Genomic DNA, 109,938 nt, shown 5'->3' with positions numbered 1-109,938 from the left:
TTTGGCGATTGATCAGATCGCACAATCCGGGCTGAGTTCCCTCAATGTGATCTATTATTCTGCGCAGCTATTTAGTAGATCGCGGATTTTTTGATAGAAACGCTTCTCCGACGAACGTATGTCGCGAATGCGTTCAAGCAGCTCATCGAAATAGTCCCATTGTGGGTCTTTAAGACGTTCGTCATCCATGGCGAAGCCTTTTACTAGGTATTCCCCAAGGGTGCGGGTGGCCCATTGCCTAAACTGGGTGCCACGGGTAGAGCGTACGCGGTAGCCGACCGCGATGATCATAGGTAGTGCATAAAGCTGAGTTAGGTATTCCTTACCATCAGCGGCAGTTGTAAACTTTGAGTTGACAACTGCCCCTTCAGCCAGCTCCCCGTCTGACAAAACGCTCTTCACATGCTTGCTGATATTCTGTTTGCTGGTTTGGTACAACTCCGCCATTTCCAACTGAGTGAACCATACCTGTCCAGCTAATTCGCGCAGCACTAACTGCGATTGACCATCATCGGTTGTGTAGAGGATCAGGTCGTTATCCATACCATCTTACTCCTCGATAACAATGCCTTGTGCTTTTAGCCACTGAAGCCCTTTTACTGTTGTGCGGTAGGCTTGGTTGGGATGATTGACCACTTCTGGATGGAGATAATCGATCAAACCTTCTTGCTCTCTGAGCACGTTCAAATGATTGTGCTTTAAGGGGGTATCTTTACGTGCTAGCTGAGTGGCCAGTTGTTCGGCTTTATAGGGACGTAAAGCACATAGCCAAACGATGATTGGCCAAAGTTTGTCCTTACGTGCTTTTGAAGTGAGTTGTTCAATCCTTTGAGCGAGTTCATTCGGGACAGGGAAGTCACTCGTATTTGGAATTAGGTCACTCGTATTTGCTTCAAGGTCACTCGTGTTTTGGGTTAGGTCACTCGTATTCGACGTCTCAGGTGCTGCTGCATTTGTTGAAAACAGCGGTAACTGCTCATCATTTTGCAATGGTAACGCTAACTGGTAATACGTTGCCGGACCTGCGCCACCTTGCTCCAGTAAATGGTACTGATGGTGCAATTTTCGCAGTAGTTGGCTTGCCGATAATGTATCTAACCCTGAAATAGCACGAAGACCGGCATTATCAACAGCCCCCGTTTCTTTGGCGAGCAGTAGGGCTTTGGCTTCATTATCGGTTAAATGTAACTCTGCAAACTGTTGTAACCAGCTTAACTGTTCTTCACCTAACAACTGATGAAGCAAATAGGTTGCAATAAACTCATTTTCAATCACTTTACTGATAAATACCGGCGCGGTTAACCTTGCTTGCTCAAGCAACCGGCGCATGGTTTTAATACCGGAGCCTTTGGTTTCGGCAAAGCTTAAATCGTAAAGAACGGCGGCAATGACGGGATTGCGCAGTTTTGACCCCATATCTCCCAGCGCGATCTCTGGCTTTAGAGAATAGCCCGCATTACGAATTTCTATACGGTTACTGTAGCGCACGACCAGAATCGGTTGATTGACCTGATAATCTCTGTGCATCACCGCGTTGACGACCGCTTCACGAATCACCTTGTGGGGTAATAGCGGCTCATCGCTACGCTGTGTACTGCCGTCTTTCAGTCGAAAATGACGAGGCAGATCATCGCTAATTGTGGCTTCAAGCTTTGGAATCAGCCGTAGTAGTGGTTCGCGTATATCGAGCGTAATCGCAAAACGCTGCTCTGGGTCTTCTACCCATTGGGTGCCATTAATTCGCACATAATCAACGCGTACAGCAGGTAACAGACGGCGCAGCGCCAATGGCTTACCCATCAACAGCATCCCTGCAATATTAGGTACCCATTTGTCGCCTTGTTTTTTGACCAGATTCAGCGCATAAAGCATCTCATGTTCAGATAGTTGTAACTCTTCAGCGTATGGGCGTACTTTGGCGCGCAATGTGCGGTATAAGGCGATGGCTGAAGGATCTAAGTCATCCCATTCTGCATTGGCAAGTTGTACCTGCTCATAACTCATGCCGCTTTTGGCTAATAACAGCGGTTCCAGCTCTTGCTGGCTGCATTCGTAATCCCCATTCAGCCCGCGTCGCCACACCCCTGTTTTACGCTTATTTTTGCTATCAAACTTTCCTTTGAAGGTACAGGGCTTAGCGGCAGGCTCCAGCTCTGGCACAAATAAGCGAATCACTTTTTTGCCTTCAAGCTGAGTAACGTCACCTCGCACCGGAATAGGGGCTTCGAACTGCTCGCGGCAGTTACTTTGGATGGTATTCAATAATGCATCCGCATCGGTTACCCCACAAACGCTGAAGGTTTCATCAGGGGTTTTCGGTTCATCAATACCTAACAGCAAATAGCCACCACCAAGCCCGGGTTCATTAGCAAAGGCACAAATGGTTTGCATCACAGACTTACCAATGTCACTGGCCCGCTTGGCTTCTATGCGTGGTTGTTCGTCCAGTTGACGCAGTTGCTCCAGTAATTCCTCGGGGGTAAATTCATCCATATCAGGCGGCCTCCTCAACGGTGACACGACGTTTACCCGTCAACAATTGTTGCATCAGCGCTTTTTTCTCTTGTTTTAACGCTTCCAGATTTTGTTGCAGGGCAGAGATTTCCTGATCGGCGGCAGAGAGAACGGCAGCGATTTTTTGTTGTTCAACCATATCGACTGGCACTTTAAAATCTTTCTCTTTCAGCTCCCTCATATGGCGGCTGTATCCCAGATTAGGAATATCGGTATGGCAAAGTAAGTAGTAGCCAAACTTCTTATCTAGGAACTCTTTAGTATCTAGCACCTGCGTTCCATCGGCTCCGGGACAAAACTCAAAGTCCACCCATTTTAAGCAACGAGTATGGTCGCCAAAGATAATCACAGGAACATTTGTGTAACGTTCGTCGTTGTCACAATATCCAGCTATCAATTCTTTGCCTTGGTCAACTATTGCCACCGAACCAGTAGCAAGATAATCGGATGATTTAACTTGCGCAGATTTCTTATTTGCTACTTTAAATGCCTCATCAAATGTCAGAAATCTCCACTCCCCACTAAACCGACCCCCATTCTTATCCAGCAGGCGTTTTTTGCCAGTGAGCAATTGTTGCATCAGGGCTTTTTTCTGCTGCTGGCTGTTGGTGAGCAGTTGTTCGGTGGTGGTGATGGCCTTATCCCAAGTGGAGAGGATTTGGGTGATTTTTTTTTGTTCTTGTACCGGAGGAACAAGTACTGGAATTTTTTCAAGCGAAGCTTTATTTAGTTTGTATCTGCCTGCACCCTGACGACTAAGAAAACTAAAAATATCTCGATGCATGAAATAGTAATAAAACCACTCTCTAGTGGCCTTCTTGGTGCCTTCGATAACGTGAGCATGGTTATTCACAGTACACTTCCCATCCACTAATTGGGTCATAGCCTGCGACTCGTACTTCAGGAAATGGTCGCCATCTTCTCCAATGAGGGCATAGCTCCCATCTTGTTCAAAAGTTCCTATGTATCCTTGAATTTTTGTAGGGCCGTAATACGGATATCTCCCTGGATTTTTATCTCGCTCGTCTTCGCTAATTGGCTTTCTCAAGTTATTTTTAATAGCGAAAGCTTTTCCGACATAGTTAAATGCCCACCCGTCAGGTACAGATTTTACCCGTGCCTGCATAAGCTCAAGTTGAGAATAGCTTCCATCATGCACCATAACCCAACTCCTCAAGATACTTAGCCATCTCGGTTTCCAGCTCAGCCAGTTGGGCTTTGAGCTGTTCGCGTTCTGCTCGCACGGCCATCAGGTCGATCTCTTCCTCTTCTTCAAAGGTATCAACATAACGTGGGATGTTCAGGTTGTAGTCGTTGTCTTGGATCTCTTTCAGGCTGGCAAGATAGGCGTATTTATCGACGTTTTCTCCCGCTTTGTAGGTGGCGACGATCCTAACGATATTCTCTTCGCTGAGCTGGTTCTGATTTTTACCGGATTTAAACTCGCGTGAGGCATCGATAAACAGCACGTTGTCATCTACCTTTTCTTTTTTGAAAATCAGAATCGCGGCGGGAATACCTGTGCCGTAAAATAGTTTCTCTGGTAGGCCAATCACCGCATCCAGTAGATTTTCATCGATCAGTTTCTGGCGGATTTTGCCTTCTGTTGAGCCACGGAATAGCACGCCGTGGGGAACAACCACACCCATACGACCCGTCTTAGGTTTAAGTGTCTCAATCATGTGCAGAATAAAGGCATAGTCCCCTTTGGTTTTTGGCGGTATACCACGACGAAAGCGGCTGAACTTGTCTTTTTCCGCGTCCTCATGGCCCCATTTATCCAAAGAAAAGGGTGGGTTGGCGGTCACAATATCAAACAGCATCAAGTCGCCGTTTTTATCCAGCAACTTAGGGTTGCGAATGGTATCGCCCCATTCGATTTTGTGGTTGTCTTCGCCGTGCAGGAACATATTCATTTTGGCCAGCGACCAAGTTGAACCAATAGCCTCCTGTCCATAGAGGGCATAATTCTTACTATCAAAGTTGGTACGGACTTTACTGCCACATTTCATCAACAGTGATGCAGAACCACACGCCGGATCGCAGATGCTGTCGCCTGGTTGCGGCTCAAGCAGCTCAGCAATCAAGTCACTGACTTCAGGTGGTGTATAAAACTCCCCAGCTTTTTGGCCGCCACTGGCGGCAAAGTTTTTGATTAAGTACTCGTAGGCGTTACCAATCACATCCAGTGTACCGACGCGACTCGGTTTGAGGTTGAGTTCCGGCCTGGCAAAGTCTTCCAGCAGATAACGCAGAATATTGTTTTTCTGTTTCTCTTCACCTAAGCGGTCGGTGTTGAAAGAGATATCTTGGAACACGCTTTTCCCGGCATCTTTGAGTTTGGTGCCATTGGCTTCTTCAATGGCGTGTAGCGCTTGGTCAATACGCTCACCATTGCCTGGTTCATGGCGATGCCCGTACAAAGTATAAAAACTGGCGGTTTTTGGCAGCACAAAACGCTCGTTCTTCATCATCTCTTCGATGAGCTCAGGCTCGTCGCCATACTGAGCTTTGTAACCATCGTAATGGTCCTGCCATACATCAGAAATGTACTTAAGGAACAACATGGTCAGGATGAAGTCTTTGTAAGTGTCTGCGCTGATGGTACCTCGGAAAGTGTCGCAAGCGGCCCACAATGCTTTGTTAATACTGTCTTGGTTGATTTTATTGTTAATTGTTACTTGGTTATTCATTAATGGGTTCCCTTAATCATTCGTTGAAACATGCCTTGCAGCATGGTTTCACGATTCTTTAGCAGTGCTTTGGTGAGGTGTTGTTCCTGCTCCCACAGCGTATTGATGTGCAGAATTTTCTGTTGTGTCACTCGTGGGGGGATGTCCAGTTTCAGCTCACCAACTACTTTGGTATTTAACATGACAATGTTACTGCCTTGGCTTCCCGTTCCTTCTGATAGCCAGTATTGAACAGCAGGCTGGTTGAGAGACCAACACAGAAATTCTGGTATCACGGCTGCTTTAGGCGTGATAACCACAAACTGACTGCTAACCACTACGGGTTTTGAAGACTGTTCGTCTGTAACTAAACAAGAGGCCCTGAAATAGCCGCCTCTAGAACCTCTCGCAGGGAGCAATATAGTGCCTGGACAGACGAAAGCATTGCTTTTGCCGGTCCACTCTATCAAGGGCATCTGGCTAGCTTGTAGAGTAAAGAGGTTTGATGTTTCCCAAGCCTCTCGAACGTCTTTAATTTGCGCCACATGGGCATTACCGGACTCTTTATCCACTTCCTCTATTTTTCCTCGGAAGGTAAAGCCTGTTCTTAGGTTGGCAATGTCACTGAGCGCTTTGATGCTAGTGCGTTGTGGCATCAATAACTCCTTTAGTCGGTGTAACAAACAGCATGCAGCCTGCAATACGATTGCTGTGTGTATGAGGCACAAATTTAGCCATCTCCCAACCTGCTACCAGTGCTTTATTTTCAAACCACTGTTGAATTTTGGCTGTCATTTTCTGGCGTTTATCACTATGTTTTTGTTGCTCTTTGTTGTAGATGGCGATAACTCTCTCTGTATCACAGAAACACTCATTACTTTCGGTTGTTTCTGGCGTAGGGAAAGCAAATTTTTCTCGCGATATTTTGAGCTGTTGGCCTGTGCTTACACGCGTTTGGGGCGGCTTCGTGATTTGTTGGGTATGAACCAAGTAGACTCGATGTTCAACGTGAATTTCTTGCATGGCTTGCTGGGTTTGGTATTCTTTCATTATTCGATTTCCTAGGTGTTTCTCGGCACTGTTGGTATTGAATGGAGCGACAGGTGGCAGCCTGTCGCTTTTTACATGGTTATTTTTCACTCACAACCACAGAAAAAATACAGTAAATAGTCTATGAAAAATTAGTGTGTATATAGTTGCTGATCTTTTTTTATCCGTCAAGCTAAAATTATGCGGTTTTTTTTCTACTGCAATAGAAAGTTTGTTCTGTCGGTACAAACTTTGATTAAGGTCGTGATCAGGCGTTGGGCGATTTTATTTACCGATGCTCTCTTCCTTGTAATCTTGGATATACAGCCGTTTTGCGGCAGATTCTCAAGACGCACAGTGCTTCAACCCTTCCGCTACGTGTTTTAGGTGTGACAGTACGTATACCTGAGAACGCGGCGTGAGCGGCGCTTTCTGCATCGATCGTGTCGCTTTTACCTCGCTTACGACGTTCCATTTTGTCTGGTGCTGAACAACAGGCCAAGGGAACGCCGGGACGGAACCGATGCTTACCCGGAGTTGGCCGGTATCTTCCATCTGACCGCCAATCGTATTGCTGTCTGGCAGGCTCTTAGGCGCGCGAAGTCTGTACCCGATCGCAGTTGCGCGACGATCTGCGCGTAAAAGGGATGAATGTGGATAAAAAGTTTACCCGCTGGCTGCTTAAGCTGGAGAAAGACGGCCTGATTGAGCTGGAGGAAGAAACGATCTGCCTTGCCGGGTATAGGGGGGGATAAACGGGAACATGGTGATACTAATGGGGGGAGCCGGTCCAAAAAAAACCGGATCCCCCACGCACTACGATAATCGTAGTTATAAGGCGTCAGAGACTACGAATATCGTAGTTTAGGGGATGCGGCAATAAGACATGGGCTAGCTGTCTGTATCCGCTTTATACGCCTTTCCAAACTGGCCGTGCGGCGTAGAACAGATATCGATGGAACAAAAAATCCCGCATAACTAGGCGCTATGCGGGATGTGTGGAAGTGAGTGGACGCTTACAGACGCAGCGTTACTTGCCGATACAAAAACTTGAGAATATCCGCCCCAGCAGATCGTCAGAGCTGAATTCGCCGGTGATTTGGCAAAGCGCCTGCTGGGCCAGACGCAATTCCTCGGCCAGCAGTTCGCCGGCACGGGCGTCGAGCAGTTGTTCTTTGCCGCGCAACAAATGTTCCCCCGCATCGTCCAGGGCCTGCAAATGCCGGCGGCGGGCCAAAAAGCCGCCCTCCAGACTACTGTTAAAGCCGATGCTGCGTTGCAAATGGTCGCGCAACAACGTGATGCCGGTATCGGAATGGGCGGAAAGCGTTATAAGTGAGTGACCATTCACATTCCCGATGGCTTCTGGTTCGCCGGTCAGATCGGCTTTATTGCGAATCACGGTCAACGGTAACGCGGCGGGCAACCGGGCGATAAATTCCGGCCAGAGAATATCGGGATCGCTTATCCCTGTGGTGGTCCCATCGATTATCAACAACACATGGTCAGCATGTTCAATTTCCCGCCAGGCGCGCTCGATGCCGATGCGTTCCACCTCGTCGCCGGCGTCGCGCAAACCGGCGGTATCAATGATATGCAGCGGCATGCCGTTGAGCAGGATATGCTCGTGCAGCACATCGCGGGTGGTACCGGCGATGGCGGTGACAATGGCCGCCTCTCGACCGGCCAGGGCGTTGAGCAGGCTGGATTTGCCGGCATTGGGCCGCCCGGCGATAACCACTTTCATGCCCTCGCGCAACAGCGATCCCTGCCGGGCCTCGGCCCGTACCTGCCCAAGGTTCTCCATCACGTCGTTGAGCTGGTTTTCGATTTTACCGTCCGAGAGAAAGTCGATTTCCTCGTCAGGAAAATCAATGGCGGCTTCCACGTAGATACGTAAGTTAATCAGCGCTTCCACAAGATGTTGCACGCGGCGGGAAAACACCCCCTGTAGGGAGTTTATCGCCGAACGCGCCGCCTGCTGCGAACTGGCGTCAATCAGGTCGGCGATGGCCTCCGCCTGGGCCAGGTCCATTTTATCATTAAGAAACGCCCGTTCGGAAAACTCACCCGGACGGGCGACACGAATGCCAGGCATTTGCAGAAGGCGGGTTATCAGCATGTCCGAGACCACCGGACCGCCGTGGCCCTGTAATTCCAGCACATCCTCGCCGGTAAACGAATGCGGGCCGGGAAACCACAACGCGATGCCTTGATCGAGAATGGCGCCGTCATGATCGCGAAACGGCAGGTAATCGGCATAACGAGGCGCGGGTAATTTACCCAATAGCCGACGGGCCGCTTCGGCGGCCAGCCGACCAGATACCCGCACAATACTCACGCCGCCGCGTCCCGGCGGCGTGGCGAGGGCGACAATGGTATCCGTTTGACTCATGAGGTTCTCTCTCGAATTTTATCCACAATCAGGGTTAATGTTTTAAGCCCGGCGGTCAACGGTAAGCGGCCTAAGCGCCGCGCCGAGAACAGTCATTTTGTCCCAAGAGCCTGTCATGGCCGGCGCCATTGCATATGTTGCCGCGGGAAATACGGCGGATGGTGAGCCAGATTGCGGCCACGAACGCCCCTGCGTCTTTCCCGCCATAAATTCAACGGGCGTGGGGGTACGGCACAAACAAACAAGGCGGTCCATCGACCGCCTTGGCAAACTCGCCGCTCTCAATAGAGGAACGGGATTTATTTTTTCTCCCGGCTGTGCAGGCCGCGTTTTTCCAGTCCGCGATAAATCAGTTGCTGCTGGATGATGGTCACCAGGTTGCTGACGATATAATACAGCACCAGCCCTGACGGGAACCAGAGGAAGAACACGGTAAAGATGACCGGCATAAAAGTCATCACTTTCTGCTGCATGGGATCGGCGACGGTGGTCGGCGACATCTTCTGGATGAAGAACATCGTAATACCCATCAGGACCGGCAGAATGTAATACGGATCCTGGGCCGACAAGTCCTGTATCCATAGGGCGAACGGCGCGCCGCGCAGCTCGATGGATCCCATCAGCATATAATACAGCGCCAGGAATATCGGCATCTGGATAACCAGCGGCAAACAGCCGCCCAGCGGATTGACTTTCTCCGCCTTGTACAAGGCCATCATTTCCTGGCTCATGCGCTGCTTATCGCCGCCGATACGCTCCCGCATCGCCGCCAGCTTCGGTTGCAGCATGCGCATCTTGGCCATGGAGGTATACTGCGCCTTGGTCAGCGGGTACATGATGCCGCGCACAATAAAGGTGATGATGATAATGGAGAAGCCCCAGTTACCGATGTAGCTGTGGATAAACTTCAGCAGTTTAAACAGGGGTTGGCTGATAAACCACAGCCAGCCATAATCCACGGTTAGATCCAGATGGGGCGCGATGGCGGCCATTTTATCCTGGATTTCGGGGCCGACCCAAAGAGTGGCGTCCAGGTTGGTTTGCGCGCCGGGGGCAACGGTGATCGGCTGGGATTTGTAACCGATGGCCGCCTGGCCGTTGTCCAGATTGCTGGTATAGAACGTATGGGGGCCCGCGGTTTGCGGCACCCAGGCTGTGGCGAAGTATTGTTGCAGCATGGCGACCCAACCGCCCTGGGTCGTGACGTTCAGGTTCTCGTCTTTGATGTCGCTAAAGCTGTACTTCTTGTATTTGTTGTCGCTGGACGAATAAGCCGCGCCGCGATAGGTATGCAGCGCGAAATTGCTGCTGCCGGTATCGCGATGCTTGGGCAAATCCACCGATTGCTTGAGCTGGCCGAACATCACCAGCTCAAGGGGCTGGCTGCTGGTGTTATGGACGGTGTATTCCACGCTTACCGCGTAATCGCCGCGCTTGAGGATATAGGTTTTGGTATAGACCACGCCGTCCGGCGCGGTATAGGTCAGGGGAACGCGTAGCTCGCCCTGGTTATCCGGCAGGATATAGGTGTCCTGATTGCTGCTATACAGGGGACGCTGGCCGTTGGCCGGATTGTCCGGACCATTTTTACCCGTCAGACCGCTTTGCGCCTGATATATAAAATCCGGCGAGGTTTCCAGTAAATGAAACGGCTGATCCGAACCCAGCTTATCGGGATACGTCAGCAAACGGGCCTGCTCGATATCGCCGCCGCGGGTATTGATAACGAGTGACAGGACGTCGGATTTCACGGTTATCTGCTGTCCTTGCCCGCTGGCGGGTAAACCCTGGTTTACTGCTGCATCACCGTTGGCTGTGTTCGTGGTCTGTTGCGTTGCCGGCGCCTGTTGCTGCGGACTATGGTCCGTCTGCCAGGCCTGCCAGATCATAAAAGACACGAACAGCAGAGCGATGAGAAGAAGATTGCGTTGCGAATCCATCGTTAATGTTCTCTGTTGTCGTTGGGTTTCGGCGGCACGGGATTATCGCCACCCGGGTTCAAAGGGTGGCATTTTAATACGCGTTTGAATGTCAACCAACTGCCTTTTAACATACCGAACCTGCGTATCGCCTCTATACCGTACTGCGAGCATGTGGGTTGGAACCGGCAATGAGGCCCCAGCAGCGGGCTGATAAACAGTTGATACCCGCGTATCAACCCGATTAGCAGCCGGGAGACTGGCGACAATGGCGGCGCCATAATTTTTCCAATGCTTCCGTCAACGCGTGATTGTCCAAATCCGCCACCCCTTTTTTGGCGATGACGACAAAATCCATTGCGGGCAAGGCATGCTGATGCATCCGAAAGCTTTCACGTGTAAGACGTTTGATCCGGTTTCTTTCATGAGCCCGTTTAACATGTTTTTTGGCGACTGTCAGACCGACGCGGGGATGCCCCAGCGTATTCAGGCGGCCGAGGATAGTAATGTGCGGTGTGCCGGCCCGTTGTGGCTGCTGGAAGACGAAAGTAAAATGATTGGGAGTTAACAACCGTAACTCCCTGGGAAAAGCGAGCTTAACCACTCGGAGGGTTAGCTTTTATTACTTCGAAGCGACGGTCAGGCGTGCCCGGCCTTTAGCACGACGGCGTGCCAGTACCTGACGACCATTCTTCGTTGCCATACGTGAACGGAAACCGTGATCACGGTTACGTTTCAATACGGACGGTTGGAAAGTGCGTTTCATAGCGATTTCTACCTACTAAATTTAACTTCACAGTAAACGCGTTTGGCTGTACGGCGTGAAACGACCGACGCCTCAATCGCATTAAGCATCAAAGAGGCGGGATTGTAATAATTGTACAGTCCTGAGTCAATTCTCATCATGCTTTATCCGCCTGCCTACCCGCGCCTGCGCCCTCGCCATTGTCCGTTTACGGAGCCAGGCAACCGGGCATCTCGCGCCGGGGTGAGAATTATACGGGTTCCACGCCAAAGCGCAAGGATCCGGCGGGATCCGGGGCTGAATAAAAAGGATCATACAGCGAGGCGGCAAGCGGCGAAATTCGGACTATGCTTAATTTGAAGGATATAAGACTTACATTTTATCCCAGGAAGGGAGAATCGGTTACACTCAATCCCGCCTGTTACAGCCTGTGGATAAAAAGGATCGAAACTGTGTAGAAGGGGAGGATCTCTAGCGCGCTTTGCGTTATGATCCGCAATCCCTGACGGGATCCTTCGTGGGTTTCGTCCGGAAAACCGGTAAAGCGGTTCGCGGGTGCCGGCATGGTATCCGTGTCAAAAAGATAATCCTGAATCATACAGTTGTGTTTCTTTTCATTTGTTGATCTTGTTCGATTGGAGTCCGCCGTGTCACTTTCGCTTTGGCAGCAATGTCTTGCCCGACTACAGGATGAGTTACCTGCCACAGAATTCAGTATGTGGATACGCCCTCTTCAGGCGGAACTGAGTGACAACACTCTGGCATTGTATGCTCCCAACCGGTTTGTGCTGGATTGGGTCCGCGATAAGTATTTGAATAATATTAATGGATTATTAAATGATTTTTGTGGGACGGACGCCCCATTGCTGCGTTTTGAAGTGGGCAGCAAACCGCCCATCACGATGATGATAAGCCCCCAGCCGGCCCCCGCCAGCGACACGCCGGTTCAGGCCGCGCCGCGCCAACGGCCGGCCCGGCCGAGCTGGGACAACGCGCCGGTGCAGCCCGAGCTGTCATACCGGTCGAACGTCAATCCGAAACACAACTTCGATAATTTTGTCGAGGGTAAATCCAACCAATTGGCTCGCGCGGCGGCGCGGCAGGTGGCGGACAACCCCGGCGGCGCCTACAATCCGCTGTTTCTCTATGGCGGCACCGGTCTGGGTAAAACGCACCTGTTGCACGCGGTGGGCAACGGCATTATGGAGCGCAAGGCCAACGCCAAGGTGGTGTATATGCACTCGGAACGGTTCGTCCAGGACATGGTGAAAGCGTTGCAGAACAATGCCATCGAGGAGTTCAAGCGCTACTACCGTTCCGTCGATGCCCTGCTGATCGACGATATCCAGTTTTTCGCCAACAAAGAGCGTTCTCAAGAAGAATTTTTCCACACTTTCAATGCATTGCTCGAAGGCAATCAGCAAATTATCCTGACCTCCGATCGCTACCCCAAAGAAATCAACGGGGTGGAAGATCGTCTGAAATCGCGTTTTGGCTGGGGATTGACGGTCGCCATCGAACCGCCGGAGCTGGAAACGCGGGTCGCCATTTTGATGAAAAAAGCCGATGAGAATGACATCCGCTTGCCGGGCGAGGTGGCGTTTTTCATCGCCAAACGGCTGCGTTCCAATGTGCGGGAGCTGGAAGGCGCGCTGAACCGGGTGATTGCCAACGCCAACTTTACCGGACGGGCCATTACCATCGATTTTGTGCGCGAGGCATTGCGCGATTTGCTGGCGCTACAGGAGAAGCTGGTCACCATCGATAATATTCAGAAAACCGTGGCGGAATATTATAAAATCAAGGTGGCCGATCTGCTTTCGAAGCGGCGTTCCCGTTCCGTGGCGCGGCCCAGGCAGATGGCTATGGCGTTATCCAAGGAACTGACCAACCATAGCCTGCCGGAAATCGGTGACGCTTTTGGCGGGCGCGACCATACCACGGTATTGCACGCCTGTCGGAAAATCGAGCAGTTGCGTGAAGAAAGTCACGATATAAAAGAAGATTTCTCCAACTTAATCAGAACATTATCTTCCTAATTATGAAATTTATCGTTGAACGAGAGCATCTGCTTAAACCGTTGCAGCAAGTAAGCAGCCCCCTGGGCGGCCGGCCGACCTTGCCGATTCTGGGCAATTTGTTATTGCAGGTGGCGGACGACAGAGTATTGCTGACCGGAACCGACCTGGAAATGGAAATGGTGGCCGGCGTCGCCTTGACCCAGCCCCATGAACCGGGCGCAACCACCGTGCCGGCGCGCAAGTTTTTCGACATCTGCCGCGGTTTGCCCGAAGGGGCGGAAATCACCGTTACCCAGGAGAGCGATCGGATGTTGATCCGGTCCGGGCGTAGCCGCTTTTCCCTGGCGACGTTGCCGGCCGCCGATTTTCCTAATCTTGACGATTGGCAGAGCGAAGTGGAGTTTACCCTGTCGCAATCCACCCTGAAACGGCTGGTGGAAGCGACCCAGTTTTCCATGGCGCATCAGGATGTACGATATTACCTTAACGGCATGCTGTTCGAGACCGAGGGCCAGGAATTGCGCACAGTGGCCACTGACGGACATCGCCTCGCGGTCTGCTCCATGCCGGTCGGCCAGTCGCTGCCGAGCCACTCGGTGATCGTGCCGCGCAAAGGCGTCATGGAGCTGGTAAGAATGCTGGATGGCGGTGAAACGCCGCTGGCGTTGCAAATCGGCAGCAATAATATTCGTGTCAGTATGGGTGATTACGTTTTTACCTCCAAACTGGTCGACGGCCGTTTTCCCGACTATCGCCGGGTGTTGCCGAAAAACCCCGATAAAACGCTGGAGGCCGGTTGCGATGTGCTTAAGCAGGCCTTCGCCCGGGCGGCCATCCTTTCCAATGAGAAATTTCGCGGCGTCCGGCTTTTTCTTAGCAACGATCAACTGAAAATCACCGCCAACAATCCCGAACAGGAAGAAGCCGAAGAAATTCTGGATGTGGCCTACCAGGGCGCGGATATGGAAATCGGGTTTAACGTCAGCTATGTGCTTGATGTGCTGAATGCGTTGAAAAGCGAACGCGTCAGGCTGCTGCTGACCGATGGCGTTTCAAGCGTGCAGATTGAAGATAGCGATAGCCAGACGGCGATATATGTCGTTATGCCCATGCGGCTATAGGGATTCGAAGGTAATGTGATCGAATGGCCCTGTCGCGTCTTGTCATCCGGGATTTTCGTAATATCGCTTCCGCCGATTTGTCGCCGTCCCCCGATTTCAATTTCCTGGTCGGCGTCAACGGCAGTGGCAAAACCAGCGTGCTGGAGGCCATCTACACCCTCGGCCACGGTCGGGCGTTTCGTAGTTTGCAGGCCGGGCGCGTTATCCGCCATGACCAGCCCGAATTCTTGCTGCACGGCCGTATCGACGGCGTGCCGGAAGGTCAACGGACGATTTCGGTCGGCCTGAGCAAAAACCGCCAGGGCGACAGCCGGGTGCGTATCGACGGCAGTGACGGGCATAAGATCGCCGAGCTCGCGCAATTATTGCCCATGCAGCTCATCACTCCCGAGGGATTCAGCCTCTTGAACGGCGGCCCCAAATACCGCCGGGCTTTTATCGATTGGGGCTGCTTCCATCACGAGCAGGGTTTTTTCACCGTCTGGAGCAATATCAAGCGTTTGCTCAGGCAACGAAACGCCGCGCTGCGCCAGGTCAGCCGTTATGAACAAATACGGGTCTGGGATCAGGAACTGATCCCGCTGGCGGAGCGTATCAGCGAGTGGCGAGCGCAATACAGCGAGGAAGTGGCGGCGGACATCGCGGCGACCTGCGCGCTGTTCTTGCCCGAGTATCGGCTTGACTTCAGCTTCATGCGGGGCTGGGACCGTGAAAGCGATTATGGCGAGTTGCTCGAGCGTCAGTTTGAGCGCGATCGGGCGTTGACATATACTGCTTCCGGTCCGCATAAAGCGGATTTCCGCATCCGCGCCGACGGTGTGCCGGTGGAAGACGCGTTGTCGCGCGGCCAACTGAAATTGTTGATGTGCGCCCTGCGTTTGGCGCAGGGCGAATGCCTGACCCGTCGGCGCGGCCAGCGGTGTCTGTATCTGATAGACGACTTCGCTTCTGAGCTGGATACGGGGCGGCGCGGCCTGTTGGCCGAGCGTTTAAAGGCTACTCGCGCCCAGGTTTTCGTCAGTGCGCTGAATGTCGGTCAAATACGCGATATCACGGATGAAAAGGGCAGGATGTTCGTGGTGGAACAGGGTAAAATAGGTATTCAATCCGAAGTTTAAATGAGCGAGAAACGTTGATGTCGAATTCTTATGACTCCTCAAGTATCAAAGTACTCAAAGGACTGGACGCGGTGCGCAAACGCCCAGGGATGTATATCGGTGATACGGATGACGGCACCGGTTTGCACCATATGGTATTCGAGGTTGTGGACAACGCTATCGACGAAGCGCTCGCCGGCCATTGTAAAGAAATCATCGTCACCATTCATGAAGATAATTCCGTGTCGGTCCAGGATGACGGACGCGGCATTCCCACCGGTATCCACGAGGAAGAAGGCGTTTCCGCGGCGGAAGTGATCATGACCGTGCTCCATGCGGGCGGCAAGTTTGACGACAATTCGTATAAGGTGTCCGGCGGCCTGCACGGCGTGGGCATTTCGGTGGTCAATGCATTGTCTGAGAAGTTGGAGCTGGTTATCCGCCGCGAAGGCAAGGTACATGAGCAGACTTATATCGGCGGCGTGCCGCAGGCGCCGCTGGCCGTGGTGGGTGAAACCGATCAGACCGGCACAACCGTGCGTTTCTGGCCGAGTCTCGAAACCTTCACCAATAACACCGAATTTCAGTATGAAATTCTGGCCAAACGGTTGCGGGAACTGTCGTTTCTGAATTCCGGCGTGTCGATCCGCCTTAGCGACAAACGCAACGATAAAGAAGATCTTTTTCACTACCAGGGTGGGATTAAGGCTTTTGTCGAATTTTTGAACAAGAATAAAAACCCCATCCATCCCACGGTTTTCTATTTCTCCACCGAGAAGGACGGGGTTGGCGTGGAAATCGCGTTGCAGTGGAATGACGGTTTCCAGGAAAACATTTACTGCTTCACCAACAATATACCCCAGCGCGACGGCGGTACGCATCTGGTCGGCTTTCGCGCCGCCATGACCCGTACGTTGAATTCGTATATGGATAAAGAAGGGTACAGCAAAAAGGCCAAGGTCAGCGCCACCGGCGATGATGCCCGCGAAGGGTTGGTCGCCGTGGTGTCGGTGAAGGTGCCTGATCCGAAGTTCTCTTCCCAGACCAAGGACAAGCTGGTGTCCTCCGAGGTGAAATCCGCGGTGGAAACCCTGATGAACGAGCGGTTGGTGAATTACCTTCTGGAAAATCCCAACGATGCCAAAATCGTCATCGGCAAGATTATCGATGCCGCCCGCGCGCGTGAGGCGGCGCGCAAAGCACGGGAAATGACCCGCCGCAAGGGCGCGCTGGACCTGGCGGGTCTGCCGGGTAAGCTGGCCGATTGCCAGGAACGGGATCCGGCGTTATCCGAACTTTACCTGGTGGAAGGGGATTCCGCCGGCGGGTCGGCCAAACAAGGGCGGAACCGCAAGAATCAAGCGATTTTGCCTCTGAAAGGCAAAATCCTGAATGTCGAAAAGGCCCGTTTTGACAAAATGCTGTCTTCGCAAGAAGTGGCTACGCTTATCACCGCGCTGGGATGCGGCATCGGCCGGGATGAATACAACCCCGACAAACTGCGCTATCACAATATCATCATCATGACCGACGCCGATGTGGACGGTTCCCATATCCGTACCCTGTTGCTGACCTTTTTCTATCGCCAGATGCCGGAAATCATTGAGCGCGGTCATGTTTTCATCGCGCAGCCGCCGTTGTACAAGGTCAAGAAAGGCAAACAGGAACAGTACATCAAAGATGACGACGCCATGGATCAGTACCAGATCGCTTTGGCCATGGACGGCGCGTCCGTGCATCCCAACGAACATGCGCCGGCTTTGGCGGGAGAGCCGCTGGAAAAACTGGTGGCGGAGTATTATTCGGTACAAAAGATGATAGGCCGAATGGAGCGGCGTTATCCCCGCGCCCTGTTAAGTCATTTGATCTATCACCCGACATTGCATGAAGCGGATCTGTCCAATCGCGATCGGGTTGAGCGTTGGGGCGCCGCTTTGGCCGAGTTGCTCAACCAGAATGAAAAGCACGGTAGCAGCTATGCCGGCAAAATCCGCGAAAATCGCGAGCGTCAGACCTTTGAGGTGGTATTGCGGGTTCGCACCCATGGGGTGGATACCGATTATGTGCTTGACTTCGATTTCGTCCACGGCGGCGAATATCGCAAGCTGTGCGCGTTGGGTGAAAAGCTGCGTGATTTGTTTGAGGAAGACGCTTTCGTGGAACGGGGTGAACGCCGCTTACAAGTGACCAGTTTTGAACAGGCGTTGGACTGGCTGGTAAAGGAATCCCGCCGGGGGCTGGCAGTCCAGCGCTACAAAGGGCTGGGTGAGATGAATCCGGAACAGCTTTGGGAAACCACCATGGATCCGGATAGCCGGCGTATGCTGCGTGTCACCGTGAAAGACGCCATCGCCGCCGATCAATTGTTCACCACGCTGATGGGCGATGCCGTGGAACCTCGTCGGGCGTTTATCGAAGAAAATGCGCTCAAGGCGGCGAATATCGATATATGATGCCGGTCCACGGCAATATATTGTTAATTCTCGTCAAACCGCAAGCCGCCCTTTATGGGCTGCGCTTGCCCGCTGCCGTCACAGCATTATCTCTGCCTCCGGACGTTGTGTGAGACATCCTGTCTCTCACCGGAGGCGCTGATGGCGGTGTAATTGCGTTTCCGGTTAATGTGTCGCCCCGTTGCCGCTGCGCGGCGGCAGGCGCTATTTCCCATGCTGAGACAAGCTGAATATCTTTATACTCGTCATACTTCAAGCTGCCTCTTTGTTGGCGGCGCTTGCTCGCCCCAGTCACATCGTGATCTATGCTCCCGGGGACTGACTCCCTTGCCGCCGCGATGCGACTTGAATGACATAGAGTATATATTAGGAATAATTTGAAAATACTATTTTTTATAATTAACAATTTATTTCTTACTTTAAAGAATTACCTAATGTCTTATATTGCCACGGGAGATATTTACATCAGTGTTGAACTTCTTATATAATACCGATGTTGTCGAGTTAGGGGTAAGTCAATTTAAATGGAACGACAACGGTAACTGCCGCGCCAACTAACATTGGCGCGGCGTTTCCTTAATAATGATCTAATCCCTGTATTTCTATGGGAGTAATGATTAACGAAATAAACTATTATATACTCCAATTACGTCGAGTTGCATTGCGGCGTCAAACGAGTGACAAATTCGTCGGGAACGACTATAACTTGCCGACGGCGGTTGCTCCAACGCGCGAACACAGCTAACAAAAAGCCCTTTTAGGGACAACAAATATAGGCGGTACTTCAATGAAGTGTATGGCTGTGCTTTCTTAATCGAAACCGATGACTTTCTATCTGATAGTGCGTCACTGTCATTCCATCCAGCCGCCAAAGTTCAATAAATAATATTCCGTTCTTCGGATCAAGTTTCAAGAAAAATTTTTCCTTCATTAATAGACCTCCTTATATTGATTCATTGTTATGAATGGTACTGCGTCCCGCTCATGCATAATAAATTATTCTGATGGAATGTCTATACTTGGTATACTTGCCATTGCCTCTTTGTCGGTGGTGCTTGCTTTCCCCGGCCACCACGGTATTTAGCCGTCTGGGGACCTTGAAAGACAGGGTGTCTTTTATAACGCCTAAGCACCTTAACGCCTGAGTACGCAGGCAACACTGTGACCGGGCAAGCAAACGCGGTTGGCAGGGGGGCGTGAAGAGTGTCGAGTATAGACATGTCTTCCGTCCGGTTGGCGCGCGTGGACATAACTAACCCTCCTCTGGAGCTTGCCCTGACGGCCTGCCGCGCTGCAATGTGAATTGTTAATGATAGAAATTCCCTTTTCTTCACGCCTCCCATTGTTGGGCAAAGTCACGAAATATTCACTTTTGCCAACAGCTTTGCGTTATTATTATCCGGTCGATAGCAAGGTGCCTAACGTTGGTGGAACGGTCTTTACTCGCCACACTTCACGTTGCCTCTTTGTTGGCTGCGCTCGCTCACCCCAGTCACTTAGCCAGCTATGCTCCTGGGGATGGTGGGAAACCTTCTGTTTCTCACCGGAGGCCCGCCTTTGGCGGGTCAAATGCGTTCCCGACGAATTTGTCGCTCACTTGCCGCCGCGATGCAACTCTAAGTATGCAGAGTCTACGTTGTACGCCACAAGCTAAAGGAGGTGTGATGGCGATAAAACTGATTGCGATTGATATGGACGGGACATTGTTGAATCATAAGCATGAAATAACGCCCGCGGTTAAGGAGGCCATAGTCGCGGCGCGTGACAAAGGCGTCTATGTGGCGCTAACCACAGGGCGGCCGTTTATCGGTATCCAACGTTATCTGAAGGAACTGGATCTTCAACATGAAGGCCATTACTGTATCACCAATAATGGCGCTTTGGTTCAACGAACTGTCAATGGCGATTGTGTATCACAAACTCCCTTAAGTTTTGCCGATTATCTCTATCTTGAAGCGCTATCTCGCCAAGTGAATGTACATTTTCACGCGCTAACATTTACGACGCTGTACACCGCCAACCGGGATATCAGTCGATTTACGGTTTATGAAGCCCATTTGACGGGAATGCCCCTAAAATTCCGCCGGGTTGACGAAATGGACCGGCAACTCTCGTTCCCGAAAGTCATGATGATTGATGAACCGGAAATCCTTGATCAGGCAATCAGCCGCATTCCCCAGGAGGCTTTCGCGCGTTATACCATCATGAAAAGCGCGGAATATTATCTGGAGTTGCTGCGTAAGGAAGCCAACAAAGGAACGGCGGTGGCGGCATTGGCCCGCCATCTCGACCTGTCGGCGGAAGAGGTGATGGCCATTGGCGACCACGCCAATGACCTGGCGATGATCGAATATGCCGGCACCGGCGTGGCGATGGGTAACGCCATTGATGAAATCAAGGCCGCCAGCCAGTTTGTGACCAGAACCAATCGGGAAGACGGTGTCGCGCTGGCGATTGAAAAATTTGTCCTGAGTTCCCGGATAGCGTGATTTCTCGGGTGTCACGGCCGAATGCTATGCCGGCCTGGGGCTTTCGGGCTGAACCGGTTCTGTCATGGCAACCTTGCCCGGGGTACTGGTTTGCGGCCGTGATTCATGGCGCCGCTCGCTAGGGAAGGGATTCTGGGATGTCTTTTGCTGCTCTGCTGTCCAGAAGCGTTGCTGTCGTTGGCGGTATTCCCGTAAATTGATGTGATGGATATCTTTGCACCAGCGATAGATCAGCGGAGGAGAGAGATTATGCCGTCGTGAAACGGTATACACCGAGATATTTTCTTTACAACTCTCCTCGATAAAATTTTTTTTCTGTTCTTCAGTGAAATTTCTTTTTCTTTTTTTTTCGTGTTGATACGCCATTGAACTCAATACGTCTTCTCTTTCTCTTTTACGGTAAATAAGTAATCTGATTTCGTTATTATCCAACTTATTTTTTAACTCTCTGATGGTCATGCCGTAAAAATTTTTGCACCATTCAAAGATATATTGATGAGGAATGTTATGGCGGTAAGCAGTCCAGGTACAGCAAGAATCAGGCAAGCAGGCTTCAAACACAATGGCGCATTTTTCATCATAGGTTCTTGGCGGAAAGTTATTTCTTAGGGGTTTGCCGCCGGCAATGACGGGATGTTCACTTTTTACGGGATTATACTTGCGTGGGGTGTTTTGCGTTAAAGAAAGCAGGTCTGTCAGCGGCCGGGATAGTCGCTTTTCACCGACGTTCTCTCTATTGCGCGAGACGGACAAATTAAGGGGAAAACGTTGCTCAATATCAACCATCGCGGTTTCGTGGCGGCACGGGAACAGGCGTGACAAGTCGATGGCTATTTTATTGTGCGGCGCCCCAGGAAGGGGGTGAGCGGTAGGCGGTGTTTCAGACAATACCGCATGGGACTGGGTGGCTTTTTGCAAACCCTTGGATAAAGTATTCTTTTCGTTTCTTCCCTGTACAGGATAATTTTCATAAATTTTTTTGTTCTCTAGAAGGAAACGCATGATTTTCATGGTGCTCTCTCCATTGATACCGGACAAAAATTATCAAGTAGCGATTTTGACAATAAATTTTTTTAGAGGGTACTTCAGTGTTGAATCATCGGGATATTATCCAGAATAGAATTTTTGATGGTTGCATACCGGTTTAAAATATAGCATAAGCTTTATAAATAACCCCACAATAGTATTCCGCTATCAGCGCATAGCATGGTTTGTCCCATGTGACTTTGTGAATATACTCGTCATACTTCAAGCTGCGTTCTCTCACCCCAGTCACATAGTGATCTAAGCTCCTGGGGACTCGCTCACTTGCCGCCGCGATGCAACTTGACGTATTTAGGGTATAGAGACATTCAGGCCAAGATAGCAAGGCATGCCGGATGGGGATTAAAATCTATCTGATCCCACTCACAATTTTTAATGTAATCTGTTGAGTGGTGTCAATTCTTTGTTATTATGCTTTGTTGTGATAGCTAACTCGAGATAGCTTGGAGATCAATATGACAGCCCAGCACTTTATCGGCGTGGATGTGGGATCCGCCAGCGTTCGCGCGGGTGTTTTTAACCCGCAGGGTCGGCGGCTCGCCTTCGCGGTGCGCCAGATCAGTCAATTCCACCCGCGGCCGGGCGTGGTGGAGCAATCGTCGCAACAAATCTGGCAGCATGTTTGTGAAGCCATCCAGGAGGCGGTACAGCATGCGGGTATTTCACCGGCTTCGGTGGTTTCGCTGGGATTTGACGCCACCTGTTCCCTGGTGGCGGTAGACAGGCAAGGTTGCGGGATTTCCGTCGCCGAGGACGGCGATGCCGGTCGGGATATCATCATGTGGATGGACCACCGTGCCGTGGAGGAAACGCGGGCCATCAATGCGACCGGCGATGCCGCGCTGGCCTATGTCGGCGGGGAGGTCAGCGTGGAAATGGAATTGCCGAAGGTCCTGTGGCTTAAGCGCAATTTTCCCCAACGCTATCAGGATGCCTGGCGATTTTTTGATTTGGCGGATTATCTGGTATGGCGGGCGACCGGCAGGGATGTCGCCAGCGTTTGTACCTTGACGTGCAAATGGAATTATCTGGCGCACGAGCGTCGATTCAGCGCATCGCTCCTGGAGGCGGTGAATCTGACCGATGTCTTGGATAAAGTACCGCGAGCCATTCTTGAGCTGGGGCAGTCCGCCGGTAATTTAAGCCAGGCAACGGCCGAACAGTGCGGACTGACCACGGCCGTTACCGTGGCCGGGGGAATTATTGATGCCCATGCGGGCGGATTGGCCTTGGTCGGTTCTCATCCCGAAGGCGCGCTGGCGCTGATAAGCGGAACATCCAATTGCCATATGCTGGTCAGCCCCCGCGAAGTGCATGTCCCCGGGGTCTGGGGGCCGTATTGGGGCGCGATGCTGCCGGATCAATGGCTGAGCGAAGGGGGACAAAGCGCCGCCGGCGCGTTGGTTGACTGGACGTTGCGGCAGCACGCGGTCTGGCCGTCTTTGCAACAACAGGCGGCCGAGCGGCGGTGCAGTGAATATCGTCTTCTTAATGAATGGGTCGCAGATCTTGAGCGACGGGAACCCCTGCCCACACGACAACTGCATGTGCTGGCGGACCATTACGGCAACCGATCCCCGCGGGCTAATCCCGATGCCCGCGGCGCAGTGATGGGGTTGACTCTGGAGCAGGGACCCGATGCCCTGGCCCGCCTTTATTTGGCGACCTTGCAGGCTATCGCCTATGGTACCCGCCATATCATTGATGCCATGAACCAATCCGGCCACCATATTACGCGATTGACAATTTGCGGGGGGGCGACAAAAAACCCTTTGTGGCTGCGTGAGTATGCCAATGTGACGGGGTGCGATATCGCATTATCCGCGGAGGATGATGTCGTCACGTTGGGCGCCGCCCTGCTGGGCGCGGTTGCCGCCGGTAGCTACCCTACCTTGACCGAAGCCGCGCGGGCCTTGGTGCGACCAGGTGACAGTATAAAAGCCGATGCGCGTTATGCCGATTTTCATCAGGCGAAATACGAAGTGTATTTGCGGATGTACGACGAAGAGCAGCAGGCCATGGATAAAATGCGCCCGTGGCTTTAGGCGCGTCTGGGCCGATTCACCGCCGTCCATCACCCTGGCCATTGCCGCTGGCGCGGCGGACTGGCGAATGACACGGATGCGCGGCGGGTTTCATGAAGCAGGGGTGGCCTGGTTGGCCGAGGACGGGGTCGAACCGTGCAGGATCCGTTCACGGGGTGAGTCAAGGGCCTTGTCGCTGTCTTTGCGCAGATAATCATATGGCAGCAATAAGGTATCGAGCAGCGCCGAAAACGGCAGGTCGATGGCCGCAAAGGGTTTCATGGTCCAGCCCGAATGGTCGTCTTCCAGCACCTTCAAACTGGCGCGGGTACCGGGGTAATACCCCTGGTTGGGGCCGGTATGGGTCATCACGCTGGAACATCCGTTGCTGCCCAACAAAGCGCAGCTTGCTGTAAGAAACAGTAGTGTCTTTTTGAACATAGCCATCTACATCCATTAATCTGTCATTGATTTTGCCTAATGAACGCTTAACACGATCATTATTCGAAATGTATGCCTATATCCCCAGATGCATTGATGATTCCGTGTCCAGGGTGAGCGAGCGTTGCCAACCAAGAAACGACGTGATTTATGACGAGTATAAATGCGCATCCGGCGCGTTCATAATAGGCTTTTCTATGTGTTTTTTCCCTTAATGGGAAATATTTTTTGCATTTTCGCCTTGAAAATCCATCGCGCGTCACCATTTTAAAAATGTGGCCGGAACAGACATGCGCCGTAAGGGTATGGGTTCGGGTCGCGGACTCGTCCATCAGGAGAGTCGAATGTCACCTCGCTAAATTATTGGAGGCTAATGCCATGCGTAACTTTGATTTTTCCCCGTTATATCGGTCCGCCATCGGTTTTGATCGCTTGGTTAACTTGCTTGAGTCCGGGCAGTCCCAGAGCAACGGCGGATACCCGCCTTATAATGTGGAGTTGGTCAATGAAAACCAATACCGCGTCGCCATAGCCGTTGCCGGATTCGCCGAACAGGAACTGGATATCACCGCCCACGATAACCTCCTGGTGGTTAAGGGTGCCCATAATGACGAACCACGGGAACGCAACTACCTTTATCAGGGTATCGCCGAGCGCAACTTTGAACGTAAATTCCAACTGGCTGAACATATCCAAATTAAGGGCGCCGTACTGGAAAATGGGTTGCTTTATATTGATTTGGAACGCGTGATTCCGGAAACATTGAAACCGCGCCGTATCGAAATCAAATAAACCTTGGTGGCTTGAAACCCGGTAATGTTATCACGTCTGCCCGCCGAATTACGGGGGCTGGCTTAATCAAGAGCGGTTAAACGATTTATCTCGCTTCAAAGAAGGAGTAAATACCATGCGTAACTATGATCTTTCCCCCCTTTTTCGTCAATGGATCGGTTTCGACAAACTGGCCAGTACGATGCAGGGCGATCCGGATGCCTACAGTTTTCCCCCCTATAATATTGAAAAAAGCGATGACAACCATTATCGCATTAGCCTTGCGCTGGCGGGTTTTCGCCAGGAAGAGCTTTCCATTGAAATAGAGGGGCCGCGGCTGACTATCGCCGGTAAACCCGAGCTACCGGAACGCAAGGTGGAATATTTGCATCAAGGCCTGGTCTGTAAGCCCTTTTCTCTTGGTTTCACTTTGGCGGAGCATATGTCGGTGACCCAGGCGGAATTTATTAACGGTTTGCTGCATATTGATTTGGAACGCCAGATCCCCGAAGCACTGCAACCACGCAAAATTGCCATTGCCGGCAGTGTGAATCCACGGGTCCTGGAGCATCAACCCGATGCCGGCGAATAACGCCGGCAGTAAAGTGATGGCATGAGGCATAACGGATCACCACTCTGACGCTTCGCGCCGCGGTCAGCGAAGACGCCGCGCGATCTGTGGCGAGTATGCCACGGGTCCCGCCGCCGGCATGATACCGGCGGCGCCTTAAATCGATTGGCTAGCCGTTGGCCGCATCGCGATGCGCCTGTTCGATTTCCTCCGCCAGAATGGCGATACCCTGTTCAATTTTCTCTGCCTCCGGTACGTAATTCATGCGCATGCACTGATGGGCATGGGGCCAATCCTCGTCGAGCCCGGGGAAGAAGTCGTCGCCGGGCACCATAAACACGCCGCGGCGTTTCAACCGTTGATAAAGGGTTTCTGTCGTTATGGGCAGATTGGGAAACCACAGCCAAAGGAAAATGGCGCCTTCGGGTTTGTGTATCAGGCAACGCTCCGGCGGCAAATAACGCCGCATAATCGCGAGGGTTTGCCGTACCCGCTCTTGATAGAAAGGCCGAATCACCTCGTTGGATAAGCGCAGCAGGTCGCCGCGCCGAATCATAGCAGCCGCCATGGCCGGACCAAGACTGCCGGGCGCCAAACTGATGATGCCGTTCATATTGCTGATGGCCGAGATCACCTCTTCGCCGGCAATGACGATGCCGCAGCGAACGCCCGGCAAACCCAGCTTGGACAGGCTCATGCACAAGATGATATTCGGATTCCACAGCAATGTGGCTTTGGCGAAGATAATGCCCGGGAAAGGCAAGCCATAGGCATTATCAATCAGCAAGGGTATGCGATGTTGCCGGGCGAGGGTGTCCAAATGCAGTAACTCCCGATCGGTTATCACGTTTCCGGTGGGATTGGTGGGACGTGACACGCAAATCAGGCCGATATCCTCGCCAATGTCGAGATGTTCGAAATCCACGTGGTATTTGAATTGCCCTTCCGGGAGATGCGCGATATTCGGTTTGGCGGAAGCAAACATATGCTCCTCCAGCCCGGCATCGGCGTAGCCCAGGTATTCGGGCGCCAGCGGGAAAAGCACCTTGCGCAAACCGCCGTCTTCGCCGCGTCCGGCATAAAGATTGAACAAGTAAAAGAAAGCGCTTTGGCTGCCGTTGGTTAAAGCGATGTTCCGCGCCGTTATGTTCCAGCCGAATTCCTGGCGCAACAACGCCGCCAAGGTTTCCAACAGACTATTTTTACCTTGGGGGCCGTCGTAATTGCATATGGCCTCGCTAAGCGTCCCATCCGCCAGCACGGATTGCAATAATTGATGAAAGTAGTCTTCCATGGCGGGAATGGCGGCGGGGTTACCTCCGCCCAGCATGATGGCGCCGGGGGTGCGCAAACCGTCGTTCATATCGTCCATAAGCTGGGCTATCCCGGAACGGCGGGTGAATTTCTGGCCGAAAAGCGAAAACGTCATGTCGTGTAAACATTCAATGAGGGCAGGTTGAGCATAGTAATACCATACCGCCTTTACGGCGGCTGGCAATGTTTAGATCAGCCCCGACAAGCGCAACTCGGTTTTCAGATAGGCATAATAGATGGGTGCCGCCACCAGACCCTCCAGCCCGAACGCCGACTCGAAGATCAGCATTGCCAGCAGAAGCTCCCATGATTTGGCCTGGATTCGATTGCCGACGATCTCCGCATTGAGAAAATATTCCAGTTTATGAATCAGGATAAGGTAAAGCAGCATGACGCCGGCTATTGGCAATGAAACCGATAATGCAGAAATGATAAACATGAAATTCGAGATCAGATTGCCGATAATCGGCAGCAAACCGAATATAAATGTGGCTATCACCAATGTCTTGGAGAGCGGCAGATGAATTTTGAACAGCGGGAAAAGCACCAACACCAGGACCGCCGTCAGCAGGGTGTTGACCAGGGATACCTTGATTTGGGCGAAGACAATATTGCGAAACGAGCTTGAGAGGTTCTGGATGCGCTGGAGCAATTGCTCGCGGAAATAGGTGGTGCGACCCGAAGGCTTATTCAACGAAATGATGGCGCCGATAATAAGGCCTATCAGAATGGTAATCAGGCCGTGCAGAAAGCTGCGGCCCATATTTCTGATGATAATCAGGTTTTTTTCCACCAGCTCGAATATTTGATTTTTGAGTTCTTCGGCGCTGTCGGGTAAAAATGCCGGAAAACTGGCGGGGAGATGATGGCGAATGCCGGAAAAGATGCGGTTTGTTTCCGAGGTCAAGTCGATGCCGCGCTGGATATTGGATGTCAGAAAGCTTACCAGGCTGACAATGGCCACGGACATCACCACGACGACGACCACGGCGATGATGCTCACTACCAGCCATCGGGCCCGGGTACCGCCAAGCCGCCTCTCGAACCAGGGCGTCATGGCGAAGATGATTTCATAGGCCAGAAAACCGGCGACGAAGCAGGGAAACAGATGCAATGGAATGATGATGGAAATGAACAAAATCATTAAAACATAAGAACTGATTTTGATTTGGGTATGGCTGATGCTCATTGTTGTTCCTTGCAAAACGCGCCGGTTCCATTTTACCGTTCATAAAATTAAATCATAGGCCGCATGACGGCAAAGATCATTTTTTGAAGGCCGGCGGATTTTGCGATCGCGCGCGCAAGGATAATCGTAAGACAGGCGCCGCCGCCATCATAAGCGGACGCCCGTCAATGACCGGCGATTATCCTGCCAAAGCGGCAAAGCGGCAAAGCGCCAAAGCGGCAAAGCGGCAAAGCGCCAAAGTGTCGGCGTGATGGGCCGATACGGCGCATCGTCGTATCGGCGAAAAGGCCGCTACTTGTCGAGAATCTGGGGATTGACGCAGTTGCGTCTCGGCCGGCCGGTCAATGCGGTAATGAGATTATCCACCGCCGCCGCGGCCATGGCGTGGCGCGTTTCGTGCGTGGCGGAACCCATATGCGGCATCAGTACCACGTTGGGTAAACGCCGTAGGGGGGAATCCGCGGCCAGAGGCTCGTGTTCGTAGACATCAAGACCGGCGGCCAGAATACGACGGCTTTCCAGCGCCGCTATCAATGAGGGTTCATCCACCACCGGTCCGCGACCGCCATTGATCAGGATGGCGCCGGGCTTCATCTTTGCCAGTTTTTCGCCATCGATCAGGTGACGGGTCTGTTCGCTCAACGGCAATATGATGCAGACAAAATCCGCTTCGGCCAATAACGCGTCCAGATCGCGGTACTCGGCGCCAAACTGCGCCTCGGCCTGCGGATGTCGGTGGCGGGCATGATATAACACGGGCATGGCGAACCCGTTGTGTCCCCGTTGCGCCAGCGCCATGCCAATCCTGCCCATACCGACGATCCCCAGCGTTTTGTGATGAACATCACTACCATACCAATCCGGAGCGGCGCTGGCGGTCCATTCGCCGCTCCGGACCCGGTTGTCCATCTCCACCATGCGTCGGGCGGCGGTCAACATCAGCCCCATCATCAAATCGGCGACGGTGTCCGTCAAGGCATCGGGGGTATGCATCAACAAAATGCCGCGCGCGCTCATCTCCGCCACATCGAATTGGTCGTATCCCGCCGATGCGGTGGACGCCACTTTCAGCGCCGGGAAAAAATCCATTATCGCTTTGTCGAACTTGTTGCTTGCGCCAATGATGCCCTGCGCATTTCGCAAAAGTTCCGCGTGCTTACGGCAATTCTCGTCAGTCAATCCGTCTATTTCCGTCACCTCGGCATGACGGCTCAAGCGTTGATGAAGGTCCTCGGGTAGCGGTTTGTAAGCGATAACGACAGGTTTCATCCTCAGTATTCCTCGTTCGATATGACATCATCACAGTCGCGCCAGCATAGCAGTTTTATCGGCGAACATCAGCGTTGGTTCTGTCCGGCCAGGTCAGGCCAGGCTCACGGTTTTCCGCCGGTCTGACTATCAGCGTCAGCCAAACGGAAACCAGTAGGGCGACGGCCATGAATACATAGGATGCCAAAGGCGAACCCGTCGCGCCGTTTAAATATCCCACCACCCAGGAACCGACGAAAGAGCCCAACGCGCCCATACTGTTGATAAGCGCCATTGCGCCGCCGGAAACATTCCGCGGCAGCATTTCCGGCACGATGGCGAAAAACGGCCCATAGGGCGCATACATGGCGGCGCCGGCGACCACCAGTAGCGTATAGGATCCCCAGAAATGATGGGCGCCCAAGGCATAAGAGGCCAGAAAAGCCATTGCGCCTATCAGCAGCAACGGCCAGACGAAAACCTTGCGTTTTTGCAGTTTGTCGGAAGCCCAGGAAACGATGATCATGGCGATGGTGGCGGCCAAATAAGGCACCGCGGACAGCCAACCGGCCTGGACCATGCCCATTTCCATGCCATTACGCAAAATCGACGGTAACCAGAGAACGAAACCGTAAACGCCGATGCTCCAGGCGAAATACTGAATACTCAGTATCACGACATTGCGTGAACGGAATGCCTCCCGATAATTATGCACCGCTTTGATATTTTTCTGTTCACGGGTCAATTGCTCTTGCAAGGCGGTTTTTTCTTCTTCAGTCAGCCAGTTTGCCTGGGCGGGTTTGTCATTGACCAAAAACCACCAGCAGAATGCCCAGATGACGGCGGGAACGCCCTCAAAGATAAACATTTCCCGCCAGCCGAACGAATTGATCAAATAACCCGACACCACCGACATCCACAGCACGGTGACCGGATTACCCAAAATAAGAAACGTGTTGGCGCGTGAACGCTCGGACCGGGTAAACCAGTTGCTGATATAAATCAGCAGCGCCGGCATGACCGCCGCTTCCACCACCCCCAGAGCAAAACGGATCGCCATCAGCATGGGAATATTAGTGACGATGCCGGTCAATGCGGCGAAACCGCCCCACAATACCAGGCACCAGAAAATCAACGTCTTTACACTACGTCTTTCGGCATACATCGCGCCGGGGATTTGAAAGAAAAAGTATCCCAGAAAGAACAAGGCGCCCAGTAAGGAGGAAATGCCTTTGGTTATGCCCAAATCATTATTGATTCCGGCGGCGGAGGCGAAGCTGAAATTGGCGCGGTCGAGGTATGCCAGACTGTAACTGATAAAAACGATCGGCATAATATACCACCAGCGTTTCGGTGCTAACTTGGCGATGCTCATACAGTTTTCCTCTCATGAGTAGGGGGCCGTTCAACCGCGACATGACGTTGCAACGGCCAGAGGTTTTACATCCGAGGTATGATGTCTATAGTGGCGACGAAACGGCTGGTATCGGTTCCATTTGCGCTTCGCCTCTATTACGCCCCGTGGTTAGTGCAATAGTTGAACAAATTCTTTGGTTACCGCCGCCAAATCTTCCCCATACAAGGGGAATTCGATTCCTCTGGGAACGTTATCCGGCAAGAGGGACAGCAAATGCCGCCAGTCCTCATCGCCGGCGCCGGGCGGCACGGCGCGCCAGCCCGTCGGGGTGGGCAAGGCCGTTTTGATATGGATATAACGGATATACGGAGCCAGTTGTTGCGCGGCAAGGACGGCGGATTCCCCTACCCACTGCCAGTTGCCCATGTCAAATGTCATGCCGATCGGCGTTTTATCCGCGGCGGCCTGTGCAAAAAAGGTCTTTAGCGGCGCCAGGGCGCCGCATTCGGTCTGGTCATTTTCCACCAGCAGTTGCGGGTGATATCCGCCCGGCAACCTGGGCGAAGGCGAGACAGCGTGACCGGGCATATAATGTCCCAACGATAATTTCAGCCGTTCGGCGCCTAGTTGCTCCGCCTCGTCCAGCAATAGCGATAAGCGGGGGTTAACGGCGCCATTTGGCGCGAATAATGCCTCGGGCGCGGAGTAATAGCAGCGCAATCCGTAACCGCGAATAGCCTGATGTAAATCCGGCAAGCATTTCAGATGGGTTTCGTTGAACAGTTCCCGACGGATTTCAACGCCGGATGCCCCTGATGCGGCGATAAAAGGCAGCACCTTCTGTTGTCCCCCCAAGGCTAGAACGCCATCATGACCGTAAGCGGCGGTGACGACGAAGATGTCGCGCTTCATCCTGGCTCCTCAAGACATCGCTGTTTTAAGATAAGAATAACGGTAGATGGTACCGGTTCCATTGGAAAGTCTGTTCTGTAGAATTTATGATCATGGTCACTATTTTTCCCCCAGAGTATCTTTGCGAAAGACTCTCGCCGTGATGTTCCGAAATGGCCCGCTGAAAACGCCAGGCACTTATGATGGAATCAGGCGGGACACTGTTCGTCAACCTTTGCGAGGTTTCGTTGCGGGCGGTGTTCGTTCACCGGCTGCCGCATGCCTTGTTTGCCGTTGACATGCCCCATTGTTGGTCCGGCGGATAATCAGTGGGTGGTGGACCCGCGCACGATCAGCTCGCCGCTGAAGGTCTGTTCTCTGACAGGGCCGTCGTATCCCTGGATACGTCTCAAAAGCTGCTCGATCGCGGCATGGCCGATTTGGTAGGTCGGCTGCTTGAAGGTCGTGATCCCCACGCCGGCAAGTTCCGCCCACTCCAGTTCATCAAAGCCCAATAAGCCGATATCGCCGCCCCAGCGCAGGTCTTGATGCCGTAAAGCCCGGGCAATTTGCAATGTCAGCGCGCCGTTGGCCGAAAGAATCGCTTTGCGCATACCGCGATGGCGGCGATTGAAGCTTCTAATGACATCGCCAAGGGCAGCGGCGTCATTCAACGCGCTTTCCCCCTCTTCGGCCAGCAAATTCGGGTGCGTCGACATACAGGCGCGAAAAGCCCGTAACCGCTCAATACGGGTATTTACCGTGCCAAGGGGTTCGCTGAGAAACAAGATGGCTTCGAAACCCTGTTCAATCAGATGTTCGGTGGCAAGGGTCGCGGCCTCATGGTTATTCAGCCCCACCATATCGCAGGCGAAATCGGAGATTTTGCGGTCGATGAGCACCATGGGCAAAGAAGACTGCTGTAACAGCGCCAAGGCCTCTTCGTGCATGCCCACGGCATTCACCACAATGCCTTCCACCTGATATCCGTTAAGCAGTTGTAGATAATGGCGTTCCTGGTTGACTTCATTATTGGTGTTGCAGACCAGCAGGGTGAACCCCGCCTGCCGGCAAGCCGCTTCAATGCCCCGCATCACTTCTACGGAATAGGGATTGGTGATGTCGGCGATGATAAGGCCGATTAACCGTGTTTGGCCGCCCTTCAGGCTGCGGGCCATCTGGCTGGGACGATAGTCCAGGCGGACGATGGCATTCTCGATGCGCTGCTTGAGGTCGGCGGATAATCGGTGATGTTCGCCATTCAGGTATCGTGACACGCTGGTTTTACCGCTGCCCGCCGCTTTGGCGACATCGCTGATGGTCGCGCGGACAGTTTGGCGGGCGCCCTTTTTGACGTTCAATGTTTGTTCCCCTGATATTCGACGCACGCATCCGTGGCGGGCTTGTTCGCCGTTTGGCTATAGCGGTAGCATAGCGTTTTACGGCCTGGCGACAACCCCCTCATCGCGGCGCCATTGCAGCAGTAAGATACGGTGGCCGGTTTCTTCGTTAAAGACGCTGCCGGTTTGCCGAAAACCCTGCTGATGGTAAAAGGCCCTGGCCGGGTGGTTGAGCCGATAGACTTCCAGTGATAACACCGCATAGCGCTGTTTTGCCCTGGCCATCAGGGCGCTGCCGATACCCTGGCGGTTGAAGGCGGGCGCCACAAAAATCGCGCCGATGAACCGTTCCATCATGATGCTGATAAAACCGGTCAGTTTGCCGTTTTGCTCGTCCACCCAACTGCGTGATCCGGGCAAATATTCGTCGCGGACCAACGGCAGGCTTTCCAGCCAATAATCGCTACCGATAAAAGGGTGGGCGAGCGTGGTGCTTTCCAGCCAAAGCGACAACAATGGCTGCATATCGTCTTGCCTGAATTGGCGTATCATGCCGCGGTCCGGGAGAAGACGGCGGGAGCGACGCCCTCGCCGCCGCCGTCAGGCGCCGGCGGGCTGGGATGATGGTTTGACAACGTCCCTCCTCAATGATCAATTCGCCGCTTTGCCAGGGCCGCCGACCCGGCCTGGCGCCGGAATGCGCGGCGACGTCCGGGCCCGCCGCGCCCTCACCCGTTATGAAATCGTACTTGTTGCCGGATCCGGGCTGTATATCTTACCGCCAGAGGGTATACTGGCGCATTCTTAATAAACCCACTTTTAGCGCGTACGAATTCAACATGCAAAAGTTTGATCCCAAGACCTTTCAAGGCCTGATCCTGACATTACAGGATTATTGGTCGCGTCAGGGCTGCACCGTCGTCCAACCTTTGGATATGGAAGTCGGCGCGGGCACGTCCCACCCCATAACCTGTTTGCGGGCGCTTGGCCCGGAGCCTATCGCCGCCGCTTACGTTCAGCCGTCCCGCCGGCCCACCGACGGACGCTATGGCGAAAACCCCAACCGCCTCCAGCATTATTACCAGTTCCAGGTCATCATCAAACCTTCGCCGGATAATATCCAGGAACTTTATCTTGGTTCTTTGAAGGAGGTGGGGCTCGATCCCACCGTTAACGATATCCGTTTTGTTGAAGATAACTGGGAAAACCCGACGTTGGGCGCCTGGGGATTGGGATGGGAGGTCTGGCTCAATGGCATGGAGGTCACGCAATTTACCTATTTTCAGCAAGTGGGCGGGTTGGAGTGCCGTCCCGTCACCGGCGAGATTACCTATGGCCTGGAACGACTGGCCATGTATCTGCAAGGGGTCGACAGCGTCTATGATCTGACCTGGAGCGACGGGCCGTTGGGGAAAACCACGTATGGCGATATCTACCACCAAAATGAAGTGGAACAGTCCACCTATAACTTCGAATACGCTGATGTGGATTTTCTGTTCGTTTGTTTTGATCAATATGAAAAGGAAGCCCAAAAGTTGCTGGCGTTAGAGCAACCCCTGCCGTTGCCAGCCTATGAACGTATTTTGAAAGCGGCGCACAGCTTCAATCTGCTGGATGCGCGCAAGGCCATTTCGGTCACCGAACGCCAGCGCTATATCCTGCGCATCCGCACCTTGACCAAGGCAGTGGCGGAGGCCTATTACGCTTCCCGCGAGGCGCTTGGGTTCCCGATGTGTAAGAAGAACGAGAAATAATAAGGGGCAACCATGATGCAACACACATTTCTGGTGGAAATCGGCACGGAGGAGTTGCCGCCGAAAGCGCTTCGCCATATGGCGCAGTCGTTTGCCTCTTTGTTTGGCGCGGAACTGGATGCCGCCGACATCACCCATGGCGATATCCGCTGGTTCGCCTCCCCGCGTCGGCTGGCGTTAAAGGTGGCTGATGTCGCCGCGGCCCAGGCTGATCGCGTTATTGAAAAACGCGGTCCGGCCGTTTCGCAGGCTTTCGATGCCGATGGCCGGCCGACCAAGGCGGCCGAAGGCTGGGCGCGCGGTTGCGGCATTACTGTCGAACAGGCGGAGCGGCAAGTGACCGACAAGGGCGAATGGTTGCTGTATCGGGCAACGGTGACGGGGCGGCCGGTACGGGAATTATTGTGCGAGAAAGTCAACGCCGCATTGGTTAAGCTCCCCGTGCCGAAGATGATGCGTTGGGGCGACAGCGATGTGCAGTTTGTCCGTCCGGTACACACGGTCACCCTACTCTTGGATGAAGCCGTAATCACGGGGCGGGTTCTGGGCGTCGAATCCGGCCGGACATTACGTGGCCACCGTTTTATGGGCGAGGCTGAAGTGACTCTCGATCACGCCGATCACTATCCTGCCCTGCTGGCCGAGCGGGGCAAAGTGATGGCCGATTACGAAGCGCGCAAAGCGGTCATCAAACGGGATGCGGAAGCCGCCGCGGCACGGATTGGCGGCAGGGCCGACTTGAGTGACAGCCTGTTGGAGGAAGTTACGTCGCTGGTGGAGTGGCCGGTGGTGCTGACGGCGAAATTTGAAGAAAAATTTCTCGCCGTGCCCGCTGAAGCCTTGGTTTACACCATGAAAGGCGACCAGAAGTATTTCCCGGTCTATGATGAACAAGGCAAATTGCTGCCAAATTTCATCTTCGTCGCCAATATCGTGTCGAAAGATCCCCAGCAGGTGATCTCTGGCAATGAAAAAGTGGTGCGTCCGCGACTGGCTGACGCCGAGTTTTTTTTCAATACCGACCGTAAAACCCGTTTGGAAGATCGCTTGCCGCGGCTTGATACCGTATTGTTCCAGCAACAGTTGGGCACGCTGAGGGATAAAAGTGATCGCATCGAATCACTTTCCGGCTGGATAGCCGGCCGGATTGGCGCGGATGAACACGTGGCCGCCCGCGCGGGCTTGTTGTCCAAATGCGATTTGATGACCAACATGGTCTTTGAGTTCACCGACACCCAGGGCGTGATGGGCATGCATTACGCCCGGTACGACGGCGAACCTGAATTGGTGGCGCTGGCGCTTAACGAACAATATCAGCCGCGTTTCTCCGGCGACGCGCTGCCGTCCACGCCCGTGTCCAGCGCCGTGGCCATCGCGGACAAGATGGACACCCTGGCCGGTATTTTCGGCATCGGTCAACATCCAAAAGGGGATAAAGACCCCTTCGCCCTGCGCCGCGCCGCTCTGGGCGTGTTGCGTATCATTGTCGAGCAGCGTTTGCCGCTGGATTTGCAGACCCTGACCGAAGAAGCGGTTCGGCAGTATGGCGAGAAACTGACCAATCCGCGGGTGGTGGACGATGTCATCGATTTTATGCTGGGCCGTTTCCGCGCCTGGTATCTGGAGGAAGGCCATAGCGTCGATACCATCCTGGCGGTGCTGGCGCGGCGCCCGACCCGCCCGGCGGATTTCGACGCCAGGGTCAAGGCGGTAAGCTATTTCCGCACGTTGGATGAGGCCGTTTCACTGGCGGCGGCCAACAAGCGGGTATCCAACATTCTGGCCAAAGCGAGCGACCGGTTAAACGACAGCGTCCAGGCTTCGCTGCTGAAAGACGCGGCGGAGATTCAATTGGCCACGCACCTTACGGTATTGCGCGACAAGCTGGAACCGCTGTTCGAGCAAGGACGCTACCAGGAGGCGCTTTCGGAATTGGCCGCCCTGCGCGAGCCGGTGGACGCCTTCTTCGATAAAGTGATGGTGATGGACGACAATGTCGCTGTACGGGTTAATCGCCTAACGTTGCTCAATCAATTGCGGCAGCTGTTTTTGCGCGTGGCGGATATCTCGTTACTGCAATAACGGCTTAAGGGGACCAGGCCGGTTAAGCCGGCCTGTAGGTGGCGATGTAAGACATCCCGCTCCCCTCGATAGTCCCTTGGGAAAACCATCTGATTAATAAACGTATATTGATTAGAAACCATACTGAATCCCTTCGCCTCCGGACGGATATGGGCGTATATTAGCCAGACAAAATGGTAAGTAATTGGCTAAGGAGTATGCACATGTGGGTTTCCGTTCGGCTAACGCGTTTACGTTATATGCTAATGCTTCTCATTGCATTGGCGCTGGCGACGCAACTCGCCGCGTGCGGCGACAAGGAGCCGGATCAGCGCAAGGCTTTTATACAGTTTTTGCAGACCACAGTGCTGCCTGGCGGCGAAAGATTACCGGCTCTTAGCGATGTACAGAAGCAACAATTCGGCCCATACGCCAACGACTATCAGATTTTACTGACGTTCACCCAGCAATTCACTCACGCGGTCAACACGGGCTTGGCGCCGGTGTTGGATATTATCAGCCAGATCCGTATCCCACAGGATTATCTGACCCGCCGCGGGGATTTGCAGCAAGCCGCCGGAGCGTTGAATCTGCTTGGCCCGCAAATGGCCGGTATGCAGCGGCAGGCTGAAAACGGCCGGGCGGGGCTGAAACAACCGGATGACCTGAAAGCGGTCTACAATCAGGCCTATGACAAGTTGGTGACGCAGGCCATCGCCAAAGTCACGCCGGTGGTTACCTACGCGGCAACACTGTCCGCTACGCTGGTGCAGGTGGGAAACTTTCTCAGTATGCAGGGCAATCAGGTTACTTTCGGCCCGACGTCTATCATGTTCCCCACCCGTATACAGGCGACGCAGTACAATGAATTGATGAAGGGCCTGACAAGCCAGCACGAACAATTGGTGCAGGCACAAAATGATGCGGGCGCGTTATTGCCCTGATATGTTTGTTTATCGCCGGGATCCCGGGCAATGTCGGCCGGCGATGTCTCTTCGCGCGTTTGATTTACCCGGCGCGCCCTTAACCCCGCTTTTTGGCGCGGGAATACGCCGAGTCCGGGGAGGGCTCGGCCCATTGATCGCGGCGGCCCCTCTTGTTCTACACTGGGTATAAGTGTTGGCGCGCAGCCGACAGACCGGTGGCGGTAAGTTTCTTTCAGTTTTCACTGATCACGTTGTGAGATCAGCCGCAAATTTCCTTTCCTGTTCCGTAAGTCGCCCGTAAGTCAGCGGGTTGGCTTCAAATAAATTGTGATTTTAATCACATTTTTTAAACAAACCTGCCCGTATAAAACGTGACTTACATCACAAAAAAGTTTCTTACGCTGACCAAAAGTTAAATTGTGATTTATTTACATCGATTATTTGTGATGTAAATCACTCAATTAGGGGGCCTTAGGGGGGGTAAGCGGTGATGGACATCACACTTTCCCGGCGGGAGTACGCTTAACTTTCTGAGCGTGGTAGAGTCGCGCTGCTTATAGAACTACCGGCAGTATTCGCAACACTGTCGCAACAATATTATTCACGCGCCCTTATTGCCTGGCGCGTATCAATAGGGGTGAGTTTTTATGTCTTCAGCGGATATCAAGGTCAAAGTACAGAATTTTGGCCGGTTCCTCAGCAATATGGTCATGCCGAATATTGCGGCCTTTATTGCCTGGGGGATCATCACGGCACTGTTTATACCCACGGGGTGGACCCCGAATGCAACCCTGGCCAAACTGGTCGGCCCGATGATCACCTACTTGTTGCCGCTGCTGATCGGCTATACCGGCGGCCGTTTGGCTGGCGGCGAGCGCGGCGGCGTGGTCGGCGCCATCACCACGATGGGCGTGATCGCCGGCGCCGATATGCCGATGTTTTTGGGTTCGATGATTGCCGGGCCGCTGGGCGGCTGGTGCATCAAGCGTTTTGACCGGGCGGTCGACGGCAAAATCAGAAGCGGTTTCGAGATGCTGGTTAACAACTTCTCCGCCGGCATCATCGGTATGTTGCTGGCCATCCTGTCGTTCCTGCTGATAGGGCCGCTGGTGGAGATGATTTCCCATGTCTTGTCGGCCGGCGTCAACCTGATGGTGCGTCACGACTTGCTGCCGCTGGCGTCTATCTTTGTTGAACCAGGCAAAATCCTGTTTTTGAATAACGCCATCAACCACGGCATCTTCTCGCCGCTGGGCATTCAGCAGGCCACCGCCACCGGTAAATCCATTTTCTTCCTGATTGAAGCCAACCCTGGTCCGGGCATGGGCGTCCTGATGGCGTACATGCTGTTTGGCCGCGGCACCGCCAAACAATCCGCCGGCGGCGCGGCCATCATCCACTTCCTCGGCGGGATTCACGAAATTTATTTCCCGTATGTTCTGATGAACCCGCGTTTGCTGCTGGCCGTTATTCTTGGCGGCATGACCGGGGTCTTCACCCTGGGCGTGTTGCACGGCGGCCTGGTTTCTCCCGCTTCTCCCGGCTCCATCATTGCGGTATTGGCCATGACCCCGCGTGGCGGCTATTTCGCCAATATTTCCGCTGTGGTTGCCGCGTTCGCCGTCTCTTTCGTGATTTCCTCCATTTTGCTCAAGAGCACCAAGGTTAAGGAAGACGAGGGCGAAGATCTTGAAGAAGCGACTCGCCGCGTTCAAACCATGAAAGCGCAATCCAAAGGTATGGCCGCGCCTGTCTCGGCCGGCGCCACCGGCGATATGAGCTCGGTTCGTAAAATCATCGTCGCCTGCGATGCCGGTATGGGTTCCAGCGCCATGGGCGCCGGCGTACTGCGCAAGAAGGTCAATGAAGCCGGACTGAAGAATATCAGCGTAACCAACACCGCCATCAATGATCTGCCGGATGATGTCGATTTGGTTATCACCCACCGTGATTTGACCGAGCGCGCCATGCGTCAGGCGCCCCAGGCCCAGCATATTTCGCTGACGAACTTCCTCGACAGCCATTTGTACACCGATTTGACCGCGCGTCTTGTGGCGGCGCAAAAAAACAGCAGTAACCAGCAGAAAGTCATCACTACCCTGGATGACAGTTTCGAAAATAGCGAACAAAATCTGTTTCGCCTGACCGAGGCCAATATTTTCCTGGGCCAGCACGCGGATAATAAGGAACAGGCTATCCGGTTCGCCGGCCAGCAACTTGTCAAGGGCGGCTATGTCACGCCGGAATATGTTGAAGCGATGCTTGAACGGGAAAAGCTGACTTCCACTTATCTGGGCGAATCCATCGCCGTGCCGCACGGCACTATCGAAGCCAAGGACAAAGTACTGCGTACCGGCATCGTTTTTTGTCAATATCCCGATGGCGTCCGGTTCGGTGACGAAGAAGACGATATCGCCCGTTTGGTTATCGGAATCGCGGCCCGGAACAATGAACATATTCAAGTCATCACCAGCCTGACCAATGCGCTGGATGACGAAAGCGTCATTGCCCGGTTAAGTAAGACCACCAATGCCGCGGAAGTCCTGGAGATTTTGCAGGGAAATAACACCGCGGTCAGCAACGCATCGTAACGCACGGCATCCGTTGTTAATGAGAGGGGCCTGTCATGGCCCCTTTTTAGCTAAGAAAATCCAAGGTCAATTCTATGAAAGCATTACATTTCGGAGCAGGTAATATCGGTCGCGGCTTTATCGGCAAACTTTTGGCCGATGCCGGGATCGAAGTGGTCTTCGCCGACGTCAACCAAATCGTGCTGGATGCGCTGAATGCACGCCATCAATACGAGGTCCATGTCGTGGGCGAACAAGCGCGGATCGATAAGGTAAACAACGTCAGCGCCGTTCACAGCGGCAGCCCGGATGTGGCGGCATTGATAGCATCGGTGGATTTGGCGACCACGGCGGTGGGACCGCAGATCCTGGAAAAAATCGCACCCGGTGTCGCGCAGGGCTTGATCAAACGCCACGACGCGGGAAACACGCGGCCGCTGAATATCATCGCTTGCGAGAATATGGTGCGGGGCACCAGCCAGCTTAAGCAGCATGTCTATAAGGCGTTGCCGGAGCATTACCGTAATTGGGTTGACGAACACATTGGTTTTGTGGATTCGGCGGTGGACAGAATTGTACCGCCGGCCGAGGCCGGCAATCAGGATCCGCTGGCCGTCACTGTGGAAACTTTCAGCGAATGGATCGTCGATAAAACTCAGTTCAAAGGCGAGCCGCCAACGATCGCCGGCATGGAATTGACCGATAATCTGATGGCGTTTGTGGAGCGCAAACTATTCACTTTAAATACCGGTCACGCCATCACCGCCTACCTGGGCCAATTGGCGGGGCACCGGACCATTCGCGAAGCCATTCTCGATCCGCAAGTCCGCCAGGTCGTCAAAGGCGCCATGGAGGAAAGCGGCGCGGTGCTGATTAATCGTTACGGGTTCGATCCGGAAAAGCATGCCGCCTACATCAACAAAATACTGCAGCGCTTTGAAAATCCCTACCTGCACGACGATGTTGAGCGCGTCGGCCGACAGCCGTTGCGTAAACTCGGCGCGGGCGACCGTCTGATTAAACCGTTGCGCGGCACGCTGGAATACGGTCTGCGCCACGACAATCTCATGAAAGGCATCGCCGCGGCGATGCGTTACCATAGCGATCAGGATCCCCAGGCGCAGGAATGGGCGGCGTTGCTGGAAAAATCAGGTCCCGAGGCGGCGCTGGCGCAAGTCTCCGGACTGGAGAAAGACAGTGAGGTGGTTCGGCAGGTGGTGACAATCTATAACGCCATGCAATGACGATCGAGACCCGGGAGCGGGAGGGCCTCGTTCCCGGATTTTACATGGTGTTGGCGATGACGGAAACTACGCAACTGCATGAAAATCAGGTTCTTGAGCGGCTGAATGCCGGTACGACGGTACAGGATCTGATGGAAGCGGCGGTGAACTTATTGGCCGAGGCGGTCAATATTCTCATGCTGCAAATATTCCGCAAGGATGACTACGCGGTGAAGTATGCCGTGGAACCGCTATTGGTCGGCGCCGGGCCGCTTGGCGAATTGCCGGTACGCTTGAAACTGATTTATGCCTTGGGCGTTATCAGTCGACACGAATATGAAGATGCCGAACTGCTGCTGGCCTTACATGAGGCGCTGCAAGATGATCCGAACGATTACCGGTTCACCGACGATGAGATCCTGGGACCGTTCAGCGAATTGCATTGCGTCGCGGGTTTCCCTCCGTTGCCGGATTTTTCGCGCGTCACAGGGGATGAGGCATTAGTCAGGATGCAGCAACAACGCTATCAACAGATCGTTCGCTCCACCATGGTGCTGTCGGCCACCGAGTTTTTGGTGCGCATCAGCGCCAAAAAAGCCTTTAGTGACAAATTGCTATTGAAATGAAAAAACCATCCCGGGGGATGGTTTTTGAACGACAGACGGGTTTACTTGGCTTCGCCGAACCGTTTGGCCGCTTCGTCCCAATTCACCACGTTCCAGAACGCCTTGATATAGTCGGGGCGACGGTTCTGGTATTTCAGATAGTAGGCGTGTTCCCATACATCCAGGCCCAGAATGGGGTAACCGGAGACGCCGGAGATGGCTTCACCCATCAGCGGGCTGTCCTGATTGGCGGTGGATACGACCGCCAGCTTATCGCCTTTGAGCACCAGCCAGGCCCAGCCGGAACCGAAACGGGTCGCGGCGGCCTTTTCAAACGTTTCCTTGAAGGCGTCCACAGAGCCAAAGTCCCGTTCGATAGCGGCTTTCAATTCGCCCTGTAACGTCGTGCCCACTTTCAGGCCCTTCCAGAACAGACTGTGGTTGGAATGGCCGCCGGCATTGTTGCGCAGGGCGGTTTTTTTGTCCGCCGGAACCTGATCCAGTTTTTTCAGCAGTTCATCCACCGGCAGGCTAGCGAATTCGCACAGCCCTTCCAACGCGGCGTTGGCATTGTTGACATAGGTTTGATGGTGTTTGGTGTGATGGATTTCCATCGTTTGTTTGTCAAAATGCGGTTCTAAGGCGTCGTAAGCATACGGCAAGGATGGCAGAGTATAGCTCATATTAATCTTCTCCATGTTATCGTGAGGCGACACCGGAAACCTGTGTTAGTGCCGCGTAATCAATCTGATCATTATAGTTAATTAAACGTTTATGAAAACGTTTATCAGTGCCTTTTATAGCGCATGTTTAGCTTTACAAATCCATTATTCGTTGCGGATGGGTATAGATGGTCGCCCTGCCTGGCTTACTGAAACCCACCAGGGTTAATCCGCACCGCTCGGCCACATCCACCGCCAGCGCCGTGGCGGCGGATACCGCAAAAAGAATTTCAACCCCGCACATGGCGGATTTTTGCACCATTTCATAACTGGCGCGGCTGGAAACCAGCACCGCCCCATCCCTTGCGGCGCTTTTTGCCCGATAGCCCAGCAATTTATCCAGCGCCACGTGGCGGCCGACATCCTCGCATCCGAACGCCAGCCCTTCTTCCGGCGTAATCCAGGCCGCCGCATGGGTACAACCGGTCTGCCGGCCGATGGGCTGGACCTCTTTTAACTGCGCCAGCGCCTGATCAAGCCGGTTGAGCGGCCAGGTCTGGGTCACCGGCAACGATGTGATCGGCCTGGCGATATCGTCAAGCTGCTCGACGCCGCAGACGCCGCAGCCGGTCCGACCCGCCATGGCCCGCCGATGTTCTTTCAGGGCCATGAAACGCCGGCTGGACAGCTCGATTTGTACTTCCATGCCGTTACAGGCGGCAAGCACATCCATGCCGTAGATCTCGCCGGGGGATTCGATAATGCCTTCGGAAAGAGAGAAACCCAATGCGAATTGCTCAAGTTCCTTGGGGGTGGCCATCATCACCACATGGGAGATACCATTGTAAACCAGCGCCACCGGCACTTCTTCGGCCAGCCAATCCGGCTCGGCCCGGTCCAGGCGGCCGCGTTGGCGTACATTGCATTGCCGCATGCCCGCCTGGTCGGCGGAATCGGTTTTCGTTAGGGGAAGGTGTGCATTCAAAGCGGCGTATCCAAAGTGAAAACGAGATGAATCCCGTGACGCATCCAGTTATTTTTTATTCTACACCGGTCCTTTGCGAAGTTGCAGCGTTGATGTCGAGGGACATGCCGCATCGCGGGAGCGCTAAACGCGCCCTTGCCGACGGCGCCCGGTCCGGACTGACGGACATCGCCCGCGCGTCGCCCCCGACGGAGGGGGCCGCGGAAAAAGTGCCGGCGCGGCCAAAAATGGCTATGCTCTAGAAAGCGTATTGATTAACGCGATGACAAAAAGGGAATACCCATGCGATTTACCCTTGCAACGGCAGTATTTATCCTGACGGCCTGGTCGCTGACGGTCGCCCCCGGTTTCGCCCAGGCGCCGGATGCACCGCCGCCGCCCGGCATGATGGCGCCGGCAGGCGCGCAGGCCGCCGACAACGATATTGCATTAGTGGACGGCAAAATGACGTTACGCCTGCCTCAAGGCTTTGCCGATCAAAGCCGGCGGGACGCTAACGCTCAGCAGACCGGCGTTGCGGTCCATTTGTATGTCAGCCGCTTGCATGCGCAAGTGGTCGGCATCAGCGAAATCAAGACCGCAGCCGGCGATGCCAATGACACCAGCGATGCGGCTTTCGATAAAATGGCGCAAGGCGCGCTGTCGGGACTGAAGACCCAATTCAGCGATGTTCGCCAGACCGGCCGGACGGTAACCATGGCGGGCGGACGAAAATTTCTGCGTATCGACAGCGATCAAACGATGAAAGGCGAGTCCATGGCCGGCACGACATTAGTTACGCCTTTCGCCGGTCACGTGATAACGCTACAGGTATTGACGCCAAAAGCCGACGTTAAAAGCCATGCCCGGCTGGTGGACGACATTCTCGCCAGTATTGCTTTCCACTAACGGGCGACAGTGTTTTTCGCCGGGGCCGTGTCGTCCAGACTGCGCCGTCGGTAACATTGCCGCTGTATTGCGATGAAATGTTATAAATTAATCTGTGAGGGTTATCGTAATCCGGAAATTCCCTTCCTTGGCAGCTGTTTCCCTGGTGAAACCGGGACTAACGTTAAGTAAAACATACAGGCCGCTTTAGGTCTTGTGTCGACGTTGTCCGCCGATACCGGTCACTGCCGGCCGGTAAGGCATCATCAGGGTCTGTTGCGTGTTAAGGAGAAACCATGGCTCAAAATCCTCCCGTAAGCCGGTTAATCCCCGGCGAATATGGTTACCCGCTAGAACTCAAACCACGCTATAACAATTTCATCGGCGGAGAATGGGTGGCGCCGGTAAACGGCGAATATTTCGTCAATTTAACGCCCGTTACCGGCCAGCCATTGTGTGAAATCGCCAGCTCAGGGCCAGGAGACATCGATTTGGCCCTGGACGCGGCGCATAAAGCCAAGGCCGCCTGGGGCGGCATGTCGGTGCAAAACCGCGCGGGGATTCTGTTTCGCATTGCCGATCGGCTGGAGCAGAATATCGATTTGCTGGCGGCGGTGGAAACTTGGGACAACGGCAAGCCAATCCGCGAAACCAGCGGAGCCGATGTGCCGCTGGCCATTGACCATTTCCGCTATTTCGCTTCGTGTATCCGCGCCCAGGAAGGCGGCATCAGCGAAATCGATGCCGATACGGTGGCCTACCATTTTCACGAACCCCTCGGCGTGGTCGGCCAGATTATCCCTTGGAATTTCCCGTTGCTGATGGCCTGCTGGAAGATGGCGCCGGCCCTGGCCGCGGGCAACTGTATCGTACTGAAACCGGCCAAGCTCACCCCGCTGTCGGTGCTGGTTTTGATGGAACTGATTCAGGATTTGCTGCCGCCGGGCGTAGTGAATGTGGTCAACGGCGCCGGCAGCGAAATCGGCGAATATCTGGCCACATCGAAACGGGTGGCCAAGGTCGCTTTCACCGGTTCCACCGAGGTGGGCCGGGAGATCATGAATTATGCGTCGAAAAATGTCATTCCGGTCACGTTAGAGTTGGGCGGCAAATCGCCGAATATCTTTTTTGCCGATGTGATGGCCAAGGAAGACGCGTTCTTCGACAAGGCGCTGGAAGGTTTTACCTTGTTCGCCTTTAACCAGGGTGAAGTGTGTACTTGTCCCAGTCGGGCGCTGGTGCAGGAGTCCATTTACGAACGTTTTATGGAACGGGCGATAAAACGGGTTGAAGCCATTCGTAGCGGCAATCCGCTGGATACCCGGACCATGATGGGGGCGCAAGTTTCCTCCGGTCAGATGGATACCATCCTAAATTATATTGATATCGGTAAGAAAGAAGGCGCGGAAGTGCTGACCGGCGGACGGCGCAAGACAATGGATGGCGCGTTGGCTGAAGGCTATTATCTTGAACCGACGGTATTGTTCGGCAAAAACAGCATGCGGGTCTTTCAAGAAGAAATCTTTGGGCCGGTATTGGCGGTGACCACGTTCAAGGATATGGATGAGGCCTTGGCTCTGGCCAACGACACCGATTATGGCCTGGGGGCCGGGGTATGGAGTCGCGACGGCAACATTGCCTATCGCATGGGCCGAGGTATTCAGGCCGGTCGCGTCTGGACCAATTGCTACCATGCCTATCCCGCGCATGCCGCCTTCGGCGGCTACAAGCAATCAGGTATCGGCCGCGAAACGCATAAAATGATGCTGGAACATTATCAGCAAACCAAATGTCTGCTGGTCAGTTATTCCGACAAACCGCTGGGTTTGTTCTAACGAGGCACCTGGCGGCCGGCGGATGTCGGCCGCCAGCGCATCCGGACGGAAGCGACGGTGGCGTCGGGCCACCCGGAAGACCTGCCGCCGCCAACAAAGAGGCAACTTGGAGTATGACGAGTATACTTGCGGTAATCGTTGAACGCAGGTAATGAGGAAAGGGATGGCATCTGATAATAAGAACACAAGAATTAACTGGATAGACAATATTCGTGCTGTGGCTTGTTTGATGGTGATTGTGATCCATACCACAACATACTATGTGACCCACGGTTTCGAAATAGGGCGGGAAAATTGGTTAATTGCGAATATATTAAACTCCGCCTCCCGGGTTTCGGTTCCGTTGTTTTTCATGATCTCCGGTTTTTTATTTTTTGGCGAACGATGCGCTGAGAAAAAACATTTTACCCGCATCGTGGCCTGTATCGTTTTTTATAGTGCTATTGCGTTGATTTATATGCATTTTATGACGGAGATCAGTGTTGGTGACGCGCTGAACAACCTTTTTCAAAAACCCATTTTTTTCCATCTTTGGTTTTTTTACGCCTTAATTATTATCTATCTACTTTCTCCCTTGTTGAGTATAAAACCGGTATCCGGCCGCTATTTGCTGGTGCTGAGCCTACTGCTCGGCGTATTTGCCAATCCCAACACGGACACGATAAGCGTCGGCGATATTAATGTCCTGCCCTGGAACCTTTATGTCAACGGCGACGCCTTCTATTATGTCTTGTATGCGGTGCTCGGGCGCGCCATTGGCGTGATGGCGTCGCGGGGTCGATGGCTGACCTGGGGCATGGCGGCATTTTTTCTGATTTCCGTCTGTCTGATAGCCCTGGGAACCAAACAGCGATTGATCACAAACGGCGGCTATTCCGAAACCTATTATATGTACTGCGGCCCGCTGGTGTTTATTGCCGCCGTGAGTGTGTTTATCTTGATAAAACAGTTAGGCTCCCGCTCCTGCTGGCTGTTTCAGAAGATTTCCCGCCATTCCCTGGCTATTTACGGTTTCCATGCTTTTTTTATCAATGTCGCCCGTATTCATAATTGGGATTTCAAAAACATGCCGTTGCTGGATATCCCTGTAGTATTTATTATGACAGTGCTGTTGAGTTATGCGGCGGCGACCGCATTGGGAAAAGCCGATCGCCGTGGTTGGGTAAGCTGATTCGCCGGCGTCCCGCCCGTGCTTAGTCGTTCCAGCGTGATTGCGCCCGGCGCAATTGTCGCGCGGAGGAAAAACCGGCCGCCAGCGCCGATTTCTCGATGCCCATGCCCTGCCGCAAGCGTTGTTGCGCCACCACCAGCCGGAGCTGCTCAAGATACTCCCGGACGCTCAATCCCAGGTGAGTGCGAAACAGTCGCGTTAAATGCCGGCTGCTTAAATAAACCTGGCCGGCCAACTGATCAATATGCCAATCCGCTTCCGGTTCGCGCGCCAGAATATCCTGGGCCCGATGTACCGCCGGATGCAAATGGTTACGGTGGCGCAACCAGGGAGATAGCTGCGGATCTTCGCCGGCCCGGCGGAAGAAAACCACCATTTCCCGCGCAACGGCCACCGCCTGTGGGGGGCCGACATAGCGGCTCACCAGGTGAAGGGCCAGGTCGATGCCGGCGGTGATGCCGGTGCTGGTAAAGATCCCGCGATCCTCGACGAAAATCCGGTTTTCTCTGATCAGGGCGGCGGGAATCCGCGACGCCGGGGATCGCCAACACGCTGCCCTCGGGAAAGTCCTCCGGTATTGGCGCTATATCGCCAAGGGTCAGACCGATTGAGGTGATCACGTCCCGCTGCGGACCGATGTAATGCAGTCTGAAGGCGCCGGACAGCATAAGAACCTCCGCTGGACCGGTAAGATCCAACGCCATGGTACCGGGTAACACCAGAAAATAGATATCGCGCATATCCGGCGCTCCGTTTCAGACAGTACCGCGCTGCGCGGTTAATTGCGCCAGACAACCCGCCACATCGCGAATATCGGCGAAACGATCGGACAACACGGTTTCGGTGCGAAATTTCAGCTCATCGCTGTCAAGTGCACGTCCGGCGCGGGTCATCGGGAAAGTTAACGTCGCCTCGGTGACGAACGTCACGTGGTATCCCAGATCGGACGCTACCCTGGCCGTGGTTTCACAGCACTGCTCGGTGCGCATGCCGGCAATGATCAGGTGGGTGACCCGCCGCGCTCTTAGCCAGGCGTCCAGACCTGATTCAGTCAGGGCGTTATGGACATGTTTATGACAGACGATATCGGCTTGGTGAGTCAGAAACGGCAAGGGTTTAATCAGGCCGGAATCCAGACTGAATGGCCATTCGCCGGAATCGTGGAAGATGTCCGCCAGCAGAACGCCGCGTTGCCGGCAACCGTCGATAAGGGTTGTTAATGCCTGCCGGAACGCGGGCAACGCTTCCTCGGACCAGAAGGGCCGATGTAAAAACGATTGCTGGACGTCAATTATCAATAATGCGCTTTGTGTCATGGCCGGACTCCGTTTGTCTCTGCGTAACGCCATGGTGGCTTGGGGGAGGCGTTTTGAACAGGGCAAAACCGGCCATGATTGGGATCTTGCGGGACAAACTAGTCTTCTGTCCACACGCCCAGTACATAGCCGTCCGGATCTTTAAAATGAAAGCGTTGCCCGCCGGGGAAGGCGAACACCGGCTTAACGATTTCCGCTCCCGCCGCCTGCAGTTTTTGCAATGTCTGATGTAAATTCTCGGCATAGAAAATCACCAACGGCCCGCCATGGGGCGTGATCGTTTCAGTGGTGGTAAAACCGCCGGTGATTCGGCCATCGGAAAATTCAGTGTAAGTCGGTCCGTAATCCGTGAAAATCCAGCCGAACACCTCGCCGTAGAATGCCTTGGTTCGCGCCAAATCGCTGACATTAAATTCAACGTAGTCAATTTGACCGTTGCCGCCAATCTCTTTCATCGCCATATCCTCCGCGTGCGTAGGCGTGAGCCCGTCTCTACTCTATTCGAATCGCAGCTTCGCGGGGTTTCGCCACGAGGCGCGATGTTGATCGGATGTCTTAGTAAGTATGGACAGATTTTCCGAAGTTACCACCGCAATAATTATTAACCTCATAATCAAATTAAAATCTAATTTTGTATAGAGTTGCTAGTTATTTAATATTGATTTAGTATTGAATGACATAATCGGCTTGATATCATTTGGTTTAGCGTTTCAATTTCCGTTAAATGACGTTTTGCTAAAAAAACGCCTTACGCCGGTTATTTTTTACAAGGAACTGTTATGTTAAGTTTTACCTCGGTACTGCATGGATTGACCCGTTTTCTACCTTGTTGTTCGGATGCGAAAGATGTTGCCAGGAGCACTCGCGAGGACAATATGCAAACGCCTAAACCCGCCACTGTAAATAAAGTGGTCAACATCAATATCACGCCTTCCAGTCAGCAGGTTGCACAGGATGACAGGCAGGGACCGGCGGTCAGGAAAACCGCCGGCGCGGCGCAGCATTGCCCGCCGGCACCCCAGGAGAACAGCCATGAAAACCGAAGGATGCCGCGCCCGCGCCGCGTGCGTTTTAATAAAACCCATAGCGCCAACCGCGATGGCTTCACGTCGTTTACGTTTTCGCCGGACATGGGGTCGGGTAAAATCACCCTGTTGCCGAGGTAATCAGTCACGATAAATAAATAGACCTTGTCTGGGCTAAACCGGCAACAGTGGATATGGATTTTACTCTCCATTTCGAAGTAGTATTGGAATACCCCATTGTTTTCGTTTATGCTGCTCTTTGTCATTTCAACCCCTTGCACGAGGTTGTGTCGACGGACGTAAAAGCCTTGATGGATGTCTCGCGCGGCCGGTAAAGGGGTTTTTGCGCAATAAATCGACTGATATCGCTCCTTGCCGGCGCTAGTTTTGAATAGCGAGTCGATTATATAAAATGAAGTTATTCCGTGAGGTTTTATTACCTGCCGGGAAATAGAAATAATACTGAAACAGTATTTATTTCTATTTATCGTTTATGCCTAAATGTATTCACAGTGCGTCAGGGTGAAAAGTGTGAAAATTCTCGGACGCCCATACCCCAAATACGTCAAGTGGCATCGCGGCGGCAAAATCGTCAGGAACGAATTTGAATCGCCAACGGCGGGCCTCCGGTGAAAGATTGGATGTCTCTTATCGTAACCGGGAGCATGGCTGACTTTGTGACTGGGCTGAGCGAACGCCGCCAACGAAGAGGCGGTTTGAAGTATGACGAGTATAAACTGAATAATTCGCGTTATAGCGGGACGGCGATCGATCGAACCCCTGTCCCAGACGAGGGGGAAGCGTCGTCAGCTTTCGATCAGGAGAAAGCCATATGCTTGGAATGAAAACATGTTTTGGATTGTCGTTACACTGTTGCCAGAAGGCCGGTTACGAATCTGGCGAATACTCGCCGGCCCAGGCCGCCTTTCACAAAATAAAGGTCGACCAGTCGGCTCACGCCAGGGCAAACCCCGGCCCGCAACTCCCTCCGCCCGGACAAAGGGTTCCCTGTATCTGTATTCGGATAATGTCGTCCAATCCGTTCGCGAGTCCCCTCGACGACATTGCGCCTTACCCCACAGTGGTCACGATTAACCATTTGTTGTCTGAAAAACCGTTCAGCCGGCCGGACGTGCCAATGGCGGTGGTTACCCGCCAACCCACATCCACGGCCGTTTCACCGGCATTGACGACGAAAGTGGACGGTATGGCGGGTATTTTACACCTTTGATAGTGATCGTGTCCGCCATGGTGACAGGTCAGGCGTTACGCCATGGTATTCGCGGAATCCGGCTAAGATGTTTTCCCGTAGTGCATGCCTTCAAGTTTCATCCCGTCGGGATCAAGAAAAAACACCGCATAGTAGTCCGCGTAATATTCTCCGGCGGGGTCCACGATTTTCACGCCCTGTTGTTCCAACCAAGCCTGTAACGCGTCCACATCGCGGCGGCTGTTGAGCGACCAGGCATAATGATGGAAGCCGACATCGCCTTTCCGATAAGGGTGAGTTTTGCCTTGATCGTCGGCCTGGTAAATCCAGTAACGTGTGTTGCCGTTACTCCAGCCCATGGCGCCGGGCATTTCGTCCATGACCTCAAAGCCTAAAAATTTGAATAATCCGCTATAGAATTTCTTGGATGCGTTGAAATCGCTAACGCTGACGACCAGATGATCGACTGCTTGTACACGAGACATGACTATGCTCCTTCCATCAAGAGTCTGGCGTTGTCCCCCTCACCACAAGGTTAAGTGTAGCCTATGACGCCACAGGCGTTTTTGCCGGGATAGGCGTTAACCCTGGCCGCCAGGGGCGCGGCGCGGCGTCACGATTTTTCCCTGCTTACCTTCTCTGGATCAATGGCGTATCGCGGCTTTTGATGTATAAGGAAGGATTTGCAGACGATACCGGACGGGCATAAGCTATCTGGCGGATCGTTAAGTAAGGGTTACATTGTTGTTTAAGCCTTTTTTATCTAACAGGAGTTATCGCATGAGCAACGCGTTTTTGGATGCGATGGTCACTCGTCGCTCGATTTATGCCATTGGAAAAAAAGTGCCGTTGTCGGAGGATGAGATTACCGGGCTTATCAAGCAGGCGGTGAAACACAGTCCCTCCTCTTTCAATTCCCAAAGCTCGCGCGTAGTCGTGTTGTTCGGCAGCCAGCATGAAAAACTGTGGAACATTATCAAAGAAACGTTGCGCAAAATCGTCTCCGCCGAGGCATTCCCCACTACCGAAAAGAAACTGTCGGCCTTTGCGGCCGGGGTGGGCACGGCGCTGTTCTTCGAAGACATGCAAGTCATTGACACGTTGCAAAAACAGTTTGCCTCTTATGCCGACAATTTCCCCATTTGGTCGGAGCATTCCACGGGGATTGCGCAGTTCGCCGTATGGTCGACGCTGGCGCAGGAACATATCGGCGCCACCGTACAGCACTACAATCCCCTGATAGACAATGAAGTCAAACGTACCTGGCAATTACCCGACAGCTGGAAATTGCGGGCTCAGATGCCGTTCGGTTCCATTGAGCAGCAGGCGGGTGAAAAGTCATTTATTTCCGACCAAGAGCGTTTTCGTATTTTTAAATAACGGCGAAAAGCGCCATACGGCATCGCCGAGACCGGTTCGTTGAACCGGTCCGTACCAGGCTTGGGCCCCGCAAACCTGAATGAACATCTTGTTTCTCTCAAATGAGCGAGGGCTAACTATAGTTATGAGGCCGCTTGAAAAATGATCGGCAGGTTCGGGCGCATCGATTTTGCGGTGCGCGGGTAGCGGCGGAGTATTGAAGAGGAGACGAGCAATGACCAGGATTCTGATAGTTTTCCTGTTTTTCGTGGCGATATGCGCCGGCATCATGATGGTTCAGATGGGTGGCCGTTATCCCTGGATTTAGCCGCCACACGCCAGTTCCCTTGTTCTCATTATCCTCTACCCCGCCAGCCTGGGAGAATGCCGGCTGTGATTTTTTCGTGGGCGGGAGCCTTAACCGCGCCCCGGCAAGCGCGTTTTCCGCAGACCCGACCAAAGTTGCAGCGCATTGATGGTTACCATCAGCGCGGTGAAGATAAACACCCAGCGAAATCCCAGCACCGCGGATACGCTGGAACCTATCAACGGGCCTACCACGTTGCCCATGTACATAAAAGATTGGTTATAACCGAAGATCCTGCCGGTGACCCGGTCGCTGGAGTATTTCACCAGTAGCGTCTGGACGGCCGGCATCAGCGCGGCGTCGGTAAAGCCCAGCAAAAAACGTAATAAGCCCAGCTGAAAGGGTGTTCGCACCAATGACATAATACAAAACAACGCGATGCAGCAAAGCATCGCGGCCATCAGAATACGTCCGGTTCCTATCCGGTCGCCAAGTTGCCCCAGGCGCGGGGCCGCCACCAGCGCCGAGATTCCCGGTACCGCCGCGATGGCGCCGCTGATAAAGGCCAAATTGCCGCTATCGCCGGCCAGATCCTTGATAAACAGTGTCAATATCGGGCTGATGGAACTGTTGGTTAACTGAATCATCATGGTTGTGATGAACAGACTGAAAATCAGGGCGGGATAAGGTAACGTCTCAAATACCGCCCGCCCTTTTAATTGTTCAGCTTTCTTAACGCTGACAAATCGCTCTTTGATCAAAAACAGCGTAACGAGGAAGCTTACGAACATCAGCGCGGCGGTCACCAGGAACACCGTCCGTAGACCCAAATGATCGGCCATGAAGCCGCCGAGCAACGGACCGACGATAACGCCGGCGACCTGACCGGTAGATAGCGTACCCAAGGCCCAGCCGCTTTTTTCACGGGGTACCTGCGAGGCCACCAGCGCCATGGCATTGGGGATATAGCCGGATGTCAGGCCCATCAGGGCGCGCAGCAGGAACAACTGATACACGTTGGCGGCAAACCCTTGCAATGCGATAACGACCGCCATGCCCAGCGACGCCCGCAATAGCATGAGTTTGCGGCCCTTACGGTCCGCCAGACTGCCCCATAGCGGCGCGACGATAGACGACACGAGAAAGGTCGCGCTAAAAACCAGCCCCGACCATATGCTAAGCGCTTCATGGGAATGCACTCCCAATTGCTCCACATACAGCGGTAAGAATGGGAGAATCTGACTCATGGCCAGGCCAGTGAAAAAGCAGCCCAACCATACGGAAAAAATATTGACCTTCCAGGCTTCCATGTTTAGACACACGCATTGAACAGGAGATGAATAGCTTGATCACTAATAATAACAGTTTGTGGGGGCAAGCCTTTATGTCGTTCTCTTATAATATTTAGCAAAAAAAGCGATTATTGCTATAGTCTGGCGCATACAAGCCGCATCGCGGCGGCAAATAAACAAATGCCGCCGATTAACGGGCCGCGGGGGTATTTGACCGGCCTGTGCTAATTTTGCGGTTGAACATATGACAGCGGGTGACGAAAGAATAAAAAATAATTTGCTATTCTATAGTGTGCTATGTAAAATTACCCTCTGGTTTCTTTGATAGGATAGTGACATCCCCATGGCATTTTCGATGGCGCTGGATCAGCAATTCTGCTTCGCACTTTACTCAGTCAATCTGGCGCTGAACAAGGTTTATCGAAAATTGCTGGCCAAATTGAACCTGACCTATCCGCAATATCTGGTTATGCTGGTGCTATGGGAACGGGATGACATGATGGTATCGGAAATCGGCGAGAGGTTGTTCCTTGATTCCGCGACATTAACGCCATTGCTCAAGCGGCTTGAAGCCGCCGGTCTTTTGTTACGATCGCGCTCGGCCGAAGATGAACGGCAGGTGATCATCCGGTTGACCGAGCAGGGGCGGGACTTGCAGGAAATGGCGCGCTCGGTACCGGACGATGTGTTGTGCGCTACGGCGTGCGGCGCGGAAAAACTGGCGGATTTGAAACGTCAGCTTGAGCAATTACGGGCGCAATTGTCCCAATGGTAATGCCGGGCGGGCACTAGCCACAGCCATCTTGCCGGTATGCGCTATAATAATAAGTGTCCCGGCATTTATATTGCAAGCGATTTAATAGCTAGTGAATATTTTCGGGTTCCCAGGGCGGCGCGCCAAAAGATTTGAAGTCGTTTAACTCGGTAAATCAGCGTGTTAAAAGGCTCCGGGAAACCGAGACACCCACCATAACGTAAGAGGAAAACACAATGTCCATTGAAAAAGTGCTGTATCGAGCCAAAGCCAAAGCGACCGGCGGACGTGACGGACGAGCCACTTCATCCGATGGCGTGCTGGATGTTAAATTGGGTGTTCCCAAAGAAATGGGCGGACTGGGCGGGGCGTTTACCAATCCGGAGCAATTGTTCGCCGCCGGCTATTCCGCCTGCTTTCTCGGCGCGCTAAAGCATGTGGCTTCACAGGAAAAGGTCAAACTGCCGGCCGAGGCCTTTATCGAAGGCACAGTGGGCATCGGTCCCGTCCCCACCGGTTTTGCCATCGAAGCCCAACTGGATATCCATCTCCCTGGCGTGGATCGCGCGGTGGCGGAAGATTTGGTCAAAAAGGCGCATGTTGTCTGCCCTTACTCCAATGCCACCCGCAACAATATTGATGTCAAACTCAATATTATCAGCTAAACCGTCTGCCTATCCGGTCGGCGAACGCTTCGGCGTATGACCGGCCGGTTTGTCCATAACGCCCGGCGCTACCATGCCGGGCGTGACGGTATGACGTGAATTTTGCGGCTTGGCGCAATCTTTGGTAAAACTTCTTAACGCTTTCCTTGTCTTAAAACGCATAATTCCTCTTCTTTTTTACTCCGTCGTTAGCGCTGATTTCTCGTAACGGTCTTATCTGTTGCTAAAAATTTCAGTAATAACAATAAATCAGTGTGTTTTTTGGATTCGCCGGGACTTTTCCAACGATGACGTTAGTCAAACCACTTTTGCAACATCGGCTTTCAATTTTTCTTGCGGTATATATCGGACTTTTTCTCAATCTGTCGGTATTCGTTCGGCGTTTCGACCGGCTACACCCAACCGCATCGCCGGCCAATCTGGCCATTGCAGCGACAGAAGTGTCCGCCGCCATTCTCAGCACCTTTCTCCTGATGAGGCTGATATCGCTTGGGGGGCATTATTTCTACCGGAGCGCCGCCACCCTGTTGCTGCTGGTTTCCGCCGCCGCCAGCTATTACATGACCCATTTCAACGTGGTGATAGGCTATGGCATTATCGCCTCGGTGATGACCACGGATACCGACTTATCCAAGGAAGTCATCGGGCTTCATTTTTATTTGTGGATGGCGGCGGTCAGTATCTTACCGTTAATTTACATCTGGAAAGGCCCGGACCAGGGGATGCTGTTACACCAGTTGAAAACGCCCGGCCAGCGGTTTGGGCCGTTGGCGGGCTTACTGATGGTTATCGCGTTAATTTGGCTGCCGGTGCGTTATCAGGAAAAAGCGCAGAATCTTAAGGAAAAGCTGACCAATATCGATTTGCCCAGTTACGGGGGCATTATCGCCCATTCCTATTTACCGGTGAACTGGTTGGCCGCGCTCGGCCTGTTCGCCTATGCCCAGTGGGATGAGCGGCAGGATAACGCTTCGCTTTACGATCCTGGACGGCACTTTACTTATCTTCCGCCGGCCGGTATCGATGACACCCATGTCGTGTTTATCATCGGCGAAACCACCCGCTGGGATCATATGGGATTGTTGGGGTATGGAAGGGATACCACGCCGAAACTGTCCGCCGAGCGGAATCTGGTGGCCTTCCGTGGCCATTCCTGCGATACGGCCACCAAACTGTCCTTGCGGTGCATGTTTGTGCGTGAAGGGGGAACGGCGGATAACCCGCAACGCACGCTCAAGGAGAAAAACGTTTTTTCGGTGATGCATGCGCTGGGGTTCAGTTCCGAGCTGTTCGCTATGCAAAGTGAAGTCTGGTTTTATAACAATACCGACGCCGATCAGTTTACGTTTCGCGAGATGATCGGCGCGGAAAAGCGCAACGAAGGCAAAACCGTCGACGACATGCTGCTGATTGGCGAGATGCGCGCGTCTCTCGATAGGCATCCCCGCGGCAAGCATCTGATCATCCTCCATACCAAAGGTTCCCATTATCTCTATTCACAGCGTTATCCGCGCGGCTATGCCCGTTATCAGCCGGAGTGCACCAGCGTCGATCAGGCTTGCAGCAAGGCGCAACTGATCAATGCCTATGACAACAGCGTGCTTTATGTGGACAGTTTTATTGACAAGGTGTTTGATGAAGTCCGAGACAGGAAGGCCTTGGTGTTTTACGCCGCGGATCATGGCGAATCCATTGACGAGAATCATCATCTGCACGGTACGCCGCGCAATATGGCGCCGTCGGAACAGTTCCGCGTACCGCTGCTGGTCTGGGCGTCCGACAAATTCCTGGCCGATGCCGGGCGTCGCGCGGCCTTCGATAGCCTGCGGGCGCAGCAACGGGCCGGAGTAACACACCGCCATGAGGAGATTTTCGATTCTCTGCTCGGCTGTCTGGGGTATACCTCGCCCAACGGCGGCATCAAGGCGGCCAACAACTGGTGCGCCGGGCCCGCGCCGGAATCAACGCTATAGCCCTCATGCCTGGCCCGACGGTTTTAGGTCTTGAGGCCGGGTGATGGCGCCATGTCCTTGTCTGGCGCCGAAAAGCGGGGATGCATGCTTTGTAAACAATCGGTATTCATTAATAAAAAAAGGGATTGACGCATAGTGGCGGCCGCAGTAATATGCGCCGCACTCGGTGAGTAGCGCAGCCTGGTAGCGCAACACGTTCGGGACGTGTGGGTCGGAGGTTCAAATCCTCTCTCACCGACCAAATTCCCCGACGCTCCGTCCATATCTTCTGACGGGGTTGTCAAGTGCAATAAAAACAGCATGTTATTCAGACTTGCTGTTTTTTTGTTTTCCCCGATATCACTTATCGCCTTGACGGCAAAGTTACCCAAGAGACTCCCCCCGCGTAAGCAAATGCTGATTTAGCCCGTCCTGGTGCCCGGCGCCTATGGCCCGATTGCGAAATAGCGGCGCGTTTACGGCGGGGTGCCGTCATTGTTCCCCACATCATGAAAGTGGTAAGAGGGACATTCTCTATCCTTACGCCATTGATAATGAGAGCGGGTGCGTTGTAGAGATTGGTCTTTCGCACCGTACCGTAAGCGTCGGCGAATTGAGATGTTGCTACCTATTTTGCAAAGTGGCCTGGTAAATCAGCAGCGCACTATCTTTTAAGTGTAGGCCTCCTCCCGCGCCGGTATCAATAAGTAAACGTTCTAAAATTTTCCCGTTGATATTTAACGTAGTATAGGGTGACGCGACGACCAAAAAACATTTTCATGGTCTCACAATAAACTGTCTTTTTTTTGAAACCCTCGGACGAAGAATAGCGGTTTATCATTCCCATACACCCGCGCCCGGGATAAGGCGGTTTATCCGCTTGCCCTCAGGCGGCCTTTTTGCCGGCGGAATGCCCTTATTCCGGTTACCCCCTTGATACCCTGCGGGGGAATATACCAGAGACTTCTTGTCTCTTATCGGGATATCGTGGTGAGGGGGGTTATTGCTCTGAGTAGTTCCACAACAATCCGCCATCCACCACCATGGTGGCGCCCGTGACGTAGGCCGCATCCGGTCCGGCCAGATAGGCCGCCATGCCGGCCACGTCTTCCGGTTTGCCCAGTCGTCCCAGCGGGATATTGCCGATGAGCGCTTTGAGCAGTTCGGGACTGTGCATCAGCCGGGTGTTGATCGGCGTTTCAATGGCGCCGGGCGCGATATTGTTGACTGTGATGCCGAAAGGCGCCAGCTCGATGGCCAAGTTGCGCATCAGCATTTTCAGCCCGCCCTTGGAGGCGCAATAAGTGGTGAAATGCGGGAAAGGCAGTTCCTCATGCACTGAGCTGACATTGATGATGCGGCCGGGGCGATTGGCGGAGCGCAAATGCCGCACAAAGGCCTGGGTCATGAAAAAAGTTCCCTTGAGATTGACATCCAGCACCGCATCGTAATCCGCTTCGGCAATGTCGATGAACGAGGCATTGTGTTCGATCCCGGCGTTGTTAACCAGAATGTCCAGCCGACCCAGTTGGGCAGCGCTGTCACGGATGATGCGCTGAATGTCGTCCACCCGGCCGATATCACCGGCATCAACCACGACCCGACGACCGAGGGCCTTGATTTCCCCCAGCACCTCTTCGGCCCGGCTGTCATCGTTGCGATCCACGATGACGATATCCGCGCCTTCCTGCGCCAGGCGTAGCGCGATGGCTTTGCCGATGCCTTGCGCGCTGCCGGTGACCAGCGCGACTTGTCCTTGCAAATTTTGCATAAGAGCTCTCCTTTATTGTCTAGTTTGTATAGTTGTCGACGTGTTATACGTTGGGCCGCTCGTTGCCGGCGGCTGGCGGCGGGACGCCATCGCCAGGATTGGCGCAGGCCCGCTGTGTGGCATGATCGCAAAATTGGGTCAATAGCTTTCGCACCACGCCGTTGGTCCAACCGAACCCATCTTGCAGGGGATATTCCCCGCCGCCGCCGCCCTTGGCTCCCTGTCGCCCGGAGATATCGTATTTTTCCACCAGTTTGCTCGACTGCCGGTAGTGCTCGCCCACGGTATTTAGCCAGCGGTCGGCGATGGTTTCCGCCAGGGTGTTTTCGCCGTAACGGATTAACCCTTGGACCGCCATCCATTGCAACGGCGCCCAGCCATTGGGTTTATCCCATTGCTGGCCGTTATCCGCCAGCGTGGTCATGATCCCGCCGGGATACAGCAGCCTGTCGGTAATCGCTTTAGCCACGGCGGCCGCCTGATCCGGCCGCGCCATGCCGACAAAAAGCGGTGCGGCGCAAGCGGAGGATAGGGCGCAACGGCGGGATAACCGCCAGTCATAATCGGTGAATACGCCATTGTCCGGGTCCCATAGCCATGCATCCATGGCCGAGCGCCGGGCCGCGGCGTGTTCGCCGAACGCTTTGGCCGCGGCATGATCACCGGTTCTGGCCGATAAATCGGCGATGGTGGCTTCCAGTTTGTAAAGAAAACTATTGAGATCCACCGGCAAAATCGCCGTGGTGCGGATAGTGCTGATATCCATCGGATCGCCGAACCATCGGGAAGAGTAGTCCCAGCCCGAGGCGGCGCCGGCACGAAGATCGCGGTAGATTTCCATGGCCGGGCGGGATGCGCTGCGGGCGGTTTCGACATCTTCCCGATAGGATTCGTCCCTGGGCGTATCGCGATCATCCCAATAGCGGTTCAGGATTTCGCCGCCCGGCAGTTTAACCACGTGGCGCTCGGCTTCCCCCGGTTTGAGGGAATCGGCTTCGTCCATCCAGTAGCGATATTCTTTACGCAGTTGCGGTAGGTAATGTTCCGCCGCGCTGATGTCTTCCGTTTCAAACAATTCCACCATCAAAGCAAAAACCGGCGGTTGCGAACGGCTCAGGTAATAGGTCCGATTGCCGTTGGGAATATGGCCGTAATGATCGATAAGATAGGCAAAATTATTCGCCATATGGCGTAGCAGATCGTTTCGTCCGCTGGCGGACAGCCCCAACATGGTAAAATAGGAATCCCAATAATAAATTTCGCCGAACCGGCCGCCGGGCACCACATAGGGCTCCGGCAAGGGCAATAACGACGACTGTTCGGGATGCTCGTCGGGCTGGCGGATAAGCACTTGCCACAGGCCGTCAATATGTTCGATGATATTTTGATTGGGATCCGCCACATAATGGCTGGCATGGACAGACGGCGGCGTAAAATGCGCCTTGACGAAATCGCCCAGGTTAAAACCGGGTTGTTGGGATTGTTTCCGGTAGCGGGCCAGAATGTCCGCCGGCGCGATCTTAGGCGCGCAGTCGACAAAGGTTTTGCTGTCGGGGAACACCCGCGACATTTGTACCGCGTCGAACAATTCGGCGTAGCGATCCGCCGGGCTAAGTTCATCTGAGATCGGTAAGCCGCCAATGGACACCGGTTTCGGTTCACAGTGCTTGCGTCGTTTCAGCCCGGCGCCGCCCGGCGCGCTCACGGGTAAGGTTGATTTGTCGATAAGATTTCCCCTTTTATCTGGTGATGTAAGAAAGGGCTATTTCCGTCACCGCGCGCAATCAAACTTGCCGCCGCGATGGAACTCAAAGTATTTAAAGTATAGTGAAGGTTTCCAGATTTGCCTGCCTGTGATTATCTCAAGAATTTAAAATATAAATAAGATTATCCCAGCGAAAATTTGATTTTCAATTTGTGTTGTTATTATTCATCCGGTATCAAGGTTTTGCCGAAATCAAAAAAAAGGTATTTTTGAGAGATAGAGATAACCGCCTGGCATTATTTTACAGGATGGCCAGAACAGATGAAAATATCGCGAAGGCGGGCAGGTATTTTCGGCGGCGGACCAGGCGATAACGCCGATAAGTGGGTCATACGCCGTCCATATAGCGTCACGGCGATCGCGGGGCGGCGGCATGACGCAAACCGTTGCCGTGGGGCGGAGGATACGGCGGGTGACGCCAAGCGCGTCTCTTTATATTTTTTGTATATCCGGCATCAATAATTTTACACTGCATTTGCGGCGCGGCGCCTAGACTCAGTTATACGGGATGAGCGATTGGCCGGCCCCCCAAGGAGACATGATGAGCGAAGAGCAACCGCGTCCCGATCCCGACGCGTTGTTGTTGCAAGCCGGCGATCATCGCCGCGGGAAATTGAAAATCTACTTCGGCGCTTGCGCCGGAGTGGGTAAAACCTGGGCGATGTTGCAGGAGGCCAGGCGTTTGCGCGCCCAAGGGCTGGATGTTTTGGTGGGCGTGGTGGAAACCCATGGCCGAACGGATACCGCGGCCCAATTGCGGGGATTGGACGTGCTGCCGCGCCGCGCCACCGGCCGGTATCGTCATCAGGAATTCGATCTGGACGCCGCGCTGGCCCGCCATCCGGCGGTCATTCTTATGGATGAGCTGGCGCACACCAACGCGCGAGGATCGCGCCATCCCAAGCGCTGGCAGGATATTGACGAATTGCTCAATGCCGGTATCGACGTGATGACCACGGTAAATGTTCAGCACCTGGAAAGCTTGAACGATATCGTCAGCGGCGTCACCGGTATTCGCGTCCGTGAAACCGTGCCCGACCCTTTCTTCGATGCCGCCGATGAGGTGGTGCTGGTGGATTTGCCCCCCGATGATCTTCGCCAGCGATTGAAAGAGGGCAAAGTGTATGTCGGCGAGCGCGCCGAGCGGGCCATTGAAAATTTCTTTCGCAAAGGCAATCTGTTCGCCTTACGGGAACTGGCGTTACGCCGAACCGCCGATCGGGTGGATGTGCAAATGCGCGCCTGGCGCGATGCCCAGGGGCGGGAAAAGGTCTGGCACACCCGGGATGCCATTTTGCTGTGCATCGGCGCCAACACCGGCAGCGAAAAGCTGGTGCGGACCGCCGCCCGGCTGGCGGCCAAGCTGGGTAGCGTCTGGCACGCGGTATATGTGGAGACGCCCGTGCTCCATCGCCTGGCCGAGCCACGCCGTCGCGATATTCTGCGCACGTTGCAACTGGCCCAGGATTTGGGGGCGGAAACGGCCACGTTGTCCGATCCCGACGAAGTCGAAGCGGTACTGCGCTACGCCCGCGATCATAATCTCGGCAAGATCGTGATTGGCCGCACTCCGGCGCATCGCTGGCGGCGGGATGATTTCGCCAGACGGCTGGGGCGGCGCGGCACCGATCTGGATCTGGTGGTCGTCGCGCTGGACGAGCGCAGCGATGTGCCGTCCGGGCCGCTGCCGGACGGCCGTCCCTTTTTGGATAAGTGGCGCGTCCAGGTGCGGGGTTGCCTGGCCGCCGTGGCGCTGTGCGGTCTGATTACGCTGGGCGGGAAGGGCCTGTTGTCGGGCGTCAATGCCGTCAATATGGTCATGATCTACCTCCTCGGGGTGGTGATGGTGGCCTTGCGTTATGGCCGCTGGCCCTCGGTGGTGGCCACGGTGCTCAACATCGTGGTATTCGATGTGGTCTTCGTGTCGCCCACCGGCACCGTGGCGGTAGCGGATGTGCAATACCTGGTGACCTTTGGCGTGATGCTGGCGGTAGGTATCATTATCGGCAACCTGACCGCCGGCGTTCGTTATCAGGCGAGAGTGGCGCGTTATCGGGAGCAACGGGCCAGCCATCTCTACGAATTGTCCAGCGCCTTGAGTAGCGCCCGTAACATGCGGGATATCGCCGCTTCCTGCCAGCGGATTATCGAAGTGACCTTGCAGGCGCGCAGCGCTTTGCTCTTGCCCCGTGAAAATGGCGAGCTTGCCGCCGCCGGCGAAACCAGCCTGACGTCCGCGCCCGATCAGGCCATCGCCCGCTGGAGTTTCGATCAGGGGCTGCCGGCCGGAGCCGGCACCGATACTCTGCCGGGTATGCCATGGCAAATTTTGCCGCTGAAAATCACTGGCGCCGTTTTAGGCCTGCTGGTGATTGAGCCGTCCAACTTGCGGCAATTGATGATCCCAGAGCAACAACGCATGCTGGCGACCTTTATCCTCCTGTTGACCGGCGCGCTGGAACGTATGGAGCTAACCCGCCGGGAGGAACGCTCGCGTCTGGCGGCGGAGCGGGAAGAACTGCGTAATTCCCTGCTGGCCGCCTTGTCCCATGATTTGCGCACGCCTTTGACGGTATTGTTCGGACAGGCGGAAATTCTCACGCTGGATCTGGCGGCGGAAGGATCGCGCTATGCGCCCCAGGCCAGTCAGATTCGCCAGCAGACCCTAAGCACTATCCGGCTGGTAAACAATCTGCTGGATATGGCCCGTATTCAATCGGGCGGTATCAATCTGCGGGCCGAATGGATAGCGCTCGACGAGGTGATAGGCTGCGCGCTGAAGACAATTGAGCCGTTGCTCGACGGCCGTCAGGTCGAGCTGGATATGCCGGAGCAACTTTTGTTGATCAATGTCGACGGCCCCTTGCTAGAGCGGGTATTCACCAACTTGCTGGAAAATGCGCTGAAATATGCCGGCGACAAGGCGAAGATCGGTATTCGCGCCCGGCCGCAAAAGGATATGCTGGAAATTACCGTCTGGGATAGCGGCCCTGGCATCGCCGAGGGGCAGGAACAGCTTATCTTCGAGAAATTCGCCCGCGGACATAAAGAGTCGGCCGTTCCGGGGGTGGGACTCGGGCTGGCGGTGTGCAAAGCCATCGTGGAAATGCATAACGGATCTATCCGCGCGGGTAATCGGCCTGGGGGCGGCGCCAATTTTGTTATCCGGCTGCCAATGGAGCAACCGCCGGCGCTGCCGGAAGACAGTCCGGCGGAGCCTAAGGCGGCCGACAGACTCTCCCCTCCTGCCGTTTAGTCAGCCGCGGGTCGTTGTCTCCAGTCGGTAAAAACACTTGTCTCCTGTTCGCTGATGGACGTTAAAACCTACAGATGCCGGGTATGGCGGCCAATGACAATGATCGGCCCGCGGACAAACAGATGTCGCCTAGAATGACAGGTCCACCACCAGGCTATCGGTGTAGTCGCCGGGCGGCGGCGTGACTTGATTGGGTAAAATGCGCGCTTCGTAACGAAACGTGCGCTGAGTGCCATCGCTATTGACGCTGGTGGCGCCGCCGCTCTGCCAGCGTCCGTCGCCGCTGTCCCCCCATCGGTCGACGCCATTGCTTTTGAAAATGTCATAACTGATGAGCGCGCTGCCATTGCTCATGTTTCTGACATTGTTTAGCGCATTCCGGCCGTTGTTCAATCCTACGCTGTATGCGCTGTTTTTGGTGCAGATAACGGTAATAGACTGGCTGACGGCGCTAAAGACGGAGATCAACGGCGCTGAACCGAAACGGATGTCCGGTGCGGCGATGGTCGTGCAATCGTTGGTAATCGTCAGGCTAAGCGACAAAGGCACGACGGTGGAGCCGCTTTGCAGGCTACCCGGCAGGCATTGCCCCGCAGCGCCGATGCCTGTGCAAATCGCATAACTGACAAGAATATTCAGGGTGACCGTATAAGCGCCGGCGGCGACAACCTGACCGGGCACGGTACTCAGATAGACGGGGATGGAAAAATTCAGGCCGCCCAGCAAACCGATTAAGTTAGCCAGTTGACGGTAATCGTAAGTCTGCGTCGCGCCGTTGACCAACAATTCGCCGGCGCAGTTGGCGTCCGCGCACAGCCGGACGGGAACGGCGTCGCCGCCGCTGTCATGTTTCAGTACCGCCCTGGCGGCGCTGACGTTGGTGGCGCCGACCAACTGTATTTTGACGTAATTGCCGTTCAGCAACGATAACGTGCCGCCCGATCCGCAATTGACGCTGATGGCGCCGCTGCTGTTGATGACATTGCCGTTTACGGCGAAAGACGTGGCCGTACCGAGACCGGCGGCGCTGGCCGGCAACTGGCAGGCGGCCAGCGCCGGGCGAAACGACAGGAGAAGCAGCGGCAGGGAAAGAATGATGGCGGGCAATGCAGAGAACATAGGCGGTTCCTTATGGCGCGGCCGGGAGCGGACAGGAAAGCGGACCGTAAGTCGTCAGCGGCCTCGGCCCGCCCTCCGGCAAAATCAGTCGGGTTTCGCACTGGCGGCCGTCCGGCGTGATGGCGCGCATGGGATTGTCCGCCGTCAGGTTCTCCAGCCAGGCGATGCCGTCCCAGCCGATAGCGTCCGCCGGACGGTTGTCCCGTAATAATCGGGTGCCGACCGGTAACGGCAGACCTTGCTTGTCGTGGAAAATGACATTGGCCGCCCGTAACGATTTGACGGGGAAGGACACCAGATAACCACTGCGCCGGCGTATCGCTACCCGCTGCTCAACCTCATCGGTGGTCAGGTCGGGCGGCAGCGTCAGCGTGTCGATACCATACTTGGCCGGATAATAGGCGCTGACGCCGGGTATCAATAGATAACCGTGGGGATTGGTGCTGCCGGCCGGCTGGTTTTCATAACTGACCGCAATGCCTGGATAATTGGTTTTGACCAATGCGAAGGTATTGTTCAGCGCATTGGCCGCCAGAAGGTGAGAGTCCATCAACACCAGCGCGCCGGCGATATCGCCCCATTGGGTTTGCTGATCGCCGCTGGCGTAAAACCCCCCGGCCGTTTCCAGCACGGTATTTCGCCAGTGCAAGGTGCCCTGGCGATAATCGCCGATACCGGGTTGCCGCGCATAGGACAGGTCCCAGCCTAACCCGCCATCGGTGGGCATGGCGCGCGAAACGGCCGCGCGTTGCCGGATTCCGCCGGGCGCATCCCGTTCCATGCCCAGGCTGGCGCTGACCAGCATCCTGACCGGCATTACCAGCGTCAAGACGCCGGACCATTCCCGGCGGAGCCGGTCGTGGCTTGCCGAGGCGAATAGGCTGGCATCGCCCAGGAGATTCCTGCTCCAGGAAAAATTAGTCAACTGGGCGGCTCCGCCCTGCGCGCTGCGCACATCGATATAAGCCAGGCCGAAACTGCCCAACCGGTCAGAGGCGAAACTGGCATAATATTGACCGCTGCGGCGGCTTAGCGACCAGCGCAATCGGTGAAGGTGGTGATCGTTTGCGCCCAGCGCGGCCAGATTGCGAAATCCCCCGCTGCGTTGCGTATGTTGCGTACCCAGGTTGAAACGGCGGGCGCTGTATTGGTAGCCCCAGTCATATTGGCCGCCCCGCTCACCGTGAGCGCGGCTTACGCTCAACGCGGCGTTGGCGGCGCCCCAGCGATGAAGCTTAAATACCCCGCCTGCGCCGCCCAGCGTCTGTGAAGGCGCCCCCTCGGCATGACCTTCCAGCGTCAGCATATCGTTAATGCCCCGTCGGTAGGATCCGCTGGCCACCAGGGTGGCGTAATCGACGTTTTGTATTCCGTACTGGCGTCGCAGCGCGCCGGCGGCGACGCTGTAGTCTGTCAGGCCGGGTTTGAGCAACTGGCTGGAAACATAAAAAGGCTGGGCCGTCGTCGTCTGACGCCCCAGCGCATCGGTGGTGACGATAACCGCTTCGCCGGCGCCATTGACAAATGGCAAATTGGTAAAGGTGTAAGGACCGGGACGCAGCATTTCGCCACCGGTCCGGTAACCATCAATAAACAGATCCACCATGGAGGGCACCGCCGCCTGACCGGAAAAAGCGGGCAGCGGGTAAGTGACGATATCCGGCCGCACCGCAAAATCACGGGCGATTTGCACGCCGCCGATGCGTACGCTACTGCCCCAACTCAACGCATCCGTGATCAGATCGCCGGCTTTCCAGCTTAGGGCGTGCTCTTCGTTCTGATTGGCCCAAAACGTGTCATAGCGGATATATCCGTGATTCCCCCGGCCCGCCGATTGCCACTGCGCCACCCCGTCGGTGGAGAAATGGCCGGTTTCGCCGAAAATTCGCCACTCGTTCCAAGCTGAAAAACGGGGACCCCCGCCATTGATCCGGCTGCCGTAGATATCATAATTCAACAGCGCGCCAGTGCTGGTTTTTGCCGGATGCCGGGGCCGGCCCGTGCCACTGGCCAATTCCCGACCGGGTAGCCAGTGCGTGGGCACGGTCAGCATTAATTTTTGCCGACGGCCGTCATGGTTCAGCGAAACATCCGACAAAGCGCTCAGATCGGTCCGTGGTCCGTTCAAGCGGCCTGCGGGCAGGCCCGCCCGAATGAGATCGGCGGTTTCGGCATAATAATGCCCGTTGTCGTAGATGACCGGAATGATAAAGCCGCTATCCGCCTCATTGATCGCCAGCGCCAGCAGGTATTGCCGCCGGGCCTGGTCCGCGGCGAGGGTGGGCGGCGGCGGCAGCCCGTCGAAGGAGGCCGGGTGGCTGGCGAAGGGCAGCAAACCGCAATAGCCGGTTAGAACCCATCGACGGCGCGACAGAACAGCCATGGCTCAACCGGATTCGGCGACGCCGCGCCAAAAAAGGGCGCGGTTGTCTATCCTGATCTCCAACGGCGTCCGTGGCGACGCGTTGACGCTGAGAGGCCAACGGCGACTGGAGTGGGCCAAAACATATCCCAGCAGACCGTCGGTCAGTTGATGACGGCCCAGGCGCGCCTTGCTCAGGCGGGCATGGATGGGGCCGCGGTTGGCGATTTCCAGGTAGGCCTTGCCGTTATGGCTGCCAAGGCGCCAGCTTAAGCGGGGATCGCCCGCCTCGGGCGAGCTTTGCGGGCCATAGACAAATAAGGGAATGGAATAGCGCATTTGAAAGTCGAGCATATGCCGTGCCGGGTCGGCGGGGTGGCGCGGCAAGGGGATTTCATCGATTAAGACGCGATAAGCCTCTTCCCGCCCGTCAAGGGGCGGGATCTGTTTGAACAGGCGGATAACCTGCTTATGCCCGGCTTCCAGCCGGACCATGGCGGGTGTGGGCTGAATATGCTGTTGGGTCTGATAGTGTTCCGCGCCCTCGGTTTGGCGCCAGGCAAAAATTCTGATTTGCAGCAACGTGGTGTTTTCGCCGCGATTTTCCACCCAGAGTTCGGTGGCTGGACGACTCGCAATGATCACCGGATCCACCGGCCAAATCAGCACCGAGTGACCCGCTATGGATGGCGACGCCCACCATAGCGCCAGAGTGAGAACCAGCGCCAATGGGCGGGATGAAACGATTGTCATAATCAGATCCTTCTGAATTACCACGAAAGCGTGACCGCAAGGGTATCGGTATAGGTTCCCGCCGGCTGGCCGCCGTTCAAATAGGCCGTAGCATAGATAGGCAGCGTGATCTGGTTGGCGTCGGCATAACTGATGGCGATATTTTGATTAACCGGGATTTCGCTGGCCGAACCAGAGACGGAATGGGTGAAAAGACGGTAAGCGACCGTATCGGTTCCCCCGGCGCGTAACAAATAACGGCTGTTGGCATAATGGCTACCGCCATCGATACTCATGCTCAATGTCGTCCCCGGGGTACAGGCGATGGTCAGCGCGCCGTTTTGCCTGAATGTCCCGTCGGCCGTGGAACCGCCGACCGAAGCAAGGCTGCCGAAATCCAGCGTGCCCATGATGCCGCTGCCCAAGACCTGACAGCCGGCCACTATTGTGGCGGCCACCTGGAATGTCTGGGTTGGCAACGCCCGGGCCTGGCCGGTACAAATGAGCAGCGCCGCGCCCAGATGGCGCAACGCGCTGGCAGAGGGTTTCATCACGCCGCTCTCTTCGCCTCCGCCGGTCAGTACACCACCTGGACGTTAATCACATCGCTATAGGTTCCTGCCGGAATGGCGGTATTGTTGTTGCCCTGGGTGATCCTGCCGTACACCGGATAAATATCGCCATTAACCGGATCGGGGGTGCCGGACGGGACCAGATTGATATTATTGGCGATGGGCGTGTTGTAGGCCGCGTCGTTGTATAGGGTATAGGCGATGCCTTGGGAACTATCGCTGCTTGAGACCATAAAACGCGAGTTATTGGTTTGCGTACCGTACACGTTACTCGGCGAGCTATTGCTACCGGTAATTTGTACGGTATAAGTGGCGCCATCGGTGCAGCGGATACGAATACCGCTACCGGTGGCCCCGGTCAGCGTGGCGCTAATCGTATCGAACGTGGCGGGATGGGTACCGAAATCCAGCGTTCCGAAGTTGGCATTGCTGGTGGCGGCATTACCATTTATCAGACAACCATTAGTGAGCGTCAGCGTGGCGTTGATGGTGCCCTGCGTGGTTGTCGCGCGCGCCGCGCCCATGACCAGACCTATCAGCGCCCATCCCAGGATGGCGAGTCTTTTATTCATGATATTTCCTTCGAGAATACGGCCTCCTATGCCGCGCTGGCCTATACCGGCGCCGTTATCGGGCGTGTTGCCCGTTTGCCGGCGGCGTCTGATAGGCTTTCTGAAACATCTTTGAAGCATAGTTAGAAATGGCCGGGCTACATAATGACAGCGGGTTAAAACACTATTCCCGATTCTGGCAATCGCCGGAGCCGGCGATGGGAAACGGGCGCGGGATAGCGGCTTCAGGTCCGCCGGCGCTGCTGCCGGCGCGCGCTGGCCAGGCACCACAACGGAAAGGGTAGGGTCACCAGTAACAACAGCCACAGGAGGGAATATACCGCGTCGATGCCGTCATTTTGTAAATTGATATAAAGTTTAACCGGGATGCCCTGCGGAAAATAAGAGAACACCAGTACGATGCCGAACTCGCCGATCACCCTCACCCAGGCGATAGCCACGCCGGTGGCCAATCCCCGGCGGGCCAGGGGAAGGGTCAGGCGGAACAGGATTTGCCACGCGGGAGCGCCCAATACTTTCGCCGCTTCCTCCACCTCCGGCGAAACCGACTCGAATGCCGTGCGGGCCGAAATCACATAATAGGGCAGCGCGCCGTAGATCTGGGCCAAAACAAAAGCGCCGGCATTGTTGGTCAGCGACAGGCCCAGCCGGGCGACGATGCTCCCCAACGGCCCGTAGGGCCCATAGGCCGAGACCAGCAAAATTCCCAGCGCCAGGGGCGGCGTCAACAAGGGAATTAACACCAGTATTTCAATCCAATGGCGCATGGGGGAGGCGGTTCTCGCCAGCCACAGCGCCAGCGGCGTACCCAACAGCAGGATAAGCGGTATGGAAACGCCGCTTAACCCCAGCGATGTCGCCACCGCCCCCCAATCGCCGTAGGCAAGATGAAACCCGTGCCATGGCGTGACGCCAATCAGGGTAATAAACGGCAGCGCCAGCAACAGTATCGCCGGCACCGCGAGCCAACGGGACAACATCAGACCGCTACAGTATCAATGATAAAGCGCTCCGCCTTTCGGTTGTCCGTAGCCGTTTTGCTTAAACAGCGCCTGGCCGGCAGGGCTTTGCATATAAGAGACGAACTTTTTGGCAAGAACCGGATCCGGCGCGTTATTCAGTACCGCGGCATAAAATACCAACGGCTGGGTTTTCAGCGTTTTTTCCTTGCCGGACGCGTCGCGTACCTGGAAGCTGACCTTGTCGTACCATTTTTTGGCCATGTCCGGATTGCTGAGATTGATCTCGTCGGGCAGGATCACATAGGGCAATTTAGAGGAAAGGGTCGCGCTTTCGTAACCAGAGGCCGCGTCCACCTGCCCGGCTTCCAGGCGGGTCAACAGTCCGCCTTCGGCGAAGACCTGTTTCGGATTCTGAACATCGCCCAAAACCTTATGCGCCAGGCCGGGCTGATGGTAATACAGCTCCGCCAGCTTCATGGTGAAAATAATATTCTGTCCTTGCGGATCGCTGACCGGATCGGTACGCCCGAAGGTCAGGCCGGGGGATTGCAAGACCTTCCACCAGGGCGCGGCGCCGGGTTCGCCTTTGCGGGCGGCGTCGAATGCCGGCGCGAATTTGCTTTTCGGGTTATAGGCGATGACCATGCGGGTACTGGCGACCGGCACCGCATCGTTGATTAAGCCGGCCTGTTTGAGAATGTCCATCGGCCCCGGGGTTATGGAAACGAACACGTCGGCGACCACCTTCTTCGACGCCAGCAGACGCGCCATGCCGTAAGCGCCTTGTCCCTGTCCCTGATAAGCGGCGTGTTGCGCGTCGGCAAACGCCGGGCCGAGATGTTTGTCCATGACCACGCCCATAGAGCCGGCGTAAGTGACTTTGATATCCTGTGCCGCCTGGACGGACAGGCTGGTTATTGCGCCTAATGTGCAAAATAACATTGCCGAAAGGTATTTTCTGTTCATTGTTCTCATCTACCGTTATATAAAAAGTTACATAACAATAGCGGTTGAAAAATTAAAAATGCAAGAGAAAAAAACTGACAAAATATTAATGATGATCTTCATATTATGCGAAGATGTTCTCCAGCTTGTCCTGAAATGACGCAAACAATGCCTATTCAACGTGACAGGAGTACCAGATGCTTACATCAGCCAGAAATCAGTTTTCAGGTACCGTGACCGCGATCACCGCCGGCGCGGTGAATGACGAAATTGAAATGACCTTGCCCAACGGCCGAACCTTGATCGCCACCATCACGCGCAACAGCGTGCAAAACCTGAATCTGCGCCAGGGCGGCGAGGCTATCGCCTTTATCAAGGCGCCGTGGGTTATTCTGACCCGCGCCGATAACGGCCTGCGCTTTTCGGCCCGCAATCAGTTCCCCGGTATAGTGACGGCCATTACCCAGGGCGCAATCAATAGCGAAATCACGGTAAAGGTCGACCCGGACCTCTCGCTGGTATCGGTCATCACCAATGAAAGCGTCAATGGCCTGCATTTACGGGAAGGCGATGCGGTGACGGCACTGGTCAAAGCGTCAAGCATCGTTATCGCGACCCGCGCCTGATTTGCCCATCAGACGGGCTGCAAGGTGACCTTGATATCCGCCGGTTGCGCGTAATAGGGCATTGAGGTGACCGCCAGTCGGACGCCGGTGGCGGCATATTCGGCGATATTATCGACATTGATGCCGCCGGCGACGGCAATCCGGCAATCCGGGGCGCAGGCGGCGGCCAATGCCAGGATTTTGCTGACCGCCGTGGGGGAAAACTTGTCCAGTTGCAGCATATCGGGCTTGGCGCGCAGGGCCGCTTCCGCTTCTCGCTCGTTATCCGCCTCCACCGCGATTAACCGGTCCGGCGCGTTGCGGCGCAAGGTCAGGATATGCCCCCGCCAATCCGCCGGATCGGCGCGAAAGCGGCGATGATTGGTAAACAGCATCAGGCTGTCGGCGGTGCCGACCCGGTGTAGGGTACCGCCGCCATCCAATACCGTGGCCAACGCCAGATTCTTGGTGCCGGGAATGGTCTTGCGGGTACAAGCGATACGCATCTCGCCGTTGATTTTTTGCGCGCGGCTCACCAGTTCGTGCGTGGCGTGAGCCACGCCGCAACACCATTCCAGAATGTTTTGCGCCGCTTTCCAGCCCTGATGCAGTTTTTCCGCCGTCCCGGTAGCGGTCAGCAGCGTCTCTCCGTCCGCGGCCAGACCGCCGTCCACCGACCGGACGTCGACTTGCAACGCCAAACGCGCCAGCAGTCGGGCGGCGACGGCAACCCCGCTGATTTTGCCCGCCCGGCGACGGGCGAACGCCATTGTGCCATGTTGCCCGCCGATACCCAGGGCGCGGGTGGTGATATCGCCGTAGCGAACATCTTCAAGCAGTAAACAATCCAGTTCGTGATCGGAGAGATAAATCATGGTGAATCCTCAACGTGGCGGCCGGGCATTGCGCCGGCAACGCAAATGGATAACAACGGCCGGGATATGGCCGACGGATCATGTCGCTATCATATACCCGCCATACCCCCCGTTGCTTCTTTTGTACCCCCGGGAACCTATCCCATTAGGGCGATTTCCCTTGCCATTTTCGCCCCGGGTCATGTTCGACATCCTCACCTACCCCGTGTACGCGCCGGTTTCCGCGCGCGGCGATGTGCGGTATTCAGTGTATTCCTCCGCGTTTGCTAAAAAAACACCGTCAAGAACGATTAGCCAATATGAAAGTTCCTGGATGTACTAAATCGTTAGCCGTCACAGAGCTGCGTCAGAGAACATTATGGTCTCTCGATTGAAATTTTTTGCCGAATATTTTTAGCTAATACAAGTAATAAGGCGTTAATGACAGTGCTATTCCGGCAGCGTGGCTTAATTTGATTTTGGGTCGGGAGATTTTTGGCATAGGGCTTGCTGTATTTGACCTTGGATAATTCACGTTGCTGCACGGCGGTTAATGCGAACCGCCAACCCAATGGCAACCTGAACTATGACGGGACAATGGCAAAAACAGGGCAATGAGATTAAGTGTTATTCTCTAAGAGGAGTTATTTATCGTGACGCGTAAACTGGCAATCTATGGTAAGGGCGGTATCGGCAAATCCACCACCACGCAGAATACGGCGGCGGCATTGGCTTATTACCATAATAAAAAGGTTTTTATACATGGCTGTGATCCCAAGGCCGATTCTACCCGACTTATTTTGGGGGGGAAGCCGCAAGAGACATTAATGGATGTTCTGCGCGACCAGGGAGCGGAAAAAATCACTAATGAAATGGTGGTGAAAACCGGGTTTCAGAACATTCGCTGCGTGGAATCGGGCGGGCCGGAACCGGGCGTTGGTTGCGCGGGCCGCGGTGTGATTACCGCTATCGATCTGATGGAAAATAATAAGGCCTATAGCGACGATCTTGACTTCATTTTTTTCGACGTATTGGGCGATGTGGTGTGCGGCGGTTTTGCCATGCCGATCCGCGACGGCAAGGCGCAGGAAGTTTATATTGTGGCTTCGGGTGAAATGATGGCGATTTATGCGGCCAATAATATCTGTAAGGGGCTGGTAAAGTATGCCAAACAGAGTGGGGTGCGTCTGGGCGGTATTATTTGCAATAGCCGGAAGGTGGACGGTGAACGTGAATTTCTTGAAGAGTTTACTGCGGCGATTGGCACCAAAATGATTCACTTCGTCCCACGGGACAATATTGTACAGAAAGCGGAATTCAATAAAAAAACCGTTACGGAATTCGATCCGAATGCCGACCAGGCAAAAGAATACAGCGAGTTGGGACGTAAAATTGTCGAAAATACCGATTTCGTTATTCCCAAACCGTTATCAATGGATCAATTGGAAGCCATGGTCGTGAAATACGGCCTGTCCGATTAAGTCCGCCATTGCGCGATACATCAAGGCAGCGAGGTAATCACCATGCCGTACCATGAGTTTGATTGCAGCAAATGTATACCCGAGCGGAAACAGCACGCGGTGGTCAAAGGCGCCGATGAGGATCTGACCTCCGCCTTGCCGCTCGGTTATCTGAATACCATCCCCGGCACTATCTCGGAACGCGGCTGCGCCTATTGCGGCGCCAAGCACGTCATCGGTACGCCGATGAAAGACGTTATCCATATTAGTCATGGCCCGGTGGGCTGTACTTACGACACCTGGCAAACCAAGCGCTACATTAGCGATAACGATAACTTCCAGTTGAAATATACCTTTGCCACCGACATGAAGGAAAAGCACATCGTGTTCGGCGCGGAGGGCATGCTGAAAAAAAATATTATCGAAGCGTTTAAAGCGCATCCGACGATCAAGCGCATGACCATTTACCAAACGTGCGCTTCCGCCCTGATTGGCGACGATATCGCGGCGGTGGCCCAGGAGGTGATGGATGAAATGCCGGACGTGGATATTTTCGTCTGTAACTCCCCCGGTTTCGCCGGCCCCAGCCAGTCCGGCGGGCACCATAAAATCAATATCGCCTGGGTAAACCAAAAAGTCGGCACCGTCGAGCCGAAAATCACTAGCGACTACGTCATTAATTATGTGGGCGAGTACAACATCCAGGGCGATCAGGAAGTGATGACCGATTACTTCAAACGCATGGGGATTCAGGTGCTGTCCACTTTTACCGGCAACGGCTCCTACGATGATTTGCGCGCCATGCACCGCGCGCACCTCAACGTGCTGGAGTGCGCCCGTTCGGCGGAATACATCTGCAACGAGCTGCGCGTGCGCTACGGTATTCCCCGCTTGGATATCGACGGTTTCGGTTTCGGGCCCTTGTCCGATTCGCTGCGCAAAATCGGTTTGTTTTTCGGTATCGAGGCGCGGGCGAAGGCCATTATCGACGAAGAAATCGCCCGTTGGCAGCCGGAGCTGGAGTGGTACAAGGCGCGGTTGAAAGGCAAGAAGGTCTGTCTGTGGCCGGGCGGCTCCAAACTTTGGCACTGGGCTCATGTCATCCACGAAGAAATGGGTGTGGAAGTGGTGTCGGTCTATACCAAATTCGGCCACCAGGGTGATATGGAAAAAGGCATCGCCCGTTGCGAGGCCGGCGCGTTGGCCATTGATGACCCCAACGAGCTGGAAGGACTGGAGGCCATGCGCAAGTTGCAGCCTGACGTGATCTTTACCGGCAAACGGCCGGGCGAAGTGGCGAAAAAGATCCGGGTTCCTTATTTGAATGCCCATGCCTACCATAACGGCCCTTATAAAGGGTTCGAAGGGTGGGTGCGCTTCGCCCGCGACATTTACAACGCCATCTATTCACCCATCCACCGTCTGGCGCTGCTGGATATCAGCAAAGACGAGATTCCCGCCGACATCGGTTTCGCCACCCGGACCATGCTGTCGGACGGCGAACTGGATCCGGCGATCGTCGCATCGACAACGCTCAGGCCTTACAGCGGCGGCTTCGATAGCCTGTCGAAATTGCGCGAGCGCGAGTACCCGCAGTGGGAATCCATGAAAGCGGCCGGCTAGGAGGGAATGATGGAAACGACTGAACAACGGGTCGAGGCGATGATCGACTACATCATGAAAAATTGCCTGTGGCAATTCCATTCGCGGGCCTGGGACCGGGAAAAACAGAATGCCGGCATTCTCACCATGACCATGCGGCTGCTATGCGACGAACCGGTGGAATTAACCACGCCGGCGGATCGCTGTTATTGGGTGGATGCCGTTGTATTGGCCGAGACGTACCGCACCCGGTTCGACTGGCTGAACGCCATGGCAAAGGACGATATCAAAACGTTGATGCAGGCGGTGCATGAACGTCTCGATTATCTGACGATCACCGGTTCGCTGAATGCCGAGCTAACCGATCCGCACTATTAGCGAGTATGTAGGGGAAAAATCATGTCTTGTGAACTGATGGCGAAAGAGCGCGTTGGCGTTATCAATCCCATATTTACCTGCCAGCCGGCCGGCGCGCAGTACGCCAGTATCGGCATCAAGGATTGCATCGGCATCGTGCATGGCGGGCAGGGATGCGTCATGTTTGTCCGCCTGCTGATCTCCCAGCATCTCAAGGAGAGCTTCGAGATCGCCTCGTCTTCGGTGCACGAGGACGGCGCGGTATTCGGGGCGCTGGACCGGGTGGAAAAGGCGGTGGATGTCCTGCTGATGCGTTATCCGCACGTTAAGGTGATTCCGATCATTACCACCTGCTCTACCGAGGTCATCGGCGACGATATTGATGGCGCGGTCATGAAGTTGAACAACGGCTTGCTGAAGGAAAAATATCCCGGGCGCGAAGTGCATCTGATTCCGGTTCATACGCCCAGCTTTGTCGGCAGCATGGTGACCGGTTATGACCTGGCCGTGCGGGACTTCGTGAAGCATTTCGCCCAAAAAAGCCAACCCAATGGCAAAATCAACCTCGTCACCGGCTGGGTTAATCCAGGGGACGTTACGGCCCTTAAGCATTTGCTGGCCGCCATGGACATCAAGGCGACGGTGTTGTTCGAGATCGAAAATTTCGACTCGCCGCTAATGCCTTACGGCAACACGGTTTCCCACGGCAACACCACCATTGAGGATTTGACCGGCACCGCAAACGCCATGGCGACTATCGCCCTGAACCGTTATGAGGGACGCAAGGCGGCCGACTACCTGGAGAGTGAATTCGGCGTGCCGGCGATAATCGGCCCCACGCCTATCGGCATCCGTAACACGGACACGTTCTTGCGCAATCTCAAGACACTCACCGGCAAGCCCATTCCCGAGTCGCTGGTGCGCGAGCGGGGCATCGCTCTGGACGCCTTAACCGATTTGGTGCATATGTTTCTGGCGGACAAACGGGTGGCCATTTATGGCAATCCCGATTTGGTTATCGGTCTGGCGGAGTTTTGCCTGGATATGGAAATGAAGCCCGTCTTGCTGCTGCTGGGGGACGACAACCCGCAATACGCGTCGGATCCGCGTATTGAGGCGCTCCGGGCGCATGTGACCGACGATATGGACATCGTGACCAACGCCGACTTATGGGAACTGGAAAAACGCATCACCCAGGACGGATTGCAATTGGATTTGATTCTCGGCCATTCCAAGGGACGGTTTACGGCCATCGACAACCAGATCCCCATGGTGCGGGTCGGATTTCCCACTTATGACCGGGCGGGATCCTATCGCCACCCGGTTGTGGGCTATGCCGGCGCCATCTGGTTGGCGGAACAAATGGCCAATGCCTTGTTTACCGATATGGAATACAAGAAAAACAAGGAATGGCTGCTGAACGTCTGGTAAGACGCCGCCGGCCCGCTCCGGCGTGACCGGGGCGGGCGGGGACGGCGGATCGCCGGACGCCGGGGCGTCCGGCAACGTTGTTGCGAGGAGAGAGTGTATGTCCCGTTTATTGTTTGAGAACGATCGGCAGAAATTCATCCGGCTTACCCGGGACGCCCGGGGCTATCACCGGCGGGCGCAATTGTTCGCCGAACAAGCGCAATCCGTCGGCCTCATCTTTAATGTGGCATCGCTGGCGGTGGAATGTTATCTGATTGCGTTATGCGCCTGGTACGGCAGCATGCCGTTCAACCACAACTACGGCAGCCTGATGGATACCGCCGGCGAGGTAATGAAATTCGAACCGCAACTGGAGCGCGATATCCGGGCGCTGGACGAGATTTTCGGCATCTGTTCCCTGGAAAACTACCATCATGGGACTCCCGGCGAACAGGATGCCAGCCATATTCTTACCCTTTGCCGGTCTTTGGCGGAGCTGGTTCAGGCTCTGGAAAATCACGGCGCGCCCTCCAAATAGCGAGAACATTATGCAGTCCGAGAACATTATGCAGTCGACGACAAGCCATTCCCTGCCGGGACATCCCCATGGCGAGATGCGCCGCGATGAGCGGGAAATAACCGACCGGCGGGAAATCGAAGACATCCTCGCCGCCAATCGGGTGATGTACCTCGCCCTGGCGGATAATGATGTGCCCTTTCTGGTGCCGGTGTTTTATGCCTGGGACGGCGCGGCATTGTATTTTCACTCGGCCAGGGCGGGGAGTAAGGTGGCTATCCTCAAACGCAACCACCGGGTCTGTTTTGCGGTTTCCACCGATCATGGCGTGGTGGAAGACGACATCGTCTGTAATTTCGAGGCCAGACACCGGACGGTGATCGGCCTGGGTCAGGCGGTCTTCATTGAAGACGAGCAAGAAAAAATTGCCGCGCTGCATCGGATTGTCGCCCGCTTCAGCGATAAAACCTGGCAATTGGCGCCGTCCAAGGTGCGGGCCACGCTGGTGGTGCGCATCGACATTGAATCCTTAAAGGGGAAAAAGCACGGATTTTGACTATTCCCGTCATGCTGCAAGGATGCGACTCGACGTATTCAGGGTATCGACGGTGCCTGTCCGGCTGTTTCGCCGGATACAGGCGCCGGCTTGCGGAGGGGAACGATGAAAATTGCGGTATTTATCGACGCGGCCGGCGAGACGGCCGCGCTGTTCCAACCGGGCCGGGTGCGCGTCTATGATTCCCTGCCGGACGGCTGGCGACCGGAGCGGGATATCCCGTTCAGTTTGGATGCGGGGATGGGACTGGCGGAAATCCGCGCCCGGACATTAACCATGCTGGAAGCGCTGGCCGGCTGTCGCCATTTTGTCGCCCGCGCCATCCATGGGGCGCTGTTGTCCTATTTTGACGGTATGGGCATCGCCATGTGGCGGCATGCCGGCGATCCGTTGGCGGTGCTGCCGCATATTCGCCGCCAGGTTGAACAAAACGCGTCCCGGGAGGGATATTCCTCGCCGGCCGGGGAAGTTATTCGTCCCGCCGATGCGCCGGGAGAATATCGGCTGAATCTCATTGATGCGCTCCAGAGCGATAGCGCGCTCACGTCCAAACAGATACTGCGGCCGTTCCTGCGGCGTGGCGAATTCACGCGGCTGGACGTGTTGTGCGATCATGTGCCTAAATGGTTCCCGCGGGAATTACCGGCGCTGGGGGTGACCCTGACGACGGAACGATTGCCGGACGGCCGCTGCCGCGCGGCGCTGATCCGTTCGGCCTCCGACCAGACAGCGCCGGAGGCCGCGTCGTGCGAAACCGTACAATTGCGTTCGGGGATTGTCGAATAAGGTACAACAGGACTTGCGCGCGTACAAAACGCCGTGGCGAATGTCATTTCAAATCATGTCGTTATATATTTAATTATATAACGGATCCTGGCTCTCTATTTGCAACATGATCTTCCCAAGCCGTGTGGTGAACTTACCGGCACATCATTCCGGAGGAGAGAGGGTCATGAATCAAAATGTTAACCCGTCGATTGCGACCGGCGTCGGCCGGGCTTCCCTGGCGGTATCGTTATCGCGTATCTGCCGGTTGGGTGAATGCCGGTCGGCGTTACTGCCTTTGTTGTCGGAAGTGAGCAAAGTGGTCAGCCGCGAAGGGTCGCTGACCAAAACGCTCAAGCTGGTGCTGGAACTGATGCAGGAGCACCTGCAGGTCACCCGGGCGATGATTTCCCTTTACGATGCCAGTTGCGATCAGATTTTTATTCATGAAAGCCTTGGATTGTCGAAAGAAGAAAGCGAAAAAGGCGTTTATTACCCCGGCGAAGGCATTACCGGCAAAGTCGTGGAAAGCCGGCAACCGATTATCGTGCCGCTTATCGCCGATGAACCGTTGTTCCTGAACCGCACCGGCAGTTGGGATCGCCAGCGCGACAGCCATCTGTCGTTCATCTGCGTACCCATCATGCGCGGTATGAAAGTCATGGGCACCATTGGCGTCGAGCGCCTTTATAATAACCGGCAATTGCTGCAGCTTGATTTAGAGGTGCTGGCCGTTATCGCCACCACCATCGCCCAGGCGGTGGAGTTGCACTTGTTGGAGCGCGCCCATCATCAGATGCTCAAGGATCACCATGCGCTGCTTAAAAACGAACTGAAAGAGCAATTCAAGCCGGCGAATATTATCGGTAATTCCAAGGCGATGCAGTCCGTTTACCGGATGATCGACAAAGTCAGCCGCGCCCGTACGACGGTATTGATTCTGGGAGAAAGCGGCGTGGGTAAAGAACGGGTGGCCAGCGCCATTCATTATAACAGCAGCTGCGCAAGCGGCCCTTTCGTCAAGTTCAATTGCGCGTCGCTGCCGGAAAGCGTCATCGAAAGCGAATTGTTCGGCCATGAAAAGGGCGCGTTCACCGGCGCGGTGGCGCGCCGGGCCGGCCGGTTCGAAGAGGCGCATGGCGGGACGTTGTTTCTGGACGAAGTGGGCGAGCTGTCGCCGGCGGTGCAGGCCAAGTTGCTGCGGGTTATCCAGGAGCGGTGTTTCGAGCGGCTGGGCAGTAACGAATCCATCAAGGTCAATGTCCGTATTCTGGCGGCCACCCATTGTGATTTGTCCGACATGGTCGCCAAAGGCACTTTCCGGGAGGATCTGTTTTATCGCCTGAATGTCTTTCCCATCACGATTCCCCCCCTGCGCGAGCGGGGTAACGATATCCTGCTACTGGCCGAGCATTTTAATGTGCGGTTTGCCAAAGAGCAGCAGGTCGATGTACCGACGATTTCCACGCCGGCGCTGAATCTGTTACTCAACCATGACTGGCCGGGCAATGTGCGGGAACTGGAAAACCTGATGGAGCGGGCGGTACTGCTGGCGGAAGACGGCGTTATTCACAGTTATCATCTGCCCGCCGCTTTGCAGCCGGCCATGCTGGGCGAGCTGCAAGGCCAGGCGGGATTGGAGGCGCGCCTTTCGTTGATGGAGTACGAAATCATTGTCGATTCCCTGTCGCGCCATCAGGGCAATATGTCCAAAGCGGCCGCGCATCTGGGGCTGACCCGGCGAATGCTTGGCCTGCGCATGGCCAAATATCGCCTTAATTACAAAGATTATCGGTGCGCGGATCGCTATGGCCATTGATGCGTCGCCGCCGGCGACCGGCGGGCAGAATCAGGTCATGGTGCCACGGCCAAAGGGGCGGACGCGGCGTTGCCCCGCCGGGGGCGATCGTCCGCGACAAGGCCCATTCCGCCATGAGGTGGATAAGATCATCACCTGTTCGCCGGCCATGAAAGCGGTGATGGCGGCCGTGGCGCGGGTCGCGCCGACGTGTTCGACGGTGGTATTGCGCGGGGAACCGGGTACCGGCAAGGATGTTATCGCCCGGGCGATACATCAGATGTCGCCCCGGGCCGCCGGTCCCTTCGTCAAGCTCTGCTGCGACTACCAGGACCCCGCCGAAGTCCTGTTGGCGCTGTTTGGCAGCGAAGCGGGATTCGCAACCCCCGGCGGCCCCTATGCCGGTCAGATCGCGCGGGCCGAGGGCGGCACGCTGTTTATCAGTGAAATCGGCGGTTTCTCCCTGGCGCTGCAAAAGCGGCTATTTCATTTCCTGCAAGAGCAGATGTATCAGCCCCTGGGGGGCGGCGAATCGTTGCCCGCCGACGTGCGGATTATTTGCGCCACGGAAAAGAACCTGGAAAAAATGATGGTACAAGGCGAGCTATTGGCGGAACTGTATTACCGTATCCATATCGCCACAGTATCGCTGCCGCCGCTACGGGAAAGAAAAGAGGACATCCCGGCGCTGGCCGCCTACTTTTACGAGCGCTATAACCGCGTTAACGGCACCTGTCTGACCATCGACGAGGCAGCGCTGGCGCCGCTGTATTGCTGCCGATGGCCGGGCAATGTGCGCGATTTTGAAAATTGTCTGGAACATGCCGCTTTGCAGGCCGTTAATGATGCGGTTCGCCAATTGCCCTGCCTGACGGGCCGCTGTTTCCGTCAGCGGCTGAACCAACGGATCCTGGATCAGCAGACGATGCCGGCGGCAGCCAATGAGGCCGGCGCCCCGTTTGTGTCGGCCGCGGCCTGGCCGCCCATGCCGGCGCCCGATCGCCGCGCCGCAGGGCGGGCCGAGGCGTTTATCGCCGGCGACGACGCCCGGCGCCGGTTGATTGGGGCGCTGAAAAAAAGCGGCGGCGTCAAGGCCAAGGCCGCCCGTTTACTGAATATCACCCCGCGACAGCTTTACTACGCGCTCAAGAAATTGGATATCCAGGTGGATAAGTTCTAGTGGATACGCCCGGACAGCCCTGCCGCGGCCGGCAATGAAACCCGCCGCCGCGGGACGACGGTGCTTTCCGCGCCATGTTCAACGGCGCGCTATACCCGCAAGCCAGGATTGCCAGAATTGGCCGGCCGCCTCTTGCAACAGCGGCGCGTAACGCCGCCCGTCCTCCCTGAGCCGGACGACATCGATACCCGCGCCGGCCAGCTCGCAGGCATGACCGATATACCAGGACTCAAGCCCGGCGGCGGTCACTTCAAGGTGGCATTGAAAACCCAGCCCATGCTTGCCGAGCGTGAATACTTGATTGGCGTAGCGTTCGGATCCCGCCAGAAGACGGGCCCCCTCGGGGAGATCAAAGGTGTCGCCGTGCCAGTGCAGTACCCGGATTTGCCGTTCCAGCAGGGGGGTTAACGCCGGCAGTTCCCCGGCATCCGCGCCAGGCCGCAGCGCCGACCACCCAATCTCTTTGCCCGCCTGGCCGGGATAAACCCGCGAACCGGCCGCCGCCGCCATCAGTTGGGCGCCGAGGCAGATACCCAGTGTCGGCTGTGCTTGCGCCAGGCGTTGACGGATGAGACGGATCTCATGCATAAGAAAAGGATATGATGTTTGCTCATAAACCCCGATGGGCCCGCCAAGCACCACCACCAAATCATAGGCGCTGGATTCCAGCGTCGACCAGTCTATCCTGCTGGCGTCGGCCAGGGTGACGGAATATCCGTTTTCGGCCAGCACGGCGCCAAGCGAACCGAGGTCTTCAAAGGCCACATGGTATACCGCCAACACATTCGGCATCTTGTTCTCCCGACAAATAGGCTATCTATCTATACTCGTCATACTTCACGTTGCCTCTTTGTTGGCCGCACCCGCTCACCCCGGTCACGGAGTGAGCGATGCTCCTGGAGACTCGCTCACTTGCCGCCGCGATGCAACTCGACGTATTTAGAGTATATTATGTTGCCGTCGGCGCGCTGCGGCGTAGAGATAAACCAGAGCTTATACGCTAAATACTTTCCGTTGGCTACGAGGGACTGGGAACATCCAGCTGCTTTTCTTATGCGACGGGTAAGACGCAAGACATAGATAGTATGGCGTGAGAGGCAAAAGGGTGTTGATTTGCGAAACAACCTAATTGAATGACAGCATTTTAACCTGTTTTTAACCCCGATCTTTGGAACAACAGTTCATATATTAGCCATTCGGAAAGAAAGTTTTTTACTTTTCAAACAGTGATTATAACTGAAAATTTTCAGTAAATAAGCCTAATATCGCATTTTTTGCTAAAAACACCGTCATTATAGGGTAAATTGGTGTAAAATGCCGACGTTTATGTTCGTTTGTCGAATCTCACAAAATGTGTAAATCCCTATGGGTTATATTGACGTCTTGGCAAACAGTTGCAAAATTGAGAGCCTCGGAAGATAGGGGGGCAAGGGATCGTTGAAACGCGACCGCAGATTCGGCGTGTCGAATGACGCTTTTCTTCGGATAAGCCGGTTTATCATCACTCTCCTTTCTTTCGAAAGCCGCAAGGCGCACCGCACAGACCGCAGCCTTAAAAAAAACAGCGTCTGGCCGTAAACAACACACAACATCACATCACATATACGGAGCAAAATGATGACAATTTCTCTGACCAAATCAGGGATACTGAAGGTCGGCATTAGCCTGGCTGCTTTAGCTGTGGCGGCCAGCGTTCAGGCCAAGACCCTGGTTTATTGCTCGGAAGGCTCGCCGGAAGGGTTCAATCCGCAACTGTTTACATCGGGCACCACGTTTGACGCCAGTTCCGTACCCATCTACAACCGGCTGGTGGATTTCAAACTGGGCACCACGGAAGTCATTCCGAGCCTGGCGGAAAAATGGGAAATCAGCGCCGACGGTAAAACCTATACTTTCCATTTGCGCCACGGCGTCAAATGGCAACAAAGCAAGGATTTCAAGCCGACCCGCGATTTCAACGCCGATGATGTCATCTTCTCCTTTGAACGCATGCTGGACCCGAAAGCCCCCTATCATAAGGTTTCCGGCGGCAACTATGAATATTTCGACGGCATGGGCATGGGCGACATTATCGCCAGTATCGATAAAGTCGACGATTATACGGTGCGCTTCAATCTGACCCGTCCGGAAGCGCCGTTCCTGGCGGATATGGCCATGGACTTCGCCTCCATTTTGTCCGCCCAGTACGCCGATCAGATGATGAAAGCCGGCACGCCGGAAAAAGTTGACCTGGATCCCATCGGTACCGGTCCGTTCCAAATGCTGCAGTATCAGAAAGATTCCCGTATCCTGTACAAGGCGTTCGATAAATATTGGGGTCCCAAGCCGAAAATCGACCGCCTGGTCTTCTCCATCACGCCTGACGCCTCCGTTCGTTACGCCAAACTGCAGAAAAACGAATGCCAGGTCATGCCTTATCCCAATCCGGCCGATATCGCCAGCATGAAGAAGGATAAGAACATCACCCTGATGGAACAACCCGGCTTGAATGTGGGCTACCTGTCGTTCAATGTCGAGAAAAAGCCGCTGGATAACCTGAAAGTGCGCCAGGCGCTGACCATGGCGGTTAACAAAGCCGCCATCATTGATGCCGTGTATCAGGGCGCCGGCCAGGCGGCCAAGAATCTCTTGCCGCCTACCATGTGGGGCTACAACGATGCGGTGAAGGATTATCCCTACGATCCGGCCAAGGCCAAGGAATTGCTGAAAGAAGCCGGCTTCCCCAATGGTTTCACCATTGATTTGTGGGCGATGCCGGTACAACGGCCCTACAACCCCAACGCGCGTCGCATGGCGGAAATGATCCAGGCCGATTGGGCTAAGATCGGCGTCAAGGCCAAGATCGTCAGCTACGAGTGGGGCGAATATCTCAAACGCGCCAAAGCCGGTGAAGACCAGACCGTCATGATGGGCTGGACCGGCGATAATGGGGATCCGGACAACTTCCTGGCCACCCTGTTCAGTTGCGATGCCGCCAAAGACGGTTCCAACTATTCCAAATGGTGCTACAAGCCGTTCGACGACGTGATCCAACAAGCGCGCACGACATCGGATCAAGCCAAACGCGCCGAGCTATACAAACAAGCCCAGGTGATTATGCACGATCAAGCTCCGGCGTTGATCATCGCCCATTCAACGGTTTACGAACCGGTGCGTAAAGAAGTGAAAGGGTATGTGGTCGATCCGCTGGGTAAACACCACTTTGATAACGTATCTTTAGAGTAAAGGCCTTTTAGCCCCCCAAAACCCTTCAGGGAGTCCCCTCCGTTTCGGCGAGGGGACGGGAATGTTCTCCGATGCCGCATCGGAGAAGGTGTCGCGCCAGCGAGGCCAACGGGGGGATCCTGAAGATGTCCGCTTTAATAACCCGGTCGCCGCCAGCGGCCGGGTAAACTATATACAGAAACAGAGAGTTCGGACTATGTTGCAGTTCATACTCCGACGTCTGGGACTCGTTATCCCGACGTTTATTGGCATTACCCTGCTGACCTTCGCATTCGTCCATTTGATTCCCGGCGATCCGGTGTTGATCATGGCGGGCGAGCGTGGCATGTCCCCGGCGAGGCATGCGCAAATGCTGGCTCAGCTCGGTCTTGATAAGCCTTTATATCAGCAATATATCAATTATGTTATCGGCATTTTGCACGGTAATCTCGGCATTTCTCTCAACAGCCGCATACCGGTTTGGCAGGAATTTGTGCCCCGGTTCAAGGCGACGCTGGAATTGAGCATATGCGCGATGATTTTCGCGCTGGCCGTGGGTATTCCGGCCGGCGTGCTGGCTGCGGTCAAGCGCGGTTCGCTGTTCGATCACAGCGTGGTCAGTATTTCGCTGGCCGGTTATTCGATGCCGATCTTCTGGTGGGGCATGATGCTTATCATGCTGGTTTCAGTGCACTGGAATCTGACGCCGGTATCAGGCCGAATAAGCGATACGGTTTTTCTTGACGACTCCAAGCCGCTGACCGGCTTCTATCTGATCGATACGTTGATTTGGGGGGAGCCGGGTGATTTTATCGACGCGCTGGAACATATCATATTGCCGGCCATTGTGCTTGGCACCATCCCGCTGGCGGTGATTGTGCGCATGACCCGTTCCTCGATGCTCGAAGTGCTGAGCGAGGATTATATCCGTACCGCCCGCGCCAAGGGCCTGGGTCGTCTGCGGGTCATCGTCATCCATGCGCTGCGTAACGCGTTGCTGCCGGTGGTGACGGTGATCGGCCTGCAGGTCGGGACACTGTTGGCGGGCGCGATTTTGACCGAGACCATCTTTTCCTGGCCGGGTCTGGGCCGTTGGCTAATAGAAGGGCTGCAGCGCCGGGATTACCCGGTGGTGCAAGGCGGCGTGTTATTGGTGGCAATCCTGATTATTGTGGTGAACCTGCTGGTGGATGTGCTGTACGGCGTGGTTAATCCGCGTATACGCCACAAGAAATAGGGGAAGTAGAGAAAATGACTGAAGTTTCCGAGCCGGTAGCCGCCGGCGCACCCAAGCCCATGACGCCTTTGCAGGAGTTCTGGCATTATTTTCGGCGCAACAAAGGCGCGGTCATCGGCCTGGTGTATATCGTGCTGATGTTCACCATTGCCGCGGGTGCGGAGCTTATCGCGCCGCACGGTCCGGCCGAGCAGTTCCGCAGCGCCTTGTTGCGCCCGCCGGTCTGGATGGACGGCGGCAGTTGGAAATTCATTCTCGGCACCGATGATGTGGGCCGGGATATCCTGAGCCGCCTGATGTTCGGCGCTCGCCTGTCGCTGCTGGTGGGCTGCCTGGTGGTCTCCCTGTCGCTGATTCTCGGCGTGATTTTCGGCTTGCTGGCCGGGTATATCGGCGGTCTGGTGGATGTCGTTATCATGCGTCTGGTGGATATTATGCTGGCGCTGCCTAGTCTGCTGCTGGCCCTGGTGCTGGTGGCCATGTTCGGTCCCTCCATCGTTAACGCCTCGTTGGCGCTGACGTTTGTCGCGCTGCCCCATTATATCAGGCTCACCCGCGCGGCGGTGCTGGGCGAGGTGAACCGCGATTATGTCACGGCTTCCCGGGTGGCCGGCGCCGGCTCCATGAGGCAAATGTTCGTCAATATCCTGCCCAACTGTCTGGCGCCATTGATTGTGCAGGCGTCTATGGGGTTCTCCAACGCTATTCTGGATATGGCGGCGCTGGGGTTTTTGGGCATGGGCGCACAGCCGCCGACACCGGAATGGGGCACTATGCTTTCCGACGTGTTGCAGTTCGCCCAAAGCGCCTGGTGGGTGGTGACTTTCCCCGGCGTCACTATTCTGCTCACTGTTCTGGCCTTTAATTTAATGGGCGACGGGCTGCGCGATGCGCTCGACCCCAAACTCAAGCAGTAACGAGGACGCAATGGCGTTATTAACCATAGATAAACTTTCGGTGCATTTCGGCGATGAAGGAACGCCGTTTCGCGCCGTTGACCGCATCAGTTACCAGGTTGAACAAGGCCAGGTCGTGGGCATTGTCGGTGAATCCGGCTCCGGCAAGTCGGTGAGTTCGCTGGCCGTTATGGGCCTTATCGATTTTCCCGGCCGGGTGATGGCGGAAAATCTGGTGTTCAACGGACGGGATTTGCAGAAAATTTCCGCAGGCGAGCGTCGGCAATTGGTCGGCGCCGATATCGCCATGATCTTCCAGGATCCCATGACCAGCTTGAACCCTTGCTATACGGTGGGCTATCAGATTATGGAAGCCATTAAGGTGCATCAAGGCGGCAACCGCCGCACCCGCCGGCAGCGGGCCATCGATTTGCTCACCCAGGTGGGCATACCGGCGCCGGAATCACGCCTTGCCGTCTATCCGCATCAATTATCGGGCGGCATGAGCCAGCGGGTCATGATTGCCATGGCGATCGCCTGCCGGCCGAAATTGCTGATTGCCGACGAACCCACCACCGCGCTGGACGTCACTATCCAGGCGCAGATTATTGAGCTGTTGCTGGATTTACAGCGGCAGGAAAATATGGCGCTGGTGCTTATTACCCACGACTTGGCGCTGGTGGCGGAAGCGGCGCACCATATCATCGTCATGTACGCCGGCCAGGTTGTGGAAACCGGCAAGGCGTCGGAAATTTTCCGCGCGCCGCGCCATCCCTATACCCAGGCCTTGTTGCGCGCGCTGCCGGAATTCTCCGCCGACAAGTCTAGACTGGCCTCGCTGCCCGGCATGGTGCCCGGTAAGTATGATCGCCCCACCGGCTGTCTGCTTAATCCCCGCTGCCCCTATGCGAACGAACATTGCCGCAAAGTCGAGCCGGAATTGGCGACGTTAAGCGATCGTCAGTCGAAATGCCACTATCCGCTGGATGATGCGGGGAGACCCACCCGATGAGCGAAGCCGTTTACGATCCGAAAGCCACCGCCTTGCTGCACGCGGTGGATTTGAAAAAATACTATCCGGTGAAAAAGGGAATGTTCGCCAAGGAAACCATGGTGAAGGCCCTTGATGGCGTTTCTTTCACGCTGGAACGCGGCAAGACGCTGGCGGTGGTGGGGGAATCCGGTTGCGGTAAATCCACCTTGGGCCGATTACTGACCATGATCGAAACCCCCACCGAGGGCGAGCTGTATTATCTGGGGCAGGATTTGCTGAAACCGGACCGGACCGCGGAGCATTTGCGCCGGCAGAAAATTCAGATTGTGTTTCAGAACCCTTATGGCTCGCTGAACCCGCGTAAGAAGATAGGACAGATTCTGGAAGAGCCGCTGCGAATCAACACCAGCCTGAGCCGGGCCGAACGGCGCGAAAAAGCGTTGACGATGATGGCCAAGGTCGGTTTGCGCACCGAATATTATGAGCGGTACCCGCACATGTTTTCCGGCGGCCAGCGCCAGCGTATCGCCATCGCCCGCGGCTTGATGCTGGACCCGGATGTGGTCATTGCCGACGAGCCGGTATCCGCGCTCGATGTATCGGTACGGGCCCAGGTGCTGAACCTGATGATGGATTTGCAGCAGGATATGGGGTTGTCCTATGTCTTCATCTCCCATGATCTGTCGGTGGTTGAACACCTGGCCGACGAAGTGATGGTGATGTACCTGGGACGCTGCGTGGAAAAGGGCAGCAAATCAGCGATTTTCGATAATCCGCGCCACCCTTACACCCAGGCGCTGTTGTCGGCCACGCCGCGGTTGAATCCCGATTTGCGCCGCGAACGCATTAAACTGACCGGCGAATTGCCAAGCCCCTTGAGTCCGCCGCCGGGATGCGCTTTCAGTACCCGCTGTCGCCGCCGTTTCGGCGCTTGCACCGAATTGCAACCGCAATTAAAACGCTACGGTGAGCAACTGGTGGCCTGTTTCGCCGTCGATCAGGACGAACAGCAGCACACCAGGTAAGCGCCGGCTCCCGCTCGCCGCCGCCGGCCGGCGGCGGATTACGCCCCCCAACGGCTGCCGCCCGCCAGCCGGGACAAGGGGCGGTTCCCGTCAAACACCGCCGCCGGCGGATTGTTTTAGCGACCAGTACGTCAACAAATGCAGGCTGGCGGAATAGTAGTCTTCCTGCGGCAAAATATTGCCCGTGACCTGCGCGGCATTGCCCATGATGGCATCACGGATCGCCAGCATTCCCGGCGACAGCATATAGTTCGCCTTTTCATTCGTGAGCACGTCCACCCAGGCGGGGGTGCTCAGCCGATCGAATTGTCGCCAGTAAGCCACATAAGGCCCCAACGCCAGGCTTTTCGGCTGCGCCCAGTTGATGTAAAGCGGAATTCGCACCGCATCAAAACTGAAACGGGACGGCCAGCGGTCGGCCGGGGCCAGGGTGTTGTCCGCGTTAAGCGTGACCCAGTCCGTGGGCAGTTGCGGGGCGCCGAAGCGCATCCGCGCCAATAGTTTATAGCCGTCGGCCGCAAGGTCGTCCCAGGTTTTGAGGTGGCTTTGCCGATAAAACGCCTGCCAGGCCGGAAAGATGAAATAGGACGGATTCAGCGTGACGGAACTGGTGTGGTTAAAACCGGTGGTGCCCGGCAGCAGCAGGGTATAGCCGGCGAATTTGATCACATTGTGTTTGATGATGGCGGCCTGGAGTTTGCCGGAAGCATCGGTATAGGCCGGCTGCTGCCATTTCCGGCCCGCCTGTAGTAGCGCCCAGGCTATCAGGGTGTCGCCGTCGGAGGCGGTGTTGATGTCCGCGACGGGCGGCGTGCCGGCCGGGTCGTAGCGCCAGGAATACAATCCGATATCCTTGCGGTACAAATGCGCGTTGGTCCAGTTCAGCAGCCGGTCGAACGTGGCTTGATCATCATTAAATACCGCCAGGAGCATGGCATAGCCTTGTCCTTCGCTGTGGCTGATATTATGGTTGCCGGTATCGATGATTCGCCCATCGGGCAACAGAAATCGGCTTTTGTAATTGTGCCAGCCGACGCTTTCGGCCTGGACCCCGCCGGCCAGCAGTGCGAAAACCAGACCAAGCAACGGCGCGAGACGGCGTAAAATATTCATAGCCCGATATTCCTTTACTAGAGACCGTTGCGATAGCCGAATGTCATGGCGCCCTCGGCGCCGTCCTGCTGCCAGCGCAGCGCGACATGGGCGGCCCCTCCCTGTTGCCGCAGCCACTCGGCGTAAGCGCCTTCCAAAATGGCCGCCAGACCGGTTATCCACTCCGTTTCCCGCGCGCCCGCGGCGGCGGCCGGAAAAGCATGGTGCGTCAGCGTCAGCGAGTCTTCAGTGGGATGCAGACGCACGAACCCCCAGTCGAAATCAGCCCATAAGGCATTGAGCTTATCCTCAAATTCGCCGACGGTGGCGACGGGCGGCTGGGCGAAACGCCGGGCCAGGTTGGCGCCCATCAAGTTGAGGAATTGCCGCCGGTCCTCATCGCCGGCGTTGTCGGCGATGCCGGAGAAAATGATATCCAGCATATCCTGCCAGCCAGAACGATATTGCCGGCGGCGGTAGTAATCCCATTCCGGCGCTGTATGGAGCATATCCTGCATTCTCAATTACCACCCAATAAATATTTGAAATAGACCAACGCGGTGCTTTCGGAATAATCACCAAATGTATCGTAGCCGACCTGACCGCCCACCAGCATGTTGGTATTGATTTTATAGCTGCCATTGGCATGCAGATTATAACTCACGCCGTTCTCGCTGCGGGCGTCATAATAGGCGGTTGTTGCATAACCGTCCGCCACCAGGGCTTCCAGTTCGCTTTGCAGCGTCTTGTTGCCCGGGAAATAGGCGGTTTTGTCCTGGGTGTAGGATTGGTAGCCCACCGAGCCGCCCAGCGTCAGATCCCATTCGTCGTATTTTTGACTGTAGTTCAGCGGCAACGAAACGCTGATATAATTTTGCGGGCTGAAATAGCCTCCCTGGCCGTAACTGTAGTAGCTCAGGTTTTTATCGTAATCCATAAAGGTCAGATTGACGCCGCTGCGCAATTCGCTGTTACTGTCCTTATAGGGACGCATATAGAATCCCGCCGAAGAGATAATGCCGGTGTTGCTGGGGATGTTGTTGCCCCGGTAACTGTAGCCGCCGATGTTGGCGTACATCCCGGCGTCGCCGTCATCGTAGGAATACTGGATGCTGCCGCCGTTTTTCGTCACCTGGCCCCAGTTTTTGCCGCTGATCTTGTCGCGGGTGCCGACATAAGACAACAGGCTGTCGGTAACCGGCCGGCGTTCGGCGGTAAACGTCAGCTTGCTGAAATTGGTCAGGCTGGGGGACCACTGCACGCCGCCCACCAGAGTGTTCAGGTCCTGGCCCAGCGGCGTGGTGCCGATATCGGCTTTATAGCTATCGCCACTGAGCGCCAGATTGACCTCGGCGCCCGAAGCCCGCTGGGAACCGGGCGAATCGGCGACATAATCGTCGGGATTCACCGTGGTGGTGGTATCGGTGGTCGAGGTGGTGGTGGTCGTAGTGGAACTTTGCGTACCATCGGCATTGGTGGTGGTCGAGGTGGTGGTGGTCGAGGTGCTGCTACTCGCCGACGATTGGGCGGCGGCGGTGGCCGCCTCCACCAACTGGGCCTGTTGCAGCGCGCCGGTGCCGAAGCGGTTGCTGGCGGTGCCCGATGGCGAACCGGCATCCAAAGAGACCGGGGTCACAGTCAGCGCCAGCCGGGAACTGCCGAACGGCACGCCGGAAAGCATCAGCGGCGCCTTGATTTCCGTCAGGTCGCTCAGACCGCTTTCGCCGTCCCGGCTGCGCACGCCCACATTGCCTTGCACCCAGGTGGCGGTTTCATCCTGTACCTGATCAAGCAACTGATTAATTTGTTTGAGGGTTTGATTCTCCGCCGTATCCGTGGGCGCCGGCGTTGCGGTCAACGGCAATGGCGTGGTCGTGTCGGCGCGTTGCCACGGCAAAATGGCGCCGTAGGTTGAGGCGCTACGCGGTGCCGGCCCCGGCGTGCTCTTATTGATAAACGGATTGTCGGCGGTCTCGAGACCGCCAATGATCGGCGCGCCGCCGCTGCCCGCGGCGCTCATACCGATGGCCTGGCCCTTGGCCGAGCGCAGCAGCGCCAGGGCCTGCTGATGATCGCCTGTCGCCTCGGCAATGCGGGCCTCCAACACCAAACGGCTCGGGGTGCGCGGTCCCTGCATACCGTCCACCAGCCGCTTGGCCCGGCCGATATCGCCTTGGGCCAGGGCGGCGTTGGCCGCGCCCTCGCGCGCGCCTTGGTTATCGGGTTCGCGGGTCAGGACGTAATCGTAGACCCGCATCGCCTGCTCGTTCATCTTGCCTGATTGGTACAGCCGCGCCATGGCCAGCATCAAATCCGTGTTCTGCGGATCGTTTTGCAGGGCGACGATCAATTTGTCGTAGGCGGCGGCGTATTGGCCGCGGTTGCGTAAATCATCCGCCTCGTTTATCACCGAACCCTGCCGGATACGGCTAAGCTCGGCCGGCGTGCTGGCGGCGATGATCCGCGGATTGTTCAGCAAGGCATTGGCCTCGCTGGTGAGCCCGGCCTGGGTCAATACCCCGATTTGCGCCGCATAATCGCCGGCGGCGCCGTTGATGCCGGCGCGGGTATTATTGCGCACCAACGACACCGCGGTCGTGGTGTCGCCCAGTTTCATCAGGTCCTGAGCCAGATTGCCCACATCCGCCGGCGCCGAAGGCGGGGTTTGGGCCAGGGCGCGTAAGGTATTAAGCGCAGCGGTATTGTTACCCTGGCGCATATATTGTTCAGCGTTATCCATTTGTTCATTGAAACGGATTCGGGCGGCCAGGTCGCGCATGGGGCGATTGCGACGATTTTCCGGAATGGCCGCCAGCAATTGCGAGGCGGCGGCCCAACGCTGGTTTTCGCCGGCGAACAACGCCGCCGCGTATAAATTGTCCGCCGGGGCGCCGGGTTGACTGGCGGCGGACATCAACGCCTGGGCCTGGGTACCGTCGCCCTGTTTTTGCAGAATGCGCGCCATATCCAATCTGACCCAGATGTTAGACGGCTGCTTTTCCAAGGCCTGTTGCAGCAAATTGAGCGCCCGTTGCGGATCGTTGGCTTCGACCGCCCGGGCCGCCTGTTGCCGCAAAGGATCCACGTTGACGCCCACATACACTTTTGGGCGTTTGTCCGCCGGTATGGTCCGGAGAATCTGCTGCGCTTCGGCGGTTTTGTTTTCCTGTTGCAGGGTATAGTAAAGGCCCAATTTGGCATCGGCATTCTGGCTGTCCTGCGTCAGCGCGGCGCGGTAAGTTTGTTCGGCGCCGCCCAGGTCGTGGCTTCGGCGTTGAACATCGGCGCGGAACAGTTCCGCCGAAACCCCTTTCTGGCCTTCCGCCTGGGCCAGCGGCGCGCTAAGCGAGAGCGCCTTATTCAAATCGCCGGAGGATACCGCGCCCTTGGCCTTATTCAGTTGCCCGTAAAATTGGGCGTCCTTGGCAAGGGCCGCCCATTGGGCGCTGTTCGGGCCGCCCTGTTTCACGGCCTGATTCAGGTAGTTCTCCGCCGCGGAAAAATCACCGTTGCGCATGGCGATATAGCCCAACCCCGCCAGCGCGTCGCCGTCGTTGGGGTTACTGGTCAGCACGGCTTCGAAGCGGCTACGAGCCTCGGCGAGGTTGCCGCTGTTCAATGCGGTATAGCCCTGCCCTTTCTCCACGCCTCCGACGCTCTGCTGAAAATGGCTGAGCACGCCGCTGTCCGTGGGATGGCGCTGCATATAACTGTCATAGACCGGCTTGTCTTCCGGTTTCGGCGCCATCCAGATTAACGCCTGACGCAATGCGGCATCGGCGTTTTTATTGCTGGCCGCCAATGGCATCAGCAATCCAATGCCTTCACGCCGGGTGCTTTCGTCATAAGTGAGAATGCGGCCCAGCGCCAGTTTCGCGGCAGTGTCGTTGGGCTGCCGGCTCAACCGATCCCGTAGGCCGGCGATGGCCTGTGGTCGGGAGGCGGGTATGCCGGCCAGGGTATCGTAATATTCCACCGCCAGACTGTCGGGAGGGGTATCGCCCTGGAACAAGGTCCGGTAACTTTCAATCGCCCGGGCGGCGTTGCCCTGGGCCGCCAGTTGCCGGGCGCCGGCCAACTGAGCCGGCGAGATGGCCTGCATGACACTTGCGCTGTCGAGATTTTGCAACCGGGGATCGTTGGGGGAAACGGCCACCAGTCTTTGACGCCACTGCTGGGCCTGAGCCGTTTTGCCGCTTTGCAACGCGTAGAGGGTAAGCAAATACAGCGCGTCGGCGTTATTGGCGTCCACCATCAGAATTTTTTGCAGCGATTCTTCCGCCAGATCATTATGGGCTTTGTCATGCCAATACGTCGCCTGTTGCAACAGCGCGTTAATGGCCGGGCTATTATCCGCCGCCATTGCCGCGGCGGAATAAAAAGACAGGCCGGCCAGGCACAGCGTTCTGAATGTGAATTTCATATCCCGTTTCCTTTCCTCTCACCCATATGGCCCGTCTTACAAAAATCCGTCCCGTTCTTATTTGTTGGCGCTGTTCGCCAGCCGTTTGGCCGCATGCCGGGCCAACAGAACATAAACACTGGCGCCTACCGCGCCCGCCACCAGCAATGCGCAGAGCGACAGCAGAATAATGTGCTGGCTGGCGTACCAGATAATCATCATGTACCAGGGCATTTCGCCGCGGGGAGACTGCGAGCCCACGATGAAACTCTTGACCCCGTTGTCATCATTAATGACCGCGATATCGCCGCGTATACCGGCGTTAATCTTTGACGAACGCAGATCGGCGTCCAAATACGCCACTTGATCGCTATCGGTGCCGGTCGCCATCACCACGACCCGATTACCGCCCCAGGGCGAGGCGAAACTCAGGAAACCTCGCCAGGCGTCGGTGGAGGCCAGATAACGGTCGGCTTCAACGCTTTGGCGGAAAAAGCGGCCGGTAAAGTACCCCTTGAGCGTATCCGACCAGGTTTCTTCCCGCACCGAAAGCAACCCGTTACGCAAGATGAACGGCGAACCTGCCAGCACATTATCGATAAAGCCGTTTTGCTTGAGGGATGAAACGACCAGGATATCCTTATCCGCCAATTGGGCCTCGTCTCCCCGCAAGCCCAGCTGTACGTCCACATGATTGAGTGGAATACCGGTGGAATTGCCGGCGCGGGCGGCCATGGCCAGTAACGTGGAGATTTCGCCGGCATCCGGTTTGGCGGGCAGCAGCATCACCGTTTGAGAGAAATCCGCCAGGCGGCTGAAGGGAAATGCCGCCCCGACGTAATAGGAAAGGTTTGGCAGCAACGTAAAGTGGTGCGTTCGGCTGAGATCGATAAACGAATCAGGATCGATGCGGCTTTTGATATTGTTGCTGGTGAGCAAGCTGCATGGCGCGTTTGGCTTTGGCTTGATAGAGAAATAGAACTCCAACTGGTTGTCGCCGTAAATAAGATATGGCGCCAATTGCAGGCGATAAGATTCTTGCCGGGTATCACCGCCGAGTTTATGCCAGGCGGTTTCCAGCAATCCCCGTTTATTGACCGGCAGGTTGCGCAGAAATGTGCCGTTGAGGGTCACGCTCAACAGCGAATGATCTTCATCGATCCAGTTTTCAATGGGGAACCGGTAGTCTATCTGTACCGGGATAAAATCGCCGTCCCACAAAAACAAATCCGGCGCGGCGCGAAAGCCGATACGGATACCGTCATGGTACAAGCCGTTGACGGTAAGCGATTCCGCGCCCTGGGCCAGATCCTTGAGCAATACCGGTTTGCGGGTATCGATCCAGCGCGGGGCGTCATAAGGCCGACGAAAAGGGATGGCGGCGTTCGGCACCGTAACCGGTCCCTGCCCTGAGAGCGGCGGCGGCGAGATCAGCCGGTAAGCGGCTTGGCGCAGCTCCATGCTATTGCGTCCCACCACCAGCAGTAGCTTGAACACCGGGTTAAGGGGATTGTCGATCATTTGCAGCGCCGGTCCGGTGACGTCCGGCAACGTAATATCGCCGATTTTCTCTCCGGGAGCGCCGACGATGATGCCGTTTTGCGCCGGCAATTCATTTATATGCACCGGAAAGTCGACGTTGCGATAATTGGAGAGGATGCCGAAATAGGAAGCCAGCATCGCGGCGGCGGTGACGTCTTCCGCTTTGACGGTCTGGCCGAAGATAAATGCCACCGATGAAGAGCGCATGGCCAGCGGATCGAAAAACGGCCGGGGGAAATGCTCCAGATCGCGGCCGATGTCCAGTATCTGGCTGCTTAGCTGGATACTGCTGGTGGGAAGAATCGTCACCCAGTATTTGTCCGACTGATTACGCTCGCATTGCAGCGTATTCTGATCGTTGACGCTGAAGCTGAGATTATTGTTGCCCACCACCATGGCGGCGGGGATATCCAACTGATAAATATTGTTGTCGGGAGAACCGGTCTGACTAAGGGCGACATTGCCGAGATCCTGGCCATTGAGCATCAGCCGCAGGCTGGTATCGCGGGCGGCCAATTCCGGCGAGACTTTCAGCGCCAGGGACAAGTGGGCGGTCGTGACCACCAGGTCGCGCGGCAAGGTGAAAATGATCCCCGATTGCAACTGTCCGCCGCTCAATGTCAGGCCGTTCGGTTGACCCATATCGGCGACGGTAATGGTATCGTCGCGAAGAGGATTGAGTTGCGCTAATTGGCCGGCGGCGCTCTGGTTATTCTGCCCGGCCGGGGGCTGCTGTGAAGCGACGCCGATGACCGGTGGGGGGAAATCCATCGGCAGACCCTTTGATGAGCCGTCGCCGGTCGCCGGCGCGGCGGCGGTCTTGCCGAGCGGCGCGCCATCGGCCGTGGATGGCGACGCGGCCGCCGCGCCATTGCCGCGTGCCGGCATCCCGGCCGGCGTCGGCAGGGGCGGCAAACGGTATACCGGTTTCGCCGACGCGGGGGCGGAGCTGTCCGAGGCCGCCTTCACCGGGGCCGACAGGCTGAATCCCTCCACCACAATCATCACCGTCAAAAAGAGAACAATCTTCCCGATACGCAATGGCATTTAATAGGTTCCGTGTGTTCTTATGTCGCTTCGCCTGATCCATAGGATCGGGCGTTTTTCCTTTTTTGTCCGCGTTCCTTCCAGGTGCTGTAAAACAAATCGAAAATACAGCGCACGATACTGGCGAAAGAATGCAACGGGCGATCGAGAGGCCACGGCGGGATAATCCAGGCATCCGCCCGGGCCAGCACCACCCTGACCAGTTCACGTCGTTTTTCCAGCGGCATTTCGCCGAACATCAGCCGCAGAGCGTTGGCATTGGCGTCTACCAGGCTGGCCGGGATGCAAACCCCGCCGGATTGCAGCAGCACTTCGACTTCCTCTATCTGATCGTACTGATACCGGTCATCGGGCGCGACCAGCCGGACCCCTCCCATGGATAAATCCAGGGTTTCCGTGCGGGACGAAATACCGCTGGCATAATGGATGATGGCCGGGATTTTCACCTCGATACGGATGGTTTTGCGAATCTGCTTGGTTTCTTTGGCGACGGCGATGGCGGCCATGAGAATGATGACGCTCAGAGAGGCCCAAACGATATTGAAAATGATAACCCGCGGATCGACATTGAAATAATCGTGCATCACCGCGCGAACCACCCCGACGGCGATACCCAGCATTAATAGGACCGCCACTATCAGATGGGGTTTGACGATATGAAAATCGAAAAATCCGACGTCTAGCAGCCCGCCTTTGTCGGTCACATTAAACTTGCCATGCTTGGGCGAAATCAGGGTCAGCAGGGTGGGGATCACCAGGTGAAACGCCATGACCGTTTCGTAAATCTCCCCCCAGAAGGTATAACGATAGCGTCCGTTCATGCGCGAGTTGAGATAGATGGCCAGGAACAGGTGCGGCAGCACGTAGGCGAAGATCATGCTGGCCGATGAGGCGATAATGTTCTGGTTGAACAGCAGATAGGCCAGCGGCGCGGTAAGAAACACCACGCGGGGCAGTCCATATTGAAAGTGCAGCATCGCGTTGAGATAGCATAACCGCTGTTGCCATTTCAGACCCCGGCCGAACAACGGATTGTCCAGCCGGAAAATTTGCGTCATGCCCCTGGCCCAGCGGGTACGCTGAATCACATGCAGGCCCAGGCGCTCCGTGGCCAGCCCCGCGGCCAAGGGAATCGACAGAAACGCCGAATTCCAACCAAGACGCTGCAGCTTCAGCGCGGTATGGGCATCCTCGGTGACGGTTTCCACCGCGAAGCCGTCGATTTCCTCAAGGGCGCTACGGCGAATGACGGCGCAGGAGCCGCAGAAGAATGTCGCATTCCAATTATCGTTCCCTTGCTGCACCGGGCCGTAGAATAACGCGCCCTCATTGGGCATTTCCCGCGCCGCCGACAAGTTGCGCTCGAAGGGGTCCGGTGAATAAAAGTAATGGGGCGTCTGGATCAGCGCCAGCCGTTCGTCTATCAGAAAACTGCCCATCGTGGCTTGCAGGAAACCGCGGGTCGCCACATGATCGCAGTCGAACACGCAGATATATTCGCCTTTGGTGATGGTCATGGCGTGGTTGAGGTTGCCCGCCTTGGCGTGCTTGTTATCGCTGCGGGTAATGTATCCTACGCCGGCATCGGCGGCGAAAACCGCGAATTCGCTGCGCTTGCCGTCATCCAGGATGTAAATCTTCATTTTATCGGACGGGTAGTCGATACATTGGGCCGCCAGAACCGTATCCCGGACCACATTCAGGCTTTCGTTGTAGGTGGGAACGTAAATATCCACCGTGGGCCATAGGGACATGTCCTCCGGCAGCGGTTCGATTTTCCGCTTTAGCGGCCATGTGGTCTGTAAATAGCCGAGTATCATTATGGTCCAGGCGTAAAGCTCCGCCATAAACAGGCCGATGCCCAGCACCGCTTCCACCCACGAATTGAAATGCAACGTCGAGGTGGCGCGCCAATAAATGTAACGAGTGGACATCAGCATTGACATCACCACCATGATGACGTTGATTCGGTGGCTTTTGTTGATGCCCAGCACCAGCAATAACGCAATGCTCAACAGGCCGAAAACATATTGCTTGTCGCTGTCCATCGGTGTGATGACGATAATGACCACCAGCGGCAGCAGCAATAACAGCAATAGTGAAAAGATAAGCTTGTTCATGCCTGCCTCCGAGCGAGTTATTTGATTCCTTGGCCAGGCGAGGCGTAAAACTCGCCGTCGCCGATTTTTACCCCGACAATGGAGGCGACTTTTTTGCTGATAAGCTCAATATCAAACGCGGCGGCGGAAACCGGACTGAATTCGATAATGGCGCGTTGCGACGCGTTCGCTTCCGGCACGCATTCGTCCCGATGGACGATGCCTAACAGGCGTTCCCCTAACCGTTGCTCGAAAAACTGGGATACATCGCGGCTCAGATTCCGGCGGCTGTCGCTCTGATTAACCACGTAATATTCACCGTGTTGGGTATTCATCGCCGTGCCTAGGAATTTGTGGCTTTCCATTTGCGGCAGCAGGGATAACGAGGCGGTATCGGCCAGCATGACCACAATGTGCAGATCCGCCAGTTCCCTGGCGGCTTTTAGCGCCGGAACCGGACCTGGCGGGAAATCGGCTATCACCACCAGGCCGGGATAATTCAACACGGTATTCAAACCGCGTCGCAAAAAATGGGGATCGTGGCTCAAGGCGTTCTCGAAGGCCAGTCGATCGGCCTCTTCCACTTCGCCATAGGGCAGTACAAACAAATTGGCGTCCGCCTTGAGGATAAATTGGCTCCAATCGACGGCCGTGGTCGCCTGGGCCACGTAGCCCCGGGTATCGGAAATGGGCACGCCGAAATGTAAACGCAAGGCATTTTGCACATCAAAATCAATAACCAGCACTTTGCTGCCGCTTCGGGACAAGGCATAGGCAAGATTGGCGCTCAGAGTTGTTTTTCCCACGCCACCCTTCGGCGAGCAGACGCACACTAACGGCATAAAGCGATATTCTCCAAAAGGAGTGAAAGAGGCATATCCCGTTCGGACAGGGTTCCGTCCGCGGGGCGGGATTTGCGGCTGAATAATTGATCGAAACGCACGGGTTGTTCCGGTTCGTCCCCGGCGGCGAAAGGCGGGTTCGGGGACGGCGCTGTGGGTCGGGCGCGGCCGGACTCGCCAAACGGGGCCGCCATGGGGCCGGCTTGCCGCCAAGGTTCCGGGGCGGAGGGCCGGGCGTGGCCGGACTCGCCAAACGGGGCCGCTTGCCGCCGAGGTCCTGGGGCGGAGGGCCAGGCGCGGCCGGGATCGCCGAACAGGGCCGCCGTGGGGACGGCTTGCCGCTGAAGTTCCGGGATGGCGGGCCGGGCGCGGCCGGGATCGCCAAACAGGGCTGCCGCGGGGCCGGTTTGCCATTGTGTCGGCGGGTTTCGGTTAGCCGGCTTTTCGTCCGGCGGGACGGTGTCAATGTCGGCAACGTCGACGGGACTAAAAGTTTTACGTCCAGTATCGAACAGCGGCTCGCGCACAGCGGCGCCGTTGAAGTCCCGGCCAGTCGCGTCGGGCGTGTTTCCCGCCGCGGCCGGCGTATCGGTCGAAGGTCCCGAATCCGTGGCGGCGGGCAGGAGTTTATCCAGCGCGCTTATCAGCGGGGATGTGGGAAATATCTTGCCGACAGCCGGGGCCGGGGCGCTTTCAAGCCCGGACGGATGCGCCGCTGACCGGATGTCCTGCCGCGGAAGCTGTACCGGGGCGGGTTTGTCCGCGTCCGGCATGGCGAATTCCTTTCGGGAAACTGGGGTGGGGGTGGGTTGTGTCGACAATCCTTGTTCCAATGGATGAAAAGGCTCATCGGCCGATGCCACCTGTTTGATAATGGCCCAGTTCTTCGATGCCTTATGAGGGTTATTTTCAGCGATTTCCTTGTAATCGAACCCTTCCATGTTCAATTTTTCTTTGAACCGCTTGATGTCATCGTAATTATTCATACTAAGCCTCATATACTCGTCATACTTCACGTTGCCTCTTTGTTGGCTGCGTTCGCTCACCCCAGTCACAGAGTGGGCCATGCCCCTGGAGACGATGAGAACATCCTGTTTCTCCTCGGAGGCCCGCCGGGGCGGTTCAAATCCCTTCCCGACGAATGTGTCGCTCCCTTGCTGCCGCGATGCAACTCGAGGTAATTCGCGTATAGGTTACACCCACGCGGCATCCTGCCGTGGCGTTTGGACGAGAGTGCCACACACCGGTTGGTTTATCCGGTTCTCATTTTCGGAGCAATAAAAGTCGTAAACCCAAATTAAAGTAATTCAAATCTCCCTTGCTTACAAAATCAAATCCCTTGACATAAAATTGGCAGCCTTTCAGCGATGAGACATTCCATTGGGTTTGACGGGGTCATCATCTTCTTCGGCAGCAAAAATCGCATCTCTATTACTATAGCCAACACTTGGGACACAACGTCATTATCAACCGGTCATAACATAATACCGTGAAAAACTTCGCGAAATGTTACGAGGTTTCCGCTGTTTAGGAGTAGCCGCAGGTTATTTTTGGCAAACGGGCCTGTATCATTGCTATTGCGGCAGGGTAACGGGACCGGTTTCATCCCGCGCGGGGCGGGGACTCTATCCTCTATACTCTGAGTACTTCCCGTTGCATCGCGGCGACGAGCAAGCGGCGCCGGCAGCGAGGCGGGCTCGAGGTATGGCGAGTATCTGGAACAGGCAACGCGCGCTATTCTAACGCAGAATATTGTTGCGCATAATGTCAACTTTTGCGTCGTCTGTGATTAATACGCACTTGTAGGACGAAATGCTTGTTTTAAAGGATAAAATATCCTGATAGTTAGTATATATTGATATACTCGTTATCCTTCGGACTGGCTCTTGGTCGGTTGCGCGCGGTCACTCTGGTCACATCGTCAACGCTGTGGCGAAGCTGTGGGAGATATTTCCTCTTTCCCCGCGGATCCGTCGTTGGCGCGTCGCATTTGCTTTCGGCTAATGTGATCCGCCAGCGGCGCGACGCATGCCGGATGTTTTAGAGTAGAGAGGTGTCTTTGCCCTGGAGACTTGAGCAATAGTCTCGCTATCCGGGCAGATCCCCGGCCCCGCCTCGTCCCGGCGTGCATTGTCCGATCCGTTTGTCAGGGAGTTACGGGAGAGTGTGTCCGGCGCTGGATAAACCCAATGGAGAACAGTTTGCGGATCAGACGCTCGTTAACGATAAAGCAAATGGCTACCGTGTCCGCCGTGGCATTGGTCGCCATTTGTATTTTTATAGCGATCCAGCTGTTTCATTTTGTCCAGCAACGCCGTCAGGATGATGTCCAACAATTGCAAAGCATTGCCGCTTCCGTGCGTCAGCATCTTTCCGACGCCGTGCTCAAAGGGGATGTCCGGCAGGCGGCGAAGGTCCTGCAAACGCTTAGGCCGGTGGGCATCCTGAGCCGGGCCGAGGTGGTCCTGCCGGGAGAGGTTTCGGTATTACGCGAGGATTTCCTGTCCGAGCGACCGGTACCCGCCTTGATTGGCAAAATGTTCCATCTGCCGGTGGCAATTACTGTGCCGCTCTATGCCCCGCCTCGCCCCGCCGACGCGCACGCCTTGGCATCGCTGGTGCTGCGTGCCGATTCATACCGGTTTTATCGGTTTATCGTCAGCGCCTTTTCCACCATGGTGACCACCTATCTCTTGCTGGCGCTGGTCATGACCGTTTCCATCACCTGGTGCACGAACCGCCTGATAGTCCACCCACTGCGAAATATCGCGCGCGAGCTGGACAAACTGCCGCCCGGGGCGGCGCCCAGCCATCAACTGGCTTTGCTCGCTTTGCATCGCGATGACGAACTGGGCCTGCTGATACGCAGTTATAATCGCAATCAACAGACGTTGTCCGGAATGTTAGACGATTTGAGCCGGTTATCCACCCGGCATGTGGAAACCGCTTTACCGAATAAGACGCTGTTCACCGCCATGCTGGATACACAGTTGGCGCTGCCAACCCGTGCGGCGCATTTATGTGTGCTGGTGATCGCCATCCCCACCTTGCAGGAAGCCGCCGGCGCGCTGACCGAGGCGCAACGGGGCAAGCTGCTGATGACCCTTATCCGCCAATTTAAACGTCACATGTGCGACAGCCGTTTCCTTGGCCAGCTTAATCATAATGAGTTCGCGATTTTCGATAAAGGGATACAAAATCCGTTCGACGCGATGCAACTGGCGCAAGATATCATGAAAAGCATTACCGCGCCGCTCACCATCGGCGACCTGTCGTTGCGACCGGTGGCCAGCATCGGTATCGCCCTCAGGCAGCGGCAGGATGAAACGGCGCATCAGTTATTGCGCCGGGCCACTTCCGCTATGATGTCGGCCCATGACAAGGGCAAGAACCAGATTTTGTTTTTTGATCCAAAGCTTATGGAAATGGCCCATCGTCGCCTGACGCTGGAGGGCACCATACTCGAGGGCATAGAACAGGGACGTTGCGCGCTGTTTTTCCAGCCGCAGCTCGATATCCGCAGTCAGCGGCTGATCGGCGCTGAAGTCCTCCTGCGCTGGCGCCAGGAGGACGGCAGCTATTCCCTGCCGAGTGATTTTATCAGTGCCGCGGAGGAGATCGGCGCCATGGTGCCGTTGGGGAACTGGGTACTGGAAGCGTCTTGCCGTGTGTTGGCGCAGTGGCGAAGACAAGGTATTCAATTGCCGCTGGCGGTGAATCTTTCCGCCAAGCAATTGCAGGAAGCCAATCTGGTTCCCTTTCTCAAACATCTGGTGGCCCGCTATGAAATCGGAAACGCGCAACTGGTATTGGAAATCACTGAAACCGCGGAAATCCGCGAATTCGAACAGTCATTGGTTTTGTTGCGACAACTGCGGCAACTGGGCATTTTGATCGCGCTGGATGACTTCGGCATGGGCTATGCCAGTTTGTACTATCTGGATCGATTGCGCGGTCTGCCCATTGATTTGCTGAAAATCGACCGGAGTTTTATTGAAGGGTTACCCCAGGATAAGGTTATGCTGCGCATCGTCAGCGCCATCGCCCGCGTTTTGTCGCTGCCGGTGATAGCGGAAGGCGTGGAAACCGAAGCGCAGTTGCAATGCCTCTTGCAGGAAAACATCGGGTGGGGACAAGGCTATCTGTTCGCCGAGCCTTTGCCGCAGCGGGAGTTTGAGCAGAGGTTCTTGCATTTTGCCGCTGTTTGAACGCCGTATTCCGCGGCGCGATCGGCGGTCGGTCGCCTGGTTTTCACCCTGTATCGGCGGTTCTCGCCCGTTATCCTGCTGTTTCGTCATCATCCGGTAATATTTTCTGCGCTGCGGTGACATCCTTAAAGGTCCGCGGTCTAACATCGTGGTACACTTTGCGCCACGCTTTTTTCCAACGGAAAAAAAACAATCGATGGAACGCACGGTAACCGTCTGATCAAGATTGAATTTTTAATGAGTAGTTTTTGAGTAGGGGTTCACATGCAGGGCACCGGAATTCGTCTTTTATTGAGCGGAATCTTGCTGGCGACGGTGGGTGGCAATGTGCAGGCAGAAGCATTACAGCCCGATCCCGCCTGGCAACAGGGTAAACTCGGTAATGGTTTCTCCTGGCAAGTATTGACGACACCACAGCGACCGAACGATCGCATCGAATTACGGTTGATGGTCAATACCGGCACATTGGCTGAAAACCCGCGGCAAACCGGTTATGCGCGGCTTTTGCCCCGTTTGGCGCTGACGCGCAGCGAGAACGTCGACGCTGAACAGATCACGTCCTTTTGGCGGCAAGGATTGGGTATAGAACATCCCCAGCCGCCGGCCATCATTTCCTATGATTATACCCTCTATGCCCTAAGCCTGCCGAACAACCGCGCCGATTTACTTAAAGATGCGCTGCGCTGGCTGGCGACCACCGCCGGCCACATGGCCATCAACCCCATGACACTGCACGCCGCGCTGCAGGGCCAAGATCCGGTGATCACCGATCCGCCCGATCCCTCCAGCGCCTGGTGGCACTATCGGCTCAAGGGATCGATGCTGCTGGCTCACGATCCCGGCCAGACCGTGGCCGCGCCGGTCAACGCCCAGCAATTGCAACAATTTTATCAGCGTTGGTATACGCCGGACGCCATGACCTTATATGTCGTCGGCAATGTGGATGCGCGCAGCCTGGGCGAACAGATCGGCAAGACCTTTTCCTCCCTGAAAGGCAAACGGGATACGCCGCCGGCCGTTCCCACGCTGTCGCCGCTACCTCGCCGGCCGGTCAGCCTGATGAGCCGCAACGGCAAGGAAGACAGCCTGAAGCTGGTGTGGGATGGCCCATGGCAGCCCATCCGCGATTCCCAGTCGCTGAATTTGTACTGGCGCAGAGATTTGGCGCGCGAGGCGCTGTTTTTGCACATCGAGCAGGCTCTGAAGGATAATGGCCTCAAACAGGCCAACCTGCGGTTCGATTGCAATGTGCATTACCAGCGCGCCCAATGCGCCATACATATGGATACCGTCTCCGATAACCTGATGCCGGCCATGACCCTGATGGCCCATGAATTGGCCGACCTGCGCAATAACGGTCTGAGCAAACAGGAATTTGACACGCTGATGGCGCGCAAAACCGCCGAGCTCAGTACCTTGTTCGCCACTTATGCGCGCACCGATACCGGCATACTCATGAGCCAGCGGTTGCGTTCCCAGCAAAACGATGTGGTGGATATCGCCCCCGAACAATACCAGAAACTGCGTAACGACTTTCTTTCCCACCTCTCGCTGCAAATGCTTAATCAGGAATTGCACGCCCAAATATCCCAGGACGCGGCGCTTATCCTGATGCAGCCGCAAGGCGAACCGGAGGTCAATATGAAAGCGTTGCGGGAAAGTTATGATCAAATCATGGCGCCGGGCCCGCAGCCCGCCGCCGTTGATGAAAGCAAACCGGAAGCGACCGACGCCCCTCCGCAATCCTGACCGTTGCGGGGTGTCCGGTCGTGAGATGCCGCGCCCACCGACAATCGGTGTCACAGATCTCCAACGCCGGCAATGAGCTGGCCGCGTCCCCAAGTCGCCGGCCACTGGCCGGCGACTTGGGAAGAAGGGCTCTAGCCCGCGCTGTCGCGGCGGCGCAACAGCCAATACAGCGCGCCGGCCGCCAACAGGGAATTCAGCGACGGGATTCCCCATTGCGCGGCCACTCCGGTCAGACTGCCGGCCGCCCAGGCGCACATGGCCGGCCAACCGATAGCCGGCGTGGATGCCGCGTCCGGCAACTGTCCTTGGGATCGGCTGCTGTCGAGAATAGCGCGGTGGGAACGCAGGATGTAATAGTCAATCAGCATCACGCCGGCGATGGGCGGGAACAAGATGCCGAACACATTGAGAATGCCTGAGAATTGTTCGAGGATGCCCATTAGGGAAATACCGGTGCCCACCGTGCCCAGCAAGAATGTGAGAGAGCGATAGGACCATTTCCTGCCGGTCAGTCCGGACAAGGTATTGACGAAGCCCAGCGCGGAAGAATACAGATTGATATCATTGATTTTTACCGTCGACAGCATTGCCGAAAAGAGCCCAAGCCAGCCGGCGCTTTGGGTCATGATGGCGACCACGTCCGAGGTACTGAGCGCCTTGGCCACGATAATGGAAATGCCGTTGACGATAAACTCGCCGGTCAGGATGGACAATGTCATCATCCAGAAGACATGGCGGCCATTGCGGCAATAGCGGCTCATGTCAGGGGATATGATGGCGAACACCATATAGCTTCCCGCCACCATCGTCGCCGCCGCGCCCAGGCTGAGCGGCGGTCCGGCCGGCGGCGCGGCGAGCAGCGCGGCGATATCCCGCCCGCTCACCAAATCGAAACAGATCCAGGCCACCACCAGGACAAACAGCGGCACCGCCGCCTTGGCCATCCAGTCAAGTCCGCGGAAGCCGAAAGCGACCAGCGCCGTGAGCATCAGGCCGGATGCGCCGGCCGCCAGAATGAAAATCATCGGATCCTGCGTATCCAGTTCCAGCGCGTAGATCATGCCTTTCGCCAAAATGGCGTTTTGCACGCCGAACCACCCCAGCATGCTCAGGGCGATGGCCAGTCCGATCAGTACCGATCCATAGCGGCCAAAACCGCACCAGCACGACAACAAGCTGGTGGATAGCCCCTCCCGCGCGCCCGCCATACCCAGTCCCAGGCTGATAAATTCCAGAATCAGGCCGCCAAGCACCGAAGCCAGCATGGCCTGGCCCAGCGTCATGGAATGCCCCAAGGTGGCCCCCACCATAAACTGGACCAGGGACGTCGTTGCGCCGATACGCACAATGGCCACGCTAAATAAATTCAGCCTGGCATGGTCAGGTACGCGGCATGAGGCATAATCATCCGAAGTGTTTTTTTTCATATCGCCCATCTCCTTATGAGGACAATCCGTCGTGGTATCGGTCATGGCTAGCCGATAGGGTATATACCCGTCATACTTCAAGCTGCCTCTTTGTTGGCTGCGTTTGCCTGATATCGAAACACAAATCAAATTAATTAAGATGTATATATTACTTAAAAAATCAGTCAGTCATTTTCTGACCCATGCCATAATGATATTATCAGCCGATTCGACCCAGAGTAGGAGTGTGAATAACTAAACCATTAATGCTCGTCATACTTCACGTTGCCTCATTGTGGGCGACATCTGCTTGTCAATAAAGGGTCAGCTTGAAGTATGCCGGACTTATTCGATATTAACTTAATCGAAAGGCTTACAGGGATGGAATATACTGATGCCAGGCGGGTAATTTTTTCTCTGGCGCCATAACATGAAATTGACTAAGGTAACAAAGTTGTTTTGCCGGCATAGGGAAAAACATCTACTCCAGAATTATCCAGGCCGCATCGCGGTGGCAGGCCATGTCGCCCGCCAAGGGGCAGCGCGCGGTATACTCGTCATGCTTCAAGTCGCTTCATTGTTGGCGGCGCTCAGATACCGCCGCGATGCAACTCGAAGTATCAAGAGTACAGGACGAGTATATTCATGCATGGCGGAAGATAGGCTTGTTGTTTCCACCCATATGATGAGAGGGACCATTATGACTAAGGAAAGTATATCTACCGGTAATCGTCAGGCGCCTGAAATCGACATTCCCACCTCTTTGATTTCCCTGCTTGATCAAATGACCGATCCCTTTAGCATTAAAAATCTGGACTCACGTTACTTGTATGTCAATCCCGCGGCGCTCAGGCTATTTGGCGTCAAGCGTCTGGACGATGTGGTGGGCAAACTGGATAATGAAATCAAATCCAGGCTGGTTGAGTTCGATAATGCCGCCGAGGAATTTAAACGTGGCGACATGGATGTATTCCGTACCCGTCAGAACTTGTCGACATTGGAAATTCATCCCTTGGCGGTGGATTACCCTTATTTGGGGCACCGCATCCCCTGGAAGAGTGATGAAGGCGATTGCATCGGCGTTATGGCTTATATCCGTAAATTGGAAGTGTATACGCTAAACGATTTCATTAATGGTCATATGCCTGGCTCATTATTACTTAATAAACCTGATGACTTTTTTACCGAACGCGAATGTGAAATCATGTTCTACCGGCTGCAAGGCTTAAAAACCAAAGAAGTCGCCGAGCGTTTGAATCTTGCTGAAAAAACTATTTCCAATTATATGCAATTATTGTATGAAAAAGCCGGCGTCAGCCACTTTGATGATTTCCGTGAGTTTTGCAGAAAGAAAAACTATGACCGTTATTTGCCGCGCCGTTTCATCTTTGATAATCCCATCGATTTCGCCTATCCGCAAATGACGCAACCTCGCAAAGCACAACGTTATTGACGCCGGCGCCGGTCCGGCCTCACCTGCGGCCGCAAGGGCGGGTTAGCGCGCTTGCGGCCATCTGGCTCGGGAACGCCCCCGCAGTTAGCGGGGCATCGCCTCCCGCGGGATAATGGCGCCGCGGTATTGTATCACCGTACTGGCGGTGAGGTGGCCGCTGGCGGCGGCCTCGGCCGCTTCGCCGCCGGTTAACCGTACCGCCAGGTATCCCGCGCTGAACGAATCGCCGGCCGCGGTGGTGTCCACGACATTTTCCTTGGGCAGACGGACAGCCGGCACTTCCTGCAATCGGCCGTGCTCGGTCGCCACCAGGCAAGCCTCGGCGCCGCGTTTAATCACAATTTCCCGGACGCCCCAGGCGCGGGTCCGTTGGATCACCTCATCCACCGACAGTTTTC

The 109,938-nt window shown here is 55.4% G+C and carries 89 protein-coding genes, 1 tRNA gene and 1 pseudogene (1 of these 91 cut by a window edge); 43 read left to right on the top strand and 48 right to left on the bottom strand.

Annotated features, from left to right (window positions below; translation table 11 throughout):
• Window positions 1-54: 54 nt before the first annotated feature.
• From FCN80_RS07700 to rpmH, 12 genes and pseudogenes are all read right to left on the bottom strand, one after another.
• Window positions 55-543, bottom strand: a complete 489-nt coding sequence (locus tag FCN80_RS07700; protein WP_136989578.1) for a virulence RhuM family protein — start codon at window positions 541-543, stop codon at window positions 55-57.
• Between the two features lie 6 nt (window positions 544-549).
• A complete protein-coding gene (locus FCN80_RS07695; protein ID WP_136989577.1) occupies window positions 550-2,493 on the bottom strand; it encodes an ATP-binding protein in 1,944 nt (647 codons plus the stop codon).
• Window position 2,494: 1 nt separating this feature from the next.
• Complete coding sequence (locus FCN80_RS07690) at window positions 2,495-3,676, bottom strand: restriction endonuclease subunit S (protein ID WP_170975339.1); 1,182 nt, start codon at window positions 3,674-3,676, stop codon at window positions 2,495-2,497.
• Entirely contained in the window at window positions 3,666-5,207 is a 1,542-nt protein-coding gene (locus FCN80_RS07685; protein ID WP_136989576.1) for a type I restriction-modification system subunit M, read from the bottom strand. The genes FCN80_RS07690 and FCN80_RS07685 overlap by 11 nt, the downstream gene beginning before the upstream one ends.
• Window positions 5,207-5,842: a restriction endonuclease subunit S gene (locus tag FCN80_RS07680; protein ID WP_136989575.1), complete on the bottom strand. Its 636-nt coding sequence runs from the start codon at window positions 5,840-5,842 to the stop codon at window positions 5,207-5,209. The genes FCN80_RS07685 and FCN80_RS07680 overlap by 1 nt, the downstream gene beginning before the upstream one ends.
• Window positions 5,826-6,236 carry a hypothetical protein gene (locus FCN80_RS07675; RefSeq protein WP_136989574.1) on the bottom strand — a complete coding sequence of 137 codons (411 nt, stop codon included), beginning with the start codon at window positions 6,234-6,236 and terminating at the stop codon, window positions 5,826-5,828. The genes FCN80_RS07680 and FCN80_RS07675 overlap by 17 nt, the downstream gene beginning before the upstream one ends.
• A gap of 292 nt (window positions 6,237-6,528) precedes the next feature.
• A pseudogene (locus FCN80_RS07670) lies at window positions 6,529-6,705 on the bottom strand (IS110 family transposase); the annotation flags it as partial.
• A gap of 540 nt (window positions 6,706-7,245) precedes the next feature.
• Window positions 7,246-8,610: a tRNA uridine-5-carboxymethylaminomethyl(34) synthesis GTPase MnmE gene (mnmE, locus tag FCN80_RS07665; RefSeq protein ID WP_136989573.1), complete on the bottom strand. Its 1,365-nt coding sequence runs from the start codon at window positions 8,608-8,610 to the stop codon at window positions 7,246-7,248.
• A 299-nt stretch (window positions 8,611-8,909) separates the two neighbouring features.
• The gene (yidC, locus tag FCN80_RS07660) at window positions 8,910-10,550 is read right to left on the bottom strand and encodes a membrane protein insertase YidC (RefSeq protein WP_136989572.1); all 1,641 of its coding nucleotides are present in this window, start codon (window positions 10,548-10,550) and stop codon (window positions 8,910-8,912) included.
• 2 nt (window positions 10,551-10,552) lie between these two features.
• Window positions 10,553-10,810, bottom strand: a complete 258-nt coding sequence (gene yidD / locus FCN80_RS07655) for a membrane protein insertion efficiency factor YidD (RefSeq protein WP_136989571.1) — start codon at window positions 10,808-10,810, stop codon at window positions 10,553-10,555.
• Window positions 10,774-11,133, bottom strand: a complete 360-nt coding sequence (gene rnpA / locus FCN80_RS07650) for a ribonuclease P protein component (RefSeq protein ID WP_136989570.1) — start codon at window positions 11,131-11,133, stop codon at window positions 10,774-10,776. The genes yidD and rnpA overlap by 37 nt, the downstream gene beginning before the upstream one ends.
• A gap of 18 nt (window positions 11,134-11,151) precedes the next feature.
• Entirely contained in the window at window positions 11,152-11,295 is a 144-nt protein-coding gene (gene rpmH / locus FCN80_RS07645; protein ID WP_136989569.1) for a 50S ribosomal protein L34, read from the bottom strand.
• A gap of 626 nt (window positions 11,296-11,921) precedes the next feature.
• Between rpmH and dnaA the strand changes: the two genes are divergently transcribed.
• The 5 genes from dnaA (at window position 11,922) to yidA (ending at window position 20,455) form a co-directional block, all read left to right on the top strand.
• Entirely contained in the window at window positions 11,922-13,313 is a 1,392-nt protein-coding gene (gene dnaA, locus FCN80_RS07640; RefSeq protein ID WP_136989568.1) for a chromosomal replication initiator protein DnaA, read from the top strand.
• A 2-nt stretch (window positions 13,314-13,315) separates the two neighbouring features.
• Entirely contained in the window at window positions 13,316-14,416 is a 1,101-nt protein-coding gene (gene dnaN, locus FCN80_RS07635) for a DNA polymerase III subunit beta (protein ID WP_136989567.1), read from the top strand.
• Window positions 14,417-14,439: 23 nt separating this feature from the next.
• Window positions 14,440-15,534, top strand: a complete 1,095-nt coding sequence (gene recF / locus FCN80_RS07630; protein ID WP_136989566.1) for a DNA replication/repair protein RecF — start codon at window positions 14,440-14,442, stop codon at window positions 15,532-15,534.
• 17 nt (window positions 15,535-15,551) lie between these two features.
• Window positions 15,552-17,966: a DNA topoisomerase (ATP-hydrolyzing) subunit B gene (gyrB, locus tag FCN80_RS07625; protein WP_136989565.1), complete on the top strand. Its 2,415-nt coding sequence runs from the start codon at window positions 15,552-15,554 to the stop codon at window positions 17,964-17,966.
• A gap of 1,427 nt (window positions 17,967-19,393) precedes the next feature.
• Entirely contained in the window at window positions 19,394-20,455 is a 1,062-nt protein-coding gene (yidA, locus tag FCN80_RS07620) for a sugar-phosphatase (protein WP_230492552.1), read from the top strand.
• A gap of 24 nt (window positions 20,456-20,479) precedes the next feature.
• On the opposite strand, the gene FCN80_RS07615 is transcribed toward yidA, so the two are convergent.
• The gene (locus tag FCN80_RS07615; RefSeq protein WP_136989564.1) at window positions 20,480-21,466 is read right to left on the bottom strand and encodes a transposase; all 987 of its coding nucleotides are present in this window, start codon (window positions 21,464-21,466) and stop codon (window positions 20,480-20,482) included.
• 488 nt (window positions 21,467-21,954) lie between these two features.
• Here FCN80_RS07615 and FCN80_RS07610 point away from each other — a divergent pair, with 488 nt between their 5' ends.
• Entirely contained in the window at window positions 21,955-23,544 is a 1,590-nt protein-coding gene (locus FCN80_RS07610; protein ID WP_136989563.1) for an FGGY-family carbohydrate kinase, read from the top strand.
• A gap of 90 nt (window positions 23,545-23,634) precedes the next feature.
• On the opposite strand, the gene FCN80_RS07605 is transcribed toward FCN80_RS07610, so the two are convergent.
• Window positions 23,635-23,970: a YceK/YidQ family lipoprotein gene (locus FCN80_RS07605; RefSeq protein ID WP_230492548.1), complete on the bottom strand. Its 336-nt coding sequence runs from the start codon at window positions 23,968-23,970 to the stop codon at window positions 23,635-23,637.
• A 372-nt stretch (window positions 23,971-24,342) separates the two neighbouring features.
• Here FCN80_RS07605 and ibpA point away from each other — a divergent pair, with 372 nt between their 5' ends.
• A complete protein-coding gene (ibpA, locus tag FCN80_RS07600; protein ID WP_136989562.1) occupies window positions 24,343-24,756 on the top strand; it encodes a small heat shock chaperone IbpA in 414 nt (137 codons plus the stop codon).
• Window positions 24,757-24,871: 115 nt separating this feature from the next.
• Window positions 24,872-25,327 carry a small heat shock chaperone IbpB gene (gene ibpB / locus FCN80_RS07595; RefSeq protein ID WP_136989561.1) on the top strand — a complete coding sequence of 152 codons (456 nt, stop codon included), beginning with the start codon at window positions 24,872-24,874 and terminating at the stop codon, window positions 25,325-25,327.
• Window positions 25,328-25,475: 148 nt separating this feature from the next.
• Here the strand turns inward: ibpB and FCN80_RS07590 are convergent, their stop codons facing one another.
• From FCN80_RS07590 to FCN80_RS07560, 7 genes are all read right to left on the bottom strand, one after another.
• Window positions 25,476-26,735, bottom strand: coding sequence for a valine--pyruvate transaminase (locus tag FCN80_RS07590; RefSeq protein ID WP_136989560.1), 1,260 nt, complete (start codon window positions 26,733-26,735; stop codon window positions 25,476-25,478).
• 72 nt (window positions 26,736-26,807) lie between these two features.
• Window positions 26,808-27,809 (bottom strand): AI-2E family transporter, encoded by a 1,002-nt coding sequence (locus tag FCN80_RS07585; RefSeq protein ID WP_136989559.1) that lies wholly within the window; start codon window positions 27,807-27,809, stop codon window positions 26,808-26,810.
• Between the two features lie 291 nt (window positions 27,810-28,100).
• Complete coding sequence (gene ghrB, locus FCN80_RS07580) at window positions 28,101-29,078, bottom strand: glyoxylate/hydroxypyruvate reductase GhrB (RefSeq protein ID WP_136989558.1); 978 nt, start codon at window positions 29,076-29,078, stop codon at window positions 28,101-28,103.
• Between the two features lie 55 nt (window positions 29,079-29,133).
• On the bottom strand, window positions 29,134-30,432 hold the full coding sequence (locus FCN80_RS07575) for an MFS transporter (RefSeq protein WP_136989557.1): 1,299 nt from the start codon (window positions 30,430-30,432) through the stop codon (window positions 29,134-29,136).
• A gap of 150 nt (window positions 30,433-30,582) precedes the next feature.
• Window positions 30,583-31,326 carry a sugar phosphate isomerase/epimerase family protein gene (locus FCN80_RS07570; RefSeq protein WP_136989556.1) on the bottom strand — a complete coding sequence of 248 codons (744 nt, stop codon included), beginning with the start codon at window positions 31,324-31,326 and terminating at the stop codon, window positions 30,583-30,585.
• A gap of 305 nt (window positions 31,327-31,631) precedes the next feature.
• Window positions 31,632-32,666 carry a LacI family DNA-binding transcriptional regulator gene (locus FCN80_RS07565; protein WP_136989555.1) on the bottom strand — a complete coding sequence of 345 codons (1,035 nt, stop codon included), beginning with the start codon at window positions 32,664-32,666 and terminating at the stop codon, window positions 31,632-31,634.
• Between the two features lie 78 nt (window positions 32,667-32,744).
• The gene (locus FCN80_RS07560) at window positions 32,745-33,197 is read right to left on the bottom strand and encodes an N-acetyltransferase (protein WP_136989554.1); all 453 of its coding nucleotides are present in this window, start codon (window positions 33,195-33,197) and stop codon (window positions 32,745-32,747) included.
• 287 nt (window positions 33,198-33,484) lie between these two features.
• Here FCN80_RS07560 and glyQ point away from each other — a divergent pair, with 287 nt between their 5' ends.
• From glyQ to FCN80_RS07530, 6 genes are all read left to right on the top strand, one after another.
• Window positions 33,485-34,399, top strand: coding sequence for a glycine--tRNA ligase subunit alpha (gene glyQ, locus FCN80_RS07555; RefSeq protein WP_136989552.1), 915 nt, complete (start codon window positions 33,485-33,487; stop codon window positions 34,397-34,399).
• Window positions 34,400-34,411: 12 nt separating this feature from the next.
• Entirely contained in the window at window positions 34,412-36,481 is a 2,070-nt protein-coding gene (gene glyS / locus FCN80_RS07550) for a glycine--tRNA ligase subunit beta (RefSeq protein WP_136989551.1), read from the top strand.
• Between the two features lie 203 nt (window positions 36,482-36,684).
• On the top strand, window positions 36,685-37,404 hold the full coding sequence (locus tag FCN80_RS07545) for a DUF3053 domain-containing protein (protein ID WP_136989549.1): 720 nt from the start codon (window positions 36,685-36,687) through the stop codon (window positions 37,402-37,404).
• A 629-nt stretch (window positions 37,405-38,033) separates the two neighbouring features.
• The gene (locus tag FCN80_RS07540) at window positions 38,034-39,977 is read left to right on the top strand and encodes a PTS mannitol transporter subunit IICBA (protein ID WP_136989547.1); all 1,944 of its coding nucleotides are present in this window, start codon (window positions 38,034-38,036) and stop codon (window positions 39,975-39,977) included.
• A gap of 74 nt (window positions 39,978-40,051) precedes the next feature.
• On the top strand, window positions 40,052-41,200 hold the full coding sequence (locus FCN80_RS07535) for a mannitol-1-phosphate 5-dehydrogenase (protein WP_136989546.1): 1,149 nt from the start codon (window positions 40,052-40,054) through the stop codon (window positions 41,198-41,200).
• A gap of 56 nt (window positions 41,201-41,256) precedes the next feature.
• Window positions 41,257-41,805, top strand: a complete 549-nt coding sequence (locus tag FCN80_RS07530) for an MltR family transcriptional regulator (protein ID WP_136989544.1) — start codon at window positions 41,257-41,259, stop codon at window positions 41,803-41,805.
• 41 nt (window positions 41,806-41,846) lie between these two features.
• On the opposite strand, the gene sodA is transcribed toward FCN80_RS07530, so the two are convergent.
• Both sodA and fdhD read right to left on the bottom strand, forming a co-directional pair.
• Window positions 41,847-42,467 (bottom strand): superoxide dismutase [Mn], encoded by a 621-nt coding sequence (gene sodA / locus FCN80_RS07525; RefSeq protein WP_136989543.1) that lies wholly within the window; start codon window positions 42,465-42,467, stop codon window positions 41,847-41,849.
• A gap of 133 nt (window positions 42,468-42,600) precedes the next feature.
• Complete coding sequence (gene fdhD / locus FCN80_RS07520; RefSeq protein ID WP_230492547.1) at window positions 42,601-43,431, bottom strand: formate dehydrogenase accessory sulfurtransferase FdhD; 831 nt, start codon at window positions 43,429-43,431, stop codon at window positions 42,601-42,603.
• Between the two features lie 282 nt (window positions 43,432-43,713).
• Here fdhD and FCN80_RS07515 point away from each other — a divergent pair, with 282 nt between their 5' ends.
• The 3 genes from FCN80_RS07515 to FCN80_RS07505 all read left to right on the top strand — a co-directional run bounded on the left by FCN80_RS07515 (window position 43,714) and on the right by FCN80_RS07505 (window position 47,304).
• Window positions 43,714-44,319 carry a hypothetical protein gene (locus tag FCN80_RS07515; protein ID WP_136989541.1) on the top strand — a complete coding sequence of 202 codons (606 nt, stop codon included), beginning with the start codon at window positions 43,714-43,716 and terminating at the stop codon, window positions 44,317-44,319.
• 275 nt (window positions 44,320-44,594) lie between these two features.
• Window positions 44,595-46,133 (top strand): acetaldehyde dehydrogenase ExaC, encoded by a 1,539-nt coding sequence (exaC, locus tag FCN80_RS07510; RefSeq protein WP_136989540.1) that lies wholly within the window; start codon window positions 44,595-44,597, stop codon window positions 46,131-46,133.
• Between the two features lie 151 nt (window positions 46,134-46,284).
• Window positions 46,285-47,304 (top strand): acyltransferase, encoded by a 1,020-nt coding sequence (locus tag FCN80_RS07505; RefSeq protein ID WP_306767856.1) that lies wholly within the window; start codon window positions 46,285-46,287, stop codon window positions 47,302-47,304.
• Window positions 47,305-47,326: 22 nt separating this feature from the next.
• Here FCN80_RS07505 and FCN80_RS26735 read toward each other — a convergent pair whose 3' ends face one another.
• The 3 genes from FCN80_RS26735 to FCN80_RS07490 form a co-directional block, all read right to left on the bottom strand.
• Entirely contained in the window at window positions 47,327-47,728 is a 402-nt protein-coding gene (locus tag FCN80_RS26735) for a helix-turn-helix domain-containing protein (protein ID WP_230492546.1), read from the bottom strand.
• 331 nt (window positions 47,729-48,059) lie between these two features.
• Window positions 48,060-48,620, bottom strand: coding sequence for a cysteine hydrolase family protein (locus FCN80_RS07495; protein ID WP_136989536.1), 561 nt, complete (start codon window positions 48,618-48,620; stop codon window positions 48,060-48,062).
• A 98-nt stretch (window positions 48,621-48,718) separates the two neighbouring features.
• Window positions 48,719-49,075 carry a VOC family protein gene (locus FCN80_RS07490; protein ID WP_136989535.1) on the bottom strand — a complete coding sequence of 119 codons (357 nt, stop codon included), beginning with the start codon at window positions 49,073-49,075 and terminating at the stop codon, window positions 48,719-48,721.
• 324 nt (window positions 49,076-49,399) lie between these two features.
• Here FCN80_RS07490 and FCN80_RS07485 point away from each other — a divergent pair, with 324 nt between their 5' ends.
• Both FCN80_RS07485 and FCN80_RS07480 read left to right on the top strand, forming a co-directional pair.
• Window positions 49,400-49,786 carry a hypothetical protein gene (locus FCN80_RS07485; protein ID WP_136989533.1) on the top strand — a complete coding sequence of 129 codons (387 nt, stop codon included), beginning with the start codon at window positions 49,400-49,402 and terminating at the stop codon, window positions 49,784-49,786.
• An 886-nt stretch (window positions 49,787-50,672) separates the two neighbouring features.
• Window positions 50,673-50,876 carry a hypothetical protein gene (locus FCN80_RS07480; protein WP_136989531.1) on the top strand — a complete coding sequence of 68 codons (204 nt, stop codon included), beginning with the start codon at window positions 50,673-50,675 and terminating at the stop codon, window positions 50,874-50,876.
• A gap of 62 nt (window positions 50,877-50,938) precedes the next feature.
• Here the strand turns inward: FCN80_RS07480 and FCN80_RS07475 are convergent, their stop codons facing one another.
• The gene (locus FCN80_RS07475) at window positions 50,939-51,340 is read right to left on the bottom strand and encodes a VOC family protein (protein WP_136989530.1); all 402 of its coding nucleotides are present in this window, start codon (window positions 51,338-51,340) and stop codon (window positions 50,939-50,941) included.
• Window positions 51,341-51,635: 295 nt separating this feature from the next.
• On the opposite strand from FCN80_RS07475, the gene FCN80_RS07470 reads away from it, so the two are divergent.
• Window positions 51,636-52,235 (top strand): nitroreductase family protein, encoded by a 600-nt coding sequence (locus FCN80_RS07470; protein WP_136989528.1) that lies wholly within the window; start codon window positions 51,636-51,638, stop codon window positions 52,233-52,235.
• 396 nt (window positions 52,236-52,631) lie between these two features.
• Here FCN80_RS07470 and FCN80_RS07465 read toward each other — a convergent pair whose 3' ends face one another.
• Window positions 52,632-53,831 carry a multidrug efflux MFS transporter gene (locus FCN80_RS07465; protein WP_136989527.1) on the bottom strand — a complete coding sequence of 400 codons (1,200 nt, stop codon included), beginning with the start codon at window positions 53,829-53,831 and terminating at the stop codon, window positions 52,632-52,634.
• A 325-nt stretch (window positions 53,832-54,156) separates the two neighbouring features.
• Here FCN80_RS07465 and FCN80_RS07460 point away from each other — a divergent pair, with 325 nt between their 5' ends.
• The 4 genes from FCN80_RS07460 to FCN80_RS07445 all read left to right on the top strand — a co-directional run bounded on the left by FCN80_RS07460 (window position 54,157) and on the right by FCN80_RS07445 (window position 57,446).
• Window positions 54,157-54,588, top strand: a complete 432-nt coding sequence (locus tag FCN80_RS07460; protein ID WP_136989525.1) for a MarR family winged helix-turn-helix transcriptional regulator — start codon at window positions 54,157-54,159, stop codon at window positions 54,586-54,588.
• A 215-nt stretch (window positions 54,589-54,803) separates the two neighbouring features.
• Window positions 54,804-55,232 (top strand): organic hydroperoxide resistance protein, encoded by a 429-nt coding sequence (locus FCN80_RS07455; protein WP_136989523.1) that lies wholly within the window; start codon window positions 54,804-54,806, stop codon window positions 55,230-55,232.
• A gap of 287 nt (window positions 55,233-55,519) precedes the next feature.
• Window positions 55,520-57,205: a kdo(2)-lipid A phosphoethanolamine 7''-transferase gene (gene eptB, locus FCN80_RS07450; protein WP_136989522.1), complete on the top strand. Its 1,686-nt coding sequence runs from the start codon at window positions 55,520-55,522 to the stop codon at window positions 57,203-57,205.
• A 164-nt stretch (window positions 57,206-57,369) separates the two neighbouring features.
• Window positions 57,370-57,446, top strand: a tRNA-Pro gene (locus tag FCN80_RS07445).
• Window positions 57,447-58,184: 738 nt separating this feature from the next.
• Here the strand turns inward: FCN80_RS07445 and FCN80_RS07440 are convergent.
• Window positions 58,185-58,955 carry an SDR family NAD(P)-dependent oxidoreductase gene (locus FCN80_RS07440; protein WP_136989520.1) on the bottom strand — a complete coding sequence of 257 codons (771 nt, stop codon included), beginning with the start codon at window positions 58,953-58,955 and terminating at the stop codon, window positions 58,185-58,187.
• Window positions 58,956-58,998: 43 nt separating this feature from the next.
• Window positions 58,999-60,660: an alpha,alpha-trehalase TreF gene (gene treF, locus FCN80_RS07435; RefSeq protein WP_170975338.1), complete on the bottom strand. Its 1,662-nt coding sequence runs from the start codon at window positions 60,658-60,660 to the stop codon at window positions 58,999-59,001.
• A 601-nt stretch (window positions 60,661-61,261) separates the two neighbouring features.
• Between treF and kdpD the strand changes: the two genes are divergently transcribed.
• Window positions 61,262-63,976: a two-component system sensor histidine kinase KdpD gene (kdpD, locus tag FCN80_RS07430; protein ID WP_136989516.1), complete on the top strand. Its 2,715-nt coding sequence runs from the start codon at window positions 61,262-61,264 to the stop codon at window positions 63,974-63,976.
• A gap of 129 nt (window positions 63,977-64,105) precedes the next feature.
• On the opposite strand, the gene FCN80_RS07425 is transcribed toward kdpD, so the two are convergent.
• The 7 genes from FCN80_RS07425 to FCN80_RS07395 form a co-directional block, all read right to left on the bottom strand.
• The gene (locus FCN80_RS07425; RefSeq protein WP_136989514.1) at window positions 64,106-65,095 is read right to left on the bottom strand and encodes a Csu type fimbrial protein; all 990 of its coding nucleotides are present in this window, start codon (window positions 65,093-65,095) and stop codon (window positions 64,106-64,108) included.
• A 10-nt stretch (window positions 65,096-65,105) separates the two neighbouring features.
• Window positions 65,106-67,478 carry a fimbria/pilus outer membrane usher protein gene (locus FCN80_RS07420; RefSeq protein ID WP_136989512.1) on the bottom strand — a complete coding sequence of 791 codons (2,373 nt, stop codon included), beginning with the start codon at window positions 67,476-67,478 and terminating at the stop codon, window positions 65,106-65,108.
• 3 nt (window positions 67,479-67,481) lie between these two features.
• A complete protein-coding gene (locus tag FCN80_RS07415) occupies window positions 67,482-68,210 on the bottom strand; it encodes a fimbrial biogenesis chaperone (RefSeq protein ID WP_136989510.1) in 729 nt (242 codons plus the stop codon).
• 17 nt (window positions 68,211-68,227) lie between these two features.
• Window positions 68,228-68,740 (bottom strand): Csu type fimbrial protein, encoded by a 513-nt coding sequence (locus FCN80_RS07410; RefSeq protein WP_136989587.1) that lies wholly within the window; start codon window positions 68,738-68,740, stop codon window positions 68,228-68,230.
• Between the two features lie 26 nt (window positions 68,741-68,766).
• Window positions 68,767-69,333 (bottom strand): Csu type fimbrial protein, encoded by a 567-nt coding sequence (locus FCN80_RS07405; protein WP_136989509.1) that lies wholly within the window; start codon window positions 69,331-69,333, stop codon window positions 68,767-68,769.
• A 224-nt stretch (window positions 69,334-69,557) separates the two neighbouring features.
• Complete coding sequence (locus FCN80_RS07400; protein WP_136989507.1) at window positions 69,558-70,313, bottom strand: molybdate ABC transporter permease subunit; 756 nt, start codon at window positions 70,311-70,313, stop codon at window positions 69,558-69,560.
• A 15-nt stretch (window positions 70,314-70,328) separates the two neighbouring features.
• Window positions 70,329-71,261, bottom strand: a complete 933-nt coding sequence (locus FCN80_RS07395) for an extracellular solute-binding protein (protein WP_136989505.1) — start codon at window positions 71,259-71,261, stop codon at window positions 70,329-70,331.
• Between the two features lie 176 nt (window positions 71,262-71,437).
• On the opposite strand from FCN80_RS07395, the gene FCN80_RS07390 reads away from it, so the two are divergent.
• Window positions 71,438-71,866, top strand: coding sequence for a TOBE domain-containing protein (locus tag FCN80_RS07390; RefSeq protein WP_136989504.1), 429 nt, complete (start codon window positions 71,438-71,440; stop codon window positions 71,864-71,866).
• Window positions 71,867-71,874: 8 nt separating this feature from the next.
• Here FCN80_RS07390 and modD read toward each other — a convergent pair whose 3' ends face one another.
• Window positions 71,875-72,720 carry a ModD protein gene (modD, locus tag FCN80_RS07385; protein ID WP_136989502.1) on the bottom strand — a complete coding sequence of 282 codons (846 nt, stop codon included), beginning with the start codon at window positions 72,718-72,720 and terminating at the stop codon, window positions 71,875-71,877.
• 632 nt (window positions 72,721-73,352) lie between these two features.
• Here modD and nifH point away from each other — a divergent pair.
• From nifH to FCN80_RS07340, 9 genes are all read left to right on the top strand, one after another.
• Window positions 73,353-74,180 (top strand): nitrogenase iron protein, encoded by an 828-nt coding sequence (gene nifH / locus FCN80_RS07380; RefSeq protein ID WP_136989500.1) that lies wholly within the window; start codon window positions 73,353-73,355, stop codon window positions 74,178-74,180.
• 42 nt (window positions 74,181-74,222) lie between these two features.
• On the top strand, window positions 74,223-75,782 hold the full coding sequence (anfD, locus tag FCN80_RS07375) for a nitrogenase iron-iron protein, alpha chain (protein WP_136989498.1): 1,560 nt from the start codon (window positions 74,223-74,225) through the stop codon (window positions 75,780-75,782).
• Window positions 75,783-75,788: 6 nt separating this feature from the next.
• Window positions 75,789-76,139 (top strand): Fe-only nitrogenase subunit delta, encoded by a 351-nt coding sequence (gene anfG / locus FCN80_RS07370; protein WP_136989496.1) that lies wholly within the window; start codon window positions 75,789-75,791, stop codon window positions 76,137-76,139.
• 21 nt (window positions 76,140-76,160) lie between these two features.
• Entirely contained in the window at window positions 76,161-77,549 is a 1,389-nt protein-coding gene (gene anfK / locus FCN80_RS07365) for a Fe-only nitrogenase subunit beta (RefSeq protein WP_136989494.1), read from the top strand.
• A 97-nt stretch (window positions 77,550-77,646) separates the two neighbouring features.
• Complete coding sequence (locus FCN80_RS07360) at window positions 77,647-78,066, top strand: hypothetical protein (RefSeq protein WP_136989492.1); 420 nt, start codon at window positions 77,647-77,649, stop codon at window positions 78,064-78,066.
• A gap of 10 nt (window positions 78,067-78,076) precedes the next feature.
• Window positions 78,077-78,601 (top strand): pyridoxamine 5'-phosphate oxidase family protein, encoded by a 525-nt coding sequence (locus tag FCN80_RS07355; RefSeq protein WP_230492545.1) that lies wholly within the window; start codon window positions 78,077-78,079, stop codon window positions 78,599-78,601.
• Window positions 78,602-78,706: 105 nt separating this feature from the next.
• Window positions 78,707-79,387 (top strand): Fe-only nitrogenase accessory protein AnfO, encoded by a 681-nt coding sequence (gene anfO, locus FCN80_RS07350; protein WP_136989490.1) that lies wholly within the window; start codon window positions 78,707-78,709, stop codon window positions 79,385-79,387.
• 166 nt (window positions 79,388-79,553) lie between these two features.
• Window positions 79,554-81,185, top strand: coding sequence for a sigma 54-interacting transcriptional regulator (locus FCN80_RS07345; protein WP_136989488.1), 1,632 nt, complete (start codon window positions 79,554-79,556; stop codon window positions 81,183-81,185).
• Window positions 81,175-82,344 carry a sigma 54-interacting transcriptional regulator gene (locus FCN80_RS07340; protein WP_136989486.1) on the top strand — a complete coding sequence of 390 codons (1,170 nt, stop codon included), beginning with the start codon at window positions 81,175-81,177 and terminating at the stop codon, window positions 82,342-82,344. Before FCN80_RS07345 ends, FCN80_RS07340 begins: the two co-directional genes overlap by 11 nt.
• A 78-nt stretch (window positions 82,345-82,422) precedes the next feature.
• Here FCN80_RS07340 and FCN80_RS07335 read toward each other — a convergent pair whose 3' ends face one another.
• Window positions 82,423-83,136 carry a glutamine amidotransferase gene (locus FCN80_RS07335; RefSeq protein ID WP_136989484.1) on the bottom strand — a complete coding sequence of 238 codons (714 nt, stop codon included), beginning with the start codon at window positions 83,134-83,136 and terminating at the stop codon, window positions 82,423-82,425.
• A gap of 822 nt (window positions 83,137-83,958) precedes the next feature.
• Between FCN80_RS07335 and dppA the strand changes: the two genes are divergently transcribed.
• The 5 genes from dppA (at window position 83,959) to dppF (ending at window position 89,700) form a co-directional block, all read left to right on the top strand.
• Window positions 83,959-85,569: a dipeptide ABC transporter periplasmic-binding protein DppA gene (gene dppA / locus FCN80_RS07330; RefSeq protein ID WP_306767855.1), complete on the top strand. Its 1,611-nt coding sequence runs from the start codon at window positions 83,959-83,961 to the stop codon at window positions 85,567-85,569.
• Window positions 85,570-85,765: 196 nt separating this feature from the next.
• Entirely contained in the window at window positions 85,766-86,785 is a 1,020-nt protein-coding gene (dppB, locus tag FCN80_RS07325; protein WP_136989482.1) for a dipeptide ABC transporter permease DppB, read from the top strand.
• A 14-nt stretch (window positions 86,786-86,799) separates the two neighbouring features.
• Window positions 86,800-87,702, top strand: a complete 903-nt coding sequence (dppC, locus tag FCN80_RS07320) for a dipeptide ABC transporter permease DppC (RefSeq protein ID WP_136989480.1) — start codon at window positions 86,800-86,802, stop codon at window positions 87,700-87,702.
• 10 nt (window positions 87,703-87,712) lie between these two features.
• Window positions 87,713-88,693, top strand: coding sequence for a dipeptide ABC transporter ATP-binding protein (gene dppD / locus FCN80_RS07315; RefSeq protein ID WP_136989478.1), 981 nt, complete (start codon window positions 87,713-87,715; stop codon window positions 88,691-88,693).
• On the top strand, window positions 88,690-89,700 hold the full coding sequence (gene dppF / locus FCN80_RS07310) for a dipeptide ABC transporter ATP-binding subunit DppF (protein WP_136989477.1): 1,011 nt from the start codon (window positions 88,690-88,692) through the stop codon (window positions 89,698-89,700). Before dppD ends, dppF begins: the two co-directional genes overlap by 4 nt.
• A gap of 90 nt (window positions 89,701-89,790) precedes the next feature.
• Here dppF and FCN80_RS07305 read toward each other — a convergent pair whose 3' ends face one another.
• Genes FCN80_RS07305 through FCN80_RS07275 form a run of 7 tightly spaced genes read right to left on the bottom strand, consistent with a single transcriptional unit; the run spans window position 89,791 to window position 101,710 of the window.
• Entirely contained in the window at window positions 89,791-90,813 is a 1,023-nt protein-coding gene (locus tag FCN80_RS07305; RefSeq protein ID WP_136989475.1) for a family 8 glycosyl hydrolase, read from the bottom strand.
• A gap of 17 nt (window positions 90,814-90,830) precedes the next feature.
• Window positions 90,831-91,301: a cellulose biosynthesis protein BcsD gene (gene bcsD, locus FCN80_RS07300; RefSeq protein ID WP_170975337.1), complete on the bottom strand. Its 471-nt coding sequence runs from the start codon at window positions 91,299-91,301 to the stop codon at window positions 90,831-90,833.
• An 11-nt stretch (window positions 91,302-91,312) separates the two neighbouring features.
• Window positions 91,313-95,215, bottom strand: a complete 3,903-nt coding sequence (locus tag FCN80_RS07295) for a cellulose biosynthesis protein BcsC (RefSeq protein WP_136989471.1) — start codon at window positions 95,213-95,215, stop codon at window positions 91,313-91,315.
• Window positions 95,216-95,272: 57 nt separating this feature from the next.
• Window positions 95,273-97,783 (bottom strand): cellulose biosynthesis cyclic di-GMP-binding regulatory protein BcsB, encoded by a 2,511-nt coding sequence (bcsB, locus tag FCN80_RS07290; RefSeq protein ID WP_136989469.1) that lies wholly within the window; start codon window positions 97,781-97,783, stop codon window positions 95,273-95,275.
• 20 nt (window positions 97,784-97,803) lie between these two features.
• Window positions 97,804-99,903: a UDP-forming cellulose synthase catalytic subunit gene (gene bcsA, locus FCN80_RS07285; protein WP_136989467.1), complete on the bottom strand. Its 2,100-nt coding sequence runs from the start codon at window positions 99,901-99,903 to the stop codon at window positions 97,804-97,806.
• Window positions 99,904-99,920: 17 nt separating this feature from the next.
• Entirely contained in the window at window positions 99,921-100,724 is an 804-nt protein-coding gene (gene bcsQ / locus FCN80_RS07280; protein WP_136989465.1) for a cellulose biosynthesis protein BcsQ, read from the bottom strand.
• Complete coding sequence (locus tag FCN80_RS07275) at window positions 100,715-101,710, bottom strand: cellulose biosynthesis protein BcsO (RefSeq protein WP_170975336.1); 996 nt, start codon at window positions 101,708-101,710, stop codon at window positions 100,715-100,717. Before FCN80_RS07275 ends, bcsQ begins: the two co-directional genes overlap by 10 nt.
• Before the next feature lie 1,203 nt (window positions 101,711-102,913).
• Here FCN80_RS07275 and hmsP point away from each other — a divergent pair.
• Together hmsP and FCN80_RS07265 are read left to right on the top strand one after the other, a co-directional pair.
• The gene (gene hmsP / locus FCN80_RS07270) at window positions 102,914-104,932 is read left to right on the top strand and encodes a biofilm formation regulator HmsP (protein WP_136989462.1); all 2,019 of its coding nucleotides are present in this window, start codon (window positions 102,914-102,916) and stop codon (window positions 104,930-104,932) included.
• 264 nt (window positions 104,933-105,196) lie between these two features.
• Window positions 105,197-106,681 carry a M16 family metallopeptidase gene (locus tag FCN80_RS07265; protein WP_136989460.1) on the top strand — a complete coding sequence of 495 codons (1,485 nt, stop codon included), beginning with the start codon at window positions 105,197-105,199 and terminating at the stop codon, window positions 106,679-106,681.
• A gap of 131 nt (window positions 106,682-106,812) precedes the next feature.
• On the opposite strand, the gene FCN80_RS07260 is transcribed toward FCN80_RS07265, so the two are convergent.
• Window positions 106,813-108,108 (bottom strand): purine-cytosine permease family protein, encoded by a 1,296-nt coding sequence (locus FCN80_RS07260; RefSeq protein WP_136989459.1) that lies wholly within the window; start codon window positions 108,106-108,108, stop codon window positions 106,813-106,815.
• A gap of 409 nt (window positions 108,109-108,517) precedes the next feature.
• Between FCN80_RS07260 and FCN80_RS07255 the strand changes: the two genes are divergently transcribed.
• Window positions 108,518-109,540: a helix-turn-helix transcriptional regulator gene (locus FCN80_RS07255; RefSeq protein WP_230492542.1), complete on the top strand. Its 1,023-nt coding sequence runs from the start codon at window positions 108,518-108,520 to the stop codon at window positions 109,538-109,540.
• Between the two features lie 84 nt (window positions 109,541-109,624).
• Here the strand turns inward: FCN80_RS07255 and kdgK are convergent, their stop codons facing one another.
• A protein-coding gene (gene kdgK / locus FCN80_RS07250; RefSeq protein WP_136989457.1) for a 2-dehydro-3-deoxygluconokinase crosses the window boundary here: on the bottom strand, window positions 109,625-109,938 show its end. 619 nt of this gene lie beyond the right edge of the window; 314 of the gene's 933 nt are visible here — the last part of the coding sequence; its start codon lies beyond the right edge, outside the window; its stop codon occupies window positions 109,625-109,627.

It is taken from the genome of Martelella alba (genome assembly GCF_005217455.1).
Classification (GTDB): Bacteria; Pseudomonadota; Gammaproteobacteria; order Enterobacterales; family Enterobacteriaceae; genus Acerihabitans.
Note: the sequence above shows the minus strand (reverse complement) of the source record. Positions and strands in the feature narration are given on the sequence as shown.

Bases quoted from the DNA above. Each gene is read 5' to 3' on its own strand.
- dnaN (WP_136989567.1), top strand. From the start codon at position 13,316: ATGAAATTTATCGTTGAACGAGAGCATCTGCTTAAACCGTTGCAGCAA.
- FCN80_RS07470 (WP_136989528.1), top strand. From the start codon at position 51,636: ATGAGCAACGCGTTTTTGGATGCGATGGTCACTCGTCGCTCGATTTAT.
- hmsP (WP_136989462.1), top strand. From the start codon at position 102,914: ATGGAGAACAGTTTGCGGATCAGACGCTCGTTAACGATAAAGCAAATG.
- gyrB (WP_136989565.1), top strand. From the start codon at position 15,552: ATGTCGAATTCTTATGACTCCTCAAGTATCAAAGTACTCAAAGGACTG.
- FCN80_RS07390 (WP_136989504.1), top strand. From the start codon at position 71,438: ATGCTTACATCAGCCAGAAATCAGTTTTCAGGTACCGTGACCGCGATC.
- yidD (WP_136989571.1), bottom strand. From the start codon at position 10,810: ATGGCGCCGCCATTGTCGCCAGTCTCCCGGCTGCTAATCGGGTTGATA.
- FCN80_RS07535 (WP_136989546.1), top strand. From the start codon at position 40,052: ATGAAAGCATTACATTTCGGAGCAGGTAATATCGGTCGCGGCTTTATC.
- rpmH (WP_136989569.1), bottom strand. From the start codon at position 11,295: ATGAAACGCACTTTCCAACCGTCCGTATTGAAACGTAACCGTGATCAC.
- FCN80_RS07400 (WP_136989507.1), bottom strand. From the start codon at position 70,313: ATGTTGTCCCGTTGGCTCGCGGTGCCGGCGATACTGTTGCTGGCGCTG.
- sodA (WP_136989543.1), bottom strand. From the start codon at position 42,467: ATGAGCTATACTCTGCCATCCTTGCCGTATGCTTACGACGCCTTAGAA.
- FCN80_RS07685 (WP_136989576.1), bottom strand. From the start codon at position 5,207: ATGAATAACCAAGTAACAATTAACAATAAAATCAACCAAGACAGTATT.
- eptB (WP_136989522.1), top strand. From the start codon at position 55,520: ATGACGTTAGTCAAACCACTTTTGCAACATCGGCTTTCAATTTTTCTT.
- FCN80_RS07340 (WP_136989486.1), top strand. From the start codon at position 81,175: ATGGCCATTGATGCGTCGCCGCCGGCGACCGGCGGGCAGAATCAGGTC.
- FCN80_RS07460 (WP_136989525.1), top strand. From the start codon at position 54,157: ATGGCATTTTCGATGGCGCTGGATCAGCAATTCTGCTTCGCACTTTAC.
- FCN80_RS07355 (WP_230492545.1), top strand. From the start codon at position 78,077: ATGCAGTCCGAGAACATTATGCAGTCGACGACAAGCCATTCCCTGCCG.
- anfG (WP_136989496.1), top strand. From the start codon at position 75,789: ATGATGGAAACGACTGAACAACGGGTCGAGGCGATGATCGACTACATC.
- mnmE (WP_136989573.1), bottom strand. From the start codon at position 8,610: ATGAGTCAAACGGATACCATTGTCGCCCTCGCCACGCCGCCGGGACGC.
- glyQ (WP_136989552.1), top strand. From the start codon at position 33,485: ATGCAAAAGTTTGATCCCAAGACCTTTCAAGGCCTGATCCTGACATTA.
- FCN80_RS07485 (WP_136989533.1), top strand. From the start codon at position 49,400: ATGTTAAGTTTTACCTCGGTACTGCATGGATTGACCCGTTTTCTACCT.
- FCN80_RS07515 (WP_136989541.1), top strand. From the start codon at position 43,714: ATGCGATTTACCCTTGCAACGGCAGTATTTATCCTGACGGCCTGGTCG.
- FCN80_RS07410 (WP_136989587.1), bottom strand. From the start codon at position 68,740: ATGAAACCCTCTGCCAGCGCGTTGCGCCATCTGGGCGCGGCGCTGCTC.
- FCN80_RS07255 (WP_230492542.1), top strand. From the start codon at position 108,518: ATGAAATTGACTAAGGTAACAAAGTTGTTTTGCCGGCATAGGGAAAAA.
- FCN80_RS07475 (WP_136989530.1), bottom strand. From the start codon at position 51,340: ATGTCTCGTGTACAAGCAGTCGATCATCTGGTCGTCAGCGTTAGCGAT.
- dppC (WP_136989480.1), top strand. From the start codon at position 86,800: ATGACTGAAGTTTCCGAGCCGGTAGCCGCCGGCGCACCCAAGCCCATG.
- yidC (WP_136989572.1), bottom strand. From the start codon at position 10,550: ATGGATTCGCAACGCAATCTTCTTCTCATCGCTCTGCTGTTCGTGTCT.
- FCN80_RS07505 (WP_306767856.1), top strand. From the start codon at position 46,285: ATGAGGAAAGGGATGGCATCTGATAATAAGAACACAAGAATTAACTGG.
- ibpA (WP_136989562.1), top strand. From the start codon at position 24,343: ATGCGTAACTTTGATTTTTCCCCGTTATATCGGTCCGCCATCGGTTTT.
- FCN80_RS07395 (WP_136989505.1), bottom strand. From the start codon at position 71,261: ATGAACAGAAAATACCTTTCGGCAATGTTATTTTGCACATTAGGCGCA.
- FCN80_RS07260 (WP_136989459.1), bottom strand. From the start codon at position 108,108: ATGAAAAAAAACACTTCGGATGATTATGCCTCATGCCGCGTACCTGAC.
- FCN80_RS07610 (WP_136989563.1), top strand. From the start codon at position 21,955: ATGACAGCCCAGCACTTTATCGGCGTGGATGTGGGATCCGCCAGCGTT.
- FCN80_RS07480 (WP_136989531.1), top strand. From the start codon at position 50,673: ATGTCGTCCAATCCGTTCGCGAGTCCCCTCGACGACATTGCGCCTTAC.
- FCN80_RS07690 (WP_170975339.1), bottom strand. From the start codon at position 3,676: ATGGTGCATGATGGAAGCTATTCTCAACTTGAGCTTATGCAGGCACGG.
- FCN80_RS07405 (WP_136989509.1), bottom strand. From the start codon at position 69,333: ATGAATAAAAGACTCGCCATCCTGGGATGGGCGCTGATAGGTCTGGTC.
- FCN80_RS07345 (WP_136989488.1), top strand. From the start codon at position 79,554: ATGAATCAAAATGTTAACCCGTCGATTGCGACCGGCGTCGGCCGGGCT.
- FCN80_RS07415 (WP_136989510.1), bottom strand. From the start codon at position 68,210: ATGACAATCGTTTCATCCCGCCCATTGGCGCTGGTTCTCACTCTGGCG.
- FCN80_RS07455 (WP_136989523.1), top strand. From the start codon at position 54,804: ATGTCCATTGAAAAAGTGCTGTATCGAGCCAAAGCCAAAGCGACCGGC.
- bcsA (WP_136989467.1), bottom strand. From the start codon at position 99,903: ATGAACAAGCTTATCTTTTCACTATTGCTGTTATTGCTGCTGCCGCTG.
- ghrB (WP_136989558.1), bottom strand. From the start codon at position 29,078: ATGAAACCTGTCGTTATCGCTTACAAACCGCTACCCGAGGACCTTCAT.
- FCN80_RS07560 (WP_136989554.1), bottom strand. From the start codon at position 33,197: ATGATACGCCAATTCAGGCAAGACGATATGCAGCCATTGTTGTCGCTT.
- FCN80_RS07465 (WP_136989527.1), bottom strand. From the start codon at position 53,831: ATGGAAGCCTGGAAGGTCAATATTTTTTCCGTATGGTTGGGCTGCTTT.
- FCN80_RS07695 (WP_136989577.1), bottom strand. From the start codon at position 2,493: ATGGATGAATTTACCCCCGAGGAATTACTGGAGCAACTGCGTCAACTG.
- FCN80_RS07575 (WP_136989557.1), bottom strand. From the start codon at position 30,432: ATGAGCATCGCCAAGTTAGCACCGAAACGCTGGTGGTATATTATGCCG.
- modD (WP_136989502.1), bottom strand. From the start codon at position 72,720: ATGATTTATCTCTCCGATCACGAACTGGATTGTTTACTGCTTGAAGAT.
- FCN80_RS07335 (WP_136989484.1), bottom strand. From the start codon at position 83,136: ATGCCGAATGTGTTGGCGGTATACCATGTGGCCTTTGAAGACCTCGGT.
- FCN80_RS07265 (WP_136989460.1), top strand. From the start codon at position 105,197: ATGCAGGGCACCGGAATTCGTCTTTTATTGAGCGGAATCTTGCTGGCG.
- FCN80_RS07360 (WP_136989492.1), top strand. From the start codon at position 77,647: ATGTCCCGTTTATTGTTTGAGAACGATCGGCAGAAATTCATCCGGCTT.
- bcsD (WP_170975337.1), bottom strand. From the start codon at position 91,301: ATGCTCCATACAGCGCCGGAATGGGATTACTACCGCCGCCGGCAATAT.
- dppF (WP_136989477.1), top strand. From the start codon at position 88,690: ATGAGCGAAGCCGTTTACGATCCGAAAGCCACCGCCTTGCTGCACGCG.
- exaC (WP_136989540.1), top strand. From the start codon at position 44,595: ATGGCTCAAAATCCTCCCGTAAGCCGGTTAATCCCCGGCGAATATGGT.
- FCN80_RS07295 (WP_136989471.1), bottom strand. From the start codon at position 95,215: ATGAAATTCACATTCAGAACGCTGTGCCTGGCCGGCCTGTCTTTTTAT.
- FCN80_RS07590 (WP_136989560.1), bottom strand. From the start codon at position 26,735: ATGACGTTTTCGCTTTTCGGCCAGAAATTCACCCGCCGTTCCGGGATA.
- anfK (WP_136989494.1), top strand. From the start codon at position 76,161: ATGTCTTGTGAACTGATGGCGAAAGAGCGCGTTGGCGTTATCAATCCC.
- FCN80_RS07680 (WP_136989575.1), bottom strand. From the start codon at position 5,842: ATGCCACAACGCACTAGCATCAAAGCGCTCAGTGACATTGCCAACCTA.
- FCN80_RS07675 (WP_136989574.1), bottom strand. From the start codon at position 6,236: ATGAAAGAATACCAAACCCAGCAAGCCATGCAAGAAATTCACGTTGAA.
- FCN80_RS07530 (WP_136989544.1), top strand. From the start codon at position 41,257: ATGACGGAAACTACGCAACTGCATGAAAATCAGGTTCTTGAGCGGCTG.
- glyS (WP_136989551.1), top strand. From the start codon at position 34,412: ATGATGCAACACACATTTCTGGTGGAAATCGGCACGGAGGAGTTGCCG.
- FCN80_RS07440 (WP_136989520.1), bottom strand. From the start codon at position 58,955: ATGCAAAATTTGCAAGGACAAGTCGCGCTGGTCACCGGCAGCGCGCAA.
- FCN80_RS07605 (WP_230492548.1), bottom strand. From the start codon at position 23,970: ATGGCTATGTTCAAAAAGACACTACTGTTTCTTACAGCAAGCTGCGCT.
- FCN80_RS07275 (WP_170975336.1), bottom strand. From the start codon at position 101,710: ATGAATAATTACGATGACATCAAGCGGTTCAAAGAAAAATTGAACATG.
- FCN80_RS07490 (WP_136989535.1), bottom strand. From the start codon at position 49,075: ATGAAAGAGATTGGCGGCAACGGTCAAATTGACTACGTTGAATTTAAT.
- bcsB (WP_136989469.1), bottom strand. From the start codon at position 97,783: ATGCCATTGCGTATCGGGAAGATTGTTCTCTTTTTGACGGTGATGATT.
- anfO (WP_136989490.1), top strand. From the start codon at position 78,707: ATGAAAATTGCGGTATTTATCGACGCGGCCGGCGAGACGGCCGCGCTG.
- FCN80_RS07305 (WP_136989475.1), bottom strand. From the start codon at position 90,813: ATGAATATTTTACGCCGTCTCGCGCCGTTGCTTGGTCTGGTTTTCGCA.
- dppA (WP_306767855.1), top strand. From the start codon at position 83,959: ATGATGACAATTTCTCTGACCAAATCAGGGATACTGAAGGTCGGCATT.
- FCN80_RS07700 (WP_136989578.1), bottom strand. From the start codon at position 543: ATGGATAACGACCTGATCCTCTACACAACCGATGATGGTCAATCGCAG.
- recF (WP_136989566.1), top strand. From the start codon at position 14,440: ATGGCCCTGTCGCGTCTTGTCATCCGGGATTTTCGTAATATCGCTTCC.
- FCN80_RS07420 (WP_136989512.1), bottom strand. From the start codon at position 67,478: ATGGCTGTTCTGTCGCGCCGTCGATGGGTTCTAACCGGCTATTGCGGT.
- anfD (WP_136989498.1), top strand. From the start codon at position 74,223: ATGCCGTACCATGAGTTTGATTGCAGCAAATGTATACCCGAGCGGAAA.
- FCN80_RS07545 (WP_136989549.1), top strand. From the start codon at position 36,685: ATGTGGGTTTCCGTTCGGCTAACGCGTTTACGTTATATGCTAATGCTT.
- FCN80_RS07570 (WP_136989556.1), bottom strand. From the start codon at position 31,326: ATGAAGCGCGACATCTTCGTCGTCACCGCCGCTTACGGTCATGATGGC.
- FCN80_RS07615 (WP_136989564.1), bottom strand. From the start codon at position 21,466: ATGAAAATCATGCGTTTCCTTCTAGAGAACAAAAAAATTTATGAAAAT.
- FCN80_RS07425 (WP_136989514.1), bottom strand. From the start codon at position 65,095: ATGTTCTCTGCATTGCCCGCCATCATTCTTTCCCTGCCGCTGCTTCTC.
- FCN80_RS07585 (WP_136989559.1), bottom strand. From the start codon at position 27,809: ATGAGCATCAGCCATACCCAAATCAAAATCAGTTCTTATGTTTTAATG.
- bcsQ (WP_136989465.1), bottom strand. From the start codon at position 100,724: ATGCCGTTAGTGTGCGTCTGCTCGCCGAAGGGTGGCGTGGGAAAAACA.
- dppB (WP_136989482.1), top strand. From the start codon at position 85,766: ATGTTGCAGTTCATACTCCGACGTCTGGGACTCGTTATCCCGACGTTT.
- kdpD (WP_136989516.1), top strand. From the start codon at position 61,262: ATGAGCGAAGAGCAACCGCGTCCCGATCCCGACGCGTTGTTGTTGCAA.
- FCN80_RS07540 (WP_136989547.1), top strand. From the start codon at position 38,034: ATGTCTTCAGCGGATATCAAGGTCAAAGTACAGAATTTTGGCCGGTTC.
- ibpB (WP_136989561.1), top strand. From the start codon at position 24,872: ATGCGTAACTATGATCTTTCCCCCCTTTTTCGTCAATGGATCGGTTTC.
- FCN80_RS07495 (WP_136989536.1), bottom strand. From the start codon at position 48,620: ATGACACAAAGCGCATTATTGATAATTGACGTCCAGCAATCGTTTTTA.
- dppD (WP_136989478.1), top strand. From the start codon at position 87,713: ATGGCGTTATTAACCATAGATAAACTTTCGGTGCATTTCGGCGATGAA.